The 111230-nt window shown below is 33.8% G+C and carries 125 protein-coding genes, 1 pseudogene, 1 riboswitch and 2 other annotated features; of the genes and pseudogenes, 61 read left to right on the top strand and 65 right to left on the bottom strand.

The window, feature by feature from the left end; all coding sequences use genetic code 11:
* The 7 genes from MKX72_RS26675 to MKX72_RS26705 form a co-directional block, all read right to left on the bottom strand.
* Positions 1–204 (bottom strand): FeoB small GTPase domain-containing protein (locus MKX72_RS26675; RefSeq protein WP_340760981.1); only part of this gene is annotated, 204 nt, incomplete at its 3' end.
* Positions 197–454 (bottom strand): FeoA family protein, encoded by a 258-nt coding sequence (locus MKX72_RS26680; RefSeq protein ID WP_155008795.1) that lies wholly within the window; start codon positions 452–454, stop codon positions 197–199. The genes MKX72_RS26680 and MKX72_RS26675, both read right to left, overlap by 8 nt.
* A 280-nt stretch (positions 455–734) precedes the next feature.
* The gene (locus MKX72_RS26685) at positions 735–962 is read right to left on the bottom strand and encodes a hypothetical protein (RefSeq protein WP_098113975.1); all 228 of its coding nucleotides are present in this window, start codon (positions 960–962) and stop codon (positions 735–737) included.
* 65 nt (positions 963–1027) lie between these two features.
* Positions 1028–1618 (bottom strand): HMA2 domain-containing protein, encoded by a 591-nt coding sequence (locus tag MKX72_RS26690; protein WP_154974492.1) that lies wholly within the window; start codon positions 1616–1618, stop codon positions 1028–1030.
* Positions 1590–3704, bottom strand: a complete 2115-nt coding sequence (locus MKX72_RS26695; protein ID WP_235918796.1) for a heavy metal translocating P-type ATPase — start codon at positions 3702–3704, stop codon at positions 1590–1592. The genes MKX72_RS26690 and MKX72_RS26695 overlap by 29 nt, the downstream gene beginning before the upstream one ends.
* A gap of 3 nt (positions 3705–3707) precedes the next feature.
* On the bottom strand, positions 3708–4244 hold the full coding sequence (locus tag MKX72_RS26700) for an HMA2 domain-containing protein (RefSeq protein ID WP_235907432.1): 537 nt from the start codon (positions 4242–4244) through the stop codon (positions 3708–3710).
* A 12-nt stretch (positions 4245–4256) separates the two neighbouring features.
* Complete coding sequence (locus tag MKX72_RS26705) at positions 4257–4541, bottom strand: HMA2 domain-containing protein (protein ID WP_154989057.1); 285 nt, start codon at positions 4539–4541, stop codon at positions 4257–4259.
* A gap of 398 nt (positions 4542–4939) precedes the next feature.
* On the opposite strand from MKX72_RS26705, the gene MKX72_RS26710 reads away from it, so the two are divergent.
* Together MKX72_RS26710 and MKX72_RS26715 are read left to right on the top strand one after the other, a co-directional pair.
* Entirely contained in the window at positions 4940–5926 is a 987-nt protein-coding gene (locus tag MKX72_RS26710; protein WP_154989059.1) for a permease, read from the top strand.
* A 10-nt stretch (positions 5927–5936) separates the two neighbouring features.
* Complete coding sequence (locus MKX72_RS26715) at positions 5937–6899, top strand: TIGR03943 family putative permease subunit (protein WP_155008793.1); 963 nt, start codon at positions 5937–5939, stop codon at positions 6897–6899.
* A gap of 331 nt (positions 6900–7230) precedes the next feature.
* Here the strand turns inward: MKX72_RS26715 and MKX72_RS26720 are convergent, their stop codons facing one another.
* A complete protein-coding gene (locus MKX72_RS26720; protein WP_154974500.1) occupies positions 7231–7602 on the bottom strand; it encodes a DUF1304 domain-containing protein in 372 nt (123 codons plus the stop codon).
* Positions 7603–8399: 797 nt separating this feature from the next.
* On the opposite strand from MKX72_RS26720, the gene MKX72_RS26725 reads away from it, so the two are divergent.
* Positions 8400–8600 (top strand): hypothetical protein, encoded by a 201-nt coding sequence (locus tag MKX72_RS26725; RefSeq protein WP_080963444.1) that lies wholly within the window; start codon positions 8400–8402, stop codon positions 8598–8600.
* A gap of 380 nt (positions 8601–8980) precedes the next feature.
* On the opposite strand, the gene MKX72_RS26730 is transcribed toward MKX72_RS26725, so the two are convergent.
* Complete coding sequence (locus tag MKX72_RS26730) at positions 8981–9328, bottom strand: hypothetical protein (protein ID WP_047751948.1); 348 nt, start codon at positions 9326–9328, stop codon at positions 8981–8983.
* Between the two features lie 587 nt (positions 9329–9915).
* On the opposite strand from MKX72_RS26730, the gene MKX72_RS26735 reads away from it, so the two are divergent.
* A complete protein-coding gene (locus MKX72_RS26735; protein ID WP_154974503.1) occupies positions 9916–10557 on the top strand; it encodes a hypothetical protein in 642 nt (213 codons plus the stop codon).
* Positions 10558–10689: 132 nt separating this feature from the next.
* On the opposite strand, the gene MKX72_RS26740 is transcribed toward MKX72_RS26735, so the two are convergent.
* From MKX72_RS26740 to MKX72_RS26770, 7 genes are all read right to left on the bottom strand, one after another.
* A complete protein-coding gene (locus tag MKX72_RS26740; RefSeq protein ID WP_154974506.1) occupies positions 10690–11490 on the bottom strand; it encodes an ABC transporter ATP-binding protein in 801 nt (266 codons plus the stop codon).
* A 14-nt stretch (positions 11491–11504) separates the two neighbouring features.
* Entirely contained in the window at positions 11505–12491 is a 987-nt protein-coding gene (locus MKX72_RS26745; RefSeq protein ID WP_154974509.1) for a FecCD family ABC transporter permease, read from the bottom strand.
* Positions 12488–13495, bottom strand: a complete 1008-nt coding sequence (locus MKX72_RS26750) for a FecCD family ABC transporter permease (protein ID WP_154974512.1) — start codon at positions 13493–13495, stop codon at positions 12488–12490. Before MKX72_RS26750 ends, MKX72_RS26745 begins: the two co-directional genes overlap by 4 nt.
* A gap of 80 nt (positions 13496–13575) precedes the next feature.
* On the bottom strand, positions 13576–14526 hold the full coding sequence (locus MKX72_RS26755) for an ABC transporter substrate-binding protein (RefSeq protein ID WP_154974515.1): 951 nt from the start codon (positions 14524–14526) through the stop codon (positions 13576–13578).
* Between the two features lie 344 nt (positions 14527–14870).
* Positions 14871–16796, bottom strand: a complete 1926-nt coding sequence (gene thrS, locus MKX72_RS26760) for a threonine--tRNA ligase (protein WP_154974518.1) — start codon at positions 16794–16796, stop codon at positions 14871–14873.
* Between the two features lie 51 nt (positions 16797–16847).
* Positions 16848–17076 (bottom strand) — a binding site (T-box leader).
* Positions 17077–17114: 38 nt separating this feature from the next.
* Positions 17115–17342: a binding site (T-box leader), on the bottom strand.
* A 90-nt stretch (positions 17343–17432) separates the two neighbouring features.
* Complete coding sequence (locus MKX72_RS26765) at positions 17433–18647, bottom strand: MFS transporter (RefSeq protein WP_098113968.1); 1215 nt, start codon at positions 18645–18647, stop codon at positions 17433–17435.
* 73 nt (positions 18648–18720) lie between these two features.
* Complete coding sequence (locus MKX72_RS26770; RefSeq protein ID WP_098113967.1) at positions 18721–19206, bottom strand: MarR family transcriptional regulator; 486 nt, start codon at positions 19204–19206, stop codon at positions 18721–18723.
* A gap of 268 nt (positions 19207–19474) precedes the next feature.
* Here MKX72_RS26770 and MKX72_RS26775 point away from each other — a divergent pair, with 268 nt between their 5' ends.
* Positions 19475–20188: a tRNA-dependent cyclodipeptide synthase gene (locus MKX72_RS26775; protein ID WP_154974583.1), complete on the top strand. Its 714-nt coding sequence runs from the start codon at positions 19475–19477 to the stop codon at positions 20186–20188.
* A gap of 33 nt (positions 20189–20221) precedes the next feature.
* Positions 20222–21445, top strand: a complete 1224-nt coding sequence (locus MKX72_RS26780) for a cytochrome P450, cyclodipeptide synthase-associated (protein ID WP_154974526.1) — start codon at positions 20222–20224, stop codon at positions 21443–21445.
* A 70-nt stretch (positions 21446–21515) separates the two neighbouring features.
* Here MKX72_RS26780 and MKX72_RS26785 read toward each other — a convergent pair whose 3' ends face one another.
* A complete protein-coding gene (locus tag MKX72_RS26785) occupies positions 21516–21980 on the bottom strand; it encodes a transcriptional regulator (RefSeq protein WP_154974528.1) in 465 nt (154 codons plus the stop codon).
* 921 nt (positions 21981–22901) lie between these two features.
* Here MKX72_RS26785 and MKX72_RS26790 point away from each other — a divergent pair.
* On the top strand, positions 22902–23249 hold the full coding sequence (locus MKX72_RS26790; protein WP_263623954.1) for a YxiJ-like family protein: 348 nt from the start codon (positions 22902–22904) through the stop codon (positions 23247–23249).
* A gap of 302 nt (positions 23250–23551) precedes the next feature.
* On the opposite strand, the gene MKX72_RS26795 is transcribed toward MKX72_RS26790, so the two are convergent.
* The 4 genes from MKX72_RS26795 to MKX72_RS26810 all read right to left on the bottom strand — a co-directional run bounded on the left by MKX72_RS26795 (position 23552) and on the right by MKX72_RS26810 (position 26172).
* A complete protein-coding gene (locus tag MKX72_RS26795; RefSeq protein WP_154972809.1) occupies positions 23552–23953 on the bottom strand; it encodes a hypothetical protein in 402 nt (133 codons plus the stop codon).
* Positions 23954–24052: 99 nt separating this feature from the next.
* Positions 24053–24235 carry a hypothetical protein gene (locus MKX72_RS26800; RefSeq protein ID WP_048022071.1) on the bottom strand — a complete coding sequence of 61 codons (183 nt, stop codon included), beginning with the start codon at positions 24233–24235 and terminating at the stop codon, positions 24053–24055.
* A gap of 744 nt (positions 24236–24979) precedes the next feature.
* Positions 24980–25837 carry a permease prefix domain 1-containing protein gene (locus tag MKX72_RS26805; RefSeq protein ID WP_155008791.1) on the bottom strand — a complete coding sequence of 286 codons (858 nt, stop codon included), beginning with the start codon at positions 25835–25837 and terminating at the stop codon, positions 24980–24982.
* Positions 25834–26172: a PadR family transcriptional regulator gene (locus MKX72_RS26810; RefSeq protein ID WP_153253235.1), complete on the bottom strand. Its 339-nt coding sequence runs from the start codon at positions 26170–26172 to the stop codon at positions 25834–25836. Before MKX72_RS26810 ends, MKX72_RS26805 begins: the two co-directional genes overlap by 4 nt.
* A 209-nt stretch (positions 26173–26381) precedes the next feature.
* Between MKX72_RS26810 and MKX72_RS26815 the strand changes: the two genes are divergently transcribed.
* The 10 genes from MKX72_RS26815 to MKX72_RS26860 all read left to right on the top strand — a co-directional run bounded on the left by MKX72_RS26815 (position 26382) and on the right by MKX72_RS26860 (position 33972).
* Positions 26382–26888 carry an RNA polymerase sigma factor gene (locus MKX72_RS26815; RefSeq protein WP_153253236.1) on the top strand — a complete coding sequence of 169 codons (507 nt, stop codon included), beginning with the start codon at positions 26382–26384 and terminating at the stop codon, positions 26886–26888.
* On the top strand, positions 26872–27807 hold the full coding sequence (locus MKX72_RS26820) for an anti sigma factor C-terminal domain-containing protein (protein ID WP_155008790.1): 936 nt from the start codon (positions 26872–26874) through the stop codon (positions 27805–27807). Before MKX72_RS26815 ends, MKX72_RS26820 begins: the two co-directional genes overlap by 17 nt.
* Before the next feature lie 882 nt (positions 27808–28689).
* Positions 28690–29217: an RNA polymerase sigma factor gene (locus tag MKX72_RS26825; protein ID WP_099000609.1), complete on the top strand. Its 528-nt coding sequence runs from the start codon at positions 28690–28692 to the stop codon at positions 29215–29217.
* On the top strand, positions 29201–30286 hold the full coding sequence (locus MKX72_RS26830; RefSeq protein WP_155008789.1) for a DUF4030 domain-containing protein: 1086 nt from the start codon (positions 29201–29203) through the stop codon (positions 30284–30286). The genes MKX72_RS26825 and MKX72_RS26830 overlap by 17 nt, the downstream gene beginning before the upstream one ends.
* Positions 30287–30480: 194 nt before the next feature.
* A complete protein-coding gene (locus MKX72_RS26835; protein WP_048022076.1) occupies positions 30481–31650 on the top strand; it encodes an FtsW/RodA/SpoVE family cell cycle protein in 1170 nt (389 codons plus the stop codon).
* Positions 31651–32015: 365 nt separating this feature from the next.
* The gene (locus MKX72_RS26840; protein ID WP_048022077.1) at positions 32016–32276 is read left to right on the top strand and encodes a hypothetical protein; all 261 of its coding nucleotides are present in this window, start codon (positions 32016–32018) and stop codon (positions 32274–32276) included.
* Between the two features lie 132 nt (positions 32277–32408).
* A complete protein-coding gene (locus tag MKX72_RS26845; protein WP_048022079.1) occupies positions 32409–32651 on the top strand; it encodes a hypothetical protein in 243 nt (80 codons plus the stop codon).
* A gap of 204 nt (positions 32652–32855) precedes the next feature.
* Positions 32856–33176: a hypothetical protein gene (locus MKX72_RS26850; protein WP_048022080.1), complete on the top strand. Its 321-nt coding sequence runs from the start codon at positions 32856–32858 to the stop codon at positions 33174–33176.
* Positions 33177–33182: 6 nt separating this feature from the next.
* Positions 33183–33413, top strand: a complete 231-nt coding sequence (locus MKX72_RS26855; RefSeq protein ID WP_048022082.1) for a hypothetical protein — start codon at positions 33183–33185, stop codon at positions 33411–33413.
* A 289-nt stretch (positions 33414–33702) separates the two neighbouring features.
* Positions 33703–33972: a hypothetical protein gene (locus MKX72_RS26860; RefSeq protein ID WP_048022084.1), complete on the top strand. Its 270-nt coding sequence runs from the start codon at positions 33703–33705 to the stop codon at positions 33970–33972.
* Between the two features lie 279 nt (positions 33973–34251).
* Here the strand turns inward: MKX72_RS26860 and istB (MKX72_RS26865) are convergent, their stop codons facing one another.
* From istB (MKX72_RS26865) to MKX72_RS26905, 9 genes are all read right to left on the bottom strand, one after another.
* A complete protein-coding gene (istB, locus tag MKX72_RS26865; RefSeq protein WP_063247688.1) occupies positions 34252–35010 on the bottom strand; it encodes an IS21-like element helper ATPase IstB in 759 nt (252 codons plus the stop codon).
* A complete protein-coding gene (istA, locus tag MKX72_RS26870) occupies positions 35007–36554 on the bottom strand; it encodes an IS21 family transposase (RefSeq protein WP_155008857.1) in 1548 nt (515 codons plus the stop codon). The genes istB (MKX72_RS26865) and istA (MKX72_RS26870) overlap by 4 nt, the downstream gene beginning before the upstream one ends.
* A 304-nt stretch (positions 36555–36858) precedes the next feature.
* Positions 36859–37575: an ABC transporter permease gene (locus tag MKX72_RS26875; protein ID WP_186808559.1), complete on the bottom strand. Its 717-nt coding sequence runs from the start codon at positions 37573–37575 to the stop codon at positions 36859–36861.
* 11 nt (positions 37576–37586) lie between these two features.
* On the bottom strand, positions 37587–38294 hold the full coding sequence (locus MKX72_RS26880) for an ABC transporter permease (RefSeq protein WP_186808560.1): 708 nt from the start codon (positions 38292–38294) through the stop codon (positions 37587–37589).
* The gene (locus MKX72_RS26885; protein ID WP_155008819.1) at positions 38294–39208 is read right to left on the bottom strand and encodes an ABC transporter ATP-binding protein; all 915 of its coding nucleotides are present in this window, start codon (positions 39206–39208) and stop codon (positions 38294–38296) included. Before MKX72_RS26885 ends, MKX72_RS26880 begins: the two co-directional genes overlap by 1 nt.
* A gap of 95 nt (positions 39209–39303) precedes the next feature.
* Positions 39304–39510, bottom strand: a complete 207-nt coding sequence (locus tag MKX72_RS26890; RefSeq protein ID WP_155008820.1) for a helix-turn-helix domain-containing protein — start codon at positions 39508–39510, stop codon at positions 39304–39306.
* 10 nt (positions 39511–39520) lie between these two features.
* Positions 39521–40084, bottom strand: coding sequence for a DUF2975 domain-containing protein (locus MKX72_RS26895; protein WP_155008821.1), 564 nt, complete (start codon positions 40082–40084; stop codon positions 39521–39523).
* A gap of 435 nt (positions 40085–40519) precedes the next feature.
* Positions 40520–41851, bottom strand: coding sequence for a DUF4179 domain-containing protein (locus tag MKX72_RS26900; RefSeq protein ID WP_155008822.1), 1332 nt, complete (start codon positions 41849–41851; stop codon positions 40520–40522).
* Positions 41841–42368 carry an RNA polymerase sigma factor gene (locus MKX72_RS26905; RefSeq protein WP_098113904.1) on the bottom strand — a complete coding sequence of 176 codons (528 nt, stop codon included), beginning with the start codon at positions 42366–42368 and terminating at the stop codon, positions 41841–41843. The genes MKX72_RS26900 and MKX72_RS26905 overlap by 11 nt, the downstream gene beginning before the upstream one ends.
* 219 nt (positions 42369–42587) lie before the next feature.
* Here MKX72_RS26905 and MKX72_RS26910 point away from each other — a divergent pair, with 219 nt between their 5' ends.
* Positions 42588–42848, top strand: coding sequence for a hypothetical protein (locus MKX72_RS26910; RefSeq protein ID WP_155008823.1), 261 nt, complete (start codon positions 42588–42590; stop codon positions 42846–42848).
* Between the two features lie 164 nt (positions 42849–43012).
* Here MKX72_RS26910 and MKX72_RS26915 read toward each other — a convergent pair whose 3' ends face one another.
* Both MKX72_RS26915 and MKX72_RS26920 read right to left on the bottom strand, forming a co-directional pair.
* Positions 43013–43363: a DUF2178 domain-containing protein gene (locus tag MKX72_RS26915; protein ID WP_098113902.1), complete on the bottom strand. Its 351-nt coding sequence runs from the start codon at positions 43361–43363 to the stop codon at positions 43013–43015.
* 1 nt (position 43364) lies between these two features.
* On the bottom strand, positions 43365–43592 hold the full coding sequence (locus tag MKX72_RS26920) for a helix-turn-helix transcriptional regulator (protein WP_155008824.1): 228 nt from the start codon (positions 43590–43592) through the stop codon (positions 43365–43367).
* 329 nt (positions 43593–43921) lie between these two features.
* Between MKX72_RS26920 and MKX72_RS26925 the strand changes: the two genes are divergently transcribed.
* Both MKX72_RS26925 and MKX72_RS26930 read left to right on the top strand, forming a co-directional pair.
* On the top strand, positions 43922–44128 hold the full coding sequence (locus MKX72_RS26925) for a helix-turn-helix transcriptional regulator (protein ID WP_098113900.1): 207 nt from the start codon (positions 43922–43924) through the stop codon (positions 44126–44128).
* Entirely contained in the window at positions 44128–44529 is a 402-nt protein-coding gene (locus MKX72_RS26930) for a hypothetical protein (RefSeq protein ID WP_098113899.1), read from the top strand. The genes MKX72_RS26925 and MKX72_RS26930 overlap by 1 nt, the downstream gene beginning before the upstream one ends.
* A 107-nt stretch (positions 44530–44636) precedes the next feature.
* Here MKX72_RS26930 and MKX72_RS26935 read toward each other — a convergent pair whose 3' ends face one another.
* The gene (locus tag MKX72_RS26935; RefSeq protein WP_057240453.1) at positions 44637–44828 is read right to left on the bottom strand and encodes a hypothetical protein; all 192 of its coding nucleotides are present in this window, start codon (positions 44826–44828) and stop codon (positions 44637–44639) included.
* Between the two features lie 177 nt (positions 44829–45005).
* Between MKX72_RS26935 and MKX72_RS26940 the strand changes: the two genes are divergently transcribed.
* Together MKX72_RS26940 and MKX72_RS26945 are read left to right on the top strand one after the other, a co-directional pair.
* Entirely contained in the window at positions 45006–45236 is a 231-nt protein-coding gene (locus MKX72_RS26940) for a hypothetical protein (RefSeq protein ID WP_098113898.1), read from the top strand.
* A gap of 78 nt (positions 45237–45314) precedes the next feature.
* The gene (locus MKX72_RS26945) at positions 45315–46634 is read left to right on the top strand and encodes a hemolysin family protein (protein ID WP_098113897.1); all 1320 of its coding nucleotides are present in this window, start codon (positions 45315–45317) and stop codon (positions 46632–46634) included.
* 505 nt (positions 46635–47139) lie between these two features.
* On the opposite strand, the gene MKX72_RS26950 is transcribed toward MKX72_RS26945, so the two are convergent.
* From MKX72_RS26950 to MKX72_RS26960, 3 genes are read right to left on the bottom strand one after another with little or no spacing between them, the layout of a single operon-like run.
* A complete protein-coding gene (locus tag MKX72_RS26950; RefSeq protein ID WP_176521464.1) occupies positions 47140–47280 on the bottom strand; it encodes a hypothetical protein in 141 nt (46 codons plus the stop codon).
* Between the two features lie 17 nt (positions 47281–47297).
* Positions 47298–49295, bottom strand: a complete 1998-nt coding sequence (locus tag MKX72_RS26955) for an FtsX-like permease family protein (RefSeq protein WP_235918801.1) — start codon at positions 49293–49295, stop codon at positions 47298–47300.
* Positions 49285–50049, bottom strand: a complete 765-nt coding sequence (locus MKX72_RS26960) for an ABC transporter ATP-binding protein (RefSeq protein WP_155008826.1) — start codon at positions 50047–50049, stop codon at positions 49285–49287. The genes MKX72_RS26955 and MKX72_RS26960 overlap by 11 nt, the downstream gene beginning before the upstream one ends.
* Positions 50050–50370: 321 nt before the next feature.
* Between MKX72_RS26960 and MKX72_RS26965 the strand changes: the two genes are divergently transcribed.
* From MKX72_RS26965 to MKX72_RS26985, 5 genes are all read left to right on the top strand, one after another.
* Positions 50371–51033, top strand: a complete 663-nt coding sequence (locus MKX72_RS26965; protein WP_098113894.1) for a response regulator transcription factor — start codon at positions 50371–50373, stop codon at positions 51031–51033.
* The gene (locus tag MKX72_RS26970) at positions 51030–52037 is read left to right on the top strand and encodes a sensor histidine kinase (protein ID WP_155008827.1); all 1008 of its coding nucleotides are present in this window, start codon (positions 51030–51032) and stop codon (positions 52035–52037) included. Before MKX72_RS26965 ends, MKX72_RS26970 begins: the two co-directional genes overlap by 4 nt.
* Positions 52038–52627: 590 nt before the next feature.
* Entirely contained in the window at positions 52628–52969 is a 342-nt protein-coding gene (locus tag MKX72_RS26975) for a PadR family transcriptional regulator (protein WP_155008828.1), read from the top strand.
* Complete coding sequence (locus MKX72_RS26980) at positions 52966–53703, top strand: permease prefix domain 1-containing protein (RefSeq protein ID WP_186808561.1); 738 nt, start codon at positions 52966–52968, stop codon at positions 53701–53703. Before MKX72_RS26975 ends, MKX72_RS26980 begins: the two co-directional genes overlap by 4 nt.
* Before the next feature lie 467 nt (positions 53704–54170).
* Positions 54171–54362, top strand: a complete 192-nt coding sequence (locus tag MKX72_RS26985) for a hypothetical protein (RefSeq protein WP_340760982.1) — start codon at positions 54171–54173, stop codon at positions 54360–54362.
* A gap of 723 nt (positions 54363–55085) precedes the next feature.
* Here MKX72_RS26985 and MKX72_RS26990 read toward each other — a convergent pair.
* Positions 55086–55529, bottom strand: coding sequence for a hypothetical protein (locus MKX72_RS26990; RefSeq protein WP_098113479.1), 444 nt, complete (start codon positions 55527–55529; stop codon positions 55086–55088).
* Between the two features lie 1348 nt (positions 55530–56877).
* Between MKX72_RS26990 and MKX72_RS26995 the strand changes: the two genes are divergently transcribed.
* Both MKX72_RS26995 and MKX72_RS27000 read left to right on the top strand, forming a co-directional pair.
* A complete protein-coding gene (locus MKX72_RS26995) occupies positions 56878–57060 on the top strand; it encodes a hypothetical protein (RefSeq protein WP_098113480.1) in 183 nt (60 codons plus the stop codon).
* Between the two features lie 175 nt (positions 57061–57235).
* Positions 57236–57415, top strand: a complete 180-nt coding sequence (locus MKX72_RS27000; protein ID WP_202188196.1) for an aspartyl-phosphate phosphatase Spo0E family protein — start codon at positions 57236–57238, stop codon at positions 57413–57415.
* Between the two features lie 322 nt (positions 57416–57737).
* Here the strand turns inward: MKX72_RS27000 and MKX72_RS27005 are convergent, their stop codons facing one another.
* From MKX72_RS27005 to MKX72_RS27030, 6 genes are all read right to left on the bottom strand, one after another.
* Positions 57738–57902 (bottom strand): IDEAL domain-containing protein, encoded by a 165-nt coding sequence (locus MKX72_RS27005; RefSeq protein ID WP_306460857.1) that lies wholly within the window; start codon positions 57900–57902, stop codon positions 57738–57740.
* Between the two features lie 155 nt (positions 57903–58057).
* Positions 58058–58429 (bottom strand): DUF1304 domain-containing protein, encoded by a 372-nt coding sequence (locus MKX72_RS27010; RefSeq protein ID WP_098113481.1) that lies wholly within the window; start codon positions 58427–58429, stop codon positions 58058–58060.
* 389 nt (positions 58430–58818) lie between these two features.
* A complete protein-coding gene (locus MKX72_RS27015; RefSeq protein WP_098113482.1) occupies positions 58819–59919 on the bottom strand; it encodes a GerAB/ArcD/ProY family transporter in 1101 nt (366 codons plus the stop codon).
* Between the two features lie 12 nt (positions 59920–59931).
* On the bottom strand, positions 59932–61050 hold the full coding sequence (locus MKX72_RS27020; protein ID WP_154974537.1) for a GerAB/ArcD/ProY family transporter: 1119 nt from the start codon (positions 61048–61050) through the stop codon (positions 59932–59934).
* Positions 61051–61071: 21 nt separating this feature from the next.
* Positions 61072–62298: a Ger(x)C family spore germination protein gene (locus tag MKX72_RS27025; protein ID WP_155008829.1), complete on the bottom strand. Its 1227-nt coding sequence runs from the start codon at positions 62296–62298 to the stop codon at positions 61072–61074.
* Positions 62288–63910: a spore germination protein gene (locus MKX72_RS27030; protein ID WP_154974539.1), complete on the bottom strand. Its 1623-nt coding sequence runs from the start codon at positions 63908–63910 to the stop codon at positions 62288–62290. The genes MKX72_RS27025 and MKX72_RS27030 overlap by 11 nt, the downstream gene beginning before the upstream one ends.
* Positions 63911–64042: 132 nt before the next feature.
* On the opposite strand from MKX72_RS27030, the gene MKX72_RS27035 reads away from it, so the two are divergent.
* Positions 64043–64267: a hypothetical protein gene (locus MKX72_RS27035; protein ID WP_154974542.1), complete on the top strand. Its 225-nt coding sequence runs from the start codon at positions 64043–64045 to the stop codon at positions 64265–64267.
* A gap of 90 nt (positions 64268–64357) precedes the next feature.
* Here MKX72_RS27035 and MKX72_RS27040 read toward each other — a convergent pair whose 3' ends face one another.
* Together MKX72_RS27040 and MKX72_RS27045 are read right to left on the bottom strand one after the other, a co-directional pair.
* On the bottom strand, positions 64358–65134 hold the full coding sequence (locus MKX72_RS27040) for a hypothetical protein (protein WP_154974544.1): 777 nt from the start codon (positions 65132–65134) through the stop codon (positions 64358–64360).
* A 170-nt stretch (positions 65135–65304) separates the two neighbouring features.
* A complete protein-coding gene (locus MKX72_RS27045) occupies positions 65305–66453 on the bottom strand; it encodes a tyrosine-type recombinase/integrase (RefSeq protein ID WP_154974547.1) in 1149 nt (382 codons plus the stop codon).
* Positions 66454–67296: 843 nt separating this feature from the next.
* On the opposite strand from MKX72_RS27045, the gene istA (MKX72_RS27050) reads away from it, so the two are divergent.
* Positions 67297–68844, top strand: a complete 1548-nt coding sequence (gene istA, locus MKX72_RS27050; RefSeq protein ID WP_155008857.1) for an IS21 family transposase — start codon at positions 67297–67299, stop codon at positions 68842–68844.
* Positions 68841–69599 carry an IS21-like element helper ATPase IstB gene (istB, locus tag MKX72_RS27055; RefSeq protein WP_063247688.1) on the top strand — a complete coding sequence of 253 codons (759 nt, stop codon included), beginning with the start codon at positions 68841–68843 and terminating at the stop codon, positions 69597–69599. The genes istA (MKX72_RS27050) and istB (MKX72_RS27055) overlap by 4 nt, the downstream gene beginning before the upstream one ends.
* Before the next feature lie 727 nt (positions 69600–70326).
* Here istB (MKX72_RS27055) and MKX72_RS27060 read toward each other — a convergent pair.
* Positions 70327–70704, bottom strand: a complete 378-nt coding sequence (locus tag MKX72_RS27060) for a DUF5412 family protein (RefSeq protein WP_186808562.1) — start codon at positions 70702–70704, stop codon at positions 70327–70329.
* A gap of 465 nt (positions 70705–71169) precedes the next feature.
* Between MKX72_RS27060 and MKX72_RS27065 the strand changes: the two genes are divergently transcribed.
* Positions 71170–71736, top strand: a complete 567-nt coding sequence (locus MKX72_RS27065) for a hypothetical protein (RefSeq protein WP_048022158.1) — start codon at positions 71170–71172, stop codon at positions 71734–71736.
* A gap of 272 nt (positions 71737–72008) precedes the next feature.
* On the opposite strand, the gene MKX72_RS27070 is transcribed toward MKX72_RS27065, so the two are convergent.
* Both MKX72_RS27070 and MKX72_RS27075 read right to left on the bottom strand, forming a co-directional pair.
* A complete protein-coding gene (locus MKX72_RS27070) occupies positions 72009–72785 on the bottom strand; it encodes a PAS domain-containing protein (protein ID WP_230683525.1) in 777 nt (258 codons plus the stop codon).
* A gap of 314 nt (positions 72786–73099) precedes the next feature.
* Positions 73100–73417 carry a DUF3243 domain-containing protein gene (locus MKX72_RS27075; RefSeq protein ID WP_155008831.1) on the bottom strand — a complete coding sequence of 106 codons (318 nt, stop codon included), beginning with the start codon at positions 73415–73417 and terminating at the stop codon, positions 73100–73102.
* 224 nt (positions 73418–73641) lie between these two features.
* Here MKX72_RS27075 and MKX72_RS27080 point away from each other — a divergent pair, with 224 nt between their 5' ends.
* From MKX72_RS27080 to MKX72_RS27090, 3 genes are all read left to right on the top strand, one after another.
* Positions 73642–74280 (top strand): LysE family transporter, encoded by a 639-nt coding sequence (locus tag MKX72_RS27080; RefSeq protein ID WP_048022164.1) that lies wholly within the window; start codon positions 73642–73644, stop codon positions 74278–74280.
* 743 nt (positions 74281–75023) lie between these two features.
* Positions 75024–75890, top strand: coding sequence for an Rpn family recombination-promoting nuclease/putative transposase (locus tag MKX72_RS27085; protein WP_154974574.1), 867 nt, complete (start codon positions 75024–75026; stop codon positions 75888–75890).
* Between the two features lie 224 nt (positions 75891–76114).
* Entirely contained in the window at positions 76115–76324 is a 210-nt protein-coding gene (locus tag MKX72_RS27090; protein WP_013084404.1) for an alpha/beta-type small acid-soluble spore protein, read from the top strand.
* 135 nt (positions 76325–76459) lie between these two features.
* Here the strand turns inward: MKX72_RS27090 and MKX72_RS27095 are convergent, their stop codons facing one another.
* From MKX72_RS27095 to MKX72_RS27115, 5 genes are all read right to left on the bottom strand, one after another.
* The gene (locus MKX72_RS27095; protein ID WP_154974577.1) at positions 76460–77587 is read right to left on the bottom strand and encodes a 5-methyltetrahydropteroyltriglutamate--homocysteine S-methyltransferase; all 1128 of its coding nucleotides are present in this window, start codon (positions 77585–77587) and stop codon (positions 76460–76462) included.
* A gap of 81 nt (positions 77588–77668) precedes the next feature.
* Positions 77669–77769, bottom strand: a riboswitch (SAM riboswitch).
* A 488-nt stretch (positions 77770–78257) separates the two neighbouring features.
* Entirely contained in the window at positions 78258–78590 is a 333-nt protein-coding gene (locus tag MKX72_RS27100; RefSeq protein ID WP_154992489.1) for a hypothetical protein, read from the bottom strand.
* Between the two features lie 199 nt (positions 78591–78789).
* The gene (locus MKX72_RS27105) at positions 78790–79626 is read right to left on the bottom strand and encodes an STAS domain-containing protein (RefSeq protein ID WP_154992488.1); all 837 of its coding nucleotides are present in this window, start codon (positions 79624–79626) and stop codon (positions 78790–78792) included.
* Between the two features lie 375 nt (positions 79627–80001).
* Positions 80002–80379, bottom strand: a complete 378-nt coding sequence (locus MKX72_RS27110) for a hypothetical protein (protein WP_221817325.1) — start codon at positions 80377–80379, stop codon at positions 80002–80004.
* A 17-nt stretch (positions 80380–80396) separates the two neighbouring features.
* A complete protein-coding gene (locus tag MKX72_RS27115) occupies positions 80397–81581 on the bottom strand; it encodes an Alp7A family actin-like protein (RefSeq protein ID WP_221817324.1) in 1185 nt (394 codons plus the stop codon).
* A 528-nt stretch (positions 81582–82109) separates the two neighbouring features.
* Between MKX72_RS27115 and MKX72_RS27120 the strand changes: the two genes are divergently transcribed.
* On the top strand, positions 82110–82319 hold the full coding sequence (locus MKX72_RS27120) for an alpha/beta-type small acid-soluble spore protein (RefSeq protein ID WP_047934289.1): 210 nt from the start codon (positions 82110–82112) through the stop codon (positions 82317–82319).
* A 634-nt stretch (positions 82320–82953) separates the two neighbouring features.
* On the opposite strand, the gene MKX72_RS27125 is transcribed toward MKX72_RS27120, so the two are convergent.
* On the bottom strand, positions 82954–83193 hold the full coding sequence (locus MKX72_RS27125) for a MerR family transcriptional regulator (RefSeq protein WP_048022390.1): 240 nt from the start codon (positions 83191–83193) through the stop codon (positions 82954–82956).
* 675 nt (positions 83194–83868) lie between these two features.
* On the opposite strand from MKX72_RS27125, the gene MKX72_RS27130 reads away from it, so the two are divergent.
* From MKX72_RS27130 to lepB, 8 genes are all read left to right on the top strand, one after another.
* Positions 83869–84168, top strand: a complete 300-nt coding sequence (locus MKX72_RS27130; RefSeq protein WP_098113985.1) for a hypothetical protein — start codon at positions 83869–83871, stop codon at positions 84166–84168.
* 12 nt (positions 84169–84180) lie between these two features.
* Positions 84181–85314 (top strand): FtsK/SpoIIIE domain-containing protein, encoded by a 1134-nt coding sequence (locus tag MKX72_RS27135; protein ID WP_098113986.1) that lies wholly within the window; start codon positions 84181–84183, stop codon positions 85312–85314.
* Positions 85311–86006, top strand: a complete 696-nt coding sequence (locus MKX72_RS27140) for a hypothetical protein (RefSeq protein WP_098113987.1) — start codon at positions 85311–85313, stop codon at positions 86004–86006. The genes MKX72_RS27135 and MKX72_RS27140 overlap by 4 nt, the downstream gene beginning before the upstream one ends.
* Before the next feature lie 323 nt (positions 86007–86329).
* Entirely contained in the window at positions 86330–86509 is a 180-nt protein-coding gene (locus MKX72_RS27145) for an aspartyl-phosphate phosphatase Spo0E family protein (RefSeq protein WP_261763731.1), read from the top strand.
* Positions 86510–87689: 1180 nt separating this feature from the next.
* Positions 87690–88034 carry a DUF4030 domain-containing protein gene (locus tag MKX72_RS27150; protein WP_098113988.1) on the top strand — a complete coding sequence of 115 codons (345 nt, stop codon included), beginning with the start codon at positions 87690–87692 and terminating at the stop codon, positions 88032–88034.
* Positions 88035–88361: 327 nt separating this feature from the next.
* A complete protein-coding gene (locus MKX72_RS27155; RefSeq protein WP_098113989.1) occupies positions 88362–88586 on the top strand; it encodes a hypothetical protein in 225 nt (74 codons plus the stop codon).
* A gap of 104 nt (positions 88587–88690) precedes the next feature.
* Positions 88691–88876 (top strand): hypothetical protein, encoded by a 186-nt coding sequence (locus MKX72_RS27160; protein WP_154975043.1) that lies wholly within the window; start codon positions 88691–88693, stop codon positions 88874–88876.
* A gap of 164 nt (positions 88877–89040) precedes the next feature.
* Complete coding sequence (lepB, locus tag MKX72_RS27165; protein ID WP_098113990.1) at positions 89041–89595, top strand: signal peptidase I; 555 nt, start codon at positions 89041–89043, stop codon at positions 89593–89595.
* A gap of 256 nt (positions 89596–89851) precedes the next feature.
* Here the strand turns inward: lepB and MKX72_RS27170 are convergent, their stop codons facing one another.
* The 5 genes from MKX72_RS27170 to MKX72_RS27190 all read right to left on the bottom strand — a co-directional run bounded on the left by MKX72_RS27170 (position 89852) and on the right by MKX72_RS27190 (position 94909).
* Positions 89852–90064 (bottom strand): helix-turn-helix domain-containing protein, encoded by a 213-nt coding sequence (locus tag MKX72_RS27170; protein ID WP_235918805.1) that lies wholly within the window; start codon positions 90062–90064, stop codon positions 89852–89854.
* 342 nt (positions 90065–90406) lie between these two features.
* Positions 90407–91300 carry a sigma-70 family RNA polymerase sigma factor gene (locus MKX72_RS27175; protein WP_154975048.1) on the bottom strand — a complete coding sequence of 298 codons (894 nt, stop codon included), beginning with the start codon at positions 91298–91300 and terminating at the stop codon, positions 90407–90409.
* A gap of 205 nt (positions 91301–91505) precedes the next feature.
* Positions 91506–92240 (bottom strand): plasmid stabilization protein, encoded by a 735-nt coding sequence (locus tag MKX72_RS27180; protein ID WP_154975051.1) that lies wholly within the window; start codon positions 92238–92240, stop codon positions 91506–91508.
* Positions 92241–92348: 108 nt separating this feature from the next.
* Positions 92349–93650: a replication protein gene (locus MKX72_RS27185; RefSeq protein WP_340760984.1), complete on the bottom strand. Its 1302-nt coding sequence runs from the start codon at positions 93648–93650 to the stop codon at positions 92349–92351.
* Between the two features lie 566 nt (positions 93651–94216).
* Positions 94217–94909 (bottom strand): helix-turn-helix domain-containing protein, encoded by a 693-nt coding sequence (locus MKX72_RS27190; RefSeq protein WP_048022402.1) that lies wholly within the window; start codon positions 94907–94909, stop codon positions 94217–94219.
* An 804-nt stretch (positions 94910–95713) separates the two neighbouring features.
* Between MKX72_RS27190 and MKX72_RS27195 the strand changes: the two genes are divergently transcribed.
* The 12 genes and pseudogenes from MKX72_RS27195 to MKX72_RS27250 all read left to right on the top strand — a co-directional run bounded on the left by MKX72_RS27195 (position 95714) and on the right by MKX72_RS27250 (position 104328).
* Positions 95714–96001, top strand: coding sequence for a hypothetical protein (locus tag MKX72_RS27195; RefSeq protein ID WP_098113494.1), 288 nt, complete (start codon positions 95714–95716; stop codon positions 95999–96001).
* A gap of 48 nt (positions 96002–96049) precedes the next feature.
* Complete coding sequence (locus MKX72_RS27200) at positions 96050–96352, top strand: hypothetical protein (protein WP_340760985.1); 303 nt, start codon at positions 96050–96052, stop codon at positions 96350–96352.
* Between the two features lie 258 nt (positions 96353–96610).
* The gene (locus tag MKX72_RS27205) at positions 96611–96868 is read left to right on the top strand and encodes a hypothetical protein (protein ID WP_155008870.1); all 258 of its coding nucleotides are present in this window, start codon (positions 96611–96613) and stop codon (positions 96866–96868) included.
* Positions 96865–98061, top strand: coding sequence for a MobP2 family relaxase (mobP2, locus tag MKX72_RS27210; protein ID WP_340760986.1), 1197 nt, complete (start codon positions 96865–96867; stop codon positions 98059–98061). Before MKX72_RS27205 ends, mobP2 begins: the two co-directional genes overlap by 4 nt.
* Positions 98062–98496, top strand: coding sequence for a hypothetical protein (locus MKX72_RS27215; protein WP_155008858.1), 435 nt, complete (start codon positions 98062–98064; stop codon positions 98494–98496).
* Between the two features lie 50 nt (positions 98497–98546).
* On the top strand, positions 98547–98822 hold the full coding sequence (locus MKX72_RS27220) for a hypothetical protein (protein WP_075422172.1): 276 nt from the start codon (positions 98547–98549) through the stop codon (positions 98820–98822).
* A pseudogene (locus tag MKX72_RS27225) lies at positions 98815–99795 on the top strand (ArdC-like ssDNA-binding domain-containing protein); the annotation flags it as partial. The gene MKX72_RS27220 and the pseudogene MKX72_RS27225, both read left to right, overlap by 8 nt.
* A 431-nt stretch (positions 99796–100226) precedes the next feature.
* Positions 100227–101258: a hypothetical protein gene (locus MKX72_RS27230; protein ID WP_340760987.1), complete on the top strand. Its 1032-nt coding sequence runs from the start codon at positions 100227–100229 to the stop codon at positions 101256–101258.
* A 114-nt stretch (positions 101259–101372) separates the two neighbouring features.
* Positions 101373–102326 (top strand): DUF3991 and TOPRIM domain-containing protein, encoded by a 954-nt coding sequence (locus MKX72_RS27235; RefSeq protein WP_340760988.1) that lies wholly within the window; start codon positions 101373–101375, stop codon positions 102324–102326.
* Complete coding sequence (locus MKX72_RS27240) at positions 102319–102957, top strand: restriction endonuclease (protein WP_155008802.1); 639 nt, start codon at positions 102319–102321, stop codon at positions 102955–102957. The genes MKX72_RS27235 and MKX72_RS27240 overlap by 8 nt, the downstream gene beginning before the upstream one ends.
* A 48-nt stretch (positions 102958–103005) precedes the next feature.
* Positions 103006–103566 carry a hypothetical protein gene (locus MKX72_RS27245; RefSeq protein WP_155008804.1) on the top strand — a complete coding sequence of 187 codons (561 nt, stop codon included), beginning with the start codon at positions 103006–103008 and terminating at the stop codon, positions 103564–103566.
* A 201-nt stretch (positions 103567–103767) separates the two neighbouring features.
* Entirely contained in the window at positions 103768–104328 is a 561-nt protein-coding gene (locus MKX72_RS27250) for a L,D-transpeptidase (RefSeq protein ID WP_235918795.1), read from the top strand.
* A 97-nt stretch (positions 104329–104425) separates the two neighbouring features.
* Here MKX72_RS27250 and MKX72_RS27255 read toward each other — a convergent pair whose 3' ends face one another.
* The 3 genes from MKX72_RS27255 to MKX72_RS27265 all read right to left on the bottom strand — a co-directional run bounded on the left by MKX72_RS27255 (position 104426) and on the right by MKX72_RS27265 (position 105567).
* Positions 104426–104770 (bottom strand): hypothetical protein, encoded by a 345-nt coding sequence (locus MKX72_RS27255; protein ID WP_155008801.1) that lies wholly within the window; start codon positions 104768–104770, stop codon positions 104426–104428.
* A 94-nt stretch (positions 104771–104864) separates the two neighbouring features.
* Positions 104865–105080, bottom strand: coding sequence for a helix-turn-helix domain-containing protein (locus MKX72_RS27260; protein ID WP_098315267.1), 216 nt, complete (start codon positions 105078–105080; stop codon positions 104865–104867).
* A 10-nt stretch (positions 105081–105090) separates the two neighbouring features.
* A complete protein-coding gene (locus MKX72_RS27265) occupies positions 105091–105567 on the bottom strand; it encodes a DUF2975 domain-containing protein (RefSeq protein ID WP_155008800.1) in 477 nt (158 codons plus the stop codon).
* A 400-nt stretch (positions 105568–105967) separates the two neighbouring features.
* Here MKX72_RS27265 and MKX72_RS27270 point away from each other — a divergent pair, with 400 nt between their 5' ends.
* Positions 105968–106204 (top strand): hypothetical protein, encoded by a 237-nt coding sequence (locus MKX72_RS27270; RefSeq protein WP_155008799.1) that lies wholly within the window; start codon positions 105968–105970, stop codon positions 106202–106204.
* Between the two features lie 176 nt (positions 106205–106380).
* Positions 106381–106662 (top strand): AbrB/MazE/SpoVT family DNA-binding domain-containing protein, encoded by a 282-nt coding sequence (locus MKX72_RS27275; RefSeq protein WP_155008798.1) that lies wholly within the window; start codon positions 106381–106383, stop codon positions 106660–106662.
* 106 nt (positions 106663–106768) lie between these two features.
* On the opposite strand, the gene MKX72_RS27280 is transcribed toward MKX72_RS27275, so the two are convergent.
* Positions 106769–107041 (bottom strand): HU family DNA-binding protein, encoded by a 273-nt coding sequence (locus tag MKX72_RS27280; RefSeq protein WP_025753496.1) that lies wholly within the window; start codon positions 107039–107041, stop codon positions 106769–106771.
* 536 nt (positions 107042–107577) lie between these two features.
* Between MKX72_RS27280 and MKX72_RS27285 the strand changes: the two genes are divergently transcribed.
* Together MKX72_RS27285 and MKX72_RS27290 are read left to right on the top strand one after the other, a co-directional pair.
* Positions 107578–107832, top strand: a complete 255-nt coding sequence (locus MKX72_RS27285) for a hypothetical protein (RefSeq protein ID WP_155008797.1) — start codon at positions 107578–107580, stop codon at positions 107830–107832.
* 39 nt (positions 107833–107871) lie between these two features.
* Positions 107872–109062, top strand: coding sequence for an FtsW/RodA/SpoVE family cell cycle protein (locus tag MKX72_RS27290; protein WP_155008796.1), 1191 nt, complete (start codon positions 107872–107874; stop codon positions 109060–109062).
* 259 nt (positions 109063–109321) lie between these two features.
* Here MKX72_RS27290 and MKX72_RS27295 read toward each other — a convergent pair whose 3' ends face one another.
* Positions 109322–110689, bottom strand: coding sequence for a nucleoside recognition domain-containing protein (locus MKX72_RS27295; protein WP_372454552.1), 1368 nt, complete (start codon positions 110687–110689; stop codon positions 109322–109324).
* Between the two features lie 13 nt (positions 110690–110702).
* Positions 110703–111230: FeoB small GTPase domain-containing protein (locus tag MKX72_RS27300; RefSeq protein ID WP_340760990.1), on the bottom strand; the 528-nt coding region annotated here is incomplete at its 5' end.

Genomic DNA, 111230 nt, shown 5'->3' on the forward strand with positions numbered 1-111230 from the left:
CGCCGAGTTTGAATAAAGTGAATACGTTCCAGGCAGATCGACGATTGTGTAGAGCTGCTCGTGATGTTCAAACGTCCCTTCTGCCTTGGCCACGGTTTTTCCTGTCCAGTTTCCCGTGTGCTGCTTGAGACCGGTTAACCCGTTAAATAACGTACTTTTTCCTGTATTCGGATTTCCTGCTAGTGCAATGCGATACTTACTCATCGTCGTCACCTACTTTTTTTACGTACATTTTTGAGCTTTCTTCTTTTCTGAGACCAATCGTTGTATGACTGACTTGATAAGCAACAGGATCTCCTAACGGACTTTTCTGAAGTACCCTAATTATGGCTCCTGGAATAAAGCCTAAATCTAACAAGCGTCGCTTTAAGGAACCTTCAACTTCAATTCGCTCTAGCTGCACCGTTTCACCTGTTGTAAATGTAGACAACGGACCAGTTTTTACATCAACCATCTAATTTTCTTCCTTTCTTATTTTTTTATCTTAGGTTATTTTGTTTCGCAAAGGAAACTTTATGAACAAAAAGTGGTTTATATTTAGAATTTTCAGAAATAAAAATTTATAAATCCTTAATTTTATTGATAATCCTTTGCTTGTGGAATATAATGTATATAAATAGTTTACCTAAGGAAACTTTTTAACCTAAGGTAAATATTTATTATTTAAACTAGCCCCCATTAGAAGATAAAAAGAATGAGAGGTAGCCTGGAACTATCTCTCACTCTTTTTATCATTATTTTACTTGTAATTCAGCAATCATGTCCTCTAAACGTTCTTTCTGCGCTTGAAGCTCTTCCATAGAAGGTTGATAAGATGTAATTGCTTGTTGTTGGCTACCAAAACTTTGTTTAGGTTGGACAAGGCGTTGTAATTGTCCCCCATTTTGTTCATATAGACGATAACCTACTGCACCTACCACTGTTCCTGATACAAATCCCATTAGAAAATCGCGATTAATCATTATAAAACTCCCCCATAATCCTAAGTTTTTTATATCAATTCATACAAAAGGTATGAATGAATATCTTACGTAATTGTAGATAACTTTTGTGATTGCACTTTCTGCTTTTCATGTAACAATTCCAACACATTTACAATCCATGTAATCATCGCTACATAGAGCATATTTGATGGCCCTAGAGATAACATCGTAACAATTCCAGTTAAAATATCTGGGTGCCTCATTTTATTGCTCGTGCCGTGGGATAAGACCGTATAGCCTGTCGCAACTACTGCTCCATATACGAGTGCATCTGGTTTATAAAAAGATGCTTTTCGAATACCTGCCAGTAGAAGTAATCCCCCGGAAAACAATGTACGTAGCCAATCATTTCGTGTGGCAGGATCCATTTGAATCATAATATCATCTAATGGATCTAAACGCGTTTGCTGAAAAAAGATAGATACATAACGAAAAATGGTATTGCGAGAAAGTTGTGAGACATCATAGTAAATAAGCATGGTTTGAATGATGGGTTCTATTCTCACACTCGTTATACCTTTTAAAGCAGAAAACATATGCTCTATTTCCACATGATTTTTCTTATCTCTCAATGCTGGGATATGAAATCGAATACGACCTGGTATATCATGCAGAACGTAGAATTTGGGATTCATTGGTTTCCCTCCCTACCCATAAAATTCTTGCACTATTTATTACTACACCAATAGTGGCCGCATTATGAATAGCTGCTCCCACGATTGGAGAGAAGATACCTAAAGCACCGAATAAAATTGCAATACCATTAATAGCAAACGTGGCAATAAAGTTTTGTTTAATAATGTTCATGGTCTTTTTAGATAGTCCAACTAACTCAGAAAGCATTTCTGGGTTATCAGACGTAATAATAACGTCACTGGCTTCTGAAGCAATGTCTGTTCGTTTAGCCCCCATCGTTACACCTACATGGGCATGAGCTAGAGCTGGAGCATCATTGATGCCATCACCTACCATCATGACAGCCCCTGTTCTCCCATACCTTTTTACATAAAAGGCTTTATCTTCTGGCAAAGCCTCTGCATGATACCAGTTCAGTTTTAAGCGACGCGCCATTTCTCTTGCGACCGTTCTTTTGTCTCCAGTAAGCATAATGATGTCGTTAATACCTTGATGTCGAAGATTGTTCACTGCGCGGTGCATACCGGAACGTATTTTATCAAAAATGCTGACTATTCCTACGAGTGTTTGATCGTAGGCTACGTAAATAACATTTTCATCGTTTTGCATGTGTTGAAGCAAAGTAGTGGTTTTGATCTTTAATTCATTCATAAAGCGTAAACTGCCAACGACTACTCTTTTGCCGTCTAACCAAGTAGAAATCCCTTTTCCTACCGCAGTTTCTATTTGAGCATTCTTGTCTCTAGTAGGAATTAAAATGTTCCAGTCTTTCGCTTGCTTCATAATTGCATCAGCAATAGGATGGGTAGAATTTTTCTCAGCTGCTGCAGCTAAACGAATGACATCTTCTTGATTAAAACCTTTAGCAGCAATTACTTGCTGAACCACAGGCGTTCCTTCTGTAATAGTTCCGGTCTTATCAAGAATAACTGTATTTAGTTTAGACATCTTTTCAATATGATCACTGCCTTTAACAATAGCCCCTTCTTTTGCAGCACGCCCAATGGATGCGTATAAAGCTGTTGCCGTTGATAATTTAATTCCGCAAATAAAATCAATAACTAACATACTCATCGCTCTGTTAAGATTTCGAGTGAAGAAAAATGTAAGCAGTGCCAAACCAAAAGAAACAGGAACCATTTTTTCAGCTACTGTATCGGCTATATTTTGAATAGGAGCGCGTTTATCTTGTGCTTCCTCCAACAGTTTCACAATTTTAGAGAGGGATGTATCTTCTCCTACTTTTTCAACTGTTACGGTAACATGTCCACTCTGCAAGACACTTCCAGCGTACACATTATCTCCACCACTTACCTCCCGCGGCATATACTCCCCAGTAATGGAAGCTTCATCTGCTGTACCGTTTCCCTCTATTATAATGCCATCTACAGGGATTTTTTCTCCAGTAAAAATGACAACCTGATCGCCAACTTGAATTTTCTCGACTAAAACCTTTTCTTCAACGCCCTTTTCTTTTACTCTCCAAGCATATGAGATATCTAATTTTAGGACAGAGTGAATATAATGCTTGGTTTGTTCAGACGTGTAGTCTGTTAATAGCTCACTAATTGTAGACATCAAAGTGATAATTAAAGCCGATCCTGGATTCTTCATATATAAAGAAGCAAATATAGAGGCAGCAGTTAATGTATTAGCATTCCCTTTTCGCTCTTTTAGGACATGAACAACACCGTCTTTAATGACCTCATAGGAAGTACTGATAGCAGTAAGAGAGCTAATCCAATAAGAAACTGCCTTTACTATAGGAGAGTATGAAGAACGTTGCAGGTACCAGTTAATTAAAAATACGGTTCCACAAGCTATAACAGGGACGAACTTTTTCCATGAAGATGTTACTTGACTGATTGTATGTCTATATTTCCTAATGAAAGACTTTAGATTATCCAAAGAAAGGTTAATATGATGATAGATAAGTAGACTTCCGGTTACTTGTTTATAGTTTACAGAATATACGCCTGGGAAAGAGCGTAGCCAAGCTTCAATACGACTTATTTCTAAATGTTTAGGTATATAAAATCGGGTTCTTCCAGGAAGAGAATGAGCTACCTTTACCCCAAACATCATCACCTATTCTTTTCCCCCCTTCTCCTTAATGATATTGTATGACCAATAAAGTAGGCTTGCAGAGAAAGCAGGCGCACTTCCAAACGTCTGAATTCCTTTTCCTAATAAAAAGAGAACAAATAAACTATCAAAGTCAGCAAAACCGTTGGTTTGCTTTTTAATTCCTTTATCTACAAATCTAAGTGTGTTAGTCATACCATTCATTAATGTCGCATCTTTGTTTAAGATGGCATTAGATGCGATTTGTACAATATAGCTCATGAGTTCGTCTAGCTCTTCTTGGTTGATATGCGGAACAACAAATTGAAGCACTAAACTTCCGGTTAGCTCTGAAGCTTTCGATGTTAGGATAAGAGGGTGTTTTTTTACCTCTTCCGTTAAAGTCTTTGCAATAATACGATGCTTCCAACTGTCGCATTGTATGCGCAGGCGACCTGGCATGGCATGTATTACTTTTATTTTTTGATCACGGAATTGAGACATAATTTTTGGGGCAATAAAGGAAGCACCTAAACCTATTACAGTGGGAAGCATGCTCATTCCTTCCTCTCCTTAAGATCTATATTCTTTTTGATATATTTGTTCAATAAGGTAAAACCACTCTTCAATTTCTTTGTTATTTGTCATGTGAGAAGCCTTATATGTAATAAGTAAACTTCCGGTATCTGGTGTAAATATAGCGTCGTAGACAAGGGGTTGAGATTTCAAATTTAAAATAATTAATTCGACTAGCTTACTATTATCTTTCCAAACAGTTGAACGAAGTCTAATTCTTCCTGGAATGAAGTGCACAAGATTAATCTGTAACTTATTTAATTTCTTCTCTGCAAATTTCATTAATACCTTCTCTTTAATACTCATTAATATCCAAATACCACCAATCATTTTTCTTTATTTTACCAACTTATATATTTTATAACAATATAATTATTAAAATACTGTAAATTTTATTACGTACAAGTAAGTACTAAAATTTACAGTATTCTAGTACTGATTCTCAACAATAAGATAAGAAATTGCAAAACTAAACGTATCTGTATTTCTCAGTTCTATACCTTATGCTTTTTACATAATATACAACAAATCGTAAACATTACGTTTTGTTGAAGGGATAATTATTGTTTTTGAGGTTTTTATCTTTTAAATATTTTTTATATTAACTCTTTCTTATTAGCTGCATAATGTGTTTAAACTCTATCATATAGTTTTAGTAATTGGAGGTGAAATGATAGATCATGACAACTCTATCACAGTTAAGTAAAGACCTAATAGGTGTGCTGTTACTAGTACTTTTTGGTTATTGTTTTTTCTTTGTCGATATAAATACGCACGATTTAGCTATCCCAGCATCTCTATTAAATGTAAACTCCATTTTTTTAAGCATTGTACTTGAGGCTATACCCTTCATTTTAATCGGAGTATTTGCATCTGCCCTGATTCAAGTATTTGTCTCAGAAGAATTCATTCAACGTCTAATTCCAAAAAATCCGTATATAGCTCTTTTACCAGCTGTTCTAGTAAGTGCTCTTTTACCTGTTTGTGAATGTGCCATTATTCCAGTTGTAAGGCGTTTATTAAAAAAAGGAATGCCTCTTCATATCGGTATTGTCATTCTAGTTGGTGCACCTATTTTAAATCCTGTTGTCTTTGCTGCTACTTTTTATGCCTTTCAATCAAATACATCCATCGTCTACAGCCGTATGGGACTAGCTGTTGTTGCTTGTCTATTAATTGGTCTATCCGTTTATTTCTTTTTTAAAAATTCGAATCAGCTACGACATGTACACGTTCATGAACATGAGGACGCAAAAGTAGGTAATAAGTTAAAGCAAACGTTGTATCATGCTAGTGATGAATTTTTCGATATGGGTAAATATTTATTATTCGGGGCGCTTGTGGCAAGTCTGTTTCAAACCTTTTTAGATAGACAATTATTAACAAACCTTGCAAGTAATGAATTTATGTCTTCTGCCGTTATGATGGGATTTGCTTATGTACTGTCACTTTGTTCAGAAGCAGATGCTTTTGTTGCTTCATCTTTTTCTCATACATTTTCACCTACAGCTCTTCTTGCCTTTCTACTATATGGTCCTATGATGGATTTTAAAAACACCATTATGCTATTGTCTTTTTTTAAAAAACGTTTTGCATTTAGTCTGATTCTTATCATTACTGTGGTTGTATACGTTATTGTCATGACTTATGGGATAGTTAGTAGATAGGAGAAGTGGTATGAAAAAAATTGACCAGCAATTTGTCATCTATATAAGGGGGATATTGCTAATTGGTTTTTCCCTCCTTATGTTTAAACTCATATTAACAGGTAAAATCATTCAATTTATTGCGCCTAAAATGATGCCTTTTATATTGTTTTCTTCTGGTACCTTTTTTTTGTTAGGTATTATACAAATTTGGCGAAGTAGCATAAATAAAGATTTATCTTGTGAATGCGGTCATGATCATACGGAAAAAGGAAAAATTCGAACAGCGTTGATTTACTCTTTATTTCTATTGCCTATTATGACGGGCTTTTTATTTTCTAATCATACACTTGATAGTTCGGTTGCAGTAAAAAGAGGGTTAAGTTTCTCAGTTGCGAAACTTGATACTCAACAACAAACCGAAGATGATAAAAACATTGAAGCCACTAATTCAGAACTAGGAAAAGATACGAATGATTTATTATCTGGAATTTCAGATGAAACACCAAAGAACGTTCCAACAAGACACCAAAATAGTCTTGCTGCTAAAGTGGCACCTAAAGGTTTTTATAAAATACTTGAAAAGAAGCTGCTCGAACAACCGAAAATTTCTATAAATGACACGGATTATATTCCAGTCATGAACATTATTGAAAACAACACAGATCAGTTTATTGGAAAGAAAATTGAGGTCAATGGCTTTGTATATCGTGAAAAAGGATTTAAAGATAATCAATTCGTTGTTGCTCGCTTTGGCATATCTTGTTGTGCAGCAGATGCATCTGTATACGGCTTATTATCTACACTAGAAAATGCCTCAACATTAAAAAAAGATACTTGGGTTCATATAAAAGGAATTATACAAAAAACTACGTATAACGAAGAAAATGTCCCCTATATTCAGGTTCAACAGATTGAGTCCATTGACCAGCCTGACAATCCGTACGTATATGAACTTTATCAAGGTGAACAACTAATAGGCCCTGAAGAATGAAAAGACTATAAGATATATGTATGCTACCAAGGGCCAACTACACGTAATTTATTTGTTACGTTAGATACTTGGGAAGTACAATGTTGTCTAAAAACCTATACTTTTACGGACTTTTGTATTCAAAATTATTAATGTTAAAGTAATTATTATCGTTAACAAAATAAAAAATAATATAAATTATTTGTGTCAGAAATCATAACAAAGTTATAGCTTGCTTATATCAGTTTTTAGTAATATAAAATTAGTTGATTAAAGATTCAGAAGTCCTTCTTTTCATAAAGACAGCACCCAAATAGTTAGGTGCTGTCTTTATGCAGATTGGGCGGACATCCTATATAACAGACCAAAGAGTAATCAGTGCTAAAATAGCCGGAAGTCCTTGTTTTATAATAATTGACTTGTTGGATGTAAAACCACCGTAAATGGCTGCCACCACCACACAAATTACGAAAAACAATTGAATCATATAGCCAACTGAATTGGATCCTAGTATGAGCCCCCAAATGAGTCCCGCGGCTAAAAATCCATTATATAATCCTTGATTTGCAAACATAACAGCTACATTCCGATCTCCTTCTAAGTGCTTAGGTAATTTGAATGCTCGTTTTGCTATCTTTGAATGAATAAAAAACATTTCAAGAATCATAATGAATAAATGTTCTAAAGCTACAATTCCAACTAAAACTGCTGAAAATATTTCCATGTGCCATTTCCACCTTCTGTTTTCTGATTTTTTTGCATGTGCGAAAACTCATGAATGAACATAATGAGTTTTTTCTAAAATAAAATTTTCTAGCAGTTCCTTTTGGCATTAAAATAACTTGCTTTAAAATCAAGTTATTTATTCAGTCATTTCCAAATTGTAACCACATTAAATGCTAAACTATGAGAATTATGCCTTTCGTTTGCTATTTTCCCCATTGAAATTAGCTTGGAGGTAAAGATCTTTATCTAGGCAGAATATTTTTAAGATTAACTCTTTTTCTTATCCCCGAGATACGGCAATCACAGTCGAGGCCGTGTTGACTTATTCAGTGTTGAACTTTGCAAACTCAATTAATTTTTTTATTTCTCTTCCTGTTTTGATAATTGACTACAAATATTATAAAAAATAAATGGTTGAAAATTAAATTCCACAAAAGCATTTGATGTATCAATTAATATAATGTAACTATAGGGTAATTACAAGTTCAAGTGTAATTTAAAGAATATCAAAAATATTAATAACTAATAAGTTATTAATTGACTTATAGAATTGGTTTAAGTTAACATTGAACAAACTTAATACTCCAAAGGGGAGTAGCTGTACAACAAAAGTCGTCACTACGAAACAACATGTTTCCGGCTTTGTTGGCAATCTTAATTGTTAGCAAGACCTTTGCCTATTTTTTTAGTGGGGTGAAGTCTTTGTTTGTACATCAAGCGCTTTTATCTACTAAAAGGATAAAAGCGCTTTTTGTTTTTTATAGATTTAAAATGACTATGAGGAGTGGTTAAATCATGTTCAAGAAACTGTTTGATTCACTAATGAATAATAAGCACAAGCGTTACAGTAGCAGTGATTATAAAAGAGGAAGATCAAAGCCTTTTAAGAGTTATAGCAGTAGTGATGATTATAGGAAAAGACGTGGTCATCACGGAAGTTATGGACATCATCATTATAAGAGGAAAAGAAAGAGTGGAAGTTTCTTTAGCAGTTAAATAAGAAAAGGGTACCTCGTTCTAATGGCATTGGAGAAGGAGGTACCCTTTCAAAAAATCTATAACTGAAAATAAAGCATATCATATTCTTACCATAAACAGTAGAGTTCTACTGTCTGAGCATATGTATTAAAAGGTTTGGTTGTTAAGCATCTCTTTAACCAACAATCATTAGCATGTTCTTCATCTATAAAAAGCTGCACACCTCATAATAGTGATTTTTCTTATCACCCTTGTGCATGAGTTGCACGAAAAGGCATTTTTTTTACTATGATCAAAAAGAGTGATTATAGTAACTAAAGCTTTACTACAATGTTCTCTAAAAAGAAGTTGTCTATTGTTTAAGTTTACCAATATAGATTTTAAAACCGTTTAAGGTTCTATTTTATTTTTGAAACAATAATGCCTACAATCATAATAAAAAAACCCAATGCTGTTTTCCAAGTAGGAACCTCTTTAAAAAATAGATAACCCATTAATATTGAAATCACTATCTCTATTCCTTTAGATGTAACTAAAACAAATGTTAAATTCTGAATCGCTTTAAATCCAAATTTGATGCCGTATCCGATGAGCATATTGGCTATTAAAAATAGTGGGAAGGCAAAAAGTTGATACTTTAAAGTCGTCCAAAAGGCCGGATCAATATGCTTACTTTGATACGAAAATAACAGGTTTATTAGAAATAAACCCGAAAATAAAAAGGTAGCACCATAAAAATAACTCATACATATACACTCTCATCATAATCATATTTGTTAGTAGTTTACCCAACGATTGTTTCTTTATGCTATAAAAATTGCATTAGGTAAAAATGGTAGCCTTGATACAAAAAACTATGCTCCTTAAATAATAGTTAGGAGGTTATTTCTTATAAATGATCTTGAAAAATTAGGTTATAATCTAACGGTCTTCTTTGTAAATTGACTATCATCAGATTAAAAACAAGAAAAGCCCTCAAATTATGAGGACTTCCTTTGCCTATGAAATAAGAAATGGAATTTTTATTCGCATCTACAAAACGTATTGTAACATGTATTAGGTATAAAAAATGAGCTATTCAGACCCTGAAAAAGGTATTCTAGGATTTTAATTGGGTTTAATAGGGAAAATGTTGTTATATAGTGGAAATTTAGTTATCGTTAAATAAAAAAGAAACAACTTAGAGAAATAGGTGCTTGGATAATTGTACACATATAAATATAACAATACTTTACGGTATAAAACGCTTTTAATTTTATAATCGTAATTTCGTTTGTTTTTTTAAAGAATAGGAAATATAAATAAAAACAGATAAAAAGGAGAAATAATCTATATGAACAAAAAAATGGTAGTTCTTTGTATTTCATTAGCAGGTGCTTTAGCTACAGGTTCTCTCGCAGGATGCTCTAACAAAAATGATTCATCGCAAAATGCATCACAAAGTAAAAATGGCTCTTCGGAAGATAAATTAAATTTACAACAGTACTCCAAGGATCCGGATAGTAAACAGCAAGGTGAAGATTTTGATTTAATAGGAACATTAGACAAAGAAACGAATAATGAGTTAACAATTGTTATTGATGGTGAAAAAGTAAAGATACCTAAAAGTAAGTCGTTTAAAAAAGAAGAAGATACACCTAAGGATATTGATGGAAAACAAGTAAACGTAGAGATTGATGCTAAAGATAACAATGCAGAAAGTCTAGAGTTAACTCCTCAAGCAAAAGCAGATTCAAATGGTATATACGAAAAAGATGCTTATGGAGATTATAGCATAATTGGAAAATTAATCAATGAGACCGATAATGATGTAACAATAGAAGTGTCTAGTGGAAAAAAGACTTATAAAAAATCTAAAGGCTTTGAGCAAGACGACGACATTATGTCTGGAGATAGTAAAAATAAAGTTGTGCGATTAGAATTAAAGAAGAATGATGAAGTTGAAAGTCTCGAGGTAGATCCAGAGGATCAATAAATGGAACAGAAAATTTAAGTAACCTATTTGTTATAGGAACCATAACAATTTCCATAGGTCCCTTTTATATAAAAAGAGCTACTGAATGACTATATTGGACACAGTAGCTTCTTTCTACGTATATTATTTTGTCTATTTAGTGAAATTTTTCTTATAAATCCCTGTTGGTATACATAAAGGTGAATGATCTACGGGATTGTCTATTATTTTACATGAAAGTCCGAATACCTCTTCTATCATTTCTTCAGTAAAGACTTGCTTGGGAGATCCTTCTGTATAAATCTTTCCACTTGAGATACTAATTAAGTGATCAGCGTAACGAGCAGCCTGGTTCAAATCATGTAGAACCATTACAATTGTTCGGTCCTGTTGCTTATTTAGGTTACGCAATAATTCGAGTACTTCAATTTGGTGAGCCAAGTCTAAATATGTTGTCGGCTCATCCAAAAGTAATAATTCCGTTCCTTGTGCTAAAGCCATAGCAATCCATGCACGTTGACGCTGCCCTCCAGATAAAGCATCTAAAGTTCGGTCACTTAAATATTCCATCTTAGTAGATTTCAAAGCGTCACTTACAGTTTTGTGATCTTCATTAGAATAACGTGCAAACAGTCCTTTATGGGGATGACGCCCGTAATAACAAAGCTCTTTAACTGTTAGATCTTCAGGTGCGTCAGGAGACTGAGACAAGATAGCTAATTGTTTTGCGACCTCTTTTGAAGAGTGCTGGTGAATATCTTTTCCATTTAAATAAATACAACCTTGTGTTGGTTTTAATAGACGTGCTAAAGATCGAAGAATTGTTGATTTTCCACAACCATTTGAGCCAATAATGATACTTATTTTGCCTTCTGGAATATGAAGATCAATATTATTAATGATCGACGTTGAATCGTATGAGATCGAAAGCTTCTCTGCAGTTAATTTTGTCATACATACTCTTCCTCTCACTTATTTTTTTGTTCGCGTCGCAGTAAGTATAAGAAATAAGGAGCTCCTATAATCGCTGTTACGATACCAGCTGGAATTTCGATTGGAGGAACTATACCTCTCCCTACAGTGTCAGCCAGAAGTAAAAACAAGGATCCAATTAGTGCTGATACAGGTAATAAGAATTTTGAACGACTACCTACTAACCTTCTCCCTACGTGAGGAGAAATAAGTCCAATAAAGCCTATTGATCCAACAACGGCTACTGATGCCCCTATTAAAATCACGGCTATACTCAATAAAGTATAACGAACATATTTTATTCTTTCTCCTAATCCGACTGCCATTTCATCTCCCAAATTCAAAATATCTAACTTAGAAGTAAAAATAACAATTAAAGGAATAAGGACAAGACAAGGAATTAAAAACCACATTTCATTCCAGCCTCTTCCCCATAAGCTTCCAGTTAACCATAAAAGCGTTGTGTTGACGTTATCTGGAAACTTAATCATAAAATACTGAATGCCGGCTTGGCAGATAGCCCCTAAAGCAACGCCTATTAACGCTAATGAATGAGTTTTTGTACCTTGTGTATATGAGAATAGCATAAGAGCAATTGCAATTACTGCAGCTCCTAAAAAAGCTGAAAATGGTAATGCTACCATAGAAGCCCCTGGAAAAATAATTAAAACAGCAACTGCAAATAAACCTGACCCTTTTGTTACACCGATTACATCTGGAGACGCTAATGGATTTTTTAAAATTCCTTGCAAGATAGCTCCAGAGACAGCTAAAGATGCTCCAACTATAACAGCAAGAAGCATTCGTGGAATTCGATAATTAAATAAAATAAAATGATTACTTTGTGATGATCCTATAAGATTAGTAAAAACTTCAACTGGTGAAGTGTATACAGCTCCAATACCCAAACTTATGAATGCCATCATAACTAGGATGAGGAGGAGTATACTGAGTATGCCATAAGGATGTTTTTTTGCGTTCATTGTTTAATCTTCCTCCCCTTTCTAGCAAGATATAAAAAGAAAGGTGCCCCAATAAGAGCTGTTACAATCCCTACCGGTGATTCGAACGGGTATGCAATAAAACGTGAAAGTATGTCTGCATAAACAAGTAGAGTCCCACCTAAAAGTGCGGAAAATGGTAAGATACGTTGATAATCTCCTCCCACTAACTTTCGTGCAATATGAGGAACCATCAGACCAATAAAGCCTATTGGACCAGCAACCGCAACGGAAGAACCAGCAAGGATAATAACAATTACTCCAGCAACAAGCCTTATCCACTGTACTTTTTCACCTAAACCGGTTGCCATATTTTCCCCTAGAACTAATATAGAAATTGAGCGCCCCATGATGAAAGCTGCTAAAAGTCCAAATACAGACCATGGAAGTAATACTAAAACATGAGACCAGTTCTTTCCATTAATTGACCCTACAAGCCAATATAAAACGTCCGTAGCATCTTCATTTAACACAATTACTCCCTGTGTAAGGGAAGATAAAAATAGATGAACAGCCATACCAGCAAGAGCTAACTTAATATGTGTTACTTTCCCCCCAGACGCGAATAAGTAGACGGTTATTCCACCTAATGCAGATCCTAAGAATGAAAAATAAACAGTTGTTTTTGAATATAATTCTGGAAATAAGATTGTTGCCACAACAATAGCTAATGAAGCTCCGGCATTTATGCCGAATACTTGAGGAGAAGCTAGAGAGTTTCTAGTAATAGCTTGCATCAGTGCTCCAGCTACAGCAAGACTAGCCCCAATTAGTGCTGCAAGAACGGCTCGCGGTAGTCTCAGAGTTTGAATAATCGTTGTTTGTTTGGAATCGTCTGGGTGCAATAGGGCTCTTATTACATCAGTTATACTAATAGAAGAAGAACCTACAGAAACGTGAATAAATATTCCAGCTATCAATAAAAAAACACCAATAAATCCTGTTATGTATCTACTTGTTCGTTGTTTCTTGATATTCATGTTTATTCACAACACACTTTCTCATATACTTTGCTATACAAATAGAAGCAAGAATAGAAAACTATTCTCACTTCATAGTTACAGCTTTACTTTTGTTGATCATGTAAAAGCTTAACTGTATCCTTTCCAATTGCTTCTGAAGAAACAACACCTCGGAATCTTGTCCATAAGTTACGATCTACTACGAATACCTTATGATTTTTAACAGCTTTTAAGTTCTTCCATAGAGGATTTGATTTCCATTCATCTGTTAATAATTTTCCTTCATTATTAGCTAGAATTAAAATATCTGGATTAATGTCTGACAACTGTTCTAAATTCATTTCAGCGTAAGCCTCTTTACTTTGTACAGCATCTTTAAAACCAAGCTTTTCAAGGAATCCACCGTCATATGAAGCAGAGGTATGAGCTTGGAATGAAGTGTCTCGAACTACAGCTGGTAAGATTGTCTGACCATTTTCCTCTTTTACTTCCTTTTTTAATTTCGCAATGGTTTCCTCATGTTTATTTAATCGCTCTTCTGCTTTTTTATCTTTTCCAGTTGCTTTCGCAATTGTTTTAAAAGCATCTATATTCTCTTCATATGTAGATTCACGACTATTCAACTCAATCGTTGGAGCAATTTGTTCTAAGTCTTTATAAATTGCTTTATGACGTTGAACATCTGCAACAATTAAGTCAGGCTTTAGTGAGCTGATTACTTCCAGGTTTGGTTGTTGACGTGTCCCAACAGAAGTATACTTCATTTTTCCATTTACCAACTGTTCAATCATATCTTTTTTGTTGTCATCAGCTATTCCAACAGGCTTAATACCTAAACCGTGAAGTGCATCAACAAACGACAATTCAAGAACAACAATTCTTTTTGGATTTTTAGGAACCTTAGTAGTGCCTAATTCATGTTTAACAGCTACCTTTTGATTGTTAGAAGATTTTTCATTAGTAGAATCCTGCTTTGCCCCACATCCTGCTAACACTAATAATATAGAAAGGATTGCCATTACACTTACTATTTTCAATTTCTTTCGAGCTTTCATTTTCTCATTTCCTCCTATTAAATCCACTAAAATGATAATGATTATCATTAACGTAATGTTCTAAGCATATCTTTTCGTATTTATATAGTCAATAGATTTCCAGTAATAATTTACTCTCTTTCATAGGTTATGAACCTTTTAAAGTAAAGTTTCATTATCTTAAAATGGATAATACTTTCACAAACTTTGCATTTTAAAACGTTAAGTGAATAAAAGACCTAGTTTCTTCATTAAATAAAAGGTCTACTCATTGTCTTTTCCTACTTTAAAAAGCATTGACGAAAGCTATGCTATGGACATTAAAAGAAGGCTTCTTATTATATGTTAAGGAGCCTTCTTTGTTATTATTTAAGTTTCTTAGAAGTAATTTCATCCTGAAGGTTTTCAATAAAGCTAGTTATGTTGCATGTTTCGGATTTCTCTTCTCCATGCTTTCGTACATTGACGGAGTTGCTCTCCATTTCTTTATCTCCTAGTACTAAGATATAAGGAACCTTAGCCACTTGAGCTTCGCGAATTTTATATCCGAGCTTTTGTTCTCGATTATCTAACTCTACTCGAATGCCCTTTTGCCCTAACGCTTCTTTAACTTGTTGTGCATATTGCTGGTGAGCTTTCAGTGATACCGGAATAACCTTTACCTGTACAGGTGCCAACCATGTTGGGAAGACCCCTCCAAAGTGTTCAATTAAAATCCCAAAGAAACGGTCAAGAGATCCAAAAATAGCACGGTGAATCACAACTGGACACTGTTTTTCGTTCTTTTCATTAATATAATTCAAATCAAACTTCTCAGGCAGTTGGAAGTCTAATTGAATTGTTGCACATTGATGGCTTCTTTTTAAAGCATCCTTAATATGAAAATCGATTTTAGGGCCGTAAAATGCGCCGTCGCCTTCATTTAATTTATAATCAAAGTTCAACTTGTTTAATACGTTTTCTAAAGAGCTCTCAGCAAGTTCCCATAAGCTATCCTCTCCCATGGAGTCTTCTGGTCGAGTTGAAAGTTCAATACTATATTCAAAACCAAATGTCTTGTAGATATAATCCACTAATTCAATGACCGATTTAATTTCACTTTCAATTTGTTCAGGAGTAACAAAGATATGAGCATCGTCCTGACAAAACGTACGTACTCTTAATAATCCATTTAGAGCCCCACTGAATTCGTGACGGTGAACTTGACCGAATTCTCCCATTCGAATGGGTAAATCTCTATAGGAATGGAGCTTATTTTTAAAGATAAGCATATGACCAGGACAGTTCATGGGCTTTAATGCAAATTTAGCGTTATCCACTTCTGAAAAATACATATTATCCTTATAATGATCCCAGTGACCAGACTTTTCCCATAATTGTTGATTCATCATAAAAGGAGTACGTACTTCTTCGTAATTATGCTTTTCTTGAACGGATCGTAGGAATTGCTCCAGCTGATTTTTAACCATTTGTCCTTTAGCTAGATAAAAAGGCATTCCAGGTGCTTCATCAGAAAACATAAATAATTCTAGTTCATTTCCCAATTTTCTATGGTCTCTTTTCGCTGCTTCTTCTAGAAACATCAGATACTCATTTAACTGTTTTTGAGAACGAAAAGCTACGCCATATACACGTTGTAACATTTGGTTGTCGCTGTTACCTCTCCAGTATGCTCCTGATACTTTTGTTAATTTAAACGCCTTAACCATTCCAGTAGAAGGAAGATGTGGGCCTCGACATAAATCGAAAAATTCCCCTTGTTTATAAATCGTAACTGTTTCATTCATAGGAATATCACGTAATAACTCCAGTTTCAACTCGTCGTTTATCTCGCTAAATATTCTTTCAGCTTCACTACGTGTCACTTCAGTACGTTCAATAGGATGATTTTCATTAATAATTTTCTTCATTTCATGTTCGAGTTGTAGTAACTCATTAGAAGCAATCGTTGTAGAAAGATCCATATCGTAATAAAATCCATCTTCAATAACTGGTCCTACCCCTAACTTCACATTCTTATGTACTCTTTTTACTGCCTGAGCAAGTATGTGAGCTGTTGTATGCCTCATAATTTCTAGACCTTCGTCAGAATCTACTGTTAAAATTTCGATTTCTGCATTTTGATTAATGGCTCGATGCAAATCATACAATTCTCCATTTACTTTACCCGCAATAGCTTTCTTCTTTAGGCTAGAACTAATGGATTCTGCAATAGCATGTAATGTAATACCTTTTGAAAATTCTTTCTCATTTCCATCTAAAAAGCGAATTTGAATTAAATCTTTACTCATGATAACCTCTCCTATTTAAATAAAGTCAAAAAAAAACATACTCGTCCCTAAGTAAGGGACGAGTATGTTTTCACACGTGGTACCACCCAAATTCCCATCAATATAAAAATATATTGATGGCTCTGGTGCTGTAACGTCGCAAACGTTATTAATTACTACTAGTTCACTAATAAAGCTCCAAGGTGGTAAATTATTTCTCTTTCTTAAGGGCTCACAGCCAAAGACCCTATTCTCTGCAAAGAAGTATAAAAATAATTCATGTCCTTTTCGTTGCTTATCTATTTATTTTTGAACATAAAAAACCGCACTCATCCCTCTAACAGGGACGAGTGCGGTCGTGGTACCACCCTAATTTTATAAAACACTAAAAGTGTTATATTCTCAAAAAGATAACGGATTTCCCGATTGAGGTTACTCTATCTACATATTTCCCCACAATAGCTCCAAGGTGGTAAATTATTTCTCTTTCTTAAGGGCTCACAGCCAAAGGCCCTATTCTCTGTAAAGAAATATAAAAATAATTCGTGTCCTTTTCAACGCTCAACATGTTCATTTCCAATAAATAGAATTATAATTTATATTATTTGTAAATGTCAATACTTAATTCTAAATATGTAATTAATTAGATATTTTCATTTAAAAAGATGGCTTATTGGTACGGCTATTTTTATCTATATTTTTTGTGTTGTACACTAGTAAATATCCAAAGATACTTATAATACCAAACATAACACCGAACATTGTGAACATTATTTCACTTCTCAAAACTCCTAGTAATGTACCTGACACAAGAGGGCCTATAGACATACCGATATATCTCACAAAGTTAAATACTCCCATAGCACTAGCTCGATTTTGCTCAAATTGATGAGTCAATATAGTTGCATAGGAAGGTGTTAAAATACCAATTCCCATCCCATAAATGAATAGGCTTAGTGACATAAGGGATAAGGAAGCAGTATGTGTGAGTCCAAATCCTATAATACTAAAAGCGATTAAAAAATTAGTAAAGGTAAATACATTTATAAGAGAAATCTTCTTTTGAATGTATTTGAATAATAGGCTTCCGGCTATAAGGCTTAGCGTCATAGGAAGATAAAGCAAGCCAACAAGTTTTAGGTTTAGATGGTAGTGGTCTGTTAATAAAACGGGGAGATAAACCAGGATAGAAAAGTAAATCAAAAAGTTCAAGAAGCTTAATGACAACAATACACTTCCCATCTTATCCTTCGCCATTACAAGGTAAAAATGAAGACCGTTCCTCTTGCTTGTCTTGTGCTTTTTCTGGTCTTTAGGAAAAAACAACATATTGATAATAAGTAAAAGAATAGATATACCCACTAATGACCAGAAAACACCATCATAATTGTATCGGTCTCCTATAAATCCTCCTAAAATAGGAGCTACTGCAGGAGCAATAGATAACAAGGTTTGATAAGTTCCCATAGCACTACCACGTTCTTCCCCATCAAAAAGATCCGTTATTGTAGCAGCTGCAATCAATGGAATGGCTGCGGTTCCGAGGGCTTGCAAAGATCGAAAAACAAGAAACAATGTAAAGTTACTCGTAACAGCACACCCAATACTAGCCAATACTGTAAGTATGAGATTAGGGAGAAGAATAAGACGACTTCCTTTAAAGTCAAGAATAGTCCCGTAGACTATTTGCATAATAGCTGTAATAAAGATGAACAATGAAACAGTTAAATTAACTAATGTTGTGCTTACATCAAATGAATCCTTAATTAACGGAATAATAGGCGAATAAATATTTTGATTTAAAGATGCAAAAAATGCACTTATACAAACGACGTATAAGATAAAAATAGGTTTTGTATTTGTATGTCCCATATAAATCTCCTACCTTGTAAATAAGTTTTTCCATATAAAAGTATGTTTGACATTCTAAAAGCACCTAATGTGTCTATTCTTGTCTTAATTTATTAATCATAGTTTCAAGGAACTCTAATATAATTTTTTGTTTGTCATCAGAGAAATCATCAATTAAATCATAAAATTGTCGTTTCCTTCTGCTATGTAGTTTTTCGTGAAGTTCGAAAACTTGTTTTCCTTTTGCTGTTAACTTAAAGTAGACCTCTTTTTTATTGTCTGCCAATTGGAATCTTTTAATTAACTCATCTTTCGTTAACGTTCGGGTAATTTTCGTGATATTTGCTTTAGATAAATTCATCCTAGTCGCAATCCCTATGTTATTTATAGGTCCATTATTTCCAATGCATTCAATCACGTGGATGCTGCTCATGTTACTGGGTAATGTTCCTATTTCGTTCAGTTCTTTTTCATCAAGATAATCAAAAAAAGTTTGGGAAACTGAATCAGCTTTTTGTTCGTTCAGGTGTAATAATTGCAAATAATTTTCGTATATTAACTGTTTAGATAATAGAGACATATTAGTTCCTTACCTTTCTAATGTATAAATAATTAATGTTCACCAGTAAACATTATACTACTAATAAGCTATTAAATGAATGTAAAATCTCTATTTTATACAATAAAATCAGATTTCATAGTAATTAAATCCTACTATATTTGCAGAAAAAACGCTTATAAATTTACAAAATAAAGAAAAAACGTTGACTTTTACAAATATTTGGATTTAAAATAGTTTTTGTTTACTAGTGAACATTAATCGTTTAATCATAGGAGTTGAAATAGCTATGTCACAAATTCTTTTAGAAAAAATAGCTAAGCCTTTATTTGCTATTGAACCCTTATCACAAAATTGCCAGAGAATTTTTGAAAGAAGAAACCACATATTAATCGGAATTAGCCCCTTTAACAGTAGATTTTCAGAAGAATATATTTATCGACTAATTGAGTGGAGCATTAAAGAGTTTAAGGATGTCTCTGTTCTCTTAGCTGGAAATGAGGCCGCAAACCTTTTAGAAGCTTTAGGAACTTCTAGGGTGAAAGCTGAGCGTAAAGTGAGAAAAGAAGTAAACAGAAATCGTCGATTTGCCGAAAGAGCTCTTAAAGCTCATGGTGGTAACCCTGAAGCTATTTATACATTTTCAGACTTTCTTACTCAACCGGTATATTGTGATATGCGCACTAAGATTGAAGAAAGTTTTTTACATCAACCAAACTTTCAAAGTGCTTGTTTAGAAATGTCACATACAGCAATTGTAGGAAGAGCATCTGGAACAAATATGGATATTTCAGTTATTACTTCAGAAATGTTACATAATGCTGTGCAATATGTTTTGGCTGAACTGCCGTTCTTTATTGGAGCACCTAACATTTTGGGTATTCAAGAAACTGTACTTGCTTACCATAAACCTTGGAAACTAGGTGAACAAATAAAAGATGAGCAATTTTCAATTAGAATGCAACAAAATCAAGGATATATAACTGTCGATGAAATTCATTAAATTTACACCTTTAAACTTTTAGGAGGAACCGTCTTGAATACATCATTTAAAACCTTTAGTATCTTATCAGAACAGTTTCATCAAGATCCATACCGATATTTTTCAGAACTTCGCGATTTCGATCCTATCCATTATGAGCAAAATATTGATAGCTATTTTATTAGCCGATATAAAGACGTGAGGTATGTATTACAGAATACAGAAATCTTTACGACTAAATCTCTTGCTAAACGTGCGGAACCTGTAATGCGTGGACCTGTCCTTGCACAAATGAAAGGAAAGGAACATACAGCAAAACGTAAAATTGTAGTAAAGAGTTTTATAGGTGATTCACTTAAGAGACTCATTCCTTTAATTAAAGAAAACGCAGAAGTGTTATTATCACCACACTTAAGTAAAGGTAGAATTGACTTAGTTAACGATTTTGGAAAAACTTTTGCTGTATATGTCACGATGGATATGCTAGGACTTAACAAAAAAGATCATCAACTTATCGCAGATTGGCATAGTGGAGTTGCTAACTTTATCACTACTATACAGTTGTCATCTGAAGAACGTGATCATTCATTATGGTGCAGTGAACAACTAGCAAACTACCTTTTACCCATTATAGAAGAGCGTCGACAAAACCCAAAATCAGATCTAATTTCAATATTATGTCAGTCTGAGTATGAAGGAGTTGAGATGTCCGACACGAACATTTTGGCACTTATCCTTAATGTACTATTAGCAGCTACCGAACCTGCAGACAAGACATTGGCTTTATTGATGTATTATTTATTAAATAATCCGTTACAAATGCAAGATGTGATGGAAGATCGTTCATTATTATCAAGAGCAATTGCCGAAACTCTAAGGTTTAAACCACCAGTACAACTTATACCAAGGCAATTATCGCAAGATGCGAAAATTGCCGATAAATTACTACCTAAAGGTTCAACAGTATTCTGTATGATTGGAGCTGCCAATCGAGATCCTGAAGCATTTGATAATCCTGATACTTTTAACATTCACCGTCCAGACCTTGACGTTAAAACTGCGTTTACAGGTATTGCTCGACATGTGGCTTTCGGTTCTGGCATACATAATTGTGTAGGAGCAGCATTTGCAGGAACAGAAATTGAAGTAGTAGCTAACATTGTTTTAGATCAACTAAAAAATATGAAATTAGAAGAAGGTTTCCAGTACAAAGAAAGTGGTCTTTATACACGTGGACCTGTTTCTCTTCCATTGACGTTTGATCCTATTAAAGAGTAAGTTGTTAACTTTCAGACAATTAGATAAGTGGACTTACGGCGTGCTCATTAGGCATGTCGTAAGCCTATTTCTATATTTGTTTGGTCCACTCATTTAAAAATTTTATAATTACCTTTAATTCTACGTCTGAAAACTTATTAAGTAATTCTTCATACCTTTCCTTTGCTATTTCATGCATTTTATCATGAATAGTGGCTAACTCTTCCCCTTCCTCTGTTAAAGAGTAAAAGGTTTCCCTATTATTATTAGCATTTTTGTGAGCCGTAACGATGCCATACTGCAAAAGAGTATTAATAGCCTTAGATATTGCAGCTTTTGAGATATTAAGTTCTTTAGAAAGAAAAGCATTGTTTACATACTTATCTTTATTTATTAATGAAACCATATGTAATTGAGTAATTGTCCATTTTTTATTTGTATTATTTACACTTTGAGTTAGTTTGTTAGCTAACACTTTCCTACTTTGGACCTTTTTTTCTCTAGTCATAATTAAACACTCAATAGCTTGAAACGCTTGTTTCTGAAGAGCTTCCATACGAAACCCACCTTCTTTAATATAATTGTTAACTGGTTAACTATATAAAATAGTTTACTGGTTAACAATTTTGTTGTCAAGTTCATTTAGTTTAGTCTTCTTCTATATTATAACTTCTCGGTAGCTTATACTATCTTTATTTATAAAAAAATGATGTATAAATAGTCCCCTTTTTATGCATCATCTCCTCAATTACCTATAAAGAGAACTCCGTCATATCAACGATGTATAAAAAGCTGCATAAAGCAGAAACAAGGCCCCATCTAGAACCCTTCTCCCAAGAGGGTTCTTTTTGGTATGTCTTCCGGAAAGAGTGGTTATGTAAACTAGCTTTGCATATCGTATACATAATTAATTGTCTACTTTTTAGTTTTAGGCATCTCTATGTACGTTCATTTTGTAGCGCTTTTTTAACCAAAAATAAAGAATGAACTCGCTGATTATAAAGATAATCACACTTATAAATGTAGTTGCTAGAAACTCAAAGATATTGAGAATAGACATAGAGTGGCCCCACCACCAATATCTAAAATTTGTTCCGAATAAAACGAGATGGATAAAGAGAGAAATTGCTTGAACTTCTCCTACTGATCTATCGGATTTCGTAATAAGTATCTTTCCAATAAAGAAACTTATTATAAAAGATAGAACAATGAATACAAAATAAAGAGAACTAGCTAATAAGGCTTCTTGCGGTGAATACATTGTAACCCTCCTTTTATATACATTATTTTACCATTAATTATAATTAAAGGAAGTTGGTTTTTGTATTAAGAATTGCTACCTAGAATATGGACTATGTTAACTAAAAGTATATAGAGTATGTACATAGCTTTTATGGTGAACCTTGTGTATACAGTGGTAAAATAAAGCTCTACATAAAACGAAAAGGCGGAGTTTAATATAAGAAAACTAACTATATTGGATGAATTAAAGAGGCTTAACAATGACCTGTATCATCCATTTCCCCATGAAGACATTCGTAAAATACAAGATAAATTTAGTGGGAAATTACATGAAGACGATCTGTTAACCGCAGATTTTAATAGCTATTGGATGAATATTGCTGGCAGTTTAAGTTATATGGTGAAAGGTAAAACGAAGATAATTCCTCAAAATCAGATCGATGAATTAAAGTTGACTTTCTTTGAAATTTTTCCGCAATATTCTTTTTTAGAAAAAGAAATCTCTACCTATCCAAATTTGTACGAAGAATATAAGATTTATGAGAAAACAAGAGAGCTCATGTTAAGTTATTTATTTAATTGAAGCCAGTAAAGAAAAAGGGACGACTTTCTAAATAGTCGCCTTTTTTTTGTGCCGATAAGGGGTTTTATGTTAACTAGAAAGGGATAGCTAAACATATACTCTAACACTGGTGTATATAGGAGTGTTAAGTATAGGCGTATCTTCTTATAATAGCCAAATATGTGTTGAAGGTTATGAAAAGTGGCAGCTTAGTATGAGAAGTTACCACTTTTTACTTTATATGATCAGTACCCTTATTTTTGATACGAGAATCTAAAAAAGAATCCTTAATTTCCACTTTCATATTCTATTATTCTATTATTTTAATACTTTTGTTTCAAATCCTTGTATACCTTTAAAGCTTGTTCATATGTATCATTGTTTGAAGCAATTTGATAGTTTTTTGCGCTATCATCTGTATGAAAAATCCCTTTATCATCTATCATTAAAGTTCCCGAAATTTTATCATGATAGACAAATGTTATTGATATTGTCTTATCAAGATTCAGTTGTTGGTTGGTTTGTCCTATATATTCAATTTGATTATATGAATTAACAAGCGACTGAACGCTTTCTCGCTCAACTTTATCATATCCCTCATATAAACTTTGCCCTAAACCAATATCAACGTAATCTGCTTTTATTGCCTTTACAGAGTTATTACTGCGTCCATTTATAATAAGGACTATTATTACAATACTAAGAATAAATAATAATCTTTTCACAATTTTAATCCCTTCAAAGTATTAATGTTATTAATTTTTAAACTTTTATAAACACGTCACTATCTTTTTTACTTAGACATGTATATTTAAACTAACGTTTTATTTAAGAACTGAAGTAAAAAAAGCAGTTAAAATCAATAACACAAAAAATGTTATAAAAAAGTATCCTATTATACGTATTCCTTTAGGAACTCCTGATGTATTGATTTTCGTCGGATTTCCTGAAACCTTATTTAAATGATCTTCAACATCATTTATGCTGTTTTTATTCTCTTTATCCATTAATTTAAAATACCTCCTAGAATATTCTTGTATTATTAATGGTAACATTTATCTTTTAATCTAAATTACTAAAGTGTAAAACTAATTCAAACTTCCTAGAGCGCACATTATATTGACTAAAGATGTAAGGGGTATAGTGATTAAAATTTATATTATTGATAAAATGGTAAAAAAGGTAAATTTAGTTAGGTGGTTAGTATGTTCTTTAATATGTATCGAGTTATACATCTTTTAATAACAGGCATTATTATTATCCCATTCGCTTGGTTCCTTGCTGAAGGAGGAATAGGCGAAAACTTTTCTGGAAACAGACTTACCGAGCCTCAAATGTTACTAGTAATTCCTGTATGGATTTTAGGATCAGTCCTGTTATTTATCAAAAAAACTGTAAAATGGGGTCTCCTTATTACTCTCTTACCCATAATTTCAGCTGTATTATGGGTTTCAATTTCTATTTTGAGAACGCTGTTTTTCTCTTTATAGGTTAAGATTTCTAAGGTCGTTTATTTTGGGAAGGTTTTTTATTTATGACTGATAATCTTTTTACATTAACTAGAAAAAAACAAGAGAAGCAAGCATACCATGCTTGCTTCTCTTAATTTTAATTCAAACTCGTCGCAATTAATAGCATACCTAGCATGAGAAGGACTAGAATTAGAGCAAATGAGCTCATCATTAGTCCTTTCTCGTGTTTTTCAAAAGCTATTACTCTATATAAAAAGCAAACCGGGTAAAGTGTGCCTCCTAAATGTAATCCTCATAAAATTCATCATGTTTGCTAGGGATAAGACCTTGTCTTCCTGTAAGATAATAAATTAAATAGCCTAGAATATTAAAGAATACAAATATAAAAACCCATCCAATTCGTAACCTTTTTTGATGATAAGCATTGATAATTGCCCAGATAGTAAACAGAGTCCAGTAAACAGTCATTCCCACAAATAAGACAACGGCTTCTAATCGACTAAAGCTTCTATTGTCTATTGAAATGAACCATTGGTCATCCCCATTCCCAAATGTGTCAAAGTCTGCTCCTAACCATTTTGGAGCCCAAAGGGTTCTTTGATATTGAAAATCTGGCTGCACTCCCTTCCAGTGATAGTCAATATAATTTTCGCCAGAACGGCTGATTATATTTTTTGATTTATAAATAGTAACCCCAGAAACATAGTTTGTATCTTCTACTAACGCTTCTATTTTTCTTTTTATGTCTCTGGTTATCACATCTTTATCTTTCAATTCATAGGATATTAATGAACCTGTGTCGGATATTCCTTGAGCCGTTGATTCTTCCACTTTCCACAGAAAATAAAAGCTGGACATTGTGACGATTAAGCATACTACTGCTACGTATAGGATGCGCTTTGCAAATATCTTCTGTATTTCAAACAATTGTCCAATCACATTTCGTATTTCTTTTTCTTCACCAAACCGTTTAATAGCTATTGCAACGGCCTGTTGTTCTGTTTTGCCTTCTGTTTTTAATTCATGGACGGCTTCCAACAGATGATTGGTCATTTCTGCTTTCAGCTCATTAATTTCTTGTTGATCTCCTTCTACATTCAGGTACATAGAATCCACAAATTTTTCTATTCTCTTCACTTAGTGCCTCCCCATAAAAAAGAATCCATCATTTTCTTTACAAATTGCCATTCTAAACGCTTGGCTTCAAAGTTTTGCGTACCTAATGATGTGACTTTATAATATTTTCTTCTTCCACCAGGGCCTTGTTCATCTCCCCAGTACGAAGAAATCCAATTGTTTTTTTCCAATCTCTTTAAAGACAAATAAAGAGTCCCTTCTTTTAATTCAAATTGTTCTTCACTCTTCTCACGAACAATCTTAGCTAATTCATAGCCATACATATCCCGTTGATGCAGTAGCGATAAGATTAGCGTATCAATATGCCCTTTCAAAATCTCTCTACTAATTTCCAATTTATCCACCTCTTATGAAATTATAAAAAAGAATACCTTTTATTACAAGGTATTCTTAAAAATATGTCGCGTGAAATATGGAATTAACTCATTCTTTCTTTGAACATGTAATAAGAGATTAATTGTTTTCCTTTTTTGTAGAAAAATGTGAAATGATTGTATACTTTTTCACTGCTCATACGTTATAAGACAAGAAGGAGGAAAAATACTTGAAAAATCGGTTATCAAACGATCAGCTAAAAATTGTCATGAATCAACTTTATTTGTACTTAATCAAACAAGGTGCAAACCAAGAAACAGCTAAAGATATTGTTCAAGAAGCAGTTTGTAAACTACTTGTTCATCTTGAATCGATTGATACCGATAAATATAAATCATGGCTTTTTAAAGTAGCGATAAACTTATATTACGATTACTGCCGAAAGAACAAAAAATCTCAGTACGTGGTAGTAGAAGATTACCTTATTACCAATGAACGATTAATTGAAGAGATGATGATTGTACAAGAAAATCAGCTTCTAGTAAGAAGCATACTGCAAAAGGTGTCTCCCACCTTCAAGCAACTACTTCTTTTAAAGTACGAGCTAGAGTGGTCTTATAAACAAATTGCGGAATATGTAGATATGAAACCTGAAGTTGTGAAAACGTATTTAGCTCGTGCTAGAAAAACATTTAAAGAGATGTATAGGAGAGAAAGTAATGAAGAAAACGAATGATGCGTTAGATTCTATTTTTGATGAAAAGTCTTTACATAGAACGCTTAAAAAAGCAAAGTATAGAGCAATTTTACGAACAGTTTTTATCTCCGCACTCGTAGTTAGCTTTGTTATTGGTTTATTTGTCAAAGGAAATAATTATTTTATTGCCTCAAAAGGAGACAAGATTACTGATCGGATAATTACTGAAAATCAGGTGAGGATGTCTCCAAACACATACACTAACACTGATAGTAAATCGATTGGAGTTTTAAAGGGAACTATTAAGAGTGAAGCATTTAAAGTAATTGAAGACAAAGTGATACCTTGGGGGACAGAAGAAATAACGTATGATTTATTTGGAAACTTGAATGCATCATTCTCCATGAGTAGTACAATTGTCAATGAAACGACAGTTTATCATATTCCTAATGGGCAACGTGAGATGCTATTCTACGTACCTAAGTATAAGTATAAGGTGTATGCTAATGACTTTGACATGATTAAAGATTATCCAAATGATAAATATATGGAGATGGCCATATCTTTTGATAAAAATTACACACTGAAAGAAGTACAAAAGATGCTGCCTACATCTGCTCACCAAACATGGTACTGGGTAGATAACTATAACTATAAATATGCAAAGTCTACTGGGTACAGAGGTGAGCCAGAAAGTGGACGATGGTTATTAGGTATTTCTAAACCATCACCACAACTAGGAGTAAAACTAACGAGTAATAAAGTCAAAACAGAAGCAGACTTTTTAAATGAGCTCCAAAAAACAGATCCAGGGGAAGTCAAAAGTCTAAAAGACAGACAAGAAAATGGATTAATTATAGGCGTAGTAGTTACAGGAACAAAAGAAGAACTCCTTTCCTTGCAAAATAAGCCCTATGTTAAAGCAGCTAGTTTAGGAGCAGTGGTTGATAAGTACTGATTTTTAGGATGTTGTGGTATGGGAAGTAGGAATATAAACTTCGGTTTATTAAGCTTGCTATTTGCTTCCTGCAGAATCAATCATGCTAATTAAGATTCTATCTCTTCTACCTCAAAACCGGTATATACACATATAAACTAATATGGTAAAATTACTCATATTTTATTGTTAGAAACTTAGATTATGTTGGAGGTTTCAAATGAGTTACAGTGTTCCAGTGTTTCTTATAGTAGTACTTATGTGTATTGTTGCAAGTCAGTCTTATTTACCAAAATGGTTAAAGTGGTTGGTTGGTGTCTATTATTCGTTAGGAATATTACTTTTTAGTTATCTTCAAACTCGTTTAGCCGATAAATGGTATGTGCATACTCCTGTTCCGGACGAATATTGGGATGCAAACTCAAAGTTAACAGATATATTTTCTGCTGTGTTCTTTATACCTGTCTGCATTCTTTTTTTAATACTATATTATAACTGGTTCAAAAAACTAAAAAAGCCTCTACATCGTGTATATTTAGGAATCAGTGTGGTTCCTCTATTGCTTATAGGTTTTATATGTTTCTTTATGTTTGATTTCTTGTACGGGTATAGACCTTAAAACCTTATCGTATTAAACAAACTAGTCTAATAGACTTTGCTTATTCTTTTACCGACGATACTTGTCATCGTAACTAAAGTTACATAGTTCTATTACGATAAACACACTCTCTAGAAGGCATTTGTCCTTACATTCCATTAAAGTTAATCAATAAAAACTTATAGCATATTGAATCAAAAACTCTCTTATTTGAGAGTTTTTTTATTTTTTGCATAAAAAACACAACTTTTTTTAAAAAACTCTCGTCTAAGTAAAGAATATTGGATAAAAGGATGGTCAGGATATTGGAAAAGACAAAAAAAGAAGAAATTGAGCGTTGGTATGACGACCATAGCGACGCCATATTAAAATTTATTTTAATGCTGGTGAAAGATTATCAGCAAGCTGAAGATTTGACGCATGAAACCTTCGTGAAAGCTTACCTCTTTTACGATTCCTTTCAGCAAAACTCCAGTGAAAAGACGTGGTTGTTCCGCATTGCGCATAATGTCACCATTGATTATTTTAGAAAACAGAAACCTTTAAGCCTTCTAAAAGATTTTATTCTGTCGAAAACAGACCCTACTCGTTTACCTCAAGAGATGATTGAGCTTAAAGAAACATCTCTAGAGCTGTATCAAGCGTTAGAAAAGCTGAAAGACGGACACAGAAAGGTTATTTTACTGCGAAAAGTTCAAGGTTTTTCTGTTAGGGATACGGCTACCATTTTAGGGTGGTCTGAAAGCAAAGTAAAGTCTACACAGTTCAGGGCAATTCCTGCTTTGAGAAAGCAGTTAGTAAAGGACGGGTATATATATGAAGAAACGGTTTAATTCTTTTAAGGATGATAGTTCACTAGAAAAATTGAATGAGGAGTTGGTCTGGAGATCAAACCGAAAACAAAAACAGAAGCAGCGACTTTTAGAAGCAATCGACCAATTAGAACAATCAGAATCAGTAAAACCTGAAAAAGATATATTTTTTAAGAAACAAAATCGTCCTCTAAGAAATGTTGTGTACTGTGGTATTACACTTGTTATTTTGAGTGGTGCATTCATTAGTTCAGCATTTGTTTCTCCAGCAATGGCTCAAGTGGCTGCTAAAATACCTTATTTGGGTCAGATTTTTAAAAGAGAGTCTGTAGGTACTGAAATTATTAATACGTTAAGAGAAAAGGGTTATAAAATTGACCTTCTAGGACAGACCTATTATGGAGGCAGGAAACAGATTGAGGTGCATGTGGGTGGCTCAGAGAAATATTTCAAAGACGTTAAAGAAGATATATATAAGATTACAAAGGGTATCTTAACAGCACGCAAATACGATACGTATAAAGTTAAAGTTACAAGGTATGATGTTACTCAAGACAAGTATAAACCTGATCCTCGCCAAGAAAAATACGACAAAATAAACCAAGAGATTGATGCTGAATTAAAAAAACGTAATTATCATGTGTTAGATGCTAGCATAGCAGGGTTTGAATCAGATGCAAGAGTAGCTCTAGAAGTACTTGATACTGAGAAACATATCGAAGAGATTAAACAAGTAATTAAAGATGTCCTTGTTGAAAACAACGAAGAAAAAACACCTATAAAGGTATATAAAATTAACTTAAAAAAGCAAGAACAAGAAGGTAGATGGGGAAATATCCTTGATGATGTTGGTGAAGATTTATTAGGAAAAGAGGAATATCATGTGAAGATGGTCGGCTACTCTGTTCACCCTGAACCACAGGTATTTATTTATACATCATTAAGTTATTCTGAAGAGAATAAAGAGTTTGCCAACGAACTCGAAGGAATTATTGATGAATTCCTTCAAACAGATGACATGAAGGTTAAAATAAAAGGTGATCCTTATAAAATCATTATTTACGCTAAAGGAAAGAAAAAACTAAATTAAATAGACGCGTTCCTCCCCTGAGGATTAGGCTCACTATTTCTCAGGGTACTTCTTTTTTAGTTTATATCAAATGGAATACGGGCTATAACGTTACTGTGTATGAGTAATTTTTTCTCAGAAATAGAAAACTATTTTGTTTTTGAAGCGTCTAATTAACGATGTCAACAAATCTATATAGAAATGGTGTTTTACAAATGGAACGTAAGAAATCAGAAAGCTTTAATTATGGGCTTGCTTTCACCCTTTTGTTATTTTTTATCATTAGTTGTGTTGCTATTTTTAATGCCCAGCAAACAGGCCAGTACACAACAAACTTCGTCGTTAAACAAGTCGAATGGTACATTGTAGGCGGAGTCATTATCTTCATGATGATGAGGCCAGATGAAGACCAACTGAATCGGATCACGTGGTTTTTCTACGGTTTTACTATTTTTATTCTTATTTTGCTAATTATTTCGCCCACAAGTATTGCTCCTCTCAAAAATAATGCGAAAAGTTGGTTTGTGCTCCCTGGAATTGGTTCAATACAGCCATCCGAGTTCATGAAAATCTCCTTAATATTAGCGTTTAGTAAAGTAATTCAACAACACAATGAAAAATTTAGAGTTAGAGATGTCAGGAGTGATTTGCTGCTAATTGGAAAATTGGGTGCAACTCTTTCCATCCCGATACTTTTGATTATGCAACAACCCGATTTGGGAACAGCACTCGTAATGATTTTTTTATTTTTTATGATGTTATTTATTTCAGGTGTCACGTGGAAGCTCATTCTTCCAATTTTTACTTCTATGGGAGTAGTCGCTTCTATCATTTTATACATGGTACTGAATCATGCGGCAATCCTAGAAAGATACCTTCATTTACACCCCTACCAGTTTGATCGTATTTATGCTTGGTTTGATCCAGAATCATATGCTGGAAGTCTTTCCTACAACTACTTGCAGGTTGTAAAGGCAATTGGTTCGGGTTCTATATCAGGGCGAGATACCTCCCATTATGCTGTATATGTTCCGGAAAAGCATTCAGATTTCATTTTTAGTGCAATTGGAGAGAACTATGGGTTTGTGGGAACAAGTTTGGTTCTTCTTTTGTTTATGGTATTAATTTATCAAATTATAACGGTCGCCTTTCATACAAAAGATAAATATTCTACGTACATTTGTACAGGAATTATATCCGTTATTTTCTTCCATGTTCTTGAGAATGTAGGAATGTGTATAGGTCTTCTCCCTATTACAGGCATCCCTTTACCTTTTATAAGCTATGGGGGCAGTTCTCTTATGAGCAGCATGTGTTTAATGGGGCTCGTTTTAAATATTAGTTTTAGATCAAATGTGTATATTTTCGATCAAAATGAGAGGTAACTAGAGATGAACAAAGAAGTGAAAAGTAATGAACTAAATATGACGTCTCAAACACGTCTACATATATTAAAATATATTTTATTTGTTTCTTTTGGATTGTTGTACATTGGCTTTGTTATGTGGTGTTTGTAGCCTATTAGCCTAATTGAACTATTTTAAGGAAAATAAATTAAAAAAGAAAGTTCGATTTATAATTTCATAATTAAGTTAACAAAAAGAAACCTTTTCCTATACAGGCAAAGGTTTTTCAAGTTTATTAGAATAGGGGGAATACGTTATTAGTTTGGCCATATTTATAGATTAATATACATGGTGATTTATAATTTCAGTATTTAATAAAGTCTAAATATAGGGAAGGTGACAAGATGGATGAATTTAAAGATTTGCTATCTTACGGCATTTTAATGAAGCCTACTTCTTATTCTAAGTTAAGATTAGCTATTGAAGAGTTAACAACGGAGGAGTGGTTTAAAGAGTTGTATAAGGTTCCGTCTTATAACACTACAATTTGGAAGGACAAACAAATAAAAAGGATCCTTTTAGATCCTCAAAAAATAAAGATGATAAAACAAGATCAATCTCATGCAATGGAATTTATTGATCTTATCAAAGAATCAGCCGAATAAAACAAAGGCTTTGCTGATAAGCAGGGGCTTTGTTTTATAATTAAAATTTCCGATAAGAGTGATTATGGTAACTAATTTTTTCACCCAAACTATTACTTTAATGTTATTTTTAGTAATAGAGGTGAGTGAGATATGAATTTTAAAAAGAGCCAATCTTATATTGATTTGACGGTAAGAAATTGGGATAACACAGAATTTGGTAGTACTTTGAGGGAAATGTGTGAAGCAGCTAGAGAATATGAGAATGATCAAGTAGAAGTTCATCAAGTAGTAAATCTAGGTAAACGTAAGGGAGAATGGCACTACCTAATTATCTTAAATATCAGTCAAGATTTAGATAATTTGGGGGTACTTGTAGAAAGTAATTATAGATAAATAAATCCCCCTTTATCTAAATAGGACAAAGGGGGATTGGTTCCTGTAAGCTACATTATGGTAACTAAAAGTAATTGAAGGTATACATAGAAAATATTCTTCTGGCAAAATATATCATATATGAGGTAAAAATGTTAAAATTTAAAAGTTAATGGAAATAAAATTAATTTTTAAAATTTTAACGATGTTTTGGAGGACCTTCAAATGGCAAGTAGTAGCATTAAAACAACAAGTGTTACAAAGAGCACAATTGGCAACATATTGGGTGTACTCTCTATAATTATTGCTCTTACAATGACATTGCTTATTGTGAATTTTTTAAGTGGCTTTATAGAAATTAAAGACTTACAAGGATTACCGATTTTAGTCCCTGCATTCGTAGCACCCTTTTCTGCTGCATGTGGAATTATAGGATACTTCTTAAATAAAGGTAAAATATCATTATTTGGAATTATATTCAATATTATTTTATTTTTAGTACCATTTGTTTATATGATTTTAGGAACTCTATTTTTAGGAGTATAATTTAGAATGAAAAAAATACATATTTTTAATGTTATATCAGGGATAATAATTATTTTTTCAATGATTCTATTAATTGTGGGGGGAAGCAATAATCTTCCGTATATTTTAATAGCATTGTTTATTATTTCTTATTTTATGCAAGTTAAAAATCTTGGTAGGATTGTTTGGATCATGATTACAGGGTTAATACTTATTTTATCCTTAGGCACCTTACTGCCTCACTTGTTTGCTCCTTAGAGTAGAAATATAGATTGTATACACCGGCATGATTACACTTTATTCGCTACCAATCCTCTCTAATGTAGAGAAGTACTAAAGAAGATAATAGTTTAGGAGTCTTACGTATTAAAATAAAAAGCCCTCTGTTTAAAGTTTTTCTTTACTAGTGCCGATAAGCTGTAGTTTAGGACAGTAGTAGATAAATGTTGAATTGTAAAGAATTGAAACGGGGAAAACCCGTTTTATGTTACCTGACAAATAAATCAATGGTACGATTAACCATATATTTAATTCTTGGAGGGCCAACTTGAAAAAACGTTTTAGTCAATACTCATTGTGGTTATCATTGCTTGGAATTGTTATTGGGGTAGGACAATATTTTACACCAATATATAGCTCAAATATTCTTTATATAGGAATTGTCATTTACCTTATGGGCTTTTTATGTGGAGTAATAGCTTTTGGAAAACATGAAAAAGGGCTAATGAAATATTTTAGTTTGACCTCTTTTGTTGTAATTCCACTACTTATTATGTTAGGCATGCTATTTTTTGCAATGAATTTTGGTGAAAGTTAAAAGAAGTGAGTTCAACATGCTTGCTTCTTTTTGTTTTCTATAAAATCTATTAGGAGGAAATTAGATGAAGAAATTCTTTAAAAATGCTTTAAAAGTGTCAGTAGCTTCTTTAGTTACTTCAATAATCTTGTATGTAGTTATAATTGGGTTCTTTCTTTTATCAGTTGTTACAGCAAACATTTTTGGTACTGTGATTAAGATTATTGTGCCTATTTTAACTTTAGTTACAATCCTCTGTAGACGTCAAGTCGAATTTTACACTTTTTGCTTATTTGCTTTTTACACTTCTGCTGAAAATACACTTTTTCGATGTTTCATTCGATAACTATCTCCATCCATATGAATGACTTCTACACGATGGAGTAAACGATCTAAAATTGCAGTAGTAATTCCTTGATCTCCCATTAGTTCACCCCACTGTTCAGGGCTTTTATTGGATGTAAGAATGATAGAACTTCGTTCATACAAATGATTAATTAAATGGAAAAACAAATTTGCTTCTCGCTGATCCATTGCCATGTACATTAAATCATCAATGATAATCAGATCGGCGCCTCTTAAGCGCTTTAGCTGCACTTTTGATTTGTTTAGAAACTCTTCCGTTTTTAAAAGATGAATAAGCTCACCCATAGTTACGAAATAGACGTTGAAACCTCTGTGAATAGACTCAACCCCCAAACCAATCGCTAAAAATGTTTTACCAACGCCTGGCGGTCCCAATAAAATTAAATTATACTGCTGCTCAAGCCAGTTTAGCTCTGCGAGCTGGGTCAATTGACGTCCCGTTAAAGCTGTTTGCTCTTCTAATTTAAATTCACTTAATGACTTCACGTAAGGGAAGTGCGCCCACTTCATTCTTCTTTCTAAACTCTTTACTTCGCGTTTTCTAAGTTCGTAACGCGTAATAGATTCAAGAAATTCTAAATACGTCCAAGAAGATTTTTCAGCCTCACGTAGGAGCTTTGGTAGCTCCTCAGCTGTTTCAGATAACCTTAATTGGCGAAAGTGTTCCTGCAAGTCATTTACAGTCTTATTCACTGTGGGTCACCCCCTAAAATACTTGTGTAAGCAGTAAGGGAGCGAGTTGTTACTATGATGTTGTCTTTACCTGAATGTTTTATAAAGGGAGGCTTAACCTTTTGGGTACATTCAGTTTGTAATGCATTTTGGTGGTTTGCGATATCTCGAAAGTCATTGGCGCTGTAAAGTTTATCTATAATGCATTTAGTCAAGGTGGCTTCAATCCACATTGGATATTTCTCAATGGTGTGTTGAATGATTATGAGCTGATCGCGCCGATACCGTGGGTATCTTAAACAAATTTCATTTAAATAAGAAGTTGCACGTTTCTGATCTTCAAAATGTGAAACCAGTTGTTGCTTAAATTCTTCAATACCTTTTGAGCGATCCCGGATATGATGTAGATGTTGAATAAGCTTTCCCTTTTCATTACTAATGCTATGTTCAGCAATTACTTCTCCATCTAACTGTTTACGGATAATCAACGTTGGCGGTTGGCTCGAAGTGACTTCAATAAAAACCTCATTATCGGAGGCTGCACTATACGTTCCGAGAGGAACGGAATAACGGTTTGATTTAAACCGTATTGTATTGTCCTTACTAATATTCCTTGTTATACTTGGGGTAATGAAGCTTTCATATGAGAGTGGTGAAGAGACGGGCTGTAAGTGTTGCTTTTCGACGGGGAACACTTCAGCTGGTCTTTTTTTCGTTGTCTGATGAACATGTTGATTTCCAGTGCGATGTAGCCACTGTAATGCACGGTTATTCCAATCCTCAATATTGCTAAATACTCGGCTATCTGCGAAATTTCCCTTTATGTACTTTACAACGTTCTCAATCATTCCTTTTGATTCTGGGTCTGCCTTACGACATAAATGAACTTTAAACTTACGCTCATTTACATAGCTTTGAAACTCAGAAGTTAAAAGTAGCTGACCTGAATTTTCACTTACTGTAATTAAACGATCCTGATCATACACAATTTCTTCTGTACGTCCTCCATAAAATTGAAATGCATTTTCATGACATCGAATGGCATCATTTGTTGTAAAAGGCCGGTCCTGCCACTCCATATATTTGTATCGAGAGTGAGCTAAGACAAAAGCGATGAAATATAGTTTAATTTCATTCTTTTCAGTTGTCTTCTGTTTTGTTTCTCCCCAATCCACCTGGATTTGCTTACCCATAGGTTGTTCAGGGATTGCTTCATATTGCCGAATTATTACTTTTTTCTCAATCTGATAAATCTCCCGCATCTCTTTCACATAGGCTCTTACTGTACTCTCGCCAACAACTAAATCGGGATAACGCTCTAAGAGCCAATCGTGGATTTGTGCTGCACTGAGATGAGGGTATTCTTCAAGCCAAGCGATAATCCAATCCCTGTAGGGATCCAACTTCTTACCTTTGCCTTGAAGCTGTTCCATGTATGCTTTTGTCTCTTCAAACGTCATTTTTAAATATTTATAAACGGTTGGTCTTGATACTTTGAGCTCCTGTGCAATTTGAGATACTTTAAACTTCCGTTGATGTAATTGTTGAATATTTAAATAAAGCATTAGCTTCTCCTCCAAAACGCTGTCCCCCCAGTAAAATAACACCTTCTATTATTTTACTAGAGTTCTAGCTTATTGAAGCAAAAGTGTAAAATTACGTTGAGCAAAAACTGTCAATTATATTCTAGCGTTTACACCATTTTTTCATATTATCACCCTTTTAAATTTTTTATTACTAATCATACGCAGTTAATGGGGTTTAATTCCAATAATTAAAATAGTATGAATTAAAACATAAAAGAACTTATATTTAGAAAGATTACTAAGTAATAGCCGTTTCTAATTTCACTATTTATAATTGACTAAATTAATGCTTCCCGACTTCAGAAATCCATTTGGTTCGAAAATAATACACTCCAATTAGTGTGAATAAACATGTTAACAATAAAGAAACAATGATTATTAATGGAATGTTATATCCATTAAACGCTGACATTACGGGATAAACCCACAAATGTATGATACTAAGTTTTGGTGAAGTGATTGCAAATAGTCCCGAAATAGTTAATATGGTACAAAGACTAATGGGCATTAGTATACCTGAAAACTTAAAACTAAATAGTAATTGAATAGAACTAATAAGGCAGCCAGATAGCCAGATGGAGATAAAATGTATTAATAGTTCTTTAAATACAAAGCCATCTACATCAAATATAAGCATATAAAATAGAAGAACCAGATGGATAGCTGTTACAACAAACAAATTTAAGAGTGCTAATATTAACATTTTATTTAAATAAAGTTGTCCTGTTGGAATTGGAGATATTAAAAGATTATTGAGACCCGAATTTTTTCGCTCCATACGAACAATTAAAGCTGTAATGACCCCTATTAATAATGGATAAATAAAACTCAGAAACATTTGGAAAGTAACAGCTCTTAGCACATCATAACCAGCTTTAGTGGCCCCCACGTATAATACTCCACTGACTAATGTGAATAAGATTGGAACAGCAAATAAAGTCCAGTATATTCCTGTTCTTTTTAACTTAAAGAGTTCGATCTTTATTCCATTTATAATCAATATTTTGCCCCCTAAAAATCTTTCTTTGTTGTATATAACGCTCCTAGAGCCAGCGTAATTAATGTAACTACTATAGAAAATGTCGAGTAAGTTATTAGGCTACTTGTTCCATATTCTAAGTTTTGTCCTATAGTCCAAGCTGGATAAGAAAACGGAATAAATTTTTGATTGTTATACTGTAAATATAAAAAGGAAGTAATAATTCCTATTCCAACTAAAAATATACCATTTGAAATCATGATAGACAGAGTACATAAAATAGCAATCATTGCTTGTGTACCTAGCCAGATAGAAAATGAGAAATAAATTACCCCTTTAATAGGAATATTATTAAATCCTAAAATTAGAGCTGAAAGATATAGTAGTAGAGAACCTAATAACAAGCTTAATAAGGTACTTATGTTTCCTACAATCCATTTAATAATAAATATATGTCTTTTTTTTATTGGGGTAGTAAACATAACTCCCCAAGTTCGATAGTTATATTCACTACATACAATTATGTAATAAAAAATTGATAAAAAGATATATAAAAAGCAAGGGAAGAACCCATGATTCATTGCAATATATTCTTTCCAACTTATAGATGTAACTTGTTTCTTATAAAAAAACACGCAGAATTGAACTCCTATTGAAAAGAATGGAAGAAGAAAAATTGCATATAGCAGTTTATTTCTTTTTAATTTATGTATTTCTGCTTTTAAAAGATTGATGTACACTATTCTATGGCCTCACTTTTCCCACTCGTAAGGGATAGGAAAATATCCTCTAGTGTATTTTTTTTCTGATAAAGATGATAAACTCCATTACCGTTATTCACAATAAGTTGATTCATATGAATAATATCTTCCGATGTACCTTTAGTAATTAATAAGTCTCTTTCTTTCTGAATGTTATAACCTTTATCCTTAAGTACTTTTTCTGCTTTTAATATGTCAGTTGTGCCAATTTCTATTTGATAGTCTTGTTGAGAAAATAGGCTGTCCAAAGATCCTTGATAAATTAAATGTCCTTTTTGGATCATTCCTACATGACTAGCCATTAGCTCAATCTCATTTAGATTATGGCTAGATACAAGAATTGTATGCCCTTCATTTTTCGCTAAGTTTTTAATTAATTCTCTAATCTCATGAATTCCAGAAGGATCCAACCCATTTGTTGGTTCATCTAAAATTAATAATTTGGGGTTGTTTAGAAGTGCAAAAGCTATTCCTAATCGTTGACGCATACCTAAAGAATACTCTTTTACTAGCTTATTTTTTGCATGACTTAATCCTACAATATCTAAAGTAGGGAGTATATTTTCATTACTGTTTCCCAACATCTTCTGAATCACTTGCAAATTTTCATATCCAGTCAAGTGGCCATAATAGGCAGGTGAATCAATAAATGCTCCTACTTGTCTTAAAATTTGTTGGCGATTCTCTTTTAGACTTTTACCAAATACCTCAATTTGACCACTATTTGGTGTAATTAATCCCAACAGCATTCGAATAGTTGTAGTCTTTCCAGCACCATTTGGCCCTAGAAATCCATATATTTGCCCTTCATTAATTTCTAAATTCAAATTATTTACTACCGTTTGTCTTCCATAAGTTTTGGTTAAATTATGTGTGCGGATAGCCATTTTCATATGATGAAATTATCCCCTTTCTATTTTATAATAAATTACTTTATTGCTCTAATCTATAAAAGTATTTATACGCATAAATATAGAGTAAAAATACTTTACTCTTCCTCTACATATTCCAGTATATCGCCTGGTTGGCACTCTAAAACCTTACATATGGTATCCAAAGTAGTAAAGCGAATAGCTTTAGCCTTCTCATTCTTTAAAATAGAAAGATTGCTTTTGGTGATACCAACTCTCTCTGCTAAGTCGTTTAAAGAAATTTTTCGCTTAGCCATCATTACATCTAAATTCACTCTGATCATATATCCTCTCCTATACTGTTAATTCATTTTCTTGAGCAATAGCAACCGCCTGCTTAAAGAAAACACCTAAGAATAGAATGAATATAGCAGTGATAAAAAGAAGTTCATTTATTGAATAGGAAACCTTAAAGGACCCATTCGTAATATGGACAAAAGGAGTCATTTTAGCAGCTATATAAACTTTGGGCAAACTACTAGCAAATGATTGTATTAATAAAATGATTCCTATTGAGAATATAGACTTTGTACTACTGTCAACAAATATAAATCCCTTAGATGCATTTTCAAACAAAACTCTAAAATTCCAAAACATCATAGTTACAAAGAACATTACGATAATTGCACATACCATTGTGAATTGTAATAGTTGTACATCCGGTGTATAGTTGTCTAAATTAATTCCAAGGACTCCCTCAGAGATAGCAAAATGAATTCCTGAGATTTCTTTAAGGATTGAAGAGTCAAACAAAATATAAGTTGTTATCATCGCTCCTATTACTGAAGTTGCGAGAAGAAACCAAAATAAACTATTCATGAGATGAAAGAGCACACGATAACCTTTTTTACTGTTCATTAAATATTCCTCCAAAATTTTCTATAGGAATAACTTACCATTTAAACTCAATAAAATCAATAAAAAATTATCGATAAACAATAATTATATAATTTAAATTGACAATTATAAGGACATTTTCAAATTTTAATTAATAAAATATATATTAGAGATAGCAAAAAAGCGCCACCCCGTTTAGAATAGGGTGGTGCTTTTTTCTATTATGAATCAGCATAGTAGTTATATCAATCACTGTCTCTTAGTTACTCTGTATCCCTATTAAAAATGAATACAAGTAGACAGATAGCTCATAAACTTAATATCCGCATGTGTATACTTTTACGGACTGTGTGTGTTGTGATCTTAATGGACTAATATTAAGGTAGCCGTTAAAACAGTGAACAATAAAAAAGCAAAGTTTCTTATTCATAGGATTAAGAAACTTTGCTTTATCTTTTATTTAGGTACTTTAATAACTGTACCATTTACATTGATTGCTTTGATTTTTGATAAATCTAAAGGAGAAGAAGATAGAAATTTAGCTTTAACGCTTTTATTATCACTAAAGTTTTGTAACGAATCGAGTGATTGAATGCTTCCATTTCTCATTTCCACACTAACTTTCATATCGTCAGTATCTTTAAATTGGCCTTTTCCGTATAGTGTCACACCTAGTGATGAAAGGGTCATTTTATTTGCTTCCCAACTGCCAAAGTCTTCATTAAAGATCAGACTTTTTTCGCTTTCTACAGAATGCAATTTAAATGTAGTACTCCAATCACCCTTTGTATAATTACCATTAGATACAAGGTCTCCCATAAGCTTTAACTTACTAAGATCTTTACTATTTACATCAAAAATATATTCTACGTAGTTATTTCCGTAAACAGTTTCCCCTGATTTATCTACTCCATAAGAGATGTTAGAAGAAGCATTTATCTTCTTTCCCGAAGGATCAACTAAATAAAAATCTCCATGGCTATCTATATCTTCATCGGACCACTTTGTTTGAACGTGAAGTTGACCATTCACAAATCCGATATTTGATACATGCATAAATTTTATTTTGGGCAGAGAAAGAATGGTTTCGTTAGGCTTTAAGATTTCTATACTTTCTCCCGTGTCGAGTTGGTCCGTAATTTCCCCACCTCCTCCAGATGTACTATCTGTACTAAGAGAGATTGTATCTACATTTTTATTCTTTAGCTCTGACAGATCAGTATCTATCTTGATTCCCTCATGCTTATACCTTTGGCTAAGGAAAGAGCTTATTCGCAATTTGATTTTTTTATTATTAAAGTTTGTGCCTCCATTTGCTTGAATTCGTAATGTGGCTGTATTTGTATCTTTATCGTAGTTAACAATTTGGCCATTAAACATATGCCCGTCAGTTAATGTGTAATCATAAAGATCCAGCGTTTTATCAAGGCGATTACCTGTTAAATCTTGCATCGTAACGTAAATAACAGCCATTTCGTCGTCGTTCATGGCACCTACAACCTTCATTTTTATTCCTTTATCTTCACTAGTGGTTTCAATAGGTTGAAGAAACAAGGCAATGTCGGGACTAACAAGAGAGAGTAAGTGGTTGAAGCTTGGAAATGTCGCTGCGCCTACACCTGCAGAACCTATAAGGAATAAAACTGCAGCAGCCGGAAATACGATTGCTTTTTTAAACGTTCTTCTTGGTTGCTCTGATTTAGCCTTTTCTACACCTAGTTTGGCTCTCATATGTAATTCTTTTGGGATTTCAATTTGTTCAAGTTCTTCTTTTAGTTTATTCTTCATAAATACCCACGCCTTTCACTTGTTTACGAAGTTTAGCTAAAGCACGATATAAAATAGATTTAGCCGTGCCTAAGGGAATGGTTAATGTCTCAGCTATTTCCCTAAAAGAATAGCCTTCATAAAATCGTAAAATAATAACACTTTTCTCATCTTCATTTAGTTCTTCCACTAATTGATGAAGGGATATTGTAAGGGGGATATCTTCAATGTCTGAACCAATGATTTCTTCGTATTCTGGATGTAATTGAACGACCTTGCTATTCTTTCTTAGATGATCGATTGCACACCTAATAGTAATTTTGATTAGCCATGTCTTAAAGTATTCTGGCTTTTTTAAAGTATCTATGTTTTTAAAAGAACGGTATGCTACTTCTTGAACCACGTCCAAGGCATCGTCTTTATTTTTGACATATACATAAGCCATTCGATAAATATCTTGTTCATATGTCTGAAAAAGCTTCAAAAAGGCTTTATCATTACCTTTTTGAGCTTTTTTAACGATCCTAATAATTGAAATTCATCCTCTCTTCTTTTTCCTTTTATAACTATTAGACAAAGTTACTTGGCATTTGGCTTAAAGTTTTGATAAAAAAATGGATTAACCACAAATTTCTTTAAAAAACGATCCCTTGTATAACAGTAAACTAGCTTCGTATATAATATTCAAAGCTTAATTAATCCATTTTCTGATAAAATAGTAATTAATAGTATTTTTTTATGAAGGGAGCTAATTAATGTGACTGTGAATGTTATTTTTAACCCATTGTTTGCTTCAATGATTCTTGTTACAGGGGTATGGATAGGAAGTACAGCTAATGAGTTATGCGGATTAATAGCGATTTTAGGGGGGGTGTTATTAGGATTCTCTAACTTATTTAAGAATGGGATAACAATTAATAAAAAGGCAAAGGTTTTACTTTTTGCATCTTTTATTTTCTTATTGAGCTTATTCTCATTAACTTATTTAGTTGCATCAGCGCTTATCATTAATTTCTAAAAACCAATGAACAATAAAAAGCTTTGATTATTCAAAATCAAAGCTTTTTTGATGTCTAGAAACGTGATTATGGTAACTAGTTTTGCATACGATACACATAAAGGTTTGTAGTTTTAATCGCTTTTTTTTTATAAACACTTCCGCCCGTAAATCTGTTTAATTCTTTAGTTTAAAAAATCTTTTTTATATCGAATAGCAAGATATATACCTGCAGCAAGGAATGCGAGGGAATATTTAAATAAGAAGAAAATTTGCCACATATAATCTTTTGGGAAAATGAGGTCGCATAAAATGATTCCACACAACATAATAAGGGCACTTTTTAAATTTATTTGGTTCGTTCTTTCGTCAGATACACTCATACCCAATTTTTTTTGAAATACGTATACCAAAATTATTGCGACTATAAGCGATAAAAGTCCAATACCAATCAGCATATTCCAGTTACTATTCGATTGTTCTGTCCAGGCTTTCAAAGGATTGAAAATGGCCTTTTCTATTTTGTCAGTTACCATTTCAGTCACTTCCTCTCACATAATTAAAAATATCGTTAACATCTACATCGAAAAAATTAGCTATTCGAAAAGCTAAAACGAGAGAAGGAGAATAATTATTTTTCTCCATCACATATATGGTTTGTTTGGACACCCCTACAGCGTCAGCCAATTCTTTTTGAGACATTCTTTTTAAAACTCGGTGCTCATACACTTTATTTTCAATGTAGTCACCATTTTTTTCTTTCAATGTAATCACCATCCTTTTTTTGACTACAAATAAATAATACAACAAACTTATATAAAGGTAAAGTAAATTTATACAAAAGATAAATATTATTATACAATTTATGATAATAAAAAGGGTTAGACTCTTAGCGAGGAGTCTATCCCATTTTACATTTTTAATAAACAATATAAATTCTTTCTCACTGTCTATAGCATATTATGTTAACTAAATTTGTTTGCGATATACATAAAAAAGTAGATATTTTGTAAAAGATGTTTGACATAATGAAAATATTACCATATACTATAAATGTAAAATGTTTTTTACATTTTAGAGGTGGGTTGATAAGTATGGATAATCGAATCAAAGAAATAAGGAAATCTAAAAAGTTATCTCAAGAAGCGCTAGCTAATGCTTGCAATGTATCGAGACAAACAATTAATGCGATTGAGAATAACAAGTACGATCCAAGCTTAGAGCTAGCATTTCAGTTAGCAGGGAATTTGAATGTTAGCGTAGATGAATTATTTTTATACAAAAACAGGGGGAATTTATGATGAAAAATGTAAAAAATAATTATGTATGGACTGCCATTATTTTACTAAGCTGCGCTTTTGCAATGTATACGATTTATATAACAGATTTTAAAGATGGAGTTAGATTAGGTGTAACGGGAGTTATAGCAATAGTTTTGGTTATTACTACTTTATGTCAACTTGCTACGTGGGGATTTGATCGACAAATTCAAAAAGATGAGATGGGTAAGAAAATTGCTACGATGAGTGCTAAAAGAAGCTATCATATCTTAACTATAGGTCTTTTCATTCTTTGGATTTTAGATCGTATTGTTTTTGTCAGAAAAAATGATTTTGGAAATATCTCTTTGTTTGCAGCTTTATGTCTGGCATTGGTTATCTTTCCAATTGTTCAATTCTTTTCTGCCAGACGTTATAGATAATGTTTAAAAAGCCTAGAAACACTATGTTTCTAGGCTTTTTAGTTCTTATAGACAGTTTTATGCTAACTAGAAATGTATGGAATATAAATAAAAAAAGCCTTTAAACCTTAAGAGATATATTTAAGGCTTAAAGCAAAGTAAATAGTAAATGAAATAACTAGGTAACAACTGATAATCCCTATTCTTACAGGCTTAGAATATCCTTTTAGCCATCCCCATCTTTTATCGTCGTAATCGAAAATAAAATAGTCTGCAACGACCGACAAAATAATAATGATCCCTACTATTAGCAAACTCATTTTTTATCCTCCATTTTTTTATTCATTAAATAATATACCAAAATTAACAATAAATAACAAAAAACACGCAGAATATCTGCTATATTAATTTCAATTAAACATATATAAATGAAATATATGAAAATATATGGAACTTTTATACAGATAAAGCGTATAAGCATATGGGAGGGGATTTGGATGTTTGGGTTATTTGGAAAAAAGAAAATTGTCATTGATTTTGAAGAAAGATACTACAACCTAACTGATTTAAAGAAAGCTGTAGTAAAACATTTTCAAAACAAAGGAACGACCTGTGAAGTTATTGATACTCACACCTTGCTAGTTGATCATCAGAAATATATGTTATCTGAAAAAACAATAAGCATGGGCGGTGTTCCTTTACAACGAGTCATTTTAAAAGAAGTTTAGATAGCTAGATGTTTCTACATAATGTATTTGTCATTAAATCTATTGGAGGTGTAAGTCTTACTTAGGTAAGACAACTAATTGGACATAATTAACTTGTTATTGGTAGCAGTATTAATTGGATTGACTGGTTTCTTTGTAGCCACAGAATTTGCGATTGTTAAAGTACGAAGCTCTAAGATTGATCAACTTGTAGCTGAAGGTAAAAAGGGTGCTGTGTCTGCAAAAAAGGTCATTACGCACTTAGACGAATATTTATCTGCTTGTCAACTAGGTATTACAGTAACATCGATGGGGCTAGGTGTTCTTGGTGAACCTACGGTAGAAAGGTTGCTAAGTCCCATTTTTATGAAGTTTGATTTAAATGAGTCCATTACACACCTTTTATCGTTTGGTATCGCCTTTATTGTGATGACTTATCTTCATGTTGTGGTAGGTGAATTAGCACCTAAGACATTTTCAATACAGAAAGCAGAAGCTGTCACGTTGTTATTTTCAGCGCCCATCATCTGGTTTTATAAAATCATGTATCCGTTTATCTGGATTTTAAATGGTTCTGCACGAATACTGGTTGGAATGTTTGGATTAAAACCTGCTTCAGAGCACGAATTGGCCCATTCAGAAGAGGAACTTCGTCTCTTGTTAGCTGAGAGCTATAAGAGTGGTGCTATTAATCAGAGTGAGCTAAAGTACGTAAACAATATTTTTGAATTTGATGAACGCCTGGCGAAAGAAATCATGATTCCACGAACTGAGATGATAACAATCTCTGAACATGACACAATTGGTGCATTTTTAGAAATGGCTGCATTGGAGCAGTATACTCGTTACCCAGTAACAACCGATGGAGATAAAGATCAAATCATAGGGATGGTAAATATAAAAGAAATCTTAAGCGATGTTGCATTTGATGACACCTTACGAAACCAACTCATTAGCTGTTACGTTAAACCCGTGATTCAAGTCATTGAATCGTACTCTATCAATAAGCTATTAAGAAAGATGCAAAAGGAACGTATCCACATAGCAATCTTACTTGATGAATATGGAGGGACAGCTGGTTTAGTAACCGTTGAAGATATTTTAGAAGAAATCGTAGGAGAAATCCATGACGAATTTGATTCTGATGAAGTGCTCGATAGGCAAAAAATTGGTGAACATCACTATGTTTTTAATGGGAAAGTATTAGTGAGAGACGTAAATACACTAATGGGAACGAAAATTGAAACTAATGCGGTGGATACGATAGGTGGATGGATCTTATCTCAGAAAATAGACGTTAAGTTAAATGAAGTCCTTGTGTATAATGATTTTGAGTTTATTGTGAGAGAAGTTGATGGGCGAAATATTCAAACCATCGAGGTAGCAAATAAACAGCATTCTTTGAGCGTAGCTAAATAGGAAATAAAAAGACCTTTACAATGCAATGCATAAGAGTCTTTTTATTTCTGGCAACACGTATAAAAGTATACTTTTACCCTCCACAAAATAAAAAGCTACCTCGGAGTGAAGGCGAGGTAGCTTTTAAACAGGGTTATGTTGAAATTTGTAAAAAATAGTCTGATCTTTATTATCGTATCATATTTTCGTGTAAAATCAATTATTTGAACCGTTAACCATAAATTATGAGAACACAAAAAGCCACTGGCCTAGACAGTGGCTTTTTGTGTTGAATGCAAGAAATGAACATAATATATTGCATATACTATGTTTTGTCGTTTGGAATAATTGTAACATAAGGTAAATATTACATCAATGTCGATGTGAGAAAAAAACCTTGATATACCCCGTTGTACAATCACACCTTTTTGTATCGTGAGTAATTTTCTCACTTTGTAGAACAATATTTATAAAAAAGGTTCTTATAAAATATTCATGTAAATAATATCAAAATATCTTAGTTCCTTTAACTATTACGTCTATGGATGAGCATTGTAATGACAATAACAAGAAGCATTACGCCAGCAATTCCCAAGTACGGAAGCCACCATTTTATCGTCTCAATGATTCCCTCGGGTAATCCTTGTTTTTCTAAAAACTTCTCCATATTGTTATCCCCCTAGCTTATTTAATATTATTTTCAACGATAATTTGCTTTGCACTTTGATAAGTGGCAATAAAATATACTGCATATAGTGCTAGAATAATCCCGTAGCTGACAATCATATTCTGAGCAATTGATATTTCAAAGAAAGGCTCTAGTTTATCTAATACTACCCTAGTAGTGAAACTAGAGAGTATTGCTGCCATAATCAACGGCATAACAAAATAAAAAGCGACCTGCTTAAAAATAGACTTGCTAATCATTCCTTTATCAGCACCAATTTTAGCTAAAGTACGATAACGCTCTTTATTATCTTGTATTTCAGTTAGCTGCTGTAGCGATAGCACAGACAAGGTTACAATCAATAGAACTATGCCAAGATAACTGCAAATGAATGCAATTACACCGAAGGTTCCAAAATATGTATCTTTAATTACACTGTTAGTTACATAAAACATGCTTCCGTTTAGTGAATGTTCAATCCATTTATTATTCATAGCTTCATACATTTGACCTTCCGCCTTTATTGATGGAAACTTACCGTTAAGTAAGTAGCTATCTGGTTTAAGTATACGAGCGACTTGATCTGGAATAATTACTGTACCCATATCGTTTGTAATCGTGGAATTTGATAAAGAGATAATATTTTTAAATGGTTTGTCACTTATAGGGGTTAATGTTTTATGTCCCACGGTAAGGGTTCCATTATGTTGTAAAAAATACTTTACGTTTTTTTCAGTACCTTCATGGTTTGCATTTATAATGTATTGACCAGGCTTCAATTGAATCTGTTTCTGTCCAGACAACCTCATCTGCTTGTTAAAATCTGTTTGTGAAACAAAATTGATGTGAGATTTTAGCATTTTTTGCTCTGTTTTAGCTAAATTCAGCTTCTGCTCCTTAAACAAATCTTCATAAGTCATAGTTGTTTTATATAACGTAGTTTGAGCGTAGCTCTTAAGGTTTTCTCTGAGCTTAATTCCGTCACGATCTGCTCGATTTAAAGGTGCATTGTTTTTCTGGTATGGATACATAATTGTAAGGTCAAATGGAGTAGATGCTTTAGCCTGTTTGTTCATAGAGTTCGTAGTACTAAATCCTGTTCCAAGTACGACAAGTGATGTAAATAGAAGTCCACACAGCACAATCATAACTAGAAAATTAGTTTGCATCTTACTTCCTAGTTGTCTAAAAGAGAATGCATTTAAGCCAGTAAAATATGTTTTTTTGTTCCTTTTCATTAGCATAATAATCACACCAGAAACTGTGTAATAAAATAAGATAACTCCAACTACAAGGAGGCCCATTATCCAGGTTAATTTATCTTTATCTAAACCATAAAATAAAAGTGATGTAGTACCTGACACAAGTGATACGAGTGAAAGTAGAAATAATAGCAGTGTAATGGATTTATTGGGAGTTTTTAACTCTTGGTTTTTTCTATTTGCTGTCAAAAGTTCAACAAGTTTAATGTTTATGATTGTACGAGTATTAAATAACATAACAATAATAAAAATAAGTGCAAAGCTTAGAATGGTTTGTTTCATCGCTGCTGCTGAAAACATTAGTTGAAAACCTGCTGCATTACCTACAAATAACTTTAAAGCGACGATTGATATTCCTTGTGATAAAAGAAAACCTATGCCAAGCCCCACCATTAAAGCTAATATCCCTACTAAAAAAGTTTCTCCTACGAATAGTGAAGATATCTTCCATTTATTCATTCCCAGGGACATATAAATGCCCATTTCTTTCTTTCTTCGCTTCATAATAAATTGGTTAGCATAAATGATGAGAAAAGCAAGAATAACTGCGATGAATTTGGATAGTAGTCCTATATATGTAACCAGAGCATCTCCGAACAGTTCCATAGCATAATTTAATTTATTTAAATCCGGCTGAGAAGAGATTGAGTTAAAAGCATAGAACAAGCTCACTCCTAAAGCCAATGTGAGAAAGTATATTGCGTAATCTTTCATACTCCGTCTTACATTTTTAAAAATCAGATTAAAAGTCATCACTTATATCTCCTCCGAGCAATGCTACAACTTCCATAATGCGGTTAAAGAAGGTTTGACGATCGTCACTTCCTCTTACTAGTTCATTAAATATCTTCCCGTCCTTAATAAAGATGATTCTTTTACAAAAACTAGCGTTATATGCGTCATGAGTAACCATTAAGATAGTAGCTTGTTGTTTATTTAATATCTCTAAGCTTTTTAATAACATTTTTGCTGACTTGCTATCAAGGGCACCAGTCGGCTCATCAGCTAATAATAGTGAAGGCTGCGTTACAATAGCTCTAGCTGCTGCAATCCTCTGCTGTTGCCCGCCGGACATTTGATAAGGATATTTATGTAAGATGTTTTGTATATTTAACGCGTTTGCCACGTTATTAATTTCTTCATGAATTTTGTTTTGAGGGTAATTAATGATCGATAATGCTAATGATATGTTTTCGTAAGCAGTCAAGGTATCAAGTAAGTTGTAATCTTGGAAAATAAATCCCAACTTCTCTCGACGAAACTTTGATAATTTATTTCCTTTCAGTGTTGTAATATCGGAACCTTGGACATAAACATGACCTGCCGTCACTGTATCAATAGTTGAAATACAGTTTAGTAAAGTACTTTTTCCACTTCCACTTGCCCCCATAATTCCAAGAAACTCTCCTTTATCAACTTCAAAAGAAATATTGTTTAAAGCATGTGTAATGCTTGATCGGTTCCCATACACTTTTTCAATATTTTCTACCTTTAATAATGCGCTCATTGGATTTCCCTCCCTGTTTTTTTTAAGCATAGCATTTAAAACCATTTTGGTACTATCGTTCTTTCTTACCGCAACATTACCGATTTGTAAGGTTGAGGTCATTACAATTTAATCCAAATTTGTATATAATATTATGTGTGATGTCTATCATTTCAACCTATTAGGATTGCAAAATGAAGGCTACAGTTCACTGGAAACAAATTAAAAGTCGTTCATTTACATATGTACTACAAACAACATTAAGGGATTTTTAAATTGCTATTTAAATTCCTTCATTGTAATTTTGACAATCTTGTAATCACTTAATATGGAGGAAAGGTTATGAAAATATATATAATTGAAGATGACCAAACTATTCGAAACGAACTAATGGATTTCCTTACGAAATATGGCTATGAGTGCAACAGCAGTGATGACTTTGAAAACATTGTAGAGGCATCTTTAGAGTCAAAGTCAAACCTGATTCTTTTAGATCTTAACCTCCCTTACAAAGATGGTTTTCAAATATGTCGACAAATCCGAAAGGTTTCTTCCGTTCCAATTATTGTTGTGACTAGTCGAAATACACCGATGGATGAACTATTAAGCCTTAATATCGGAGCAGATGACTTTATTACAAAACCTTACGACTTGCAAATACTTTTAGCACATATTCAAGCAGTTCTAAAACGAACGAATGAAAGTGCACAAAATGTTTTATTAACCTACAAAGAATTAACAGTAGATGTGTTAAAAAGTAGAGTTATATCTGGTATAGAAGAAGTGGAGCTTAACAAAAATGAATTAGGACTCCTTCGTCTTTTGACACTTAATAAAGGGAATATTATTTCAAGGGAAGAGCTAATGAATGAACTTTGGCAAAATGGAGATTTTGTAGACGAAAATACGTTAAATGTAAATATAGCTAGACTGAGAAGGAAGTTAGAATCTATTGGATTAGAAGGTTACTTATTGACAAAAAGAGGACAAGGATACCAACTATGAGTGCGCTTCAGTTTTTGCAGGAAAAGCAGGTTTCATTTCTTTTAAATGCACTTTCCCTTTGTATTATTTCCCTTATGCTTTTTTTGTTCGACCTTCCTGTAAATTTGATTATCTTAATTAATACCGTTTCTATATTCTTTTTTTTATGTAACGTAATATTTGAGTACTATCGAATGAAACATTATTATGGCCATTTAATGGCCATATTTGAACAGTTGGACGAGAAGACGCTAATTGCTGATATCGTACAAGAGCCAACGTTTCATTCTGGACAGGTGTTTTACAGTATATTAAAGAGTGCTACAAAGGTTATGAACGATCGTATCTCCTCCCTAAAGAATTCTCAACAAGAATATTATGATTACATTGAAATGTGGGTTCACGAGGTAAAAACCCCCATTACTGCATTAAGATTAATCCTAGAAAACCATAGAACTTCTGAAAAGATGCATATGCAAACAGAAATATCTAAAATTGAAGGATATGTTGAACAAGCCCTATACTATGCAAGAAGTAGCACTTTAAACCAAGATTACAGAATTGAGACATTTCCACTCCATTCCGTTGTTAATAAAGCTGTTAAGTCGCTATCTTTGACTCTCATACGTGCAAGTGCTCAAATAAATATGGATCAACTTGATCTAAAAGTTACTTCAGATTCAAAGTGGATTATCTTTATTTTAAAGCAACTTATAGATAACTCTATTAAGTATCAAAGTCTCTCCTTAAAGCTATCTTTCACTGCAGAAAAAATTGCAGGAGGAACTATTTTACGAGTCTATGATAACGGAATCGGGATTAGTGAAGCTGACCTTGGGCTCATCTTTAAAAAAGGCTTCACAGGAATAAACGGACGAAATCGTGCTAAATCTACAGGGATGGGACTATATTTATGTAACAATCTATGTGAGAAATTGGGACTTTCTATAAAAGCAAATTCTCAAAAGGATAAAGGTACTGAAATAAGGATTTTCTTCCCCGATAAGTTAAACACTTTTGACTGAGAAAAAAACAAGAGATTGAAACGTAATTTTATAAATAGCCGTATTAAATAACAAATATGTGTTAAAATTAGTATTCAAACTGATAAGCATAAAGAAAAGGTTATTCTCTATTAAGAGAATAACCTTTTCTTTATCTCTAATTTTACTTATTTCATTTTTCATGCTTTGTCGAGGTGAAAAAGTAGCAAAATAAAAAGCAACCTCGACATGGCGGACGAGGTTGCTTCTTCATGATTCAAAATTAGTGAAGAATCATAGCATAGCACCGCAAATAATAATATCATATTTTTACCATATATACTATATTTTACTTACGTTGCATATGAATGAAAGGTGCGCTTTTTATTCATCTATTTGTCACTCAGCCCGAGGCCAAACGTTGATAAATCAAGGATGTATAAAAAGCTGCATAACTCATAAATGAGACCTCTTTCGAACCCTTACTCTCAGAAGGGTTCTCTTTTTGTATGTGTACGGGAAAGAGACCTTATGTAAACTAGCTTTGTATATGATATTCATATACCTTTCAGAAAATAATACCTTGCATTATTAGGTATTGTAATTTATATTTAAATAGAGAGGTGTAAAATATGGAAATTAATAAAGAAGTACTTAAAGGACATATTGATACCTTAATCCTTTCCCTTCTGGATCTTAGGGATATGTATGGGTATGAGTTAGCAAAATTGGTACGAGAGAAAAGTAGTAATCAATTTGAGCTAAAAGAAGGAACACTTTATCTATCTTTGAAGCGCTTAGAAAAGAATAAATGGATTCAATCTTACTGGGGAAATGAGCAAGGGCCAGGGGGAAGAAGAAAATATTATAAACTCACAGCTTTAGGCAAAGAGGGCTTTGAAGAAAAAATCTTGGAATGGCAATTTGTAAAGAAGATGATGGATTCATTTTTAGAAAGGAATGAAAGAGAATGAAGAAAATCAATCAATTTGTAGATTCGGTTTATTCAGATGTTAGTGGGAAAGAAGCCAAAGAATTGAAAGAAGAAATGAAAACACATCTAATGGAGACTGTTGAGGAGTTAAAATTAGAAGGTAAAACACAAGATGAAGCAATAGAAATTGCTTTATATAGATTTGGTGACGAAAAACAAATTGCTAGGGGCTTGTTTAGCTTGTTTAAGGAGCAAAGTGCGGTAATTAAAAAACTATTTCGCTGTTCTGTTGTTCTTTTTATTATAGGGTTTATCTTCTTAGCAGTAATTTTTACAAAAGATCAAATGATTTCTTCAAAAAATGCTACATCACGCTCAGCAATTCAGCATCTTATTGATAACTTAGGGAGTTCACCTTTGTCACAAATTGATAAAGAAAGAATTATTAATAAGACTGTTAAAGAATCGACAATTGAAGATCTATCTTTATACAAAAAGCCAGAAGGAAGTCCTAGAAGATTTAAAGAATCTCAATTTCCTGATATATACAGTAAAATGGATAAAGAAATTGTGTATGGAAATGAAAGAGTTTGGGATACAGGAATTGAAAATCAGTATTGGTATGCAGAGTTTAGTTATAAACAACTTCCTTACTATGGCCCATTTTACGCTATTCCTTACAGCTTATTTATAGTGGCAGCTGTCTTAGGAATTGTTGCTTTGTTCATAAAGCAACGTTCAAACAGAAAAAAACTACATATTTTAATCCAATAAAAAAGAAGGTGCATTGTGTACCCTCTTTTTTTATTCCTAGAATATGGATTACGTTAACTAACTTTGTATACGATACTCATATCTAATTTTATCTAAAACAGTAAATAAACGGTGATATAATTATTAAGACAAACTTTATTAGGAGAATTTAATTTGAAAACCTATGTAACCACAGTAATTTCCAGTTTAATTGTTATTTTAATAATCTTTACTATTGCAGATTTGTTTGATATAGAATGGCTTCAAGGAAGTACTATTCGTATTCTCCTTACCTTTCCTGTTACTTTTGTTATTAGTTGGATAATTTCTTATATCCAACAAAAAAGACGTCTTAATTGAACGTCTTTTTTTGATTCCGGTAAGGTACATTATGGTAACTGGATTGGTATATTATATTCATTCTGAATCAATACATAAATTTTGATAGAATGTAATTATTAGGTAAGTGATAGTTAGGAGTGCTGTATTTGCATTTAAATTATATTGGGATGTTAGTAGGACTAATAATAGCTTTAATAAATATTTTTGATCCCCAATTTGAAGGGTTTATGCGTTGGGTTATTGTTAGTGTTGGATTATTAGCATGTATACTTCATTTAAAAATAATTTTAGGGAAAAAACGTAATAAAGCAGTTAAGGAAAATGGAACAAGGATTTAAAAGTTAGAAAAAGGATTATCTATGGGACATAAAGTTCCCTTTGTGGTACCTAGAAATGGTTTTATGTTAACTTCGCACACATAAGATCTATACTTACGAAACAGAAAAACTGCCATCGGGGAGGAGGCAGTTTTTCTGTTTTGGATGTTATACAATTTTGGCCGTAAAGAGATACTCCAGAGCGTACGAAGCATCTTGGATAGTTTGCTCGTGTTGTTCTGCATTATTCGTTTTATAAATAAAAGCAGCAAAAACTCCTGACTAACAATCAAGAGTTTTTGCTGAGATAAATGAATGTTGTTCTTTTCAGGTGATGCTTGAAACATCTAAAATAGGCGAGCTTATACTTTTATATTATAATTACCGTTAGATCTCATAGTTGTACCAAATTCAACGTAAGGCACTTTTCTATAGTTTTTTGGATAGTAATATTGTCGTTTGTATTTGGTAAGAAGGACGTGGAGTATGTAAGCAAAGAGGCTGGTGAAACATATAAAACCCACTCCAGAAGCAATTGTATTTATGAATAAGTCATCTACATTAAAGCTTCTGTATGTAAATCCTATAATTGAACAAATACAACTCTTTTTTCCTGCTATTATTAATAAGGTGGTAAGCATACATTCCTCACGATTTCCTTATTACCTAAGGGTTTCTTTTCTGATAATACCATGTATCTTTAATTTTAAATGTATGGCCCAATAAACGTAGAATTGATTTACATTAAGTACCCAAAATGGTGATGTATGATTGTGTTTGACAGATTTTTTTCAACCACACTGTAAACTCCTCAATCATGTTAATTAACTCACGAATGTACTTTTTTTTGTGACGATTAAACTGTTTGTACGTTTCCTCCACTTTATTAAAATCAATCCATTTCTTTAGTTTAATCATAGGAGGGTCGCTACTCAAAAAACATGCGAGTTCTTGCAGCTGATTACTGATACGTAGCCATGTTTCTGTTTTAATTTCTGTCACTTCCGTAGGTTGATACTGTGGCACATACTTGCAAATCGTGGTGTAGAAATAAGCAAAAGCTTCATCAGCAATATAGACCGAGTCTTTATTCCAATACTTTGCATTGTACTCACCTGGCTTTATTTCTACATAATAAGCATTTTCCACTTTCTCCACATTTGTTATCATTTCAAAAGGGGATTCCATAGCAGCACCTCTTTATTTAATAACGTTAGTATACCCTTTTTCACAAAAACCTCACACACTCGTTCCAACAACACATGTTAGGTTTCAGTTTATAATTGTATAGAGAAGAAAAACTTGAACTTATTAGCCCAAGCTCTTTTGTGCTCAAAATAAGTTTTATGTTAAATGGTTCTGTACATCTTACACACTCACAAGACAAAAGCTCCCTATTTCCGTAGGGAGCTTTTTGCTACAAGAATTATCACATAAGTTGATGCGTTGCGACATCTTTGGTAGTTTACTCTTAGAAAAGTGTTTCCATTCAGAAAATAAATTAATTTATGATCTTGATGTCCATTTCTATAAGCATTTCACTTCCCAACAGGAATAGGATTGTATCCATTCAAGTGAGCAAGATCTGTGTAGATAGAAAACGCTAGGAGACTGATACAAATAACTCCACCGATTAAGAAAAACAGATAATTGAAAAATAGTTTCATCTATAAGTCATTCCTTCCAACTAAAAAAGCACCTTCTCTTTAAGGTGCTTTTTTAGCTCTTATCATCAATACTTTACATTGTAATTTTGAAGCATTACTCATTCTTGAGTAGCTTGCTCTCTACAAGATATTTCTATTCAAAAATAGAAATATCTTTTTAAATCGTTAAAACAAAAAAACTCTCAGTTGAGGATATCCCAAGAGTTTTTTTGCTTATAACGAAATACTTTAAGTTAAAACGTATAGAGACTTTATGCCATCATAAGTATCATGCTCAAGTATCAATGAAATTATGTAATAGAGGACTATAGTTACACATCGTATTGTTAAATGCCAATGTTTATATGAGTGTATTTATACCTTATGTAAGTTGAAGAACAGAAAAACTACTTTAACTAATTGTTTGATTAATTTTTTAAGGTAGTTTTTCTGCTTTACGCTCTTCAGTTTGAAACAGTGAGAATTACCAAATAGACGCTTCACAGCGTCTTTTCTAGTTCAAAGAATAAATGGTAGATGAACATAATATCTATACTTTTAGCTATTCTAATCTCTTTTCTATTAATTGATCTGTTGTTAAGAAAGTAAAAAAAGTGCTCGCAGTTTAAATAAAACTGCGAGCACTTTAGGAATTTAGAATGTTACTCTGCAAAAAAAAGAAAAAGTTAAAGTGTGATTTAGGTTATTTTCATAAGAAAATAGGTTAGCTATGCTAGTATATCATAATGAGATAAAGCTTGTAAGACAAATTGCAATGATTTTTATAGTTAAGTGTATATAAAATAACTTAAAAAGGGATAATTTACCTCTTTTATATATTCATACTCCGTAGTATAGTTAGGGAAATTTGATTTGAAGGATTGAAATGATTGAAAGAAAAAGAACTTAAAGATGTTACCCAACACATCAATGATCTCTTTACTAAGTTAATTAATGGAATGATTACGGAAGGCGAGTTCATAGAACTGTCTGATGAACTTTATAAAAAGCAAACAAGATTGAGATATACAATTGAATTAGAAAAAGGGTTATATCATAGGAAATATTATTAATAAATATAAAAAAGCGACCTTGCCTCTCATGCTGTTGACTGGGAGAAAGGTTGCTTTTTATTTATCAATCATTTCTCCAATTAGTCTTTTGTAATATATTGGTCGTTGATACAAATGCAGAATACATTTATTGTTAGATTAATGGAAAAATTAACATTAATGGTAAGAGGTGATGATGGATTGGATGGGTGGGTACAAGATACTTATAAAACAGAGGTTAATTACTGAAATAGAGGTTATGAGAGAGAGAATGATTGTTACAGCTTTAGAAGAAGGTATGGATAGTCATAATACGATTAGAATGAGTAAACTATTGGATCAACTGTTAAACGAATTAGATAAGTTGGATAAATAGACCTTAGCCTCTTACATAAAGTAAAAAGCAACCTCGGCATTGGCAAGCGAGGTTGCTTTTTTATAAGGGTTTGTTCATACGTATTCGAAGTATGAAGCATATATAGATTACCACGTTTCATAATGAGATACTATTTCTAATGTGTTTCTGCTTATAAATAAAAGTGTTCCTTTTAGCCCCCTTACTTTATAAGAGGGGTTTTTTTTCGTGTGTTCCAGAAAAAACATTATGTTACCTTCTGTTGTATATATTTCCTTACTTTTGAGGAAATTAAAGCATCTAATTTTAGGCTAACTAGTTTCTTCTATTTATATCGTTTTTGCTAAGAGACGGATTTAAGTTCTTCTGTTAAGCGAAAAAAAGCTTCTTTATCTTTATTTTTTAAGGACTGATCGATTTCTCCAAGAATTTTACTTTTTTTGAAGTTTTTCATCATTTGGTTTAGAAACAATTCAGCCAACATTTCATCACGTATATTATTCTCCACCGAACGTCAACCCCTTTATCTTTTTCTGTTTTGCCAACAGTATTCCCTTTCATACTCTTTTTAAGCAAGGTTAATAAAAGAAGCGAGACATATAGTTATATGTAATATACATGATTAAGGTCATATATTCCTTTGTTCCTAACAAAAAAATGTCACTATATAACGAGCAAAAGAGTAATCAGTGCTAAAATAGCCGGAAGTCCTTGTTTTATGATAATTGACTTGTTAGATGTAAAACCACCGTAAATGGCTGCTACTACCACACAAATTATGAAAAACAACTGAACCATATAGCCAACCGAATTGAATCCTAGTATGAGTCCCCAAACGAGTCCTGCGGCTAAAAATCCATTATATAACCCTTGATTTGCAAACATAATAGCTACATTTCGATCTCCTTCCAAGTGCTTAGGTAACTGGAATGCTCGCTTTGCTACCTTTGAACGTATAAAAAACATTTCAAGAATCATAATGAATAAATGTTCTAATGCTACAACTCCAACTAAAACTGCTGAAAATATTTCCATGTGTCATTTTCCCCATTGAAACTAGACTTTTGGTGGGCTCATGGTCTTGCATTATGGGCTGTACATGCACTAGGAAATATCTTCTTTTTCACCAGATATAACAATAAACCTTTGTCATCAAAAAATTTGTCTATATTAGAAATGGTCAAAAAAGAGACCCTATTGACATTCAGTTTTTCCTGAATTTAAAGTACGCATATCCACTTAGTGTGATAGCTACTATCACGATAGAACTAAGAGGAAATAGAATTGTATTAATAAAATGATCGTAAAACCAAGTATACAAAAAAGGCACCTCACATAATTTAAATTTATTTTTATCAATCCTAGCCTGTAATAAGTAGTTACGTTGTAAGCTTTTTATATCCAGAAGTTAATAAACAAATTTATTATGCTTTCTGATTCCTTCTATTTTTCAAGAGTGCAACAAGAAAAAGTAGCACAGGAATAATCGCTATGAAAGGAATTTGTATAAAAAACATCTCTATCCCTATGCCTTCATACAGATGCTCCTGAAAGTTACTAGAAATTGTAAGGGACATAAAAAGAACTATTATCCCAATAGGGTAAGAAAGCTGAGATGGTGATTTAATTTTAAATAAATTGGCTGTTCCTATCATAGCAGAATAGAATAATATACTAATTTTAGAGAAGCCACCGATGACTAAAGCAAGCATAAAAAATACATCAAGCCGTTCTAAAAAATCTGCCACCTGAATGCTTTGTACAGTACTAAGAAGTGGGAATTGTGAGCGTGCAGTTAAATCGACTCCTAATACACTAATATTAATAAGCATGGTAATAGTTAGATTAATACCACTCAATCCCGTTGCACATAACATGGTCGCTTTTGCCTTCTTAGGATTGTTTAAGTAAGGTAAAATCATGGAAAATACAATTGCTTCACCAAAAGGGAAATACAAAGTTTGAACAAGAACAACTTTTAGCACTGGAAAAATCCCCTTTTCAAGTACTGGTTGTAAGTTTTTAAAGTCAATTAAACCTGAACATACAATTAGGAAAAATCCTGTGACAGCAAGTACATACATAAATATGAAAAATACTTCTCCTGATCGAGCTACTACTTCAATTCCTTTCCGAACGGTATAAATGATAACTAGAATGAGTAAAGCATTTGCAATAAACAGAGGCGTATCGGAGTAAGAAAATGTTAACAACATCTCTCCAAGGTCTCGTAAAACCCTTGCCATATTATATATGAAATAGAACATATAAAGAAAGGCTAATACGCTTCCTATAGTTTTCCCTAAGATTTTTTGCATATATTCTGTAGGCAAAAGGCTTGGATAATAAGAGTATAGTTTGCAGTAAATTAGAAAAAGAATTAAACTACCCAACATTCCAAGTAAGATAGAAAGCCATGCATCCTGGTTTGCTTGTATTGCGACAGGTAGTAACAAAGAAGTTCCTAGTTCGAATAGAACCATTAAAATAAATAGCTGACTGGCACTAATCCTTGCTTTTTCCATCCAAGCGACCTCCTATTCTGGACTGAAATTGTTTTTAACACGCTTCCTCCTATTTTTAAAGAAAGCTACAATAAGAAGCAAAGGAGGAATAATTGTAAGGAGAGGGATATGTACAACAAACATTGCAATCTTTAATCCTTCATGATTATGTTCTTGCGCATTACTTGCAATGGCAATAGATAAAAAAAGAATGATTAGCCCAAAAGGATAAGATAAACTCGAAGGTGATTTAACCTTAAATAAATTAGCTGCCCCTGTTACAGCTGCATAAAACAATAAGCAGATCTTGAAGAAGATAGTAATAATTAAAGCTAACATAAAAAACACATCAAGACGCTCTAAAAAGTCTGCAACTTGGATGGTCTGGACCGTACTAAGAAGTGGAAACTGTGAGCGTGCAGTCAAATTAACTCCCAGTACACAAACATTAATGAGCATCGTGATAATGAGATTAACCCCACTTAATGCAGTAGCACAAAACATTGTGAGCCTAGCTTTTTTGGGGGTGTTTAAATACGGCAAAATCATTGTAATTACAATGATTTCGGAAAATGGAAAATACAAAGTCTGAGTCATCACTACTTTCAAAACAGGAAATAAGCCGGCCTCCAAAATAGGTTGTAAATTTTTAAAATCAATTAATCCTGAGGATATAATTAGGATAAATCCTGCAATAGCAAGAAAGTACATAAAAATAAAAAGCAACTCTCCTGACCGTGCAATAACCTCAATTCCTTTTCTAACAGTATAAATAATGACGAGGATTAATAAAGCATTCGCAATAAATAAAGGCGTATCTGGATAAGCAAAGGCCAACAACATCTCACCAAAATCACGTAGAACCCTTGAGGCATCGTACATGAAGTAAAGGATATAGACAAATGCCAAGGCGAATCCTAAGGGTTTCCCTAAAATCTTTTGTACGTATTCGGTAAACAAAAGATCAGGGTAATAGAGATACAGTCTATGATAGACTAACAATAGAACAAAGCTGAATATCATTCCTAGTAAAATGGCAAGCCAAGCGTCCTGTTTTGCATCAATTGCAAGAGGTACTAGTAAAGCGCTCCCTAATTCAAATAGGACCATTAAAATAAAGAGCTGAATGGCGCTAATTTTCGCTTTTTCCATTTAACTGGTACCTCCTTTTCTTTACTTTTGATTTTCTTTTACTCCAGAAAGGAAAGATTTATTTCGCAAGCCAGCTCGACGTATGTAAGCTTCTACTGTAATATCCACTTCTAACTTTGGAAAGTACACATCATTCCATTCTTGTTTAAATTTCTTAAATTGATTTGGCCTAGTACGATGAATTACCTCTCCAAATCCTAAGATATCTGTTCTGTTTTTTTTGGCACGTTCAATAGCCATCTTTAGATCTTTTTCGATTTTTTTTCCGATGGATTGTTCCATTTTTCTAATAACCTTTGGATTTTTAATATCAACAGGTACCTCCATATCACCAATATCTCCTTCAACACGTGTATGAACGGAAATATGAGGTTGGCCATTCTTGACTTGGGCAGAGATGCTTGTTTTTTGTCTTACAGTTTGATAAGCAATAGCTTCTTTTTTTCCTTTCCAATCAATATTAATATCAGTGCCTTGAATTTTATCAAGAATCCATACTGTCCCTATTGCTGGTTTTCCATATAACCAATCGACTAGTTTTCCCTCTTTTAATACTGCAATCCCGGAAGCGCGAAGTGTTGCTTCTGGTGCACTTTCCTGAAGATTATCTAGCTTTTGTGCTTGCTGAGGATTACCAACTAGACGAAATCCTGATACAACTGTTCCTCTTCCAGGGGATTCAAGACTCTTCATCACCTCTTGGAGTGATGTCTTTACATTCTCTCCCCATTTTCTTTGCGTAAATTCTAAGGTTTTTAGTATCTTATTTGCTGGAATCTTATCGACTGGTGTTAACGTCTTTATAAGATTAGCTGCAGATGAATGGTTGGCAATTACAAGTGTAGAAGTATTTCGAAATTCTGGATCTCGATCTAGACCATCAATTAATGTGTCAATGCCATCTTCTTTGGCTAACTTCTCTCCAACTACAACTAAGTTTGTATGAGCATAATACAATCGCCGAGAAATCCTTCCTGAAGCTCGTCTACTTGCTTCCACTAGATTGTCTCCTGAAGCCGAATAGATAGTAATGGGAGGGCTTTGTGCTCCTCCTCCTCCTTGCATACCACCAGCCACGTTTCCGGGGTTGATAATTTGGAGCGTTATGTGGTACCTTCCATCTTTTGTTTTATCGATACCCATAGCTGCGACAATAGCAAGGTCTGTTAATTCTTTTTTACTCCAGCAGCTTGTAAGTATTAAAGTCATTGTCATGATCGTTAAAAGAAAAATGCCTTTACGCTTCATCATTGTCACCCTCTTCAAAATCACGATTTACCATGCCACGAGATGCAGGAGGACGTGGTTGTTGATTTGCAGCTTCTCGGACTGTGTTGGTAGTCACTAATCGTGGTCTTTGTCTCAACGTCCACCATGGTAACCTTACAACAGTGTCACCGTTGTCTACCAGGGTAAAAGGGGCAAACGGGGACATGTAAGGAATTCCAAATGATCTTAGACTGCACAAATGGACAACCATCATTAAGAGACATAAAATAATGCCATAGAAACCAAATGTTGCTGCGCCAATCATAAACAAAAAACGAATTAAGCGAGCCGAGATGGCCATATTAAAAGAAGGTGTAGCAAAACTTGCAATGGCTGTAATGGATACGATAATAACCATTGCAGGTGAAACAATGCTTGCCTGAACAGCTGCTTGACCAATTACAAGGGCTCCGACAATAGAAACTGCTGAGCCGATAGCTTTAGGTAAACGTATCCCTGCCTCCCGTAAAATCTCAAAAGTTAATTCCATGAGTAAAGCTTCTATGAACGCAGGGAAGGGGACGGACTCTCTTTGTGCTGCAATTGCTACAATGAGCGTTGTAGGAACCATTTCTTGGTGAAAGGTTGTAACTGCGACATATGTAGCTGGTGCGATAAGCGAAATCATAAACATAAAAATACGTAAAAGCCGAATGGAAGTTGCAATGTCAAACCGCGCATAATAATCTTCAGCCGATTGGAAAAATTGTATAAATACAGCTGGTGCAATGAGTACAAATGGAGTTCCGTCCACGAATATAGCGATTCTTCCTTCTAACAAGTTCCCTGCTACAACGTCAGGTCTTTCTGTATTGTATACAGTTGGAAAAGGAGTAGCTGTTTGATCCTCTATTAGTTGTTCAATGTACCCTGATTCCAAAATACTATCAATATCGATTTTTTGTAATCGCTGACGAACTTCATTAACAACTTTATCGTTAGCAATGCCATGTATGTACATGAATGTTACATCCGTCTTTGTTACACGGCCGACTTTTAAAGACTCCATCCATAAATCCGGAGTCTTAATAATACGACGTACCATGGCTGTATTGGTGCCTAGAGCCTCTGTAAATGCTCCCTTGGGTCCTCGTACTACCATTTCGGTAGTGGATTCCGTAATAGAACGCTTCTCTCCACCTGCTGTGCTAGCACTTAATGCTTGATTTACTCCATCTACTAAGATAAGTGTATCTCCCGCCGTTAAAGAGCAAAATAGATCATCTGAATTAGTGATTGAAGTTATGTTTCCAACTGTCATTATATCTTCAGAAAGTAGGCCCATCGCATTGTACTGATTAATTTCTTCTTTATGATTATCTTTCATCATAGATTGAAGTATATATTCTTGAATTGCCTGATTGTTTACAATTCCTTCTATGTAAACAATCGCCGTATTAATATCAGCTTTGCCGCCTAATTTTATCTCACGAATAATGACATCTGAACTTTTTCCTGTTTTCTGTTTAATCATATTAAGGTTATTTGGTAATGAAACTTCTAGCTGTTCTTTTCCATGATTAGCAGTTTGATACTCTTCATCATGTGATTGTTTATTTTTTTGTTTGCGATTTTTAAAAAACGAAGGCATAAATTTGAGCACCCTTCTTTAAGTTTTTATTACTTTAACCATATAAGAGTTTTTTATGTAAAAATTAACAATGAATATGTACGTATCGTCGTAGAAGAAATAGTAGAACCTATTAAATGGAGCGTGATAGATATGAAAATTCTAGGTATTAGTGTTTTAATGATGGGATGCTTAATTGGCTTTTCTTTAGGGATTGATATTATTCAGGGATTTGATGTTTCTCAGGCGCTTTACAATGCCATCAGTCCTTTTAGAGTAATGGAATTAGCTGAATTATTCGTTCTATTTTTTCTTCTTTTTCTCTTTTTTGCTGAATCTTTATATCTTTTTATGAAGAAAAAGAACCAAAGCAAGTAATCATATATTAATTAATACTTCACTTCTAAAAGTCAAAAATGGAAATCAAATTAGGTTAATTCCGATTTTTTCTTTCAATAAATTCTTTTATTAGTCTAAATCTACGTAGAACAGTTCATTCTCTTTATTGATTAGTTGGTTTTTTATCCATTCCTTCACGTTGTTCATTCTAGAATCGAATGCCATTTGAAAGAGACCGGTTAACTGAAAATCAGTAAAATCCATTTTTTTTAATTGAAGAAAAGCATCCTCATATGAAGAGAAATGTAGTTGTTTGAATAAAAAATTATCCATAGCCCCTCGAATATATTCTTCATTTTTCCAACAATTCATAGGAACATGGGCAAATTGCCAAGGGCTAAAAACACCTGGATAAATAGTTTCAACTATTTGAAAAGGAGAATAGCCTAAAAGAGTAAAAGCGCCACCCAAACCATGCTGTTTAAAAAAATGGAAATTAACCTTGAAGGGTACTTCTTCCATGGGAAGTTTTAACTTCTCCTCTATTACATATTTTACTGCTTCAATAGCTCGTCTTTTTCCTTCTTCTCCATCCCAATATTTATCAGGAGCTTGTTGAAATTGCCATGGTTTAAATTTTCCAGGATAGGCATTATTAATAACTTCATAATAATTCCAACCGTATAGCATAGCAGGCGGCCTTAGACGATGAGACCATAATGTATTTGCGGTTACTTGAGAAGGGATTTCATCGATTGGGACTGTTAAGTGTTGCTCAAGCAAATAACATGTCATATAACGCATATATTTTTTCCCTTCATCCCCTACAAAGAAATAGTTCGGAAAACGTTTTCTTCTCTTGGTTAGAACATCTTGGTAAATTTTAATGACTTCTTCTTTATTCACTACTGAAAGCCCCTTTTGAGAGAGTTTATTTTTATTATTATGTATGATAATGGGAGTTATATACAGATGGGTTTAAAACTAGATAAGATACATATCATAAAGACAAGAAGAGCTTCTGAAAAAAAATCAGTAGCTCTTCTTTAAAATATATTGTCAACTCGCAATAATAGTTAAAAATCTTGTTCTTTCCACATCAGCCCAATTTCTTGTTCTCGTTGCAAAACCTTCTCCAGATAACGCTCGGTGGTCTTACGATCACTGTGACCCAGTTCTTTTTGAATTAAAAAGATATCTGCTCCCTGCTGCCTACTGTAGATGGCATAAAAGTGACGAAAATAATGAGGCGTAATTCTGTCAGTCCGTTCTTTTATAAAAGGTAACTCGGTTCGTTCAATAATACGGACAATATAATTACTTAAGTTTTTATATTGATAATAGTCTCCATCTTTAGTTGGAAATAATGGACTTTGATCACTTAAATTTAATGCTGTACTGACATGACGCCGTTCTCGAAAAACAAGAATGCGTTCATATAACGATGGATGAAGTAACTTATCAAATTTCTTTCCACCCTTCCCTACTCCTCTTAGTCGATAATGACCACTTAAACTGTCTAGATATACATCTCCCCACGAAGCTTTAGCTATTTCCTGTACACGTAATCCTGTCATCGCCAACATTGTTAACAATCCATAATTAATAGGATGATCTTTATAGTAATCTAGAAGCTGTTTGACTTCATGGTAATACAAATCTCGATTAGGAATTTCTTGTTCAGATAATGAGGTGCTTAAGATTTCTTTGTGTAATGGATGCTGTATATACTTCGTTTCATGTAACCATTTCATAAAACTTTTTAAAATCGTCATTTTCGCGTCTAAAGTTGCAGGTGAATAAGGTTTACCTCCCTTTCCTAGCAATGCCGTGCTTAAATACGTCTGGTAGTTTCGAATATGCCAAGCACGTAGGTTTTTAAAAATAGTTTCTTCTATATAACAGTCGACATCCTGGCGTAAAAACGACTGACTTTCTACCGCATACTGATAAAACTGCAATAAAATCCGTAAGTATTCGTTTTTTGTATTTTCTTTTCGTTCTCGATCCTTTCGGATATGCTTTCGTTGATGGACATAGTAGTACATCATTTCTTCATCCGTAAAATCACTAAACATATCTTCATTTTTTCGCTGGTGATGCTCATTTCTTTCTTCTAAGGCATCGTAGTATGTAGTGTCCAGCATTAGTGAAACGATTTTATTGAAATCGCCTTTTCTTTCCCTTACTTCTGCTCCTATATGTACTAATGAGAAATCTTGCATAAAACCTCTCCTTTTGAAAAATGTGTTTTCTTATTTATAGTTCTTACTTGTGTTAAGGTATTTTCTTCACTATGTAAGGGTTAAGTTTGTATTTATGTGTACCTATATGATAAAGAACCTTTAAAACGAAATAATAGTTCTAATAATAAGATTTAAACTACTAAGTATCTTCATTAAGTATCTAATATACTTATAATCAAGTATATATTTAAAGTTATTTATTATAGTTATTATTTATTAATTGTAACTTATTTAAAAGCAAAAGTATAAACTTACTTTCTGTAAATATAATTTACTATTTATATAGTTTGTAGAAAAACTGCGTATTTGTCGTCACTAACTGTAAATAGTAAAACATTAATAATAAATGAAGTAATTTAATATTTACTTAACAAACAATAAAACTTAAACAAGGTTATTTACTCTAAATATAGTGAAAGACAATATTTTTTTAAAAGGTATATGTATATGAATCTATAAATCTGGCCAGACTAATAATGTATTCCCCCTATTCCGATAAATTTGAAAACCCTTTGCCTATATGAGCAAAGGGTTCTTTTTTTATGTAAATATTTATCAAGGCGCAAACCCTTGAAAACTGACTGCAAGATAGATACCAAATGAAAGAGCACATAAGGAAACAAAATGTAATGTTAAAAAAGGGATTTTCTGTTTACCTTTGATAAAGAAAGAATAAATAAACCCGAGGATGTAAACGCTAGAATATAATTGACAGTTTTTGCTCAACGTAATTTTACACTTTTGCTTCAATAAGCTAGAACTCTAGTAAAATAATAGAAGGTGTTATTTTACTGGGGGGACAGCGTTTTGGAGGAGAAGCTAATGCTTTATTTAAATATTCAACAATTACATCAACGGAAGTTTAAAGTATCTCAAATTGCACAGGAGCTCAAAGTATCAAGACCAACCGTTTATAAATATTTAAAAATGACGTTTGAAGAGACAAAAGCATACATGGAACAGCTTCAAGGCAAAGGTAAGAAGTTGGATCCCTACAGGGATTGGATTATCGCTTGGCTTGAAGAATACCCTCATCTCAGTGCAGCACAAATCCACGATTGGCTCTTAGAGCGTTATCCCGATTTAGTTGTTGGCGAGAGTACAGTAAGAGCCTATGTGAAAGAGATGCGGGAGATTTATCAGATTGAGAAAAAAGTAATAATTCGGCAATATGAAGCAATCCCTGAACAACCTATGGGTAAGCAAATCCAGGTGGATTGGGGAGAAACAAAACAGAAGACAACTGAAAAGAATGAAATTAAACTATATTTCATCGCTTTTGTCTTAGCTCACTCTCGATACAAATATATGGAGTGGCAGGACCGGCCTTTTACAACAAATGATGCCATTCGATGTCATGAAAATGCATTTCAATTTTATGGAGGACGTACAGAAGAAATTGTGTATGATCAGGATCGTTTAATTACAGTAAGTGAAAATTCAGGTCAGCTACTTTTAACTTCTGAGTTTCAAAGCTATGTAAATGAGCGTAAGTTTAAAGTTCATTTATGTCGTAAGGCAGACCCAGAATCAAAAGGAATGATTGAGAACGTTGTAAAGTACATAAAGGGAAATTTCGCAGATAGCCGAGTATTTAGCAATATTGAGGATTGGAATAACCGTGCATTACAGTGGCTACATCGCACTGGAAATCAACATGTTCATCAGACAACGAAAAAAAGACCAGCTGAAGTGTTCCCCGTCGAAAAGCAACACTTACAGCCCGTCTCTTCACCACTCTCATATGAAAGCTTCATTACCCCAAGTATAACAAGGAATATTAGTAAGGACAATACAATACGGTTTAAATCAAACCGTTATTCCGTTCCTCTCGGAACGTATAGTGCAGCCTCCGATAATGAGGTTTTTATTGAAGTCACTTCGAGCCAACCGCCAACGTTGATTATCCGTAAACAGTTAGATGGAGAAGTAATTGCTGAACATAGCATTAGTAATGAAAAGGGAAAGCTTATTCAACATCTACATCATATCCGGGATCGCTCAAAAGGTATTGAAGAATTTAAGCAACAACTGGTTTCACATTTTGAAGATCAGAAACGTGCAACTTCTTATTTAAATGAAATTTGTTTAAGATACCCACGGTATCGGCGCGATCAGCTCATAATCATTCAACACACCATTGAGAAATATCCAATGTGGATTGAAGCCACCTTGACTAAATGCATTATAGATAAACTTTACAGCGCCAATGACTTTCGAGATATCGCAAACCACCAAAATGCATTACAAACTGAATGTACCCAAAAGGTTAAGCCTCCCTTTATAAAACATTCAGGTAAAGACAACATCATAGTAACAACTCGCTCCCTTACTGCTTACACAAGTATTTTAGGGGGTGACCCACAGTGAATAAGACTGTAAATGACTTGCAGGAACACTTTCGCCAATTAAGGTTATCTGAAACAGCTGAGGAGCTACCAAAGCTCCTACGTGAGGCTGAAAAATCTTCTTGGACGTATTTAGAATTTCTTGAATCTATTACGCGTTACGAACTTAGAAAACGCGAAGTAAAGAGTTTAGAAAGAAGAATGAAGTGGGCGCACTTCCCTTACGTGAAGTCATTAAGTGAATTTAAATTAGAAGAGCAAACAGCTTTAACGGGACGTCAATTGACCCAGCTCGCAGAGCTAAACTGGCTTGAGCAGCAGTATAATTTAATTTTATTGGGACCGCCAGGCGTTGGTAAAACATTTTTAGCGATTGGTTTGGGGGTTGAGTCTATTCACAGAGGTTTCAACGTCTATTTCGTAACTATGGGTGAGCTTATTCATCTTTTAAAAACGGAAGAGTTTCTAAACAAATCAAAAGTGCAGCTAAAGCGCTTAAGAGGCGCCGATCTGATTATCATTGATGATTTAATGTACATGGCAATGGATCAGCGAGAAGCAAATTTGTTTTTCCATTTAATTAATCATTTGTATGAACGAAGTTCTATCATTCTTACATCCAATAAAAGCCCTGAACAGTGGGGTGAACTAATGGGAGATCAAGGAATTACTACTGCAATTTTAGATCGTTTACTCCATCGTGTAGAAGTCATTCATATGGATGGAGATAGTTATCGAATGAAACATCGAAAAAGTGTATTTTCAGCAGAAGTGTAAAAAGCAAATAAGCAAAAAGTGTAAAATTCGACTTGACGTCTACAAATGGATTATAAAGATTATCCTAACTATATTAAGTATTACATTTCTAGCAAATTCTTACCATATTAATCGATTATCTAAAAATATAAACGGTGAAACAAAAATAAATTTATTTCCTTTACCTTTAAGTATAGAAGCAAAGCAAAACATGATTACACTAATTGCTAAGTCTTATCTTTGTATAGGGATAGGCGCAGTATTTATTACTCTAATCTATTTCTATGCTTCATCCAAAAAAGAAAAAACCAGCTAAATATAGTCTGCTATGTTAATTTTAGATCCTCCCCACACTGCGCGATATATTATGTATATTTGAATATTCATAATATATCGCATAGAAATTTTTATCATAATAAGTTCGTAAAAGTATACTTTTACAGACTATGAGTTCGCATAAAAAAATCATCATTCTCGACGTTCGTTTAAATTTGAAAGCAATTTCCGAACGTTCTTTAAGATACATGTAGTTTTCCGAACGTTTTTTCAGAATAAGAAGTAGAAAACACTTTAATTTTTAATAGTACCAACTACTAAAATTATTGATTCATAAACTGGGTGACCTTTACATTCATTCGTTAGATTGCTTTAGCTATGATAAAGAAAAAAGAAAGCTTAACTCTTAAGAGCCAAGCTTTCTTTTTTCTTATTTTATTAAAACCGACACAGTCTTAATTATTAATAAGATTTAGTCGTGTCTATAGTCGTAAGAACCTTTAATAATATCTATTTTCTTATTATTCATACTTACGATATTTTTATCTCTCCACACTATATGTGCAGACTTTGCTTCATCCCAGTAAATTACTCTTTTCTTTGAATTATTATTATTCTGGACTACGCCTTTTATTGTCCAGTTGGTAGTAGCCCCTCCACTTGACTTATAAGCTTTAACAGTATAATTACCATCTGTTGAAGTTGAACTAGAGACTAGTTCTCCACCTGGCAACCTGTTTAAATCATATTCAAGATAATAATAACCCCAGGCAAACAGGAATACTAATATTGCAATAAATGAAACTATAATTCTTCTGATTATCTTTTTCATAGTTAACCTTATTGTCATAAATCACCTTTATAATAAGCTTTACCTAAACAAATGTTTCTTAAATCACGTGAATTATCTCCATATGAACACTATTTTCCTTTAATATGCTATAACGAAGGCTGCAGCTTTCATCAAGATACATGTTGTTTTTATAAATACTTTCATGGTGAATCCTTTCTATATATACATAATTTAATTTATATGGATATACTACATTAAATAACAAGGCCTGTCTTCCTATTAAAGAGAAAAAATACTATGCTTTTCATTCTACATATGGAAATGAAGAAAAAAAGTAAATTAAGGCCTAAATAAAATGAAAAGGCGGTCCTTTAACTAATTAAGGACAGCCTTTCTACTTTTAAAAAGAGCGTAATAAACGAAGAGTCTTTCATAAAATGGATAAATTATTAATTTTTTCTAAAATTATGTTAAAATGTAAATATATTAACTTTAGAATTGAAGAAATAAGGAAGTGTAAAAATGAAGAAAGAGAAAATTTTTATTGTCGCATCTTTATCGACCATTATATTAGGCGGGGTAGCTTCTCTAGGCTATTCATCACCTAGTTATGCATCACAAGAGCAACAATCAAAATTTAATACGAGTAATGCTAAGTTGTTAAACGTTAACCATTTAAGTTCTAGCAGTAGGAAGGGGAATGAAAACTTAAAACAGTATAGTTCTAAGGAAATTGAATACGCAAGGGTTTGGTTACAACTTGGATCAAATCAACATATAGATGAATTAAATGTTCAACGTATTAAAGCAGGCACACCACTAAATCCAGATGATTACACCAGTGCTAAATATCCAGAAGATGTTATTCAATTAACCGGTTCTCGGTTGGTAGATGGGGTGGTGACTTACAGTGGCAACGGAAATGGAACCATTAATGTATACAATGTTCCTTTACGTTGGGATGGCATTTACCCTGCTGGAGAAAACTTTTATGCAGATATTATTAAAAATAAAAAGCTAGTGTCTGTTAAAATGGGTGATGATAAAAAAATTATAAAGTTAATAAAATTGCTGAATATTTATGATTAAGCTAACAGATTATATATTATGAATTAAATAATATATTAGTAGAAGCTAAAAAAGTATCAAAGGGTCAATCATATCGTGTTTACTCTGGATCTGAAAAATTAGGACAGCCTTTCTCATATAAAGACCATTTATCCTTACAAAATTAACAAAGCCTCCTTACCTACTTCGGTAAGGGGGCTTTGTTAATTTCCGATTGGACAGGCAAGCTTAATGCATTAGCTTAAACTACCCATTTTGAGAACTTCCTAACCTTTACTTCTGCTGACATTTCTTTATTTCTTTTCAATAAAAACTAATGCATTCTTCACATGAGTAAACGTTGTTAAGTCATTAAAAGTAACATACAAATCACCCATTTTCCTAGCTAACAAGGGCGTAATCCCGGTAATCATCACTTCAGTTCCTGTGAGACTAATTAAACGATTTAAGTTATAAATACACGAAACAGTATAGGTATCAATTTCTAGTAATCCAGAAAAATCAACAATAAAGTAGTCATCTTTTGATTCTTCAATATACGTCGGTACTTTTTCCATCAGCATATCATAACGTTGCTCATTTAACACACCTATAATCGGTAAAATTGAAACGCCATCCTTGACCGGAACAATAGGGGTAGACATCTGTGTCATCTGTTCATGATAATCGATAATGAGGTTTCCTTGTTTTACTTTTTCTGTTATATCCTTTTGGACACCTACAAAATATAATTTATCTTCCATCCATAAAGGGTCAATATATAATTCATTCCAAAAAGGACGCCCGTCTTTCGTATAATTTAAAATTTGAACGGTGATAGCTGAACGTGCAGCAATTGCTTGTCTCATTTCTTTAATCGTAGTAGGATTCGTTTGTTTACCTTGTAAAAACCGACAGTTATTTCCTAGAACTTCTTCTCGCTCGTATCCCGTTAAGTCTAAGAATCCCTTATTAGTATAGATAATGGGGTTATCGGGCAAAGATGGATCGGTTATAATCAGACCAGCACGTGTATAATCAAGGGCTTTCTGAATAAATTGTGGTTCATTTATATGATCCCTATATAACACCGACACATTCACTCCTATATTTTCTTTATTTATGATGTAAAGTATAGCAGTAAACAAATAATATACCATTTTAAGTGTACACACACCTAATTTTGGAGCTCCTAGTTTACAGGAAGACATTTGCAAGATAATCGTCACCTATTATGAGGGCGTGTAAAATCTACCTTGTACTACACCCGTTACTCCTACTCCCTTTTTAAGGTTTTTATCTTACAAACAAAAAGTAATGGCCAAATAAAAAAGGAAGAATGAATATGTCATTCCTCCTTTACTAGATGAATCATATAGCTTTAACTTTCAACATGTAAGTATAATTACTCTTTGACCATCTTCACAAGCATATGAGATAGGTTATGTTGCTCCTCATCATTTCCAACTTTCCACAGCTCATGTAGTAAATATTGCTCTTCGTTTTGTGGTTCTTCATGTGTGGCTAAATAATCAGCTATTTTTTTAGCTGCTAGAGCCAGTTGTTCGTCATTCAATCCCAATTTTTCACCTTTTGTTACTTTATCTCCTAAGTATGTTTTAAATTCGTTAAAGCTAGAAAGAATATGGTCTTTCTTTTCTTGACTCATCTCATTTAATTTATTTTCCACTTTATTTTCAACAGTCCCCGTATTGTTATTCATCTTTGTATGCTCCTTCCAATTAAATAATATTGTTCTTATAAGGTAAATCCCCCAATAGCAAGTGTGTAAACATTTAATGCCATTTGAATGTGCTCTAGCAAAATTTATTGCTTTTAATCTCGCGATACTTATTACTCTCGTATGCATTTGCAGTAAAAATAGACTAAATGAAAAGGTGTCCTCATATATTGTGAAAAGACAGGCTATAGAGCTGAGGTGATAAAATGACACTATTAATTATTCATCTGGTGGTATTAGGAATCAGTCTTGCGGCACCTATAGGGCCGATTAAAATTGAGATGATTAAACGAGGGATCGTGGGTGGATTCTGGGCATCCTGGCTTATTGGTTTAGGAGGCGTTACAGGAGATTTACTTTTTCTCGTTGTCATCTATTTAGGTGCTGAGCATTTATTTGAACATCAGTTTATAGTTGTATCTACATATATGTTAGGCGGGTTTTTTCTTATTAAGTTGGGACTAAGTAGTTTATCTAGGAAGACTTCCTTAAAGAAAGATGATATGAAAACAACACTGTCTTCATGGCATCGAACATTTTGTATTGGCTTTTTGATGGCTTTATTAAACCCTTTAAACATTGTATTTTGGTTTGGGGTGTACGGAGCTACCTTGCAAGAACTGACACAGAAAGTGTCCTCTTCTCTTTCTTTTCTCTACAGTTTATTTATTCTAGTAGGGATTATCCTTTGGAATCTAAATGTTGCTTTTACTGTCCACTTTGGCCGCGATCTTCTTACTGATAAATTCTTACGAATTATTTCAGTTGTAGCTGGGCTTGTCTTAATTTTATATGGAGTGCGTTTTATTTTTCACTTCTTTAAACTAATTTTTCATTTTGCCTAATTCAAAGATACTCATCTATATCGTAAAGGAGAAAATTGAGAGGTGACCAAAAACTGTTTATTTTTGCTGTTACATTACTAGTAACACTTGTCCTTCTAACTTTATTATGCGTGTTTATTTCTAAGAAGTTACGAAAGAGACTAACACGTAGAAGTAAGCAATGGTGGCTCATTATACACGTTCTATCTGTAATTATTTATTTTGGCGGCATTTTTGGACAACTCTTAGTAACAAGTTCAATGACTTTCTTTTCTGATCAATCGCAGATATACGTGGGAATACTATTTATTAGTTATTTTGACCATTATCTAACGATACCTGGCGCATTAGCCTCTTTATTCACAGGGATATGGTTAGCTCTGCGTACTCACTGGGGAGGCCTAACAAAATATTATTGGGTTCTGACAAAATGGATAGGTAACATGCTTGCAATTCTCCTGGGGTCATCAATTACGGGTAATGTCGTATATAATTTATTCCCCAAAATTCTTTCTAGTGATTTACATCCTTTCCAAAACCCTCTTTATTTTCAGAGTCGAAGAATGCTATTTTGGGGTATTTCAATAAGCTTTATCCTTCTGGCTTTTTTAGTCATTATTTCTTATATAAAACCTTGGGGCAAGAGAAAGGTTAACTGAGTTTTTTTTAGCGTACATACCTGGGGGTACAAAGTGTACTATAGGAAGAAGAAATCTAGTCATGATATACTATTGGTAATAACCATAAATACGACGGAGGGCATTATGACAAAACGATTAGATTTACGTGTTGACTTTGCATTTAAATCATTATTTGGCACCCATGGAAATGAATCCATTCTAGCTGCCTTTTTAAATGCTGCGCTTCGTTTTCCAGACGAAAAGAAGATTCAAACGGTTCAGCTGTTAGATCCGCATTTTAATAAAGAAAACCAAGAAGATAAACGTTCCATTCTGGACGTACACGCACAATTAGAAGATGGAAGCCGCGTTAATATTGAGATTCAGCTTAATAACAAACATGACATGGAAAAGCGAACCCTCTATTATTGGTCCAAGATGTATAGCAGCCAAATGAAAGAAGGTATGGACTACGGAGAGCTTTGTAAAACCATCACCATCAATATTGTAAATTTCCGTTATTTATCTCATATTAATCATTATCATTCCACCTTCCAGTTATACGAACGTGAACAAAAATTACTCTTAACGGATATGATAGAAATTCATTTTATGGAACTACCTAAGTTATTGATTAAATGGCGTAACAGAGAGGTAGATCCACGAGAAGATCAACTTGTACGATGGTTATTATTGCTTGAAGCATCGGAAGATGAAGAAATCACTCAAGTATTGGAGGAGATTGCAATGCAAGAAGATCACGTGCTAAAAAAAGCGATAGATGAGTGGGAACGCGTAAGCCAAGATCCAGAAGTATTATTAGCTTATGAAGCCCGAAGAAAAGCATTATTAGATGAGAAATCAGCTTTGAAAAGAGCTGAAAGGAAAGGAAAAGAAGAAGCTATAAAGTTAATGGCCATTGGAATGATTCAAGAAGGTATATCGAGTAAAATAATCAGTAAATTGACAGGTCTTTCTGTAGAAGAAATCGAAAATCTTCGTCATCAATAAATAGAAAAAAGAGCCGTACTTAAAAGGTACGGCTCTTTTTTCGAACATGGCAAATATTGATTTTCATGACAAGGAAATGAAACATCTAATACCACTTTTTACAGTGTCATTTGTTTTTAAAAAATAGTATAGGAAGCACGTAAGAAAATAATACATCCATTATTTACTATGTATGTACTTCTTTTAAGATAGGAACTTTAAAAGAAACAAGGAGGTGACACAACATGGCAAACAACAAAAGCAGCAACAACAACGAGTTATTAGTATATGGTGCTGAACAAGCAATCGATCAAATGAAGTATGAAATTGCGAGCGAATTTGGTGTAAACCTTGGTGCTGACACAACTGCACGTGCAAACGGATCAGTAGGTGGCGAAATCACTAAGCGTCTGGTACAAATGGCTGAGCAACAACTTGGCGGCGGACGTTTCTAATAAAACTTTATAATAATGGCTGAAGGAAGAATGAACTTCATTCTTCCTTTTTTCCGTTATAAGATCCGCCTATTTATCGTATTTCAACACATCTAGAATGCTACTTATGTAAAATTAAAAAGCGATTCTCACTTTTTAGTTGGCTCCCCAGACATCTTGAGCAATTTTAATTATGTGACTAATTTTATTCCACTGTTCCTCTTCTGTTAATACATTTCCTTCTTCTGTACTTGCAAAGCCACATTGCGGACTCAATGACAAGTTAGCTAGAGGAACATACTGACTTGCTTCTTGGATTCTTTGCCTAATAACCTCAGTATCTTCTAGTGTAGGAAATTTAGATGTTACTAACCCTAATACAACAGTTTGATTGTTACCTGTAAAGCTTTTTAATGGTTCAAAATCTCCTGAACGGTTGTCATCATATTCAAGAAAAAGCCCATCTACATGTAAGTTAGCAAAGATTGCATCGGATATAGTATCATAGCCACCACTTGTGATATAAGTAGATCTAAAGTTTCCACGGCAAATATGCATAGTAATGAGCATATCTTCAGGCTTTTTAGAAATAGCATCATTTAAACAACTTACTCTAGTATTGATAATGTCTTTTACATCCATACCCAGCTTCTCAACAACCGCATTGATGCGTTCTTCAGAAACAAAATCAATCCACGAAGTATCGTCTAATTGTAGATAACGGCAGCCTGCGTCGTAAAAGACTTGAATCGCTTTCTGATAAGCAGCCACAGTATCATGATAAAATTGATCTCTGTTTCCATTGTAATATGTATCTTCTTGAATTCGAGTAAATAACATGTTTGGGCTTGGAAGTGAGAATTTAGCGACTTGGCTTCCATCACCATGGCGTTCGACAGCTTCTTTTAAAAACGTGAAATGTTCTACCATATAATGATGATTGAAGTCTACTTTACCTACTACCTTAATCGCGTTATTTTTGGTTTTTGCACCCTTGAATTGGCTGATATATTCTGTCTCAAACTGCTCTACACCTTCTAAGCCTGATAAGAAGTCCAAATGCCACCAAGAACGTCTAAATTCACCGTCCGTGATAGATTTAAGACCTACTTCAATTTGCTTCTGGACAAGCTTTTCAATTTCTTTATCCTCTACAGATTTTAGATCGGCTTTATTAATTGTACCATTTGCATACGCTTTTCTTGCTTCTTTAAGGGGAGTTGTGCGTAAAAAGCTGCCTACGTGATCAGCTTTAAATGGAGCCTTCACTAGTGTCTTTGTCATGAGTTTGTCTCCTTCTTTCTTTTTAAAATAAAAAACCTCTTCTTAAAAATAAGAAGAGGTTAATAATCATTATGGGTTCTCTTCTTATCTTCAAGCAAATTGCTACTGGAATTGGCACAGTACTTTAACAGTCTGTTGCCGAGGCTTCCTAGGGCCAGTCCCTCCACCTCTCGAGATAAGAATATTCAATTTATTTAACTAGAAGAAATATTACACTTGTTTTCTTAGCTTGTCAACAAAAAATTGGAAAATCAGAAATAGTACATCTCTTATCTCATTACCCACTACAGTAAGGGTTCTTCTTTGTTTTTGGTTTGGACAGGAAAGCTTATCGCAATAGCTACATAGTATTTAAAGAATTTTGGCTCCATTACCTAATTGTTATTTATCTTCACTAATTGTACTAAAAAAATACCTGACTCCATTATACCTAGCCTCTTCATTGCACTTTGCAAGGAGCGCTATTCCTCACTTCTAATTTCTCTCTTTGATTCATTTCTTAGAGCGAATACGCTAAACCAATCTTTCATATAGTCACATCTTCTTGCAAATACGAAAAGAGCAACCATCATATACTGGCTGCTCTCTCCTAGCAAAAATGCACTCACATCAATGTGAATGTGAACGTATTCATATTACAGCACTTCATTGATAAAAAAAGAAATAATTTCTATTTGCCTTTATACATAGTTAATCGTTCTTTTGCTAAATTAATTAATTCCTTTAACTCTTCAACAGATTGCTTGTTATTACAATCGTTTAATAAATCTATTGTATCTTGCAAAAATTGCTCTCTTCTTTTTACCCTTTTATATTCAGCCCTATATTCTTCTGCCATCCTTGCTGTTCGAGTAGACCCCTGACGAGGAGTGGGAACTTTTTCAAAATCTGAGGTGCGAGATTTTTTATCTTTTTCATCAAGCATAGCGTTTTCTAGATTCCTATTCCTCAATCCTGATTGACCCAAAATACTCCTTGCAGCTCGTTCTCTTCCAATGGCCATTATCATTTCCCCTCTCTGGGATTGAGATTTGAGATAAACCATCTTGTACAGATTCAATAACAATAAAATAAACCCTTCTTTTGATAAGTTAAATTACTAATTTCAATTGATGCTTAGTTACTAGCTATTCCGTCTTTATTTCTATCCAATAATAAGAAGACTACCTTCCATTGGTAGTCTTCCTGCTGCTATAATTCTTTTACCTTATATGCAAAAGGTCACTTACTGCGTCCTTTAGTTTTCCATAGGTTCTTATTTTACTGAAGTCTATACCCAATTGAACAGCTGTTAAAGCGATTTCTGGACGGATACCTGTAATCGTTGTATCGATTCCTAGCAATTCTAACATGTTTACGACTTGAAACAATTCATTGGTCATCATTGTATCAATGGAAGGTACACCTGATAAATCAATGATTAGGCAAGACAATTCAAGGTCTTTTGCCTGCATCATAATTTTTCCCGCAAAGTCATTGCTCTTATAGTCATCGATCTGACCAATTATAGGAAGAACACCAACTGTATCTGAAATACTAATGACTGGTGTACTAAGTTCTGAAATTAGCTTTTTTTGAGCATATACTTGCGCCTCTGCTACTTGTCCATAATACATGGTAAAGAGTCCAATCATCCGATCAAAGGCTTCGTTTAAGGTTCTGTTCCATAGAATAATATCTTGTTGTGCAATACTAGACTGATGGAGGCTTATAAATGCTTCAACCTTGTTAAGAAAAATAGCACGAAACTTTTTGAAATGACGGATACTCAGGTAAAGAGGATTCCCTAAACGAGCTTGTTTGGTTGCAATCTCTTGGGCCCAACCACTAAGATTTTTAAAAGATCCATCCTTTAGGACCTTCACTATTGTACGGGTAAAATAGTGATTTTGTTCTCGAAGGTATTCAGTTACCTTTGGAGAAGCATCAACTGTATAAACAGAATTCTCTTCTATCTCTCGAGAATCTAACCACTCTTGAGCCATTTCATTCACATGTTGTAATAAAAAATCATGTAATTCTTGAGTCATTTTATCCATAACGTTTTCCCCTTTTATTGATCACAGAAAACATAACTACTATTCAACGTACGGATACTTATTTTAAGATATGGTACATTCATGAGAGGTAGCGTTTCTGGGGTACCTCTTTAGTTTTATAGACGAATTGCTTAAGTTAAAAAATAAAATGAGGTTAGTTTATTCTCAACTGAAATCCATTAATCCTGCTGTTTGTTAGGTGCCTTTTTATATGAATGATAAAATATAAAAAAAGTAAGTAAAATTTATAATTTATAATTGTTTCTATATAAAACATTTCACCTTAATTATTGTTAAAGGCTAGTATCTGTTTCCTCATGGTTTAGGTGAACCACAAAAAGAAAACCACTAGAATGGCTCTAGTGGTTCTCCTTTTTAAAAGTCGCTATATTCTTCTAAGTCATCATCGTCTAATGAGCCAGATATATTTTCTAAATCGGCAATCTTTCCTTCGTTCAGTTGAGGAACCTTTGAAGGCTCTTCTTCTTTAAAAGTATTGCTTCCTACAAAACCCGTTGTTTGGGCTAATACCTTTAATTCAGATAGTTCATTCTTAATATGCTCAAACATTTCGTAGGTTTTTTTATCTTCCCTTTCTTTTCTTCCAGTAGATGAATCATCTAAATCACGTAGAATTAAAGACGAAATATAATCTCCTAACTTACGCGATTTAGCATATGTAGCCAGTTGATTATACACTTCATCACTCAATCGATTTGTCTTAATGGTAAACGCATTTTGGCGTTCTGACATCCTTATCACCTACGTTGTTAGGATTTAACGGCTTTCTTATCTGCTGCTTGCTTCTTCTGAACGTAACCAATACTACGAATCTCTAAGCCAAATAAATTTAAGTGACGGCTATCTTGAGGAACCTTATGGTACTTGTCTGTACGTTCTTCTCCAATTTTTTCACGCATACTATTCATGATAGCAACTTCTAAAGTAGGAGCTACCCCTCCACAGTACACATATTTACGCACTTTGTTCGCTGGTGGTGGTGCAACATCATTTAATTTAGCCAATAAGATCTCTACATATTCTCGAAGAGAAGACTTGATTGTATTTGTTAAATCAATGGATTCGCCTGTGTTTTCGTTTTTTAATACAAACTTTTGTTTACTGTAGTTATCAAGAATAAATTGATCAAAGGCACGTAAGTCTGTAAACAGTTCTAGGAATTTTTCTTTACGTAATTTATCAATATGCGCTAAATAAGGAATGCCTTCAATGCTTTGGAATGATTCACGACTATTGGCAGCTTTCAACCCTTCTGGTAGAATAACCACATCAATGGAACCACCACCAATGTCCACCATCACGGTTTCACATTCTACATACTCATTTGCATCTTCACGATCTTCAAGGGTTAAGTCTTTTTTTAAGGCAAAACGTGCACTTTCTCCCTCTTTTAAGCACGCACTTTCTTCTACTACTACTTTTAATGTATTTTCAAACCCAGGCGTATGCACCGTAAACGTATGGTCGCCTAAGAAACGATTAGCCATCGCTTTTTGAGCTGCACCAAATGTACTCTCTTTCTTAAGGAGCCAGATTGGTAGCATCGTAGAAAAGTAGTCAATTTCAATTGTGTTATCTTTTTTATCCTTAGCATGTAACGCATGGTAATACGCAATGGCAGCTAAAAAAGTGATGTATGGAATATGACTTGTAATTTTATTATGTAATTTATTAATGTGATTATTAGCCAGCAATTGACTAGCTGCAATGTCACCGACCAAGAAATAGCGCTCTTTCTCTTCTCCTTGAATAGTTGTGGAAAGTAAAATACGCTTTTTAAATTCTTCTGGAGCTGTAACAGCATCTGTGAAAAACGAATCTGCAGCTTCTTTTTGCAGTTCAACTACATTCGTTGGAAAATCAAATAAATATCCATCCATGATGTTCATATCCACAGAGTTTCCGCAATCTTTATTAAAACGTGAAATTTTCATTTCTATACACCTCATCTTTTAAGTTGAACTTATATTCAACTTATTGTACTTGATGTAGGATAAATATTCAAGATGTGAGAACGATTTAATTATCTACAAAAACTTACATCTATCAACAATTGAAGGAATTAAGTAGAGATTATATTTAAATACGATGTCCCACCATTATCTTACTGAAAATTAGCAACACAACAACTGCAAAACCTACTGACTTGTCTTTTTTTTTACGCTTAGAAATACAAGCAACTTTATTCTTTAATAAGGTAATATATAATGAATCTTGTCTTTAAATGTCATCTTAGCTCTTTCTTTAAAGCCTATCCTTTTATAGATTAGCTTGCTTTTTATTTTAGAAGTTATAACGATTAGATATCATTTAACAAAGAGATTTAATTTTCCTTATCAAGTAGTCACTTTTTCTATACGAATTTATAAGGTAAGGATAGTTTAAAATTCTTTTCATTTTATGAATAACTGATTCTCCTTTTACACATGTTAACGTTACAACCAATAAAGGAGATGGATAAAATGGCAAACAATAAAAATAGCAACACAAATGAATTATTAGTATATGGTGCTCAACAAGCAATTGACCAAATGAAATATGAAATTGCTAGTGAGTTTGGTGTTAACCTAGGTCCTGATGCAACTGCTCGTGCAAACGGATCTGTAGGTGGAGAGATTACAAAACGTCTGGTACAAATGGCTGAGCAACAACTTGGCGGCGGACGCTTCTAAAATGGTCTCATAATAGGGACTAAAGGAAGAAGAAACATCTTTCTTCTCTTTTCTATGATTTAAATAATAAAAGGCACATGCATAATATGAAAAGCCTCCATCAATATCGATGGAGGCTTTTTCAGTAGAACATAACTTCTTTGCCCTTGTGAGACCTTATCGTTATGTATCCCGGTTTATTTCGTTAAACCTGAACCATTTACAGTAGCCATACACACCATTGAAGTCTGCTTTAGCTCTGTACTCATCATATACCACCTTGACAGACAATAAAACCTATTTTTATACAATTTATGAAAATAGTAATTTTAAATGAAAATAATGTATAATAAAAACACCTTTAAAGATACATTTATTATGCATCTTTTAGGGCGAAAAATTACTTTAATGATAGCGATTTTACAATACCAACTTGTAATTCTACAAAAGAAAGCAACATATAAAGGTAAACAAATTCAAGTGAACATAAACAATTTTTAAAAACCTCACTCACAAATAATTTCATGTTATTGTCTCCTCTCCTCTATACGCCATTTTTTCGAATTGGCTTACATTTAAAGATCTCCACTTTAGACAATGCGATCTTTTTAACAGCAACTTAAGTAGTTTGAGTGGACAGATAATGAACTTTTATTTACCTAGTATTGATTCTATTCGTTGTTTTTCTTTTCTTATCAAGATCCTCTCGAATTTCTCGTGTAAGAACACCCTCCTCTATTTTTTCTGCAATATCCATTAGCTCTTCAATATCAGAAAAAGAATACCTACGGATAAGCGAGGAATTCCTTTCAGGAAAGATAAGGTTTTGAGCTTCATAATAACGAATTTGTCTTTCAGAAAGCCCAGTCATTTCAGATACAGTTTTCATAGTCATTACTTTTTTTTCTCGATATGAACAATCCTTATTCAATTAGTTTCTCTCCTCTATACTATTTGGCTAAGTTCGCGATGCGTCAATTCTTATAGGTGGGGAATTTAGTTAATATATCTAAATTTTCAAATAATTAAATTTTACAGTATCAGTATATGATAAAAACATCTACAACTTGGTCATAACACCTGACATGCTAAATGCAATTATGAACGGATCCATGCTCTTTTTTTAAAGCTTAAGAAGTCTTATCCTTTAATTTTTGATGATCCTCAGATCTGTTCCATCCATCCTCTGAAACGCTTTTAACTTCTCGTCCTTTCTGTATTAAATGTTCGTGACTAGTACAAGCATCAGCATATAAAAACTCTTGCCTTCTTACATAATTAGCTACCCCTTACCTACTGCGGTAAGGGTTCTTTGTTATTTTTCGACTGGACAGGCAAGCTTACCGCAGTAGTTACATAGTATCTAAAGAATCTTAACTTCATCACCTAATCAGTAGCTAGTTCAGTATCGCTACCGCGTTAATACAAGCTGTATACGCCCAGTGAAGCCAATTGGGGAACCTGTAAGGGAGCTGAGCCGAAGAGGCGAAGGGGGCGACCGAATGGGTTGAGCTGAAAAAATAGGTATGTAAAACGCAAAAAAATTAAACAAATGAAAGAAGGTATCAGCATGAGAAAAACACATGATATTGGTTTTCGAAACTTCCTCCATCAACCATTCTTTAAGCCTTCCACAAAGCCTCGTCCATTCAAGGCATATTCCTTTGTCCCATTTAGTCCACTTGCCATGCTTGACCCCACTATTTTAACCATAGGAGGTATCGTCTTAGGAATCGCTATTATCGAACGAATATTAGAACGATGGGGTGTCATAGATCTGGTTAATCAGTTTGCGAAAGTGATGCGGTTTATCCTGCCTGTTACCTTCTATAGTGCGTTGATTTACTTTTTTGCGACCTTTATGTTTTGAGGAGGAATATGGATGTTTGAAAAACTAAAACTGCGTGGCCAACTGATTAAAGCGTTTCGTACGGCAGAGATTTACCGGATAGTGAAACGAGGAGACCGAACCTCTTATCTCTTTCCAAAAATTCATCAAATCGAGAACCACCATACGTACACCCGGTACGCCTTTTCCTTACTAAATGGCATTGATCCTGACCTTTTAAATAAAAAGAGATGGGCGTTACGCCAAGTATTAGGCAGCAACATCGAAATAAATGGCAGCTTAAAAAACTTTAGTATTACTGTTCATCACAAAAGCCTCCCTAAGATGCTCCATTATAGGTATGAAGGCATTCACCCTCATATTGAGAAAATGGAACTTCCCGTATGCATCGGTCAAGATATCTATGGAAACCCGGTTTCATGGGATTTTGCCGATTTAGAAACCTTACTGATTTCTGGCGAAATTGGAGCCGGGAAAAGCAGTCTTATGCGGGTTATCCTCACCACTTGGGTGAAATATGCCTCTCCTGAAGACTTGCGTTTAGTGTTAGTGGATCTTAAACGAGCTGATTTGGGGCTGTTTCACGGGATTGAGCATGTAGATGCGCTTTGTTTTGAGGCAAAGGATATGAGAAAACCTTTTGCGTTATTACGAGCTGAAATGTATCGACGAGGCGATTTGTTGTTAGAACATGGGGTCACTCATATCAGCAGGCTACCTTTTAAACTGCCTCGTATCGTTGTGGTAATTGATGAAATGTCCATCGTGAAGAGAGAAACAGATCTTGTAGAGATGATTCAACAGTTCGCCAGTCAAGGCCGTGCGCTAGGTGTTCACACGATTATTGCCATGCAGCGTCCCGATGCCGATTTGTTAAATTCAGCACTCAAAGCAAACTTACGGGTTCGGATCTCTGGAAGGCAGGCCGATGCAATAAATGCGAAAGTTGCCGGAGTCATCGGCGCAGAAGAAATCGATGCTGCAGCTAGAGGGCGCATGAGGATTAAAATTAATGAGGTCAAAGAGTTTCAAGCCTACTTCTTAGATGAAGGAGCTTGTAAGGAAATACTTTCACCTTATAAAACGCTCGTAAAAGACCCTGAACCAGAACTAGAAGTGGTGTCACAGTCCATCTTTGGGTTATTAGAGAAGGAGGAGCAGCGATGAGTTTCCGTTTATCTAAACGTGATAAAGACATCATCGCGTTTATTAATCAGTTTCGAGCTGTGGATCGAGACTCATTAGTTGACCTCTTCTTTAAACAGCTTAAATCGCCCATAAATGCGTGTAATAGCGTCATGGTACGTTTATATCGATTAGGGCTCATTGAACGCACACAGCAGTGTTCTCCGACCGTCTATTTACCTGTGGATGCCAAAATCAAAAAGAGCTCTCAAAAAATCTTACATTTCCTTTCTATTTTGGATGTCTATAAACAAATGTATACGTATAGCACACCTAAACAGGTCATTGTCGAAGATAAGCCCACCGGGCGAAAAGGAGGGGTTGAACCGGATCTGTTTTGTATTTTTAAAGGGTCTCCTTTTTGGATTGAAATACAACGTAATCAGTATTCCGAACAGAAAATGCAGGATAAGATTAATTTATATGAGGAGTTTTTCTTTTCTGATGAGTGGAAATCATTGCATTGGCAGCCAGAGGACCGATCAGCCATCTTTCCTTCTGTCATTTTGATTACACCTGTTCGGTATGTGGTGTCTTCTGACCACCTCCGCATTATACAAGTAGCAAGTATTCATGAATTGATGGAGAAGTATAAAAGTTCTTCAAAACAAACGAAAGAATCAGGGGCGAAGCCATTAGTTTCTTCTGGTGGAATTAAGATTAACCTTACGTAAGGACAGATAATATAAAAAAGCTGCCTCAAAACAGGGAATGAGGCAGCCTTCCTGATGTCACACTCGTTAAAATGTGAACGTCATAGCAATTTAACTATAACAATTTTATTACAAATATTCTATATTTTTCTTATTGTTTTTATCAGTTAGATAAAATTGTGATAAATTTACATTATTTTTCGTTAAATTAAAGTCCAGTAAAGCCATCTCATAAAAAAATTCATCTAAAACCTTGTAAATTGGCTATTGAAATAGCTGAATAATACATTTACTGTTAAATATGTCTAAAGTTTTACAGTATTGGTAAGTAGGTGGTAGGAAATTTGAAGGAATGTAAGATTCGTTTGAGACACGCGTTACTTACAGAAATAGAAAAGGCCAAGGAAAATATGGTTCAGGTAGCAAAAGAAGAAGGAATTGCAAGCAAGAGTACATTTCAAGTAAGCCAGTCCATTGACCAACTGTTAAATGAATTACATAAGGTAACTTCAACAAAGCACTAGTTATTTTTTTATAAATAAAAAACAATCGCTTTCTCATCGCATTGGCCTAGCATGAGAAAGCGATTATTCTTTAGTAAGTGGTGATTAACTTACTAATGGACTTGTAAATTATAAATAATTTGGATAATAAAGTAAAGATATAATGTGCTGAAATTATCTTTATCTATCACGCCTAATGTAAACACAGAAAAGCCACTGATATATATCAGTGGCTTTTCTGCGATGCATATTGTCAACTCGAAAACACAATGAGGATTTCCAAACCAACGCTTCTCAGCGTTCTAAATAGTTTGTTCTGTCTACAATATTTATATACACATAAATAATAAATACATCTCTCACCAAAAACGTAAGGAGTCATTAGCTAGTTCCATTTATAAAGAATAGTTTAGGATTCTCCCTTTTCAAAGTTATTTTTATTTACGGACTTTCTTTGACCAGTAAAATACATAGGAAGAAAGGTTAATTCCACCAGCTTCTTCTGGCGGAATTAAAATTAATTTAAAATAAGGTAGCTATACGCGGAAAACAAGAAAAGCCCTTCACTAGTTAAGGACTGAAAGGGCTCTTCTTCGCTACGAATAAGTAATGGTTTTATAGTGGAACCATCGATTCTATTTTATCATGTTTTAACTAAAAAAGTAATTTTTATCCTTAATAAATAAAATTTTCAAAATAAATAAATCCAGTTAGCATCAACATGTAGACTATGACGGTTAAACAGAAGAGATATAAGGAAACAAAGAGAAATTTTATGAAGGGCAATAAACTGAATGAAAAAAGAGAACTATCCATTTCCTTAACGATAAAAAAAAGCTTCATATAGCTACGTAAGCGTTCTTATTTTTATTCTAAATCAGTTAGGAGCCGATATTGCTCAGAGGTAATTAAATCACCTTCCATGAGAACATAAGGGTGTGTTTCCATTAAAATAGTTTGGAGATACTCCGGCATCCTTTCTCCTTTGTATGCACAAATTAACGGAAAAGAGAGTTTATTCACCGCATGATCCACGATTCTTTCAAAATTTTCGATTAGATGTAACGGATTTTCCATCGTACTCAATTCTACATGTGCCCATGATCAAAAAGAAAGATTTTATTTTAATTTTTTCTATTTTATGAAATAATTGTATGGTTCGTTTTGGACAGAACAATTAAATTCATAAGGAGAGGGAAGAATGAAATTAATAAGCAACATCCTATTTCTTGGTTGTTCTGCATTGTTGCTTGCAGCTTGTCAACATGCTGACACAACTTCAACTATTAAGGATAAGAAATTAGATACTATCCTTAGTGATATATCTGATAAATACGTCGTTTTAAGTATTGGGCAAGACTTGAAATCAAAGGATGTAAAAGTTGAGATATTGGACACTGAAGATGCAGACAAAGTAAAAGCAGACATTAAACGTCAATTAAAAGAAAATGGTTTGAGTACTTATAAAGTTGACGTTCGGGAGAGAAATGGTAAACAATTAGAAAAAGAGAAACGTGGTTTGATATTGAGAATAAGGTCCTTGTAGATTTGAAAGAGAATAAAGAGTATAAAAAATGTAACATATAAAAAGATTGACGTTACATTGAAACAGCCTGTTACAGTTGCTATTGTTGCCCCTATAATTAGGTCTGATGACGGAGCTTAAGAGTATAGTGAAAAAATCAAAAGAGAAGTAAATATTTTTCCTCAAACTAAAGATATAAAGAAGCAATCTAAAGGTGATTCTTACAAGATTGTTATTCATAATCAAGATGACGAGGTCATCAATTAAAGAATACATAACGGAACAATTAAGCTAGTCTCTTTATGTTTAAATATATATAGAAACATGTGTGAATTTGGAGGAAAGGCCATGAAACGTGCAATAGGCGTATTTCTTATTGCTCAAGCTTTATTAACGTACTTAACCATTAATACAATTTATACTCCTAGTACGTCTACCATAGTGAATAGAAATACAGGAGTTGCGACAATTTTATATAGTTACCCTTGGATGTATTGGTTAAGTTTTATCGGTTTGGGTATTTTGCTTATATTGGGAACATATTTAGTTTTAGCTTCCTCTTTTTACTTTTAATGGGTTTTATGTTAACTAAGCCTTTGTATGATAGGTGTCTTTAAATAATATCTTATAAATATGTTTAAATGTAATTATAAGGAAGTTTTTCTAAAGTGATACATATGCAAAAACAGCAAGGCATTACAGTGCTTCTATTAATGCTAGGAATGGTAACCATTTCTTTAGGGATGGCTTTCAAAAATGTATTTGAGTACTCTCCTATTGTGGGCTGGCTATTAGGAACCCTGATATTATTAGTTAACTCAATATATACAGGGAAAAATATAAAAAAGGAAAGCAATACATAAGTAATTTAAAAGTGCTTGGCTTTTAAATATCCAGGTACTTTTTCCGCCTATAGAATTCATTAGACTACTAAAGTACATAACTTTAAATTGTTAAATTAAAAATTAATTTCTATATATTATGTTATACTTCTAAACATGTATTACGGTTATAGAGGAGTTTTAAATTGAAACGTAAAGAGATTTTTTCATGGATTAAATCAATTATTATCGCTTGTATCTTAGCTTTTGTTGTAAGGGAGTATGTACTTGCTCCTATAGTTGTAAACGGTAAGTCTATGATGCCTACTTTAAAGAATAACGAACATATTATTCTTAATGAGATGGGTAAAAATAAAGTAGACAATATAAAAAGATTTGATATTATCGTTTTTCATGCTACAAAAGAAAAAGATTACATTAAAAGAGTGATTGGTTTACCAGGTGATCGTATAGAATATCGTAAAGATAAGTTATATATAAACGGGAAAAAATATGAGGAACCTTATCTAGATCAATATAAAAAAGAAATTGTAATAGGTCCATTAACTGAGGATTTTAAACTTGAAGATTATACAGGTAGTGAAACTGTTCCAGAAGGCCAGTTATTTGTTATGGGAGACAATAGAAAGAATAGTCTAGATAGTAGATCTCCTAGAGTAGGAACAATATCCGTAGATAAGATAGTAGGAAAAGCAAAATTAGCTTATTGGCCTTTAAAAGAGTTCCAATGGATTAAATAACTTTAAAAAGTTTCCTTGTCATAGGGAGCTTTTTTATATGCTCCTGTAAAATTCGTTATATAAACTAGAAATCAAGTTATACGTTTAAGTAAAAAGTTTAGATTACATTTATTTTGGACATGACTAGGGTTGTCACCTTCTCAAGGCTGACTAGCGACAGGCAGGCATAGACCAATGACTTTCTATTTTTAAAAATAGAGGGTCATTTTCTTTAAACATCAAGAAAGCTAAGTAAAGGTAAGATTATTGCACCTTTTCATATGTCAAAAAAATCTTCTGTCTTTTTGCTTGGATCAAGTGACCTTAATGCCTTCATAATCTTTTTTATTGTAGCTCCTGATGGAACATAACTTGAATCAGTGTATATTTTACTAATTGTGTTTCTATTTAAACCCGTCATTTGGGCTAATTTTGTTATGTTATAACCTTCCTTATCTAAAAATCTACCTAACTTACTTCTTTTAGCCACTACAATAACCTCCTTTTTATAAAGGATGGACAGATTTCCTTTAACCTATTCATCTATGCAAAAAAAATTAAGCATTGCTCAATAAAAGAGGCATTAGTTTATAACAATTAACATATAGTAAAGTACAGAGCAGAATAGTTTTATGTGAAAGAGAATAATGTCAATATTTTGGTCATAATCATATAGCATGAATACAGTTAAGACCGCCTTATACACTGATACATAATGGGCGGTCTTTGTTATAGGTATGAATAGTTTTTGAGTATCATAGAAAATAAAAAACAACCTGCCCTAAACCAGTCTGCTTAAGAGAAAATAAGAACAATTACAAAAGGGCAGGATTTATTGAGGCAGCTTCTTTTTCCGCAATCGATGTAATCTTCGTTGAATTCCATGGGCTGATCTACCAATTAGTTGGCCAATTTCTTGCTGAGTACGGCCTTCTTGATAAAACATATACCATAGACGGGCATCTTCCTCTTTAGTCCACTTTTTATTTTCATATTTAGGCCGATTAAAATAATCATATTTTCTTTGTTCCTTTACCCAGTCGGGTTCTGGAATAAGAGTATTTAGGGCTACTTTAGAAAAATTAATCAGTTCCTTATTCTGTTGTGCCCATTTCCAAAAGGCTGCTACGTCAATTCCTAAAAATGTTCGTGTGTTTGCTCTCAAGATATTATAAGGTAGTTCTCTTTTCTGAATCCAGCTATAAATGGTATGAACATCAACTTGCAGACACTCTGCTAGTTCATATGCTGTAACATTTCCCAGATGAGATCTTACGCCACGTATACCTAAACGATATAACCTAGACTCTAATGCTTGTGTACTTCGTTGTAAGCGTCTAGATATTTGGTCAAGTGACTTGACCCCATACCATTTTACCAAGTATTCATCCTCTTTCTTTGTCCATCTACGTAATGACGTATTTCGTACTAATTTTAACAGTCTAATTCGATTTGCAACAGAAGAAGGGCTCTTGCCTAAATGTTTTCCAATCTCTCGATTGTCCATCTTATTAATGTTTATCTTTAAGAAGGTATCTTGATCAGTGGACCATTTTTTGCGTATGCCATTTTGGTTATGGCGAAGTTGTAGTCGTGAAACCCGTTTATTAACCGATTCTTTACTACGATTTAAACATTCACCAATTTTTTGGAGTGTCATTCGCCCATATTGTTCTTTTAGAAATAAATCTTCTTCCTCTGTCCACACTTTTTGATTTTTAGTCACCATATTGCCCTCCAATTCTCGACTTAGATGTATAGAAAGCTACGTATAGAGAATAGTAGTGGAGATGTTTATCTTTCCTCAGCAGAAAGTAAATCCTGTTTCATTTATCTTGTTATCCATTGGACACAGGTTATCACTTTATTAAGTCTATTTTTTCTAATTTGTCAGTGAAAAGATAAACAGTTGTTACTTTTTCTTTAGGCTTTTACTTTTGGTACTCGTATACAACAGGAACTTGATCCATTTTCACCGTTTTGGCCACAATATAACGACGATAGCCATCTTTTAGAATCTTTGAATCTTTTTCAATCGTCAATGGCTCATCTAAACGACCTGTACGCTTCACAAAATCAATGACCTTTTGTGTTTTTTCAGGGTTTGGACGTGTTTTTAAGAACTCTTCAGGTACGATGATTTCATCAAATTTCAATAGATCCTGAGTTCCCTTCGGTTGGTTAGATAATCTTGTCTTTTCTTTCTCACTCTTTTTCTCTTCTTTTGCTACAGGTTGAGAAACAGGTGCTTGTGCCTCTTCCTGTTTAGTAGATTCCGTTTTCTTTTGGGCTTCAGAAGGCGCAGAAGCCTCTTGCTTAGGTTCTTTTTTCGCATCTGAATCATTCTTCTCTTTATCATTTTTATTCGGAAGAACGGTAATCTGGAAACAGATCACTCCTACCTCACCAGGACATTCATCAATCGCAATGTCTAATGTTGGTTCACCTTGAATTAAGATTTTTTCATGCATGATACTTTTCTTCGTGAGCCCTGTTTTATTAAAGGCTTTCTTTGCAACAAACACCGTATACGAAATAAAGGTACTCTTCTTTAACCCCTTCGGCGCAGATGGTGACCCTTTTTCACGCATATCAAAAGCAACGTAGCGATCATATTCTCGTAATGGTCCTGTGGCTGAGCCGGTTAACGTAATTTTATGTGGCATAATAGTCTCCTCCTGCATAGATAATTATTATTGTTTATTTAGAACACAGTTCTAAATAAACATGTCATATTGAAACATCAGCTTCTAAGAGATTTCTACTTTTTTTGATTAGGAAGCTGTGTCTTTTAACTGATTGTGTTGACGTAAACAGTCTTGTTCCTCTGGCGTTAAAGCTTGTCCTAAGTCTTGTTTTACCTGAGCAATCTCAAACAAACTATACGTAGAGCTGTGCTCCTGCAGCAAGTTCTCTTCTTCCGGTGTTAGCTCTTGACCTAAATCTTGCTTTAACTGAATCATTTCAAGCTGGTGTTCCAAAGAAATCTCTGTTTCTTTTGTAGCTTCTTCTTGCTGCTGTTCAGCTTTTAACCAATTTGGAACTAGCTCCTTACGGATAATCCGTTTTGGTGTAGCGAATGTTATTGTTTGACTTTCGTTATGTATAACTTCTTGTTGGTTTGCGTATACTGATGAATAATCCTGGTCTTTAGGCTTTGTTAAATCATAGAATTGATTTTTCGCAATCTGATAGATTAGTCGACACATATCCCGTAGGGATAAAGGATTCCCTTGTTGATTAGCTTCATGGACATATTTATCTAACCCAACAATGGTTGAATACGCAATTTCATGTACTTGCTCTTTCTCAATCGTAATCTCTGTATCTTTTTTTACTGCTTTTGCAGCATTTTGAATGCGAGCATAGAAGTCTTGTAGTTGATGTCCATATTTACCTGCATAGACTTGATTGACTTTCTTAGGCACACCTTTGATGTAGGTGAATGCCTGTGAAACAGACATTAAATGATTATTTATATGATTTACAGGTAAATCAAGGTTAATAAAGGCATTCGGTGATTTATCGACCTCTAAGCTTGGTGTATCAACGTTTTCAGCACTTTCTGGATGCGTCACAGGACGTGTCACAGGAGTGGTCATTTCTTCTTGTTGAAGCGTTTGTATCCCTGTTGTATCATGGGCAAAAAAGATTTCGTCGCAAATGTGATGAAAGTTTTTATGGCTTTTAAGGATAAATACATAACTGTCCGGATGAGTACCTGTTGTATCTTCTTTAATGTAACGAGCGACAATGATAAACGGTGTCGCTTTTAAGGAGCGTACAAAACGAGAAACGGTACTTTTGGACACATTAAATTTCTTCATAAGCGTTTCAGAACGGATCGCTTGAATGCCCGTAGCCACTAGGTTATAGATGACATGATCGAGCATTTCCATTCTCTTTTTAGGAAATTCTTTATGTATAGCAGATTGTTGTTGTTTAAAGTGGGTACGAAGAATGTCTAAAAACTCTTCTTTCTTTTTACGAAGCGTGGACTTGTTGGTCCATAACCATTTGAACCGTCCATTGAAGGTATCTACATCTTTTAAATAACAGGTTAATATTTTTGTCATTTGTTCATCTTCTCCTTTAAGGAACACAAAAAAGACACTGTTTCCCTGGAAAAAGGAAAACAATGCCTTGATTTTGATGAACTAAGCCCTTGAAATAGATGTCAATTTCGTATAAAATAAAAACATAAGTTTTATTTTATAGAAAAACTAACTCTATTAACAAGAGACTTCGACAAGTGTTTTCCCTACTGTAATTAGGGTGAACGGTTTAAGAGTGTTGACAGCACTTCTTAAACAGTTGAAGTCTTTTTTCTATTCCGGTCCTTTTTGTTAGTTTTATTATAGCGTTAACTAGTCTCATAATTCAATAAAAATTAGCAAAATATATCAAAACGAGTATTTTAGGCTAATCTTTTTCATTTAGATAATAAATAATTTTAAAATCATTTATCTGAAAAATAAAATCTTTCTCTCTACTCTTGACCAGCATGCAAAGTGCAATTTTTAGTTTCAATAAAAATAATCTTCCAAATGAAAGAGGCATTGCCCTTAGTTAATTCAGCTTAACTAAGGGCAATGCCTCTTTCATTTTTTATCTTTCACTAAAATTAGGTTAATCATTGATTTTATTTCATGTCATACTCTCTTTCAAGTCGATCTACTAAATGTTCACTTATGTAATCTTCGATGAAAGCACGTTTTTTATTATGATTTTCTTCCCTTTTAAAACTAAATAGACCAGTTTTCACTGTAGTAGTCCGTTCCTCTTCAGGTAAAATGCCCCATTTTTCAATGGCTTCTTTTTTTAATTTGTTCCTAATTTTCAATTCGTTTAGACGTTGCTCTTTTTCCAAGATTCTTTGGTTGTTTGTAGTTGTAGATGTTTCAGGAAGTGCCTTTAGTACATCTTGAAATTGAGATAAAATTTTTTGATTTGTTTGTCCACTTTGATTCATAAATGTTGTTAAAACCTGAACCATAGAATCAATTTTCTCAGTTGCCTCTGCTAATTGTTCTTCTAAATTCAGTATTTTCTTCTCAAAAACTGTTTTCATAGGTTCATTCTTTTCTAACATCTCTGATGTTGTTTCTCCATTAAAATGTGAACGGATTTGCTTAATAGAATAACCATGTTCTTCTTTTAATCTCTTAGCCTCAAGTAACATATCAATTTCTTCTCTTTTGAAACGACGATGACCACCTTGAGTACGAATTCCTTGAATATTAAAGTCCTCTTGATATCTTCGAATTGTTTGATCAGACAGTCCAGTAAGTTTTATTACTTCACTTAATTTGAATTCTTCCTCAGTTTGTTTCAAATTAACCCCTCCTCTTCTCGATTATAATAACAATAAATTTGTTGTCATTATAACAGAACTGACATCAAATTTTGAGAGATTTAATAATGGATTTTTTGTTAGATTTACAGGTTCTTTTGCTATTTTTGATAGAATAGGCAATTCAAAGTCATAGTTAATTATAACAAAGTTCTTAAGAAGGCTAAAGAGATGAAATCTAACTGTGAATCTATAGTAAGTGACTGTTAAGTTCGGATTAGAGAAGGCTAAAGAGATGAAATCTAACTGTGAATCTATAGTAAGTGACTGTTAAGTTCGGATTAGAGAAGGCTAAAGAGATGAAATCTAACTGTGAATCTATAGTAAGTGACTGTTAAGTTCGGATTAGAGAAGGCTAAAGAGATGAAATCTAACTGTGAATCTATAGTAAGTGACTGTTAAGTTCGGATTAGAGAAGGCTAAAGAGATGAAATCTAACTGTGAATCTATAGTAAGTGACTGTTAAGTTCGGATTAGAGAAGGCTAAAGAGATGAAATCTAACTGTGAATCTATAGTAAGTGACTGTTAAGTTCGGATTAGAGAAGGCTAAAGAGATGAAATCTAATTGTGAATCTATAGTAAGTGACTGTTAAGTTTGGATTGGAGAAGGCTGAAGAGACGAAATCCAACTGTGAATCTATAGTGAGTGACTGTTAAGTTGAACTTATCTTCAACTACACTTTAGAAATCTGACTATAAATCTGTGATTAATTAATGTTAGGTTTAACTAAAGTTGAACTAAAGAGGGAGCTGTTATTAAGAAACTATATTAAGTGAGCAATAAGTTGAATTTAAGTTTTACTAGCGCTAAAAAATTAACTATAAATCTATACGAGGCGGTTTCTTCTAACATAACAGGAACCGTAACCATTGAAAATCGTGTATACCATGTGGCTAATAGCTCACTGGATATGGTCATCAAAATGGATCAAACAGATGAAGAAGAAGTAAGCTTTGTTGCACAAGAAAAAGAAACGGTAAACGTAGATGATGTAACGAGTGATTCAGAAACAGATTCAACAGATGAAATAGATGCTCATGCGTTAATTACAACGCTCTATTCTGACCAATGAAAAACAAAAAGTGAAGAAGGAAAAGGAATAAAAACCAAACAAGATTATGTGTTTTTAGTCAATGATTTGGAAAAAGATTTTGTTAAAGAGAAAATGAAAAACTATGAAAAGGCAATTAAGGTAGAAGCCAAACATAAACGTCAAACGCAACAAGAAATGAACGAGTTACAACGTGATATGAAGTACCAAGTGAATGAGGAAAAAGCCGATACTGAATCAAAAATCGCCATGAAAAAGGATGCCATTCAGTCAAGTGATGAAAGCATTCAGCTCTATAAAGATGAACAAAAAAGCTTACAAGAAAAGCTCCAAAAATTGAATGAAAAGCAACAAGATTTAGCCATGAAGTGAAAAAACACAGGGGGACGCAAAGGGGACATGGCTCCAAAATAGGGGGACATAAAGGGGACATTGGGATTTTAAAAGGGGACGTAAAAGGGACGTACACCAAAAAAAGGGGACGTAAAGGGGACATTTAGCGATTTTCTTTGTACCCACGGCTTTGCTAGGCTCTGCCTAGCCCCACACCTATGGTGGGGGCAAAAACCCCTTATGCTCTTCTCTCTTTTTAGGGGGAAGAGCACTACTACAAAAGAGAGGTCGGATAAAATGGAAATTAAAATTCGGTATATTGATCCAGTTGCACTTAAAAAAATTGATAAAATCGCAAAAGAAAAGAAGATTTCTCGGCAAGAATTTTTAAAAGGTCAGATTGAAACACTGGCTGTTTTTCAAGAACAAAAAGATCGTGAAGCAGAGTTAGAACTTCTCATTGATCGAAACATAAAGATGATGGAAAGGTGTGCAGTTGCCATTGAAACAATCAATGGATTTATTCAAGATATGACGGGAGAAGATGAGGAGTGAGTACATCTTCTGTTATTCCAGGCGTGGTCTTGAAAACAAAATTTGTTACATCTGATAAAAAAGCTTTTCAAGATTATGTTGATTATGTAGATCGTGATGATGCGAAGAAAGATCAAGAAGCCCATGAGAAACTATTTACTCTTTATCAAGATTATATGGATAACCCTGATAAGACATCTTCTTTGTTCACCCAACAATCGAATCAATTGAATGACGAGGAGAAAAAGCAATTAAAAAAGTTGTTTGAAAAAGCGCAGAAAAATAACAGTATTATGTGGCAAGATGTTATCACATTTCATAATCCTTGGCTCCAAGAAAATGGTTTATACGATGCTGATACTCATACAGTGGATGAGAAAAAATTAATGGAGATTACCCGTCAGTCTATGAAGGAAATGCTTAAAAGGGAAAGGTTAAATGAGTCGGCTGTTTGGTCAGCTGCCATTCACTACAATACGGGAAACATTCATATTCATATTGCGACAGTAGAACCACAACCTACTCGTGAACGAGGCAAAAGAAAGCCTAAAACGTTGGATGCGATGAAGTCAACAGTCGTGAATCAAATTTTAAATCGAGGTGAGCAACACCAGAAAATAAATGAGTTGATTCGAAAGGATATGGTCGGAAAAAAGAAGCAGGATTCTTCATTAAGGTGGAAGAATCGTGACATTCAACCATTGTTTCTTCAAATTTATAATCATCTTCCAGAAGATAAAAGGCAGTGGCAATATAGTTACCGAACATTAAAACCAATGAAGCCATTTATTGATGTGTTAAGTCAAAAATATATTGAAAAGTATCATCGTAATGAGTACCAACAATTACTTGGAAAATTAGATAAGGAAGTAGAGGAATTAAAGAAAGCCTATGGAGAAGGAAAGGTTGATGAGAAACGATATAAGAACTATAAGCAAACGAAAATTGATGATCTTTATAAGCGAATGGGCAATGCTTTCTTAAAAGAAATGAAAGATTATGATAAGCAGCAGCAACAGATTAAAAGAATGATAGAAAGTAAGAAACAATCAAAACGTCCTGCAAGTTTTAACCAAAAGGTCTCTATGCATTTTGCATTAAAAAAGATGGAGCGAGCGTTTAAATCAGAATATGAAAGTTGGAAAAACCAACAACATTATGAACAATTACAAAAAGAAATTGAACATAATCGTCAGGAAGAGAGGAGTTATTAAATGAATAAACAACGTATGAAATTATCACTGGATGAGGAAACAAAACAATATATCCAAACATATATGGAAGAAAACAATATCGGATTTACGGGTGAAGCTATTGCTCAAATTTGTAAGGAACATAAAGTTGCTAAAAGTAATGAATGGTCGTTGGAATATATTTCGGAAGTGGTCAGCAATAACTTACATCAGGTTTTAAAAGATGAATTAACAAGGATTCGTCTTGGTGCAAATAGTGCTGATAAAAACACACAAATTTTAATTGAATACATGAACGGTCTTTTCTTCCATCATGGTTTTGATGGATTAATGACAACCGATTTACAAGAGTTAGATAGCACAAAGGTTGCGAAGGAAGCTGTTGAGAAGCGTATTGGAAATCAACGTCAAAAACGGATTGATTGGGAAGAGTCCAAAGGGAAACAACCATCTTAATGATTGATTTATATAAAGGTAGTTTTAAACATGTAGAGGAGGAATCAGATATGTTTTTTAACAAGGATTTAGTGTTAGCTTCGATTAAAGCTGTAGGAGAGGATCATGCCATTGTGCAATATCAAGACAAAGAAGTAGAGGTGAATTTAAGTCCAGAAGAAGCGAAGGAGTTTCATCAATATGTGGTGCATCAAGAGAATATGTTGGTGCCCATGAATATTAAAACACAGAAGCTTTTTGTGGATTTAGAGGAGCCTTGGTATGAACAAGAATTAGAAGAGCTCAAGGGGATCTCCTATCAAGAAGAGGAGGGAGAAGATGAGTAAAACCTATGCAAAAAAATCTGTTGAGGATAAGCGTAAAGAGGTTGAAGAGTTAACGAAAGGGATGGAGAAAAAGGTGGAGCAACATTTTCATTCTGCCGAAGAATTAAAAGACTACTTATCTTTTATGGGTAAGTTTTATCAATACTCCATGTCGAACACAGCTCTTATTCAAGAACAGTTCTTTGGTGCTCAAGCTGTTGGATCATTTAAGTTTTGGAAAGATAAAGGGTTCTCTGTTAATAAAGGGGAGAAAGGTATTAAGATTCTTGTGCCAAATAAAACGGTTCCTAAATTTAAAGATGAAAATGGGAAGTTAAAGTCTATTAATAAAGCTACTCCTCAAGAAAAAAAGCTCATTCAAGAGGGGAAAAAAGAAGTCACTCAAGGCCGACTGTATTTTTCAGTCGGCCATGTTTTTGAAATTTCACAAACGAATGCAAAAGCGAGTGATTTACCTAAGATTTTCCCCAATCGTTGGTTAGAAGGCAACGTGGAGGACTACAAGGTACTTTATAAAGGGATGGAAGCCATTGCCGAAAAGAATGGTATTTCTATTATTCAACCAAAAGAAGAGCTTGGCGCTGCAAAGGGGATCAGTTACACCTTAACAAAAGAAGTTGCGTTAAATCCTCGTAACTCTGAACGTCAAAATGTAAAAACTTTGGCGCATGAATTGGCACATGCGAAACTTCACACCGAAGACACGCATCTAAACTATACAGCTGCGGAAAAAGAATTTCAGGCAGAAATGACGGCTTACACCGTTTCTTCTTATTTTGGCATTGATACGAGTGAGTATTCTCTAGGATACCTGTCACACTGGACGAAAGGAAAGACCTTTGAAGATAAAACCAAGCTTTTAAAAGAAGTACATGAAACGTCCGTTGGCTTTATTGAAACAATCGAAGATACCTTAGTAAAAGAACGAGAAAAAAATCAGTCACCAGAAAAAAACGATAAAAAACAGCAGCAAACAGAGCCTCTTTCTTCTGATAATGTGCATATGAAGATGAAAGAAGGGTATGGAAATTATATACAAAAACAACGAGAAGAATCGGCACAAAATGTAGACAGCATTCTAGAGCGTGTTACGGCTGAAGAAACCTACTATTCAACCAAAACACAAGCGATTAAAAATGGTTGGATGACAAAGGAGGAAGTCGTAAAACTTGAGCATCAGGTTGACTTAACGATGAGGAGAAATGAAAAGGGGGTCACCCATGGTCAAGTTCAAGAACAATCTCTTACTTTTCAAGACCGTATGGAAGTGGGCAGTCACGTGCAATTCCAAAAACGTACAGGTACAGCTAAACGAAAAAAAGAAGAACCAGAGCTAGAAAGGTGAGGGAGCGTACATGCTCTCTTTTTTTGTGTCCAAATATGAATTAAATGGAGGAATCAATCATGCAAAAAGTAACATCTCTTTCAAATGACCAATTTAAAACGCTTGTTTCTGATAAACGAGAATTAAAGAAGTTTATGAAGCATCCACAAAATGAAAAAATCCAGGCAGATTGGGCGAATATTAGTGAGAAACAGCTGCATGACATCCCTTCTGGTGCTGTTTACTTAACACAATCAGCTCTAGGAGAGGAAAAACCGCAGGTTTTACTTGTTTCTACGGATGAAAAAGGGCAAAAACAAGCCTATAAAAGTGAAACAACAGTTGATTTTTTGAGAAGTCATGATGTGAATCCTGTTTTAGAGAAAGATCGAGAAACGCAGCTCAAAACAAGCTATCTTACATTTTTACAAGCTCATGAAAAAGAAAAGCCTCAAGATATTGATAGTATGTTAGCCCGTGTAAATGCAGAAAACGATTATGTGATGTTGAAATCAAGTTCTTTAAAGGAAAAACAGTTCACCCCTGACCAATTGAAAGGAATGGAAAATGAACTTTCTCATCAGTTTCAAGCAGGAAAACAAGCACAAGAAAAGGAGCAATATCAAGAAGATTATAAACAAGAAGTACTAGAAGTTATGCAGCAGCCTAGTGAAGAGACACAGTATAAGCAGCTGTTTAAACAAAGCTTACTAGCTCAATTAGGTATATCAGATGAAAAAGATTCTTCTAAAGAAGAGAAAAAAGAAGCTGAAGCAAAAAAAGCTCCTGTCGAAAAGCAGTTGAAGCAAGAAACGTCTCAAGAGAAAGAGCTGCGTTTGGCCAAAATGAAGGAGTTTGAACAAAAACATTCTTTTGATAAGGTGTACAAATTAAAAAAAGAAGTGCTGCAGGAATTAAAAGAACTGAATTTGACTGATTCTCAACGTGAGAAATTAACGAAGCTTGAAAAGGCTTTGGACACAGAGAAGAAGGATCATGACAAGCAGAAAAAAGAAGAGAAATCACAGAATGGATTTACAAAGTTTTTTGCACGGAATAGTGGAGCAAATTCTTCAAAAAAACAGAAAGAACCACAAGAAATGGAACGTTAAAAAAAGCAAAAGTTTAGACGGGATGGGAGGGCTGAAAAGCTCTCTTTTTTCATATCGTGGAGTAAAGGAGGGATTTAGGTGGGAGAACGAAAACACGTCAAGGAGGAGGAGGTTATGAAAGCCAGAGATATTGATTTGTTGTCGTATCTGGAAGCCAAAGGCGAAACCTTTATCAAAGAAGGAAAGTATTATCGTCATACGGAACATGATAGCTTACTCATCAAAGGAAATATGTACGCTTGGAATAGCCGGAATGAAACAGGATATGGGGCAATCAGTTTCGCTCAAATGTATTATGGGATGTCGTTCCCACAAGCTGTATTAGATATCAATAAAGGCGATTATAAAGAGCTTTCTCATTCTCACGAACAGCAGACTAATTCCAAATCCAACGAGCCTTTTCGCTATCCAAAAGAGTTAGAAGTGAAGGATCAAAGCAAAGTAAAAGGCTATCTCATAAAAGAACGTAAAATAGATCCTCGATTAGTTGATTGGCTCCTTCAAAAAGATTTAATCGCCCAGGACAAACGGAACAATGTGGTGTTTAAGTGGCGTGAGCATGGAGGCAAAGGAAAAGTGATTGGGGCAGATCGACAAGGAACAGCTTCGATAAAAAATAAGCGAGGTTCTTTTAAACAAGTCTTACCGAACGATAACCCTCATACAGGCTTTTCAGTTGATGTTGGTCGCCCAAACAAGATTCATTTCTTTGAAAGCCCAATTGATCTTCTTTCTTATTGGAGTATACAGGAAAATCAATTGCAGAATACACGTCTTATTAGTATGAATGGCTTAAAACCTAAAACTGTTGCTCAATCTTATATCGAAGCTCGAAGAGAAGGCTTAAGCATTCAAGAAATGGTGTTAGCTGTCGATAATGACCAAGGAGGAAAAGAATTTATTGACAAAATGAACCAAATCGTTAATGCTGATTTAATAAGAGCAGATATTCCAAAGGGAGCGAAAGATTGGAACGACGCATTAAATAAGAATGGAAAAAGCATTCAACCTGTGGCATCACGTCTCCGGAATAAACAAACAGAACAGGAGCTTTCAATGAATGGATAAAGTGTTTCAAAGTGTATTTTATCTCTTTCTTCTCATCATTTTATTTAAGCTTTCTCGATTTGCCTACCGTGTTCTTCGTGAACGGAAGTATAGGAAAGAATTAGCCCAATCAGCCATGCCCTATATTGATAAAATGGATGGGAGGCAGTTCGAATTTTACTTGCAGGCTCTTTTCCAACAGTTAGGTTACAAGATACAAGTAACACCATCGTCTGGCGACTTTGGAGCTGACTTGGTAATGAAGGGAAAAGAAAAGATTGTGATTCAGGCCAAACGGTACAGTGCTAAAAATAGAGTCAGTCTTTCAGCAGTACAAGAAGTATACGCAGCAAAAGCGTATTATAAAGCAAATCAAGCTTGGGTCGTGACCAATAGTTATTTCACCAAACAAGCAAAAGAATTAGCAGCTGCATGTGATGTAACGTTAGTGGATCGTGCGGATCTTCAAAAGTTTATTAATGAAGTCAATCCCGTTTTTAAGGCACGGGAAATCTTTGAAAATATCATACCAGAACCTCGTAAATGTCCAAAGTGTGGGCAAGATCTAGTCGTAAGAGATGGGAATGGGACTCGCTTTTTTGGCTGTTCCTCTTTTCCAGGTTGTCGCCATACAGAAAAAATCAGTAAGTAAATGTAGAAATCTAAACAAGGAAAGCGCAGCAGGAGAGGTCTCTTGTATATGAATTTTATAAGGAAAACAGTATGTAGCAAGTTGGGTATGCTGCTTTTAGTAGCAGTAATATTAATTGTAGTATTAGTTCTAGGATTGACAAATTGGACTGATAAGGACAGGGTCTCCAATAATTTTGCTGAACAACTGTTTAAATATCCTCCTCCACCTAAAACAAAAGTTATTGAAAATGAGCAAGCTAATGGAAAATATCTTGTCGGTGGTAGTGGTGGTTATTGGGGAATTATTGCGTCAGTAAGGCTATCTACTAGACTAAGCAAGGAAGAGATAATAATGTATTATAAAAAAGCAGGATTATTTAAATACCCTAAAAGTGATAAAAGAGGTGTAGAGCCTGAAATTTATTTTCAAGGTGATTTTCAAAAAGTCAAAAGTCCGGAGGGGTATTATTACAAAGATAAAGACGGTACAAGGAAATCTTTAAGTAACTATTATGATGATTCAGAAAACAAAGTAAGTGGTCGTATACTCAGGGAGGACCATAGTTATGAAATGGAATATGTGGTGCAAATAACAAGTGACTTTGATTACTTTCTAAATATTGATTAACAAATGATTTTTAAAGTGCTCAAACTTGCATCGAATGGGCAACTCCGTAAAACAAACGTTAATTTCGTTAGAGAACGTTTCTCTGCCTATACAAATGTATATTAAGTTTTATTTATAAATGATTGTTACGAAAAACACCTTCAAATAAAGAAGGTGTTTTTTCTGTTTTATATACACATGATAAAGAGAGGAGTGTTTAAGGTGAAGAATCTATTCATTAAATTAATGACTATTTTTACATTATTGATGGTTACAATATGTGGGGTGTCGGTAGGGAAAACGGAAGCTTCCAATAAAGCATCTAATCAAGACTTCATTATCATTAATAAGAAATATAACAAACTTGCTTATTTTCACAATGGTTATATCGAAGTTATTAATCCAGTAGCTACAGGTAAAACGTGGGAGAAAACACCTGTTGGATTCTTTAAAATAGTGAATAAGATTAAGAATCGTCCTTATTATACAGGACATATTGCTGGAGGAGACCCTCGTAATCCATTAGGAAAGCGTTGGTTAGGATTAAATGCAGGCGGTACGAATGGCGATACATATGGAATTCACGGAAATAACAATGAAAGCAGCATTGGAAAATACGTGAGTCACGGATGTGTCAGAATGCATAATAAAGATGTGGAGAAGCTTTATGAGAAAGTTGAAGTTGAGACACCGGTTGTTATCACGTATTCCTATAAGAGCTTTGTTGATCTAACTAAGGTTTATGGATATACGTTCAAAGGCTACAAATTAAAAAATAATTAATGATTAAGTAGTATTCCGTTATCACGGAATGCTGCTCCTTTACTTTGAATCTTTATAAGGTCCATAAAATAGTTAAATAACCGACAATTTTTAATGGTTACATAGATGTTATAAACAATAATAAAAGCATAAAAATTGTTAATATAAGGCTGATGAAAATATTTAATATAGAAAGGATTACATTATGTTTAAATTTACGTATTCCAACGATAAAACCAGAGGCAACTGTGACCCACCAAAGGATATCAAAAAATAGTTCATTAAATTTTGCTGTAATTTCAGTGAAAAATAATACGATAAGTAGTAATTGTAGTAAAAATACTCCAACTCCCCATAATGATGGTTTGTTTTGAATATTCCTACGACGAGAAAGTACCCCAACTACTATAAAAACCAATATAAGAAATAAAACAAAGAGCATAATTAGACTGATAAAACTCATTAAATTTCTCCTCTGTTTAATATTTGTCTTTGACTAACTAACCTCCTTAAGCAAACCCATTAAATTTCGTTCTAATGCTTTATTTGTGACTATTTTAAGCATCTTCTTCATCTTTGTATTCTAAAATATCGCCAGGCTGACATTCTAAGGCTTTGCAAATAGCCTCTAAAGTTGAAAATCTAACTGCTTTTGCCTTGCCATTTTTTAAGATAGAAAGATTGGCCATCGTTATTCCTACCTTCTCTGAAAGTTCCGTCACACTCATTTTTCTTTTAGCCAACATGACATCAATATTAATTATAATTGCCACTTTATCCACCTCAAACTGTGTAATCATTCTCCGATTTTATATCAATCGCTTGTTGTAAAAGTCTTTTAAGGACCGCAGCAAAGACTGCAATTACCAACGAAGCAAAGATAGGTACCATTCCAACTATTATAAGGCCTGGCGCATCGTCTTTATCTGCTATTAAAAAAACAAATGGCATCATTATCACATACAGGCCACTAATTACAATTGCATAATATTTTATTTTCTTTAATGCTATTACAGAAATGCTAGAAAACGCTTTGTTCTTGTCAATATAGATAAGAAGTCGAAAAGCCTGATACAACGTAAGGAAATAAGGGATAACTGAAAGATACATAATGCTTACAGCAGGATATAGTATGTAGGAGTAGTCTGAATTTGCTGTATTGTTAGCTAAATAAAATAAACCAAATATGCCTAAAGCAAGAACCAGAGCTCCCATGAGAAAAAGAGCTATTTTTAAAATTATTGTTGAACTTTGTTTCATAATAAACACCTCATTTATTAAATTTCAAATACGAATTTAACATATAATTTATCGTTTTACAATAAAAATACATCATTTTGCATTTTATTCTTATTGTTTCTATAAAATGACTCTAACTTTAAAGTGGCAGAAATATTCTTTTATACAAAGGAAGGATTTAATAAACTAGAAAATGTATAGACGGAAATTCCATAAAATAAACAGGAGACTCTTAGACTTTTACAGCTATACATACTAAATTGTTTAGATTTAAATGAAAATGGTACATACGGCGTTTATGAAAACAACAATAAAAGCAGTATCTCGTGTCAAAACACAAGGTGCTGCTTATTTTTTGTATTATTACCGTATAGACCTTATTATAGAATTATATGAAATATATGGGTAAGGAGGAATAGGGTTGAGAGCGAAAATCGAAAAAGCCAATCATGTAGTGATGTTTACAGCAACTGGTGAGTTTTATGCACATGAGGTGCCCGGTGAGCTAACAATTGGCTTCTTTGCTTGTCCATCTTGTGGAGTAAAAGTGTACCATAAAAAGGATCACTTCTTTTCCCGTGATCATGAGCGTACGTGTACGTATGTGAAAGAACAATTTAAAAGAAACAGCGAAAGAAATGTAAGGGGACAGTATTAAATGATTTGTACAATTCTTTATTCTCGTGCTAAATTACTTTCTTGAAAAAGAAGAATTAACAAAACACCTTTGCTTTACTATAAGAATGAACAATTGATGCAGCAAAAAATTTAATTCTATAAAAGTAATATCTAGAGTTCATGTCCTTTATTTTATCTTTGGAGGTTAGGAAAAGTATGAAAACAACGGGTATTGTGCGAAAGGTAGACGAGTTGGGCCGTGTTGTAATTCCTGTGGAGTTACGGAAGGTTCTTACTATCAAAGAAAAAGATCCTGTAGAAATATTTGTTGATGGCAATCACATTATTCTTCAGAAATACAAAGCCCAAAATGAATGTATGATTACCGGTGAAGTGACCTCACAAAACAGGGAATATGCAAAAGGAATTGTGTTAAGCCCGCGAGGTGCGGAAATTCTAAAGCATGAGATTGAATTTAAATTTGGTATTAAAGCGTAATATAGACGTGTATTCCATAGGAAGTCTATGTTTCACCCTTTGCATTTGGATTTATGTAAACTCTCCAGAATCTTGTTCTGGAGAGTTTATATAAATCCTCTTTACTTTATTTTACAGCTTCTTTAAATTCTTTACCTGGCTTGAAGGCTGGAGCCTTTGTAGCTGGAATAACAATTTGTTCACCTGTTTGTGGATTACGTCCTGTACGCTCTCCACGTTCACGTACTTCAAATGTACCAAATCCAGCAATTTGAATTTTCTCTTCGTTTGCCAGTGTGGCAGAAATCGTTGCAAATAGTCCATCAATGGCTTTCTTTGTGTCTTGTTTTGTTAATTCTGATTTCGACGCGACAGCATCAATTAATTCAGCTTTTTTCATATCTACTTACCTCATTCTCTACTATGTATAGTGGTGTATAGACAAGAAATATATCACAGCCTAATCAAAAAAGTCAAACGTATGTTCTTGTATGTCTCCTATATTCTAAAAAATAGTATATTTTAATGTAAAATAACTAAAATTCATAGTTCGTAAAGTTATACCTTTACGGACTGCATCTTTAAATGTATGTTAAGACGCTGAATCAGTTGTTTAGCATCGTATCATATCTGAATCCAAAATCATTTCCTAAACTGTGATATGTATAAAAGGTTTACTTTTGATGCACTAAGCTATAATAAGAAGGCTTTTTAAACTTCTGATGGTAAAAGGAGTTTTTTTCGCTTGCTTTGATATACGAGTATGTTGACTGCTAACGAACAACCTATATACAAAATGACTATTATATGTTTGGCTAACATACTTTGCTTATTTAAGGAATTATTATGGTATAATTATAACTTCGTTTACATTTATGGTTAATACATGGTAATTAACCATATGATAGGAATTTTATTTGGCGGTAGGAGTGTTATATGAAGTACGTAGAAGTTGTCACGGAAAGTAGAATAAGAACAATATCTTTAGTACTACTACTTATTTTTATGAGTTTAGGGTGGTATTTAGATAGTTCTTTTTGGTACAAGGCAGTCATCATGGTTGTCTCAGTTGCATTTATCTTACATAGTTTACATTATTATTTAGCAGGAAGAAACAAAACAGTAGGTACTGTGGCTATAGTAGCAAGTTCAACCTTTGGGTTGTTTAATTTATTGAGAGTTTTTCTCTAAAAACATATTTTTTATATTGCAAGGAATGAGGATCTTTCTATGTTTAAAAAGGTTTTAAAGTGTTATGACTACAAGTTTATCATAGCCTTAGTTGTTTTAAGTATTATTGGTTTAATTATGGTTTACAGTGCTAGTATGGTAACAGCTATCGCTCGATATGGATTCACGGGTGATTACTTTTATCAAAAACAAAAGTTTGCACTTTTAGCAGGGCTTTTCTTTTTCTGCGTCACAGCCGTTATTCCTTATAAGATGTACCAAGAAAAAAGGTTCTTGATGCTTGCATTAGGAGGAATCACTACCCTTTTAGTTCTGGTACTTGTATTCGGACATACGGCAGGAAACGCAACAAGTTGGCTTGTACTTGGTCCAGTTAGGATACAGCCATTAGAATTAACAAAACTCGTCATTATTGTCTATTTAGCAGCTGTTTTTACAAATAAACAGGAATATATAAATGACTTAAAGCGTGCAATTATTCCACCTATTATTATCGTCTTTTTCCTTTGCATTTTAATTGCCATGCAACCTGATTATGGTGGAATTCTGCTTATTTTAGGCATCGTTGCAGCGATTGTCTTATGTTCTGGTATTTCTAGAAAATCAATGCTGAAAATTGCGATGCTAGGGGTAGTAGGCATAGGGATTATGCTTGTCGTTTTATTAGTAACTGGCCATATTGATACAGTCTTCTCTCCTGTACGTATCTCTCGTTTTACAGGATACCTACATCCATTTGAAAATCAGCAAGGCGATGGATATCAGCTTGTTAATTCTTATTTGGCTATAGGAACCGGGGGGTTACAAGGTTTAGGTCTAGGACAGGGTGTACAAAAAGCTGGTTATCTACCTGAATCTCATACAGATTTTATTATGGCTGTTATTGCAGAGGAATTAGGTTTTTGGGGTGTACTTATCGTTCTGGGTTTATTATTTTTTATTGTTATTAAAGGTCTAAGAATTGCACAGAAGTGCAAAGAACCTTTTGGAGCATTAATGGCTATAGGTATTTCAGTTATGATTGGTATTCAAGTATTTGTGAATCTTGGCGCAGTAACGGGTATTTTACCTATTACAGGTGTAACTTTACCGTTTGTGAGTTATGGTGGATCTTCACTCACATTACTGATGTTATCTATGGGCGTATTAACAAATATCTCTATGTTTAATAAGTTCGAAGAAAAGTATAAGGTTGAATTAGTTAAACAACGTAAGCTAAAGAGTGTTTAAATCGAGTAGAAAGGCGTCTTATTTTATAAGACGTCTTTTTCTAATTTGAGATAGTATATTTTAAAAATGTATACTACAGCGTAAAAAACAGAAAACCACCTTCTCTCTAAGACGGTTTTCTGTTTATGAGACTTTATCCTATGATGCCTTTTGGCATCTTACTTAGTATGCTCCCTATTATAAATGTTATTCAATGTGGGCAAATAAAATATAAAAACTAGACATTATCTCTCAACTCATTGATTTGTATATGTTCCGACTAAATTAAATTGAAACTTTTAACGATTTGAGCAACTACAAAAGTAACTCCAGTGGCTATAACTGTGGGTATTGCAAAGGCAAGAAACGTCCACTTTATGTTCTTTGTTTCTTTATAAATATTCACAAGGGTTGTTCCGCATGGATAATGTAGAAGCGAAAACAGCATCATGTTAAGAGCCGTTAGCCACGTCCAGTGGTGATCCAGAAAAATTTGCTTGAGTCTTGTTGCATCTTCAATTTCAATTAATGATCCTGTTGATAAATACGCCATTAGTAAAACTGGTACAACAATTTCATTAGCCGGCAAGCCAATAATAAAAGCAGCTAGTATGTACCCGTCTAGTCCCAGCATCTTGGCGAATGGATCAAGAAACTGAACGAAGTGCATTAAAATACTTGTGTCATTGACATAGATGTTGGCCAGTATCCATGTTAGAACTGCTGCAGGTGCTGCAACAATAATCGCGCGTTTTAACACAAACAGCGATTTATCCAGCGTCGCACGCACAATTGTATCTACAAATTTTGGCTTACGGTAAGGCGGGAGCTCGAGCGTATAGTGGGTTGGTACTCCGCGCAGCGCTGTTTTAGACAGTGTCCACGATACGAACAACGTCACCACAATTCCAAATAACACGGTTCCCACTACAACAAGCGCCGTTACGAATGTTTTAGCACTCCCTGTAAAGCCTGTTGCCATAAATAAAGAAGCTAACAAAATCAGCGTAGGCCATCTGCCGTTACACGGAACAAAGTTATTTGTTAAAATCGCCATCATACGTTCACGCGGCGATTCAATAATACGTGTTGACATAATCGCTGCGGCGTTACATCCAAACCCCATCGCCATCGTCAGGGACTGCTTGCCGTGTGCGCCTGCTCGCTTGAACAAACGATCCATATTAAACGCGACGCGAGGCAAGTAGCCGTAGTTTTCTAAAAGGGCAAACACCGGGAAAAAGATGGCCATTGGAGGCAGCATGACGCTAATAACCCATCCCGTACCGCGAAACAGTCCTAGTACAAGAATTCCGTGCAGCCATTCTGGCGTGTGCATCGCTTGAAAGAAAGCTGTTAAATATCCTTCCGCCCAGCCAAAACCTTGTGCGATTAATCCAGAAGGAACGTTTGCTCCGGCTATGGTGATATAAAAGATCACCGATAAAATACCAAGCATAATCGGAAAGCCCCAAATTGGCGAAGTGAAGACTTTATCTAGCTTTTCCGTACGCTGAAGCTTTGAACGGTCTTCGTACACAACGGCTTTTTTACATATTTGCTGTGAAGACTGATAAATACTTGCGACCATATTTGAACGATGATCTTTTTCTTTTGCCTGCTGCGCATAGCGCGTTAGCTGTTCCATCGCTAATGAGTTTTCAGGAGTTAACGGATTTCCCATATGCGCTGTTCCTCCTTTCTGTGTGACTGATATCTTGCTTCTGGCGCTGCTGAATGGTTTCTAAAAATGACGTGTCTCCATCAAGAACTCGTAAAGCAATCCAGCGGAGAGGAAACTGGTTTCCAACAATAGAAGCAACTTGAGGCTCTAGCTCCTTTAGTGACGCTTCAATTTCTTTTGTATACTGCACCTGGTAAGGAGTAAGCTTTACTTCCCCGCGCACGACTCCTTCAATCGCATCCAGCAAATTCGTAATTCCTTTTTTATTGCGAGCTGATATAGGCACAACCGGTACCCCTAACGATTCAGCCAGCTTTTTTTCGTTAATCACAATTCCTTTTTTCTTTGCTTCATCCATTAAGTTCACACAAATTACGACGTTTTCCGTCATTTCCATTACCTGCAGAGCTAGATTAAGATTTCGTTCCATCGCCGTTGCATCGACCACAACAACCGTCACGTCAGGTCTTTCAAATAAAATATAATCGCGCGCTACTTCTTCGTC

This window comes from Priestia sp. FSL R5-0597 (assembly GCF_038006305.1).
In the GTDB taxonomy this organism is placed as follows: Bacteria; Bacillota; Bacilli; order Bacillales; family Bacillaceae_H; genus Priestia; species Priestia zanthoxyli.

Bases quoted from the DNA above. Each gene is read 5' to 3' on its own strand.
- MKX72_RS26680 (WP_155008795.1), bottom strand. From the start codon at position 454: ATGGTTGATGTAAAAACTGGTCCGTTGTCTACATTTACAACAGGTGAA.
- MKX72_RS26685 (WP_098113975.1), bottom strand. From the start codon at position 962: ATGATTAATCGCGATTTTCTAATGGGATTTGTATCAGGAACAGTGGTA.
- MKX72_RS26690 (WP_154974492.1), bottom strand. From the start codon at position 1,618: ATGAATCCCAAATTCTACGTTCTGCATGATATACCAGGTCGTATTCGA.
- MKX72_RS26695 (WP_235918796.1), bottom strand. From the start codon at position 3,704: ATGATGTTTGGGGTAAAGGTAGCTCATTCTCTTCCTGGAAGAACCCGA.
- MKX72_RS26700 (WP_235907432.1), bottom strand. From the start codon at position 4,244: ATGAGCATGCTTCCCACTGTAATAGGTTTAGGTGCTTCCTTTATTGCC.
- MKX72_RS26705 (WP_154989057.1), bottom strand. From the start codon at position 4,541: ATGAAATTTGCAGAGAAGAAATTAAATAAGTTACAGATTAATCTTGTG.
- MKX72_RS26710 (WP_154989059.1), top strand. From the start codon at position 4,940: ATGACAACTCTATCACAGTTAAGTAAAGACCTAATAGGTGTGCTGTTA.
- MKX72_RS26715 (WP_155008793.1), top strand. From the start codon at position 5,937: ATGAAAAAAATTGACCAGCAATTTGTCATCTATATAAGGGGGATATTG.
- MKX72_RS26720 (WP_154974500.1), bottom strand. From the start codon at position 7,602: ATGGAAATATTTTCAGCAGTTTTAGTTGGAATTGTAGCTTTAGAACAT.
- MKX72_RS26725 (WP_080963444.1), top strand. From the start codon at position 8,400: ATGTTCAAGAAACTGTTTGATTCACTAATGAATAATAAGCACAAGCGT.
- MKX72_RS26730 (WP_047751948.1), bottom strand. From the start codon at position 9,328: ATGAGTTATTTTTATGGTGCTACCTTTTTATTTTCGGGTTTATTTCTA.
- MKX72_RS26735 (WP_154974503.1), top strand. From the start codon at position 9,916: ATGAACAAAAAAATGGTAGTTCTTTGTATTTCATTAGCAGGTGCTTTA.
- MKX72_RS26740 (WP_154974506.1), bottom strand. From the start codon at position 11,490: ATGACAAAATTAACTGCAGAGAAGCTTTCGATCTCATACGATTCAACG.
- MKX72_RS26745 (WP_154974509.1), bottom strand. From the start codon at position 12,491: ATGAACGCAAAAAAACATCCTTATGGCATACTCAGTATACTCCTCCTC.
- MKX72_RS26755 (WP_154974515.1), bottom strand. From the start codon at position 14,526: ATGAAAGCTCGAAAGAAATTGAAAATAGTAAGTGTAATGGCAATCCTT.
- thrS (WP_154974518.1), bottom strand. From the start codon at position 16,796: ATGAGTAAAGATTTAATTCAAATTCGCTTTTTAGATGGAAATGAGAAA.
- MKX72_RS26765 (WP_098113968.1), bottom strand. From the start codon at position 18,647: ATGGGACATACAAATACAAAACCTATTTTTATCTTATACGTCGTTTGT.
- MKX72_RS26770 (WP_098113967.1), bottom strand. From the start codon at position 19,206: ATGTCTCTATTATCTAAACAGTTAATATACGAAAATTATTTGCAATTA.
- MKX72_RS26775 (WP_154974583.1), top strand. From the start codon at position 19,475: ATGTCACAAATTCTTTTAGAAAAAATAGCTAAGCCTTTATTTGCTATT.
- MKX72_RS26785 (WP_154974528.1), bottom strand. From the start codon at position 21,980: ATGGAAGCTCTTCAGAAACAAGCGTTTCAAGCTATTGAGTGTTTAATT.
- MKX72_RS26800 (WP_048022071.1), bottom strand. From the start codon at position 24,235: ATGGATAAAGAGAATAAAAACAGCATAAATGATGTTGAAGATCATTTA.
- MKX72_RS26820 (WP_155008790.1), top strand. From the start codon at position 26,872: ATGAAGAAAACGAATGATGCGTTAGATTCTATTTTTGATGAAAAGTCT.
- MKX72_RS26830 (WP_155008789.1), top strand. From the start codon at position 29,201: ATGAAGAAACGGTTTAATTCTTTTAAGGATGATAGTTCACTAGAAAAA.
- MKX72_RS26835 (WP_048022076.1), top strand. From the start codon at position 30,481: ATGGAACGTAAGAAATCAGAAAGCTTTAATTATGGGCTTGCTTTCACC.
- MKX72_RS26840 (WP_048022077.1), top strand. From the start codon at position 32,016: ATGGATGAATTTAAAGATTTGCTATCTTACGGCATTTTAATGAAGCCT.
- MKX72_RS26845 (WP_048022079.1), top strand. From the start codon at position 32,409: ATGAATTTTAAAAAGAGCCAATCTTATATTGATTTGACGGTAAGAAAT.
- MKX72_RS26850 (WP_048022080.1), top strand. From the start codon at position 32,856: ATGGCAAGTAGTAGCATTAAAACAACAAGTGTTACAAAGAGCACAATT.
- MKX72_RS26855 (WP_048022082.1), top strand. From the start codon at position 33,183: ATGAAAAAAATACATATTTTTAATGTTATATCAGGGATAATAATTATT.
- istA (WP_155008857.1), bottom strand. From the start codon at position 36,554: ATGCTTTATTTAAATATTCAACAATTACATCAACGGAAGTTTAAAGTA.
- MKX72_RS26885 (WP_155008819.1), bottom strand. From the start codon at position 39,208: ATGAAAATGGCTATCCGCACACATAATTTAACCAAAACTTATGGAAGA.
- MKX72_RS26890 (WP_155008820.1), bottom strand. From the start codon at position 39,510: ATGATCAGAGTGAATTTAGATGTAATGATGGCTAAGCGAAAAATTTCT.
- MKX72_RS26895 (WP_155008821.1), bottom strand. From the start codon at position 40,084: ATGAACAGTAAAAAAGGTTATCGTGTGCTCTTTCATCTCATGAATAGT.
- MKX72_RS26900 (WP_155008822.1), bottom strand. From the start codon at position 41,851: ATGAAGAATAAACTAAAAGAAGAACTTGAACAAATTGAAATCCCAAAA.
- MKX72_RS26915 (WP_098113902.1), bottom strand. From the start codon at position 43,363: ATGGTAACTGACAAAATAGAAAAGGCCATTTTCAATCCTTTGAAAGCC.
- MKX72_RS26925 (WP_098113900.1), top strand. From the start codon at position 43,922: ATGGATAATCGAATCAAAGAAATAAGGAAATCTAAAAAGTTATCTCAA.
- MKX72_RS26930 (WP_098113899.1), top strand. From the start codon at position 44,128: ATGAAAAATGTAAAAAATAATTATGTATGGACTGCCATTATTTTACTA.
- MKX72_RS26935 (WP_057240453.1), bottom strand. From the start codon at position 44,828: ATGAGTTTGCTAATAGTAGGGATCATTATTATTTTGTCGGTCGTTGCA.
- MKX72_RS26940 (WP_098113898.1), top strand. From the start codon at position 45,006: ATGTTTGGGTTATTTGGAAAAAAGAAAATTGTCATTGATTTTGAAGAA.
- MKX72_RS26950 (WP_176521464.1), bottom strand. From the start codon at position 47,280: ATGGAGAAGTTTTTAGAAAAACAAGGATTACCCGAGGGAATCATTGAG.
- MKX72_RS26955 (WP_235918801.1), bottom strand. From the start codon at position 49,295: ATGACTTTTAATCTGATTTTTAAAAATGTAAGACGGAGTATGAAAGAT.
- MKX72_RS26960 (WP_155008826.1), bottom strand. From the start codon at position 50,049: ATGAGCGCATTATTAAAGGTAGAAAATATTGAAAAAGTGTATGGGAAC.
- MKX72_RS26965 (WP_098113894.1), top strand. From the start codon at position 50,371: ATGAAAATATATATAATTGAAGATGACCAAACTATTCGAAACGAACTA.
- MKX72_RS26970 (WP_155008827.1), top strand. From the start codon at position 51,030: ATGAGTGCGCTTCAGTTTTTGCAGGAAAAGCAGGTTTCATTTCTTTTA.
- MKX72_RS26975 (WP_155008828.1), top strand. From the start codon at position 52,628: ATGGAAATTAATAAAGAAGTACTTAAAGGACATATTGATACCTTAATC.
- MKX72_RS26980 (WP_186808561.1), top strand. From the start codon at position 52,966: ATGAAGAAAATCAATCAATTTGTAGATTCGGTTTATTCAGATGTTAGT.
- MKX72_RS26990 (WP_098113479.1), bottom strand. From the start codon at position 55,529: ATGGAATCCCCTTTTGAAATGATAACAAATGTGGAGAAAGTGGAAAAT.
- MKX72_RS27000 (WP_202188196.1), top strand. From the start codon at position 57,236: ATGGATTGGATGGGTGGGTACAAGATACTTATAAAACAGAGGTTAATT.
- MKX72_RS27010 (WP_098113481.1), bottom strand. From the start codon at position 58,429: ATGGAAATATTTTCAGCAGTTTTAGTTGGAGTTGTAGCATTAGAACAT.
- MKX72_RS27015 (WP_098113482.1), bottom strand. From the start codon at position 59,919: ATGGAAAAAGCAAGGATTAGTGCCAGTCAGCTATTTATTTTAATGGTT.
- MKX72_RS27020 (WP_154974537.1), bottom strand. From the start codon at position 61,050: ATGGAAAAAGCGAAAATTAGCGCCATTCAGCTCTTTATTTTAATGGTC.
- MKX72_RS27025 (WP_155008829.1), bottom strand. From the start codon at position 62,298: ATGAAGCGTAAAGGCATTTTTCTTTTAACGATCATGACAATGACTTTA.
- MKX72_RS27030 (WP_154974539.1), bottom strand. From the start codon at position 63,910: ATGCCTTCGTTTTTTAAAAATCGCAAACAAAAAAATAAACAATCACAT.
- MKX72_RS27035 (WP_154974542.1), top strand. From the start codon at position 64,043: ATGAAAATTCTAGGTATTAGTGTTTTAATGATGGGATGCTTAATTGGC.
- MKX72_RS27045 (WP_154974547.1), bottom strand. From the start codon at position 66,453: ATGCAAGATTTCTCATTAGTACATATAGGAGCAGAAGTAAGGGAAAGA.
- istA (WP_155008857.1), top strand. From the start codon at position 67,297: ATGCTTTATTTAAATATTCAACAATTACATCAACGGAAGTTTAAAGTA.
- MKX72_RS27060 (WP_186808562.1), bottom strand. From the start codon at position 70,704: ATGACAATAAGGTTAACTATGAAAAAGATAATCAGAAGAATTATAGTT.
- MKX72_RS27065 (WP_048022158.1), top strand. From the start codon at position 71,170: ATGAAGAAAGAGAAAATTTTTATTGTCGCATCTTTATCGACCATTATA.
- MKX72_RS27075 (WP_155008831.1), bottom strand. From the start codon at position 73,417: ATGAATAACAATACGGGGACTGTTGAAAATAAAGTGGAAAATAAATTA.
- MKX72_RS27080 (WP_048022164.1), top strand. From the start codon at position 73,642: ATGACACTATTAATTATTCATCTGGTGGTATTAGGAATCAGTCTTGCG.
- MKX72_RS27085 (WP_154974574.1), top strand. From the start codon at position 75,024: ATGACAAAACGATTAGATTTACGTGTTGACTTTGCATTTAAATCATTA.
- MKX72_RS27090 (WP_013084404.1), top strand. From the start codon at position 76,115: ATGGCAAACAACAAAAGCAGCAACAACAACGAGTTATTAGTATATGGT.
- MKX72_RS27095 (WP_154974577.1), bottom strand. From the start codon at position 77,587: ATGACAAAGACACTAGTGAAGGCTCCATTTAAAGCTGATCACGTAGGC.
- MKX72_RS27100 (WP_154992489.1), bottom strand. From the start codon at position 78,590: ATGGCCATTGGAAGAGAACGAGCTGCAAGGAGTATTTTGGGTCAATCA.
- MKX72_RS27105 (WP_154992488.1), bottom strand. From the start codon at position 79,626: ATGGATAAAATGACTCAAGAATTACATGATTTTTTATTACAACATGTG.
- MKX72_RS27110 (WP_221817325.1), bottom strand. From the start codon at position 80,379: ATGTCAGAACGCCAAAATGCGTTTACCATTAAGACAAATCGATTGAGT.
- MKX72_RS27115 (WP_221817324.1), bottom strand. From the start codon at position 81,581: ATGAAAATTTCACGTTTTAATAAAGATTGCGGAAACTCTGTGGATATG.
- MKX72_RS27120 (WP_047934289.1), top strand. From the start codon at position 82,110: ATGGCAAACAATAAAAATAGCAACACAAATGAATTATTAGTATATGGT.
- MKX72_RS27125 (WP_048022390.1), bottom strand. From the start codon at position 83,193: ATGACTATGAAAACTGTATCTGAAATGACTGGGCTTTCTGAAAGACAA.
- MKX72_RS27130 (WP_098113985.1), top strand. From the start codon at position 83,869: ATGAGAAAAACACATGATATTGGTTTTCGAAACTTCCTCCATCAACCA.
- MKX72_RS27135 (WP_098113986.1), top strand. From the start codon at position 84,181: ATGTTTGAAAAACTAAAACTGCGTGGCCAACTGATTAAAGCGTTTCGT.
- MKX72_RS27140 (WP_098113987.1), top strand. From the start codon at position 85,311: ATGAGTTTCCGTTTATCTAAACGTGATAAAGACATCATCGCGTTTATT.
- MKX72_RS27150 (WP_098113988.1), top strand. From the start codon at position 87,690: ATGAAATTAATAAGCAACATCCTATTTCTTGGTTGTTCTGCATTGTTG.
- MKX72_RS27155 (WP_098113989.1), top strand. From the start codon at position 88,362: ATGAAACGTGCAATAGGCGTATTTCTTATTGCTCAAGCTTTATTAACG.
- MKX72_RS27160 (WP_154975043.1), top strand. From the start codon at position 88,691: ATGCAAAAACAGCAAGGCATTACAGTGCTTCTATTAATGCTAGGAATG.
- MKX72_RS27180 (WP_154975051.1), bottom strand. From the start codon at position 92,240: ATGCCACATAAAATTACGTTAACCGGCTCAGCCACAGGACCATTACGA.
- MKX72_RS27185 (WP_340760984.1), bottom strand. From the start codon at position 93,650: ATGACAAAAATATTAACCTGTTATTTAAAAGATGTAGATACCTTCAAT.
- MKX72_RS27205 (WP_155008870.1), top strand. From the start codon at position 96,611: ATGGAAATTAAAATTCGGTATATTGATCCAGTTGCACTTAAAAAAATT.
- MKX72_RS27215 (WP_155008858.1), top strand. From the start codon at position 98,062: ATGAATAAACAACGTATGAAATTATCACTGGATGAGGAAACAAAACAA.
- MKX72_RS27220 (WP_075422172.1), top strand. From the start codon at position 98,547: ATGTTTTTTAACAAGGATTTAGTGTTAGCTTCGATTAAAGCTGTAGGA.
- MKX72_RS27230 (WP_340760987.1), top strand. From the start codon at position 100,227: ATGCAAAAAGTAACATCTCTTTCAAATGACCAATTTAAAACGCTTGTT.
- MKX72_RS27235 (WP_340760988.1), top strand. From the start codon at position 101,373: ATGAAAGCCAGAGATATTGATTTGTTGTCGTATCTGGAAGCCAAAGGC.
- MKX72_RS27240 (WP_155008802.1), top strand. From the start codon at position 102,319: ATGGATAAAGTGTTTCAAAGTGTATTTTATCTCTTTCTTCTCATCATT.
- MKX72_RS27245 (WP_155008804.1), top strand. From the start codon at position 103,006: ATGAATTTTATAAGGAAAACAGTATGTAGCAAGTTGGGTATGCTGCTT.
- MKX72_RS27255 (WP_155008801.1), bottom strand. From the start codon at position 104,770: ATGAGTTTTATCAGTCTAATTATGCTCTTTGTTTTATTTCTTATATTG.
- MKX72_RS27265 (WP_155008800.1), bottom strand. From the start codon at position 105,567: ATGAAACAAAGTTCAACAATAATTTTAAAAATAGCTCTTTTTCTCATG.
- MKX72_RS27275 (WP_155008798.1), top strand. From the start codon at position 106,381: ATGAAAACAACGGGTATTGTGCGAAAGGTAGACGAGTTGGGCCGTGTT.
- MKX72_RS27280 (WP_025753496.1), bottom strand. From the start codon at position 107,041: ATGAAAAAAGCTGAATTAATTGATGCTGTCGCGTCGAAATCAGAATTA.
- MKX72_RS27285 (WP_155008797.1), top strand. From the start codon at position 107,578: ATGAAGTACGTAGAAGTTGTCACGGAAAGTAGAATAAGAACAATATCT.
- MKX72_RS27290 (WP_155008796.1), top strand. From the start codon at position 107,872: ATGTTTAAAAAGGTTTTAAAGTGTTATGACTACAAGTTTATCATAGCC.
- MKX72_RS27295 (WP_372454552.1), bottom strand. From the start codon at position 110,689: ATGGAACAGCTAACGCGCTATGCGCAGCAGGCAAAAGAAAAAGATCAT.